We start from the raw sequence: 97,595 nt of genomic DNA, 5'->3' as shown, positions 1-97,595 counted from the left end.
GGGAGCGGACGCGTGAGCAATACCGGCGCGTCAGCTCCCTTTCCTCCCTTTCCTCCCTTTCCTCCCCTTCCTCCTTTCCCCCCCCCCTTTCCTCCTTTCTTTTACACCTTCGCCAGATCAATCGGCAGTCGGCGGACGCGTTTGCCTGTGGCGGCGAAAACGGCGTTGGCCAGGGCGGGGGCGAGTGGTGGTAAACCAGGTTCACCTACGCCTTTGATTGTGTTACCACCATCGGCCAGGATGTGCACCTCAACGGCCGGCATCTCATTGATACGCAGCATCTGGTTGGTATCGAAGTTGGTCTGCTGCGCCTGGCCGTTGGCAAAGGTGATGCCCTCTTTCGTAGCCGCCACCAGCCCCATACAGATGGCCCCTTCCACCTGATTGCGCACCATATCCGGGTTAACGACCGTGCCGAGATCAATGACGCAATACACCTTGTCGACTTTCACCGACCCGTCTTTCTGCTTCGACACCTCGACAACCTGCCCAGCCAGACCAGCAAAGAATTCCCACTGTGCCACACCACGGCCTTTTCCGGCGGGGAGCGGCTTATCCCAGTTCGACACTTCGCGTAGTTTGGCCAGCACCTTTTTCGTGTCCGAGTCTTTGGTCAGCATCGCCATCCGGTAGTCCATCGGGTCTTTCTTCGCCTGATGCGCCATCTCGTCGATGAAACACTCATGCGAGAATGCCAGCGTCGTGCTGGTCACGGCTCGCCAGTAGCCCGTTGGTACCTGCAAGTCAGCGAAGACGTAGCGGTTGTCGACGTTCGGGATGTCGTATTTCTGTTCGCTGATGCCTTCCGTCATGGTTTTGTCGGGCTTGGCCGCATCCCGGGTACGTCCCAGCGTGGCATCGATCGATGGCGAAATGACTTTGTGCTGGAAAGCCACCGGCAGTCCGTCGGCACCGAGGCCGGCACGCATGGCCGAGAACGTCATGGGCCGGAACGGACCCAACTGTGTATCGTCTTCCCGCGTCCAGACCACCTTCACCGGCTTACCCACCGACTTGGCAATGTGGGCCGCTTCGAGCACGAAATCCTGGAATAACCGACGACCAAAGCCACCGCCATTGAACGTGATGTTCACCTTGACGTCCGTTGGCTTGATCTTGAACTCCTCGGCCATCTTTGACTTGATCCAGTCTGGTGCCTGCGATGAGGTCCATATCTCGACGGAATCGGCGGTTGGCCAGTTTACCACACAGTTCATCGGTTCCATGGGCGAGTGGCTCACCATCGGCGTTTCGTAGAACGCGTCGAGTTTGGTAGGCGCATCGGCCAATGCTTTGGTGAAATCACCTGCGGTATGATCAACCACACCGTCCTGTTTGGCCAGTTCATGGAGCTGCTTTTCATAGGCGACTGTATTGAACGCATCCAGGCCCTGATGATCCCACTTTACGGTCAATGCCCGACGGCCTTTCAGCGCGGCCCAGTAATTGTCGGCCACCACGGCCACACCGTCGTATTTATTCTGTTCGAGCACGCGGGTCGCCTTCACCACCTGTCGCACGCCTTTCACCTGCTTCGTTTTGGTGTCGTCGAAGCTGATCAGTTTACTGCCAATGACAGGGCTACGTTCAACGGACGCGTAAAGCATGCCCGGCACCTTGACGTCGATCCCGAACTGCGCCTTACCCGACGATTTGGCGGGCACCTCAGGCCGCAGCGACGGCTTACCCAGGATCGTGAAGTCCTTGGGATCTTTCAGCTTGGGGCTGGTCGGAACGGGTAGTTTCGATGCCACCTCGATCAGATCACCATACGCGATGCTGCGTCCCGACGCTATATGAAGTACCTGCGCGTTGGCCACGGTACACTCGTCGGCAGGTACGTTCCATTGCTGGCTGGCAGCGGTCACGAGCATTTCGCGGGCCGACGCGCCGACCGTCCGGAGGGCCATGTAGCGGCCCCGAACGGACGAGCTACCGCCCGAAATCTGTCCGCCATAGGCCTTTTCGCCCCCCGTTTGCAGGATCGTCACCTGATTCAGCGCCACCCCCAGTTCTTCAGCGATCAGCGCCGGCACCGACTGGAACGTACCCTGCCCCATATCGGGTTGGGGATTCATGATCGTAATCTTTCCGGGCTTCCCGCCTACCGATTTTTCGATGATAATATAAGGCGTCAGCTCAGTACCGACAGGCGCCGCATTGATATTCAGCATACCGATGCCAGGGGCACCGGCGGGTGCGCCTGCCTTGGCCGACGAAATACCCAGCACCAGCGCCCCGCCTGCCAGGCCAAGCGTTTTCAGGAAATCGCGGCGGTTGGCTGTTGATAGTATGTCTGCGCTCATCGTTTGCCTAGTTTAGATGCGTTCTTCACTTTTGGGGAAGCGCTGATCTCCGCCGAGGCGGTATGAATGGCTTCCCGAATTCGGACATACGTGCCACACCGGCAGATGTTACCCTGCATGGCTGCATCGATATCGGCATCGGTCGGTTTCGGAATCTGTTTCAGCAACGCCACCGCCGACATGATCTGGCCCGACTGGCAATAACCACACTGCGGTACCTGATGCTCGATCCAGGCTTTCTGTACGGGGTGATCCGCGTTTTTCGACAGGCCTTCAATGGTCGTAATCTTCTGGCCGGCCACCGCCGACACCGGTACGCTGCACGAGCGAATAGGGGCCCCGTCGAGGTGAACCGTGCAGGCACCACATTGGGCAATACCGCAACCGAACTTGGTGCCGGTCAGGCCAACAACGTCACGAATGGCCCAGAGCAGTGGCATATCCGGGTCAACATCAAGCGACTGCGGCTGATTGTTAATGGTGAGTTTAATCATGACCAGTAAACTGATTGTTAAGTCGTTTCAGGGGAAAGCGAAGGTAACGAAAAACCCCGACAGCCGGAAGCTGTCGGGGTTTTCGATGGATTGATTCAGACCAGTTATACTACATCTAGTTTGCTTTCGCGCTGTAGGTTGTTTTTTGCTCTAGGCCCTTCGACCGCAGCGGCGGACCGTTCCGCAATTATTCACTATTCATTCCCTCCTAGTTCGGATAACCTGGATTCTGAGGCCCCAGGTTCGGGTTATTCAGTAGCTCTGGTCTTGGCAGCGGCAACAGCAGGTGTTTGGCTTCCAGCGTTTTGTTCGTGCTCAGGTTGACATGACCCACGAAATTATCGAAGCCATTAGTCGTTTCGTTATACACTTTCCGCAACCGGACCATATCGAACCAGGTGATCTGCTCGTAGCACAGCTCATGCCAGCGCTCACGCCATACTGCTTCCCGGAAGGTCGACTGAGAGAACGTACCCAGGGCAGGTGTGGTCAGCTTGGCCCGGTCGCGGATACGTTTCAGGGCGTCGTAGGCAGCCTGCGTGGGGGCACCCAGTTCGTTCTGTGCTTCGGCGTACAACAGCAGCGTTTCTGCAAAGCGTATCTGGGGTACGTTCAGGTTGTTCAGTCGCGTTCCCGCAACACCAGCCGTACCGTTGGCGGTCCGGTTAAAATGCTTGAACACGTAGGGAGCACCCAAACTGAAGGGTGCGCCGGTCCCGTTGGTGTAGTAGGTCGTGTAGAAATACCCCTCCTGATCCTTTGCCCGCAGGTCACCCGCCTCGTAGGACTTATAGAACGCAGCCGTTGGCACCGAGCTGCCAGTCCCGGTTGGTCCGTTGTAGTTGATCGGCTTGAAGTTTCCGTAGAAATTATCCATCGGATTGGCCGCTACAACGGAGTTGTATTGGATCATGAACAGATGCTCCACCCGGTTTTTCTGACTTTCGCGGTGAACGTCTTCGTAGGTCGTAAACAGGTTGATCACCGACGGATTCGCATTCGCATAAGTGATCACCTCGAAGGCTTTATCGGCCGCCAGTTTATAGTACGGTGCCCCTTTGCTCAGTGGGAAACCGGCCATTGTCAGGTAGACCGTTGCCAGTTGCGATTTTACAGCCGCCAGATTCACCCGACCGCTCACGTCCATCCAGGCCAGGCCAGCCGTTTCAGCCGCTTGCAGATCCTCCACGATGAGTTTATAAATATCTTCCTTCGGGGCACGCGGCGGGCTGAAATCAGCGGCCGTGGCATCAGGCTGCGGCTTGGTGATCAGTGGCACGTCGCCCCACAACCGAACCGCCTGGAAGTAAGCCCAGGCGCGTAGAAACTTCGCTTCACCCAGAATTTTCGTCTTCTGAGCGGCATCCATCGGCGTAATGGCCGGCACCCGATCAAGCACCTGGTTGGCCTGGGCAATTACCCGATACAGGCCATTCCAGTAGTTGACGATGTGGGTGGTATTGCCATCGTGCGCCAAACTGTACAGGTTGTTCAGATCGGAGTTCTGAGCCGTTTCCGTGGTCGACGTACCTGTCATCGCCTCGAGCAACTGCCAGTTATTCGAGAAGATGTTCGCCCCGTCGCCGATGAACCGCAGACTGGCGTAGACTGATGCCAGTCCCGCTTCGGCATGGTCGGGAATGGTATAGAAGCTGTCGGTTGTCAGGTTCGACGGCGCCATTTCATTCAGGAAGTTGGTGCAACCAGCTGGCCCGAGTAAAACGGTTCCTGCCAACATCGTTTTAGCTATTGACTTTATTAGTGAAGATCGCATGATACGTATCTAAGTTGAGGTCAGTGTCTTGAATTAGAGGCCAATTTGCAGGCCGATCAGGTACGTGGTTGGCTTCGGATAGTTGTGCCAGATCATGCCCTGTGAGAAGGCGCTGTTGCCATCTCCCTGGTTGGTTGGCGTTACTTCCGGGTCACCAACGATCGGGTCTTTCACCAGCAGGAACAGGTTCTGAACCGTGGCGTAGAAGCGGAGACGGCTCATTTTCAGGCGATTCGCCACTTCTGCCGGCAGGGTGTAGCCCACCAGGAAATTGCGACCACGGAGGAACGATCCGTCTTTGATCCAGTGTGAATCTACGTTGGTCACGTACCCGGCCCGGGTTTCACGAATCTGCGCAATCGGCGTGTTCTGGTTGGTCGGTGTCCAGGCGTTCAGCACAGAGGTGTAGCTGTTGGCCAGCGCCTGCCTGTCTTCACTGGCGTGCAGGTTCATCAGCATCACGTCGTTGCCATACATGAACTGAAGCTCGATCGTGGCGTCGAATTTTTTGAAACGGAAACTGTTGGTCAGTGCGCCCCATCCTTTCGGACTGCCATTCCCGATAATGCTGCGATCCGCATCGGTGATCGCCTTGTCGCCGTTCACGTCGAGGTACTTGATGTCGCCGGGCAGCAACGTCAGGTTGTTGCGGTAGCTGGTGAACTTGGCCGCTTCTTCACGCTCGGCCTCGCTCCACGTACCCAGGCGGGTCAGGCCCCAGAAGGCACCAACGGGTTCCCCAACGCGAATGACGTTGGTTGGGTTGGTGAAGTTCGGACCACCCACGTTGAAGATATCCGACGGCGTAGCCAGCGACAGGACCTTGTTGCGGTTGAATGAAATATTGAACGTCGTGTTCCAGGTGAAGTTACCCCGGTCGACGTTGACTGTGTTGAGGCCAAACTCAAACCCGGCATTCTGCATCGAACCCACGTTCCGGCGAATGGTCGCATAGCCACTGGTGCGCGGAACCGGCGCATCGAGCAGCATATCGGTCGTCAGGCGGTAGTAGTAATCCGCTTCCAGCGAGATCCGCCCTTTGAATAAGCTAATTTCCAGGCCTACGTCGGTCTGGGCCGTTTTTTCCCAGCGCAGGTCCGGGTTAGCCAGGCGGTCGATGCCCGTTCCACCAACCCGCGTGTCGTTATAAATAGCCGAATAGTTGGAACTCAGCAGCGCCAGCGATGAGTAGGGTGGAATCTCCGAGTTACCCGTCAATCCGTAGCTGGTACGCAGTTTCAGGTTGGAAATCACGGGATTCCCTTTCAGGAAGCTCTCCTCAGACACGCGCCAGGCAAAGGCCGCCGACGGAAAAAACGCGAACTTGTGGTTGGCCCCGAACTTAGACGACCCATCGGCCCGACCCGTAACCGTAAACAGGTACTTGTCCATCAGGCTGTAATTGACCCGACCGAAGTATGAGTTAAAGGCAAACCGTGACGCACCCGACGATACCTGCGGATTGGTCGCCCCGGCCCCCAGGTTGTTGTAGCCGAAATAGTCGGTAGCAAAGTTGTTGACCGTGGCCCCCATGCTGAAGATGTTGGTCTCCTGCCACGAAATCCCCAACAGCGCCGTGAGGTTGCTCGAGGCGTTGATCTGCTTGTTATACGTCAGGTAATTCTCCAGCGACCAGAAGCTCTCTTTGCGATACCGGGCCGCCGCGTTACCAAAACTGCCTGGATTCAGCGTCCGGGTCTGCGACTCGTCATTTTCCTGAGTCAAAATATTCGTCCCAAGTACCGTTCGCATCTCCAACCCTTTGGCTATATTGATGTTGGAGTACAGGCTACCCAGCGTCGTTTGCGTATTCAGAATAAACCGACGGTCCATCAACCGGTGCACGGAGCTGAATGAACCCTCGGCACTTGGGTAATCGCGGTTGCTGGCATACGACCCATCGGGATATTGGACGGGCAGGAACGGGAAGTCTTCCACGATCTGGCGGGCAACGGCATCGTTGATATCGACCAGGTTTTCGCTCTGGTTATTGTAGCTCAACGTACCCCCTACCTTCAGCCATTTCTTCACCTGATCATCAACGGTAAAGCGGCCCGAATACCGCTTCAGGTACGACGTTTTGATGAGTCCTTCGTCGTTCCGATAACCTAATGACAGCGAATACTGGGTACGTTCATTGCCCCCGCTGAAGCCCAGCTGATGGTTCTGCGATAGTTTGTTCTGCGTAGTCTCCTTAAACCAGTCGGTATCGTACAGCGGGTTCAGGTTGCTGTCGAAAACGCCCGGATGCGCCGCGCTGTATTGCCGTCTTCTAGCCACCGGGTCCAGGTTCGTGTATTTACCAGCGGCCCAGCCAGCGGGGTCGAACTTGGCGATGTTGGCATAGGCCAGGTCTTCCGTTGCCAGATACTCCCTCGCGTTCAGCACATGCGGCCGGTTGGGCCCGATCGTGTTCACGCTGAAATCGGCGTTGTAGGTAACCTGTCCTTCACCGGCTTTCCCTTTTTTGGTCGTCACCAGAATAACGCCATTGGCACCCCGTGCCCCGTAAATAGCCGTCGACGACGCATCTTTCAGTACCTCAACCGAGACAATATCGTTCGGGTTAATGTAGTCGATGGCCGAGCTGAACTGGTTTTGGTTACCCTGCGGCAACATCACCCCATCGACCACATACAGCGGGTTATTCGACGAGTTGATCGAGCTAAACCCCCGAATCCGAATGGTGGTGCGACCACCCGGACGGCCTGAGTTCGTGTTTACCTGCACACCGGGCAACCGACCCGACAGCGCCTGATTGAGCGACGGCGCGGGTCGTTCATACAACTGCGATTGCTTGACCGTAGCCACGGCACCGGTTAAATCAGATTTCCGGGCCGTACCGTAACCGATAACCACCAGTTCATCCAGCGCTTTGTTATCGTTCAACAAGGCCAGGCTGATCGTTGTCTGATTGCCAACCGTCACCTCTTTGGCCATGTAGCCCACGTACGAGAAAACAAGGATCGAATTTCCGTTGGAAACGCTGAGCGCATAGTTTCCTTCTACGTCGGTTGTTGTGCCTTGCTGGGTGCCTTTGACAACCACACTCACGCCGGGCAGGGCGGCTCCCTGTTCATCTTTCACCTGGCCGTTTATCCGCCGGTCCTGGGCAAAAGCGCTACTACAAAGTAGCCAACTCACCAAGAGAATACGAGCTACATGAGCCACTCGTTGTACATAGTCTTTCATACTAGTTGATTAATAAAATGAACGATTCGTTTAGGGTATACCCTATTTCGGGTATACCCACAGAAGAAATGGGCTTTACTATTCTAATTAAAATATTTTAATATATTCTCTCTTTTATCATACTAGGATGTATTTATATTAAGTATTTATAATTAGTTATAGGTATATGGTTTTTTCTATTTTTACTCATTATTCATCTGGAAGGTACGTTTATCAATTTTCAGCCGCCAGGCCACCGCTTAACCGATTAATTGAATGCAAGGCAAGAACGCTCTGGGCTTGGTATAGTGAGCCGATACAGCCTCCTGGACCGATACCCAGTTGGGATGCCTATCGGCACTGAATCCACTGTTTAATGCCTATTTCTCTTCCAGTTGCAGCTACTTGGGAAAGAGTAGTCCTTCTCTACACCCTGGCTTCACCGGCTGGGGCTGGCCTCTGGCTACGGCAGCCAGGAGCAGGCTGTGAGTCACAGCAGGCGACCGTCAGGAACGTACCTGAATGAGACGTCATCGATTGGGGCTGGCCGTGGTCTTCACCCGATTTCCACGAGCAGGGTAAGTACAAATACACAGCCGAAAGGATTAACGATTTGGGGACGCGTTATTGAGAGAAAGCGCAGGTCCACGAGCGAGTCAGCCAGGGTGGCAGTGGTGGTCATGGCAACCGGAAAGTCGACGCGTTGCGTGGCCAATTGATCTGCCTGGTTAACATATGCCGGTAAAACAGGTTTAGGAAGGACAAACTATAGCGGCCGACTACGTATCGTTAGCCGCTCAACGCACACTAGCATGGACAGCATCAATCAGCAGCAGCCAGAAGACAATCATAAGGATCTGCAACGTACCCAGGCCGGTCAGAAAATAAAGGAACTGGCCACAAAAACGAATACCTGTTTCTTCTGCACCCAAATCAGCACTGGTCAGCCACTGGACGTGCGCCCCATGTCGGTGCAGAAAGTAGACGAGCAGGGCAACTTCTGGTTCCTGAGCGCCAACGACAGCCACAAGAATCAGGAAATAAAGTCAGATGATCATGTTCAGCTCCTGTTCCAGGGATCGGCTCATTCTGATTTCCTGAGCATCTACGGCGTAGCTACGACCTCGACTGATAAGGAATTGATCAGGGAACTATGGGAGCCGATCCTCAAAACCTGGTTCACGGAAGGGGTCGACGATCCGCGGATAACCGTTATCAAAGTGGAAACCAGAGAAGGCTATTATTGGGATAACAAGCATGGTGATGCCGTAGCCCTGTTAAAAATGGCCGCCGGTGCCGTATTAGGCAAAACCCTGGATGATTCTATCGAAGGTAAACTGGCTGTTTAGACGCCGGCGAGCTTAAACCTGTTTGGCTCTCATCACAGGAAACAGGCGTCGAAGAACTCATAGAGTAGTGATCACGGGGAGGCCTTCAGGATGTATCCTCTGATGTACCGTAGGTACGTGCCTCTGAGGCGTACCTACGGTACATCAGAGGATACACCATATCAATCAATGATAGAAAAATATAATGAGGCTAAGTAACGGATTACTAGCAGACTACTGGTAGTTTTGCCGTATAACTACGAAGCATAATCACTTAGATGTACTCCCGGAAAGACCTCCTCATCAATTACTGTACCTGGTTAACTGTATTGGCAATTGCTACCACGCTTTCCTTTTTTATGCTGAGGTTTCTCTGGCGCATTCTCTAATCTGAGCTCAACCTAAAGCTACGGCCAGAAAAAGACTGCCTACTCGTCGATTCGCGACATAGGCGTTTACTTACGATAGAGTGACTAGTTGTATCTCTCTTCGCCATTGACCACCGCGATCGCGCCGAAGTGGGCCGGGTTTGCCCCCTTGCAAACCAGCACAGCCTCAGTGGCGTGGCGCGTCAGCTGGTCTCAACCAGTTCGTACAGGCTAGTTCGGTCTATCGCCATAAAAGAGGCAGTCCATAGAAATACCCGGTAGCAATCACTAGGGAATTTGCAGCAGTAGAGTTGTTTTGCACTTTTTTGCGAAGTAATTATAACTTAGTATTTATCGGCAACTTTGGCCCTCTATTTGTAGATGTTTCTACGGCATCATACTATGTATCTGCTTTGATAGCCTCAGACAGAGACATAAGGACCAGCCGCAACTTTAGTTGGATAAATGATCTTTAAGCCTCGCCCCTCTTGAGGCGAGGCTTTCTTAATCTACCCGCTTGCCAATTAGGCAGGATGGTGGAACCCGCAACAGCGTCAGCTGATCACCTTACTTCGTATACCCAGTTGACACGCCTCCGGGCAATGCGTCTGCGTCGATTGGGCGGGCAGTGCATTTAAACAGGCGTTGCCTTTATCGACCACTGCTTGTCAGCCGGCGATACAACTCGTTTGTTCATTGATGTAACGAGTTGGTAATGCAACCCAACCCTGTATTTCGCCGCGTTATCCGAATTTCTGACCTGTCCCGAACCGGGTTCGTAGCTTGATCGCTAATCACGCCCGATAGGAGCTGCTCATCAGAAGGAAACCACAGGTAAATAAACCTGAAATGTCGACCCATGACCAACTTGGCCGATGGCGGTAATGGCGCCCCCGTGATTGATCGCCACTTTTTCACAGATAGCTAAGCCGATGCCCGTACCAACAAATTCGCTGGTCGTATTTAAACGTTGAAAAACCTGAAACATACGGTCCAGATACTTTTCATCGAAACCGATGCCATTATCACTCACCTCAAGCCGGTAATACATCGCCCCTTTTTTAATGGGTTTGACTAAGGCCGGTAAGTCGGCTGCAGCTACCGTTTGAACACTGACTTTAATTTGCGGCGAAACGCCGGGTCGGCGAAACTTTAAGGCATTACCAAGCAGGTTTTGATACAGTTGCTCTAATTGGCTCCTGTCCCCTTGTACGATCGGTAAGATGGCAACGTCAATTTCGGCATTGACTTCAGCAATGACCATTTCCAGCGTACTCAATACATCCTTCACGACCTCATTTAAAGAGACTGGCGTAGTTGTAGCTTCCTGACGAGTTGAAATTCGTGAATAGGCTAACAAGTCTTTTATCAGCGTCGACATTCGTTTCGCCGCTTGCTGCATCCGCGTAATCAGGTCACTATCTTCGCCTAACCTGGCTCCCCATTTTGCCTGAATGAGATCGCCGAACGACTGAATCTTACGTAAAGGCTCCTGCAAGTCATGGCTGGCGATAGAAGCGAACTGTTGTAAATTTTGGTTTGAACGCTGTAGATCATACACCGACTCCTGCAACTCGCGGGTACGTTCCTGAACTTGTTGTGCCAATGAATCGGCCTGCTGCATACTTTGTTCCAGCCACTCTGTTTGCTGTAAGTGCAACGCGATCAAGTCAGCAAACAACGCGAACATACCCGCAATCCGGGCATTTTCGAGCTGGGCAGGCTTCGGGTCAATGGCGCAAAGTGTACCAAAAAACTCCCCTGACCTGAGCACAATGGGAAAAGAGATGTAGCTCTGAAACCCATACAGGAGTGGCGTATGGTGTTGCCGAAAAGCCTCATTCTCCTGTACGTTATCAATAATTACAGGTTGGTGATTATCGCGAATTTCGTTGCAAATAGTTGTCGCTATCTGAAGCTCACCACCAGGTTGCAGCCCAAATTGAATATCATCGCGAACGCTGCAAGCAATCCACTTGTCTTCGGTTACACGGGCCACAGCGGCAAATCCCATACCTGTTGTCTGACACACCACATCAAGCAGCGTTTTGATCAGAGGTATTTTCCTCACCCGTTCAACATCATCAATAAATTTAGCGTCAGAGTAAGCCATACAATCAAGAGCAGTATTATTCAAAAATAATTGTTTTACTGGGCCTTCCCGATAGCCACTTTGCAAGGTTTTCAAAGGAGCGGATCATAAATACCTGCTACTGTTGGTCTTGTTTGACAATAAAAGCTCACTGCCAGTAAACTGTTTTTTAAGCAGGTCAGAAACAACTCCCCATTTTTAGCAATTCCGGTCACCCATCAGCTGCTGACTGGGCCGGAAGCTATTGGCAAAACGGGCTTTCCAGCCAGCTGCTTCATCGTGATACCGCAGCGCTGTAAACATGCCTGGCAAGGCCTTTAGATCCTCTGAGTAAGCTGATGCAACAATTTCAGGTACGATGAGGATGTATGATGCCGTGATGAAACTCAATTACTGATCTGCGGTTAGCGGCTGCCCCTGACTACCATCGACCGCCACGCCAACAAGTTCACCAAATACTGAGCGAACGGTTACTAATAGTCCGAAAAGCCAGTTGTTGACACCGGCTTCATCTGAAACAAGAAAAGCCACTGATAATCAGTGGCTTTATCTTCTTCCTAGTGGAGACGCAGGGATTTGAACCCTGGTCCAGTCAAGGAAAGCGTCGCGCTTTCTACATGCTTAGTTGTGATTGGAATTGTCGGGCGGGCAACTGGCTCACAACTGGCCTATTGACAACCGTACATTGTTTTGTCTCGCTCCTTGTCACAATGATTATCGAAGCCAGCGCTGCGAGTCGACGCCTCCTGATCCAACCGGCAGCACGTAGGTCGGGGAGACGATGGCATTTGCTAGATCCTCCGGATTAAGCAGCCATGGCGTAGTTATATTCGCCAGTTATTGTTTTGACGATTTGTTCGGGTCGGGAAATACCGTCAACTCCCGGCATGCTTACACGCACTTTCGGCAAGCTGTCAATTCCAGTCGCCCCCAGTTAATGTATCTATATAACTACTGTTGCTCGCTGATAGTTTCCAGATGCCGTTGGTTTGTCGTCGATCAACCATCACAGATGTACAAATGAACTGACGCCCAATAGGGTTAGTCTATTCGGTAAATCTGTTGAAACACTTTTATACAAAATGAGTTAACTTGACACTACATACAGTTCAGTATGCGGGGATATTCCGTACAACGCTTGCAATTGGAACCCGTTGGTTCTGCCAGGGCTATGACTTTGACGCCTTTCGAAACGAGCCTGTACCGGCAGTTGGCCCGCTTTTTCGGGCAACATGACTTCGCCCTGCTTCCCGAAAAGAAGCAGTTCCGCAAGGTCACTCCCACCGGTTTCCAAAATATTATTCTATCGCCCTCCTATTACGGCCCCACTACCCTGCTCGACGTTAATTTCGGTTGCCGAAATGAGCAGGTAGAGCAGATTGCCCAGCAATTTTTACCGACCCTCACCGATTTTCGGCCCGATGCCAATACGTTGCTCATCTCGATCGGCAAGTATAAGCAGGTAAATCCGCCGCGTTATAGCATTCGTACAGATAGTGAGCTAGACAGCGTATGTACGCAGATCATCGAGTTTTTCGTAGAAACGGGTTTTGCTCTACTCGACAATTCTATGTCGCTCGATACGCTGGATACCATCCTGAACGTCAACCCCGTACAGCCTTGCCCGTTTGTCTATAACCAGACGTTCCGTTGTTATAAAGGGTTGACGGTCGCCAGTCTGACACACAACCCGCATTTTCTGGGGCTGATTGACCTCTACCGGCATCAGATCACCCGCCAGTCGCAAAATGCCTATGAAGCGATGAACTTCGACCGACTGGTATCGTATCTGCAACATTATTCGCCTAACTGATTTACGATCTGGGCGTACTGCTAACGCAAGCGCAGGGCAAAGGCAAGCCCCGCCCCTACATTAGTGCCCCTTCTTTCAAGGCGTAGGTCGATACCTGAATGGCCTTGATGCCGTATGACCGCAACACAAAGTCGATCAGGCAGACGGCTACAACGATCATATCCACGCGCAGTTCGATCATGCCGGGTAACGCCATGCGCTGGTCATGATTACGCTCGATCAGCAGTTGGTAAAAGTGATGAAAATCAGCTATCGGCAGGGTAAAGGCAGCTTGCCCGGCGGGTGGCCACGTACCTGTCTGTTCGTGATAATACATATCTACCAGCGTATCGAACGAGCCGGATGAGCCCACGAGTACAGTAGGCTGGTATTGATGTACGGCGTTGGTGAGGGGTAAAAGCTGTTCTTGAAAATAGGTATGCATCCGACCTATTGCCGCTGGACTAATCACATCGGCCTCCCCCATAAAGCGCTCCATCAGGCGTTGACCACCAATTTCGAAGCTTTGTTTCCATAAGATACGACTGTCGTTTCCAAGGATAAACTCAACGCTTCCACCCCCAATATCCATGACCATCACTGTTTGGCCAGTCGGTATAGCACCCGATGAGCGTACCCCCTGGTAGATCAGACCCGCTTCTTCGTCGCCCGAGATTACCCGGATTTGCAGGCCGGTTTCCCGCCTGATACGGTCGATAAACGCCTGCTGGTTCTGGGCTACCCGGATGGCACTTGTGCCGTAAACGGCCACGTCGGCAGGGTCGATCTGGTGTTGGTCGAGCACCTGCCGGAAGTAGGTAAGAACACCCAGTGCGCGATCAATGGCTTCGTCGGTGATGACACGCTGGTTTATTCCCCCGCCCAACGACGATGAACGGCCAATTTTGGCGGGTCTGCTTTCGCGAAAGAGCGTCTGATACGGTCCGTTGCGGGTAGGATCGGCATTTTTTTCAACAATCATGAGGTGGAACGTGTTGGTTCCGAGGTCAATCACCGCTTGTTTCATGTAGCAGATTTGCTATCTTTGCAGTCCGTTTTGCAAAACACAAAAATACCGGTATTACATGATTATCATTAACGTAAAAGAAAACGAGTCGATTGACAAAGCCCTGAAGCGGTTCAAGAAGAAATTCGAGAAAACAGGGGTGCTGCGCTCACTGCGCTCACGTACTGCTTTCCAGAAGCCTTCGATCAGCCGTCGGAAAGACGTCATTCGAGCTGCCTACAAAGAAAAAATGTACGGCAACCACACGCAGCAATAGTCGGTCAGTTCTGATCGGTGCCCGTTGTTTGAACCGGAATTTTCCGGCAGTATAGGGTTATCAGGTTTGTGAATAGGTGCGTATCTTCGTTCTATTCCTATGCAGCCTGTTCCTCCTCTACCGCCGGCAGATTCCGGTTCTGATTTTTTACAGCATATCCGCTACGAAAAGCGGCTGAGCCATCATACCCTGCTGGCTTACGAGAATGACCTGCTCCAGTTCACCGAATTTTTAGAGGAACACCATCCGGGTACGTTGCCCAAAGTAGCCGATCACCTGCTGATCCGTGCCTGGATTGTGCACCTGGTCGAAGCTAAACTCGATAAGTCGACGGTTAACCGGAAGATTGCCACGCTGCGTAGTTTCTACGGCTATCTACTACGTCGTCAACAGATTAGCGTTGACCCGATGCAAAAGATCGTGGCGTTGAAGATGAGCAAAAAACTGCCGACGTTCGTGGAGGAAAAGCCAATGGCCACCCTCCTCGACGATATTGACTTCCCCAACGATTTCATTGGCCTGCGCGATAAACTGGTGCTTGAACTACTCTACGGTACCGGTATCCGCCTCAGCGAACTGATCGGCCTGAAACCAGGCGACATTAACCACTACGACCGCACGATTACGGTACTGGGCAAACGGAACAAACACCGGATTGTGCCCCTCACCCCGCCCCTGGTCGACCTCATTGAGCAGTACCAGCAGCAGAAAACGATTTTCTTCGATGGCAAAGCCGACCAGACAACACTTCTGGTGAGCGATAAAGGCATTGCGGCCTACCCGGTGCTAATCCAGCGGATCGTGAGCAAGTACCTCTCGCTGGTGACGACGCTGGAAAAAAGAAGCCCCCACGTGCTGCGCCATACGTTTGCCACGCATCTGCTCAACCGGGGGGCCGACTTAAACGCTATCAAAGATTTACTGGGGCACAGCAGTCTCGCCGCTACCCAGATATACACCCATACGAGCCTGGATCAACTCAAAAAAGCCCACGACCAGGCCCATCCGAAGGGAGGGAAATAAGGTTTAAGTGGCAGGTTTCAAGTTTCAAGTTTCAAGTTTCAAGGGCTCCGCTAATAAACCAGATGGTAGATCAGCGGAGCCCTTGAAACTTGAAACCTGAAACTTAAAGCGCATTTCTTAATAAAACCGAAACGTCAGTCCGGCCGACAACATCAGGTTCCGGGCGTTGTTGATTTCGTTGTACTTGTAGAAAACGTTCTGGTACTGCGCCTGAATTTCGCCGCCCAGTCCGCCTTCCCGTTTACCAAACACTTTCAGACCGATAGCTGGCGCAATGGCTCCCGCGAACTTTTTGTCGGCATCGGAGAGCGTACCGTAGAAATTGGTATAGTTCACAAACGCGCCACCACCCGCGATCTGCACGTATGGCCGAATAGCCGCTGCGGGATCTGTGAAATAATAAGCAGCCGTTGCCATCACGGGCGTGATCGTCAGCGTGCGGGTCTGCACTGCCGAAATCGATTCATCACCAACCTGGTACACCGTTCGCGGTAGCCGTTGCTGACTATACTGATAGCCCGATTGCAACCCCAGCGAAAACTGTTGGGGGAACTGCCATTCCATGGTCACCAGCACATTGGCGGGCGACAACTTACTGATATAATCACGCGACGTACCCATTGGCAGACCAACGCCATATTTAACGGCACCGTTGAACGTAACGTACCTGTTGTAGGTCGATTGCTGGATCAGATTGAACGTATTTCGTTCGTCCCCTTTACCATAATCAGGATTGCCGGGCTGGGGCTCAGTTTGCGCCCAGGCCAGTGAAGAGGTCAACAGCATGGAAGCCGTTAACAAATGAGTGAGTTTCATACGAATGTCTTAACGGGTTGGGCGCAGGTACGTTGACTGAGCAAACGTATCGGCGATAAGTTGATCCACGGCGTTGTCATCGAAGATGCCATTCCCACGCACCTCGGCCTGATAGATGACGCGCAGCTGGTTCTGCGGCGCATTCGGATCGGTTGAAGGCGTGGTGATTGGCCGGTTTTTCAGATCGACCAGTTGGATCCGCCAGAACTGATCGGCCACCTGGTAATACTGGTAGTAGTTTGGTGCATACAAACCACCAAAGCCGCCGTACCCATACCCCCAGTAATTCCCATAATAACCGGCATACGGATTGGTTGTAACCCCAGTGTAGACATTATCGACCCGCGTAACGGCTACGCCAAGGTCAGCCGGTTGGCCAGCGGTCACCCGCGTGTAGCCCCTATTAGTCAGTTCAGTCGCCACCCGCGACACGAAGCGCTGTTCGGTCGGTTGCGCCGACTGGCCATAGCTATCATTCGATTCCACAATGACTGAATCGGGCAGGCTAAACGTCTTGTATTGGCTGAAATCGGCTTGCCGATCGTAGTTGGTGATAATCACATTTGAGTCTTGCGGACTCAGGTCATCGGTAGCGGTGCTGTTGCAGGCCGTCAGTCCGGTACCCAGGCCTAGCACTACAGCCGCAATAGCCACGGCCCGACTGGGTCGCCGCCATACTCCTTGCATGTTCATAGATAAAACGTTGATTGTTTACTGTCTATAAAACGTATAGCGTAGTGCATTAGTTTGAGTCAGCCTATTCCCTAATTGAATTCTAATTGACCTGCTGCACTAAGCTTCGTACGTACTGCTTCGCCGGAAACGCGGCTCATCCGTTGTTGTCGTTCACTGTCCGCGCTCGACTCAGTTGGAAACTGTCTTTTACCCCTACTACTGCTTGTGGCTGTTTTGGCTAAAACAAAAGGCATTCCAACTAAGTCTGCTTTTCAGCGGGTGATGACCTTTGTTGCATCACTCAACAAAAAAAACCTGGTATGAAAGCGGTACGAATTCATGCATACGGCGGGCCGGAAGTCCTGCAACTGGAAGAGGTGGCGCGTCCGGTGCCAGCGGCGGATGAACTATTAATCGAAGTGTACGCCAGTGGTGTAAACCCGGTCGACTGGGCAATTCGGGATGGCGCAAACGAGGCGCTGCAGCCTTTATTGACATTACCGTTAACGTTAGGCTGGGATGTGACCGGGATTGTGGCAGAAGTTGGCAGCGCGGTAACTACGTTTAAGAAAGGGGATGCCGTATTTGGTGAGCCTAATTTTCCCGGCGATGGCAGCTACGCCGAATTCTGTGCGGCTAAAGCCAGTCAATTTGCCTTTAAACCAAAACGGCTCAGCTTCAATGAGGCGGGTGGCGTACCGCTGGCAGGACTAACGGCCTGGACAGCCCTTTTTGAACACGGCAAACTACAGCCCGGCCAACGAATTTTGATTCAGGGCGCGTCGGGAGGCGTCGGGGGGTTCGCGGTGCAATTTGCCAAAGCAAAAGGAGCGTATGTCATTGGTACGGCTTCGGCTGCCAACCTGGAGTACGTGAAGCAACTGGGGGCAGATGAGGCCCTGGATTACCGGGGCAAACAACTCGGCGAGCAGGTGCGCGATGTAGACGTCGTGCTGGAAGTGTCGCCCGTGCGCGATAACGCGGAACGGCTGAAAGCGTTGACTTTCCTGAAAGAAGGCGGAATCTTTGTAAGCGTCAATACGGATTTTCCATTCAACGAGGAAGTGATTACCGCCCTCGCCCAAAAACACGCCAAAGGCGAGCTATCGGCCAACCAGCCCCGCCACGAGTGGTTGGCCGAGATTGCCGAGCTGATCGACGCGGGCAAGGTGAAGGTGCTTATCAGTAAAGTGTTTCCGCTGGAAGAAGTAGCCGAAGCCCACCGCGAGAGCGCAACCTTACGTGTACGGGGGAAGCTGGTCCTGGAAGTGAAAAAAGAAGGCAGGCCGGCATGAGGCAGTTCAAAACGATAAGCGAATTTCATGAGTTTATGCAGTTGCCTAAACCGCAGCATCCGCTTATTAGTGTGTTGGATGTTGGCACAGTTCCGCACCGCGACGACGCTGAGCCAGATTCAATGCTGATGAATTTTTATTCGATCTCGGTCAAACGAATGCATAATGTCAACGTAAAATACGGACAGCATTCCTTTGATTTCAATGAAGGCGTCCTCTCGTTTATGTCGCCCAACCAGGTATTCAGTATGACGGTTGCAAACAGTGACGAGGCCGTCGAAAAGTCGGGATGGGTGGTGTACATCCATCCCGATTTCATCTGGAATACACCGCTGGCCACAACAATCAAGCAGTATGATTTCTGGGATTATTCACTGCATGAAACTCTGTTTCTGTCGGCAAAAGAAGAAGCGATCATTGTTGGTATCATTCTCACCATCGAGCAGGAATACAGCGCCAACATCGACCGCTTCAGTAAGCAGATCATCATTTCGCAACTCGGTAGTTTGCTGAATTATGCTGACCGATTTTACCATCGCCAGTTCATTACCCGGGAAAAAGCGAATCATCAGGTGCTTGATCGGTTAGAAACCCTGCTGCACGAGTGGTTCAACAGTCCTGATTTGGCCGAACGAGGCCTGCCCACGGTTCGGTACGTTGCCGATTACCTGCACCTGTCGCCCAAGTATTTAAGTAATCTCCTGCGCCTGGTAACGGGGCAAAACACCCAGCAGCATATTCACGATAAGCTGATCGCGAAAGCCAAAGAGAAGTTATCGACCACCCATCTGTCAGTCAGTGAAATTGCCTATGAACTGGGTTTCGAGCATTTACAGTCGTTCAGCAAGCTATTCAAGGCCAAAACGACGCTATCGCCCCTGGAGTTTAGAGCGTCATTCACCTGACAGAGGCTAGCTGAAATCGACAAACCAGGTACGGTTTATTCGCGTTACCCGGTTGCAGGAAACCTATACAGGCCGCAAGACCTTATAGGGTTAAGAAGATGCCGTATCTTTGCATCCTGAAATGACCTGCGTTACGCCGTGAACTATAAAGAATATAAAAATCTTGACTACGCCCGGTTGGCCGATGAAGTCCTCGACCACTGGAAACGTACCCATGCGTTTGAACAGTCGGTAAGCCTGCGTGAAGGCAAGCCCACGTTTACGTTTTACGAAGGTCCACCCTCGGCCAATGGCATGCCCGGCATTCACCACGTGATGGCCCGGACGATCAAAGATATTTTTTGCCGGTACAAAACCCTGCAAGGGTTTCAGGTCGACCGCAAAGGTGGGTGGGATACCCACGGCCTGCCCATCGAGCTACAGGTCGAGAAAGAACTGGGCATTACCAAAGACGATATTGGGAAGACCATCAGCGTAGAGGACTACAATCAGAAATGCCGGGAAACGGTCATGCGGTTCACCGACCGCTGGAATGACCTGACCGAAAAGATGGGCTACTGGGTTGACCTCGAACACCCGTACGTTACCTACGAAAACAACTACATCGAGTCGGTCTGGTCGCTGCTGAAAAAGCTGTACGACAAAGGCTTGCTGTATAAAGGCTACACGATCCAGCCGTTTTCACCGAAAGCCGGCACGGGCCTGAGTTCGCATGAACTGAACATGCCAGGTACGTATCGCGATGTGCGGGATACCACCATCGTGGCGCAGTTCAAGGTGAAGCCAAACGGCAAATCGGGCTTCCTCTTTTTCGATTCGCAGGATGCCGACGTGTATATCCTGGCCTGGACAACTACACCCTGGACCCTGCCCGCCAACTCGGCCCTGACGGTTGGTGCCACTATTGACTACGTGTTGGTGAAAACGCTGAATCCGTACACGCACCGGATCGTGCATGTGGTACTGGCGAAGAACCTGGTTGGTCGCTGGTTTAGCGAAAAGGCGAAAGTTGAATCAGAGAAAAGCCTGGCGGCGTTTGAAGCCTATCTGCCAACGGATAAGGTAATTCCCTGGTCGCTGGTGTCGGAGTTTAAAGGGCAGCACCTCGAAGGTATCGAGTACGAGCAGCTGATGCCGTATGTGCAGCCAGCACCTTCTGAAGGCAAGCCGTTCCGGGTTATCCTTGGCGATTTCGTGACGACCGAAGACGGTACGGGCATCGTGCATACCTCGCCAACCTTCGGGGCCGATGACTTCCGGGTATCGCAGCAAAACGGTATTCCGGCCATCATGGTGAAAGACGAGACGGGCAAAGACGTCCCTATCGTGGATCGCCACGGGCAGTTCGTAGCCGAAATCACCGACTATGCGGGCAGGTACGTTAAAGAAGAATATTACAGCGACGAAGAGCGGGCTGACCCTGAGTTCAAACCAACGGATGTGCTGATCGCCATTCAGTTGAAAGAAGAAAACAAGGCGTTCCGGGTCGAGAAATACGAGCACCCTTACCCCCACTGCTGGCGGACGGACAAACCCATTCTGTACTATCCGCTCGACAGCTGGTTCATTAAAACCACGGCGGTAAAAGACCGGCTGGTGGCACTGAACAAGACCATCAACTGGCAACCCGAGAGCACGGGTACCGGTCGGTTCGGCAACTGGCTCGAAAACCTGGTCGACTGGAACCTGAGCCGTAGCCGGTTCTGGGGTACGCCCCTACCGATCTGGCGGAGCGAACCAACGCCCGGCGTTCAGCAGGCAGAAGTCTGCATTGGGTCGGTGGAAGAACTGCGTGGATACGTTTGGGAAGCACTGGCAAGCGATGTGCTGACCGACGAGCAACGGGCCAAGAATGAAGCGTTCCTGGCTGCGCATGCGTCAGGCACGTTCGATCTGCATCGCCCTTATTCCGACGAAATCTATTTCGTCTCGGAAGATGGTCAGCTGATGCAGCGCGAGCCGGACCTGATCGACGTTTGGTTCGACTCGGGGGCTATGCCGTATGCGCAGTGGCATTATCCGTTCGAGAATCAGGAGGTGTTCGAGCGGTCGTTCCCGGCTGATTTCATCTCGGAAGGCGTCGATCAGACGCGCGGCTGGTTCTTCACGCTCCACGCCATCGCCGGGATGCTGTTCGATTCGGTCGCGTTCAAAAACGTGGTATCGACCGGACTGGTACTGGATAAGAACGGCAACAAAATGTCGAAGCGGCTGGGCAACGGTGTTGATCCATTCGATACGCTGGGTACGTATGGGGCCGATGCCACGCGCTGGTACATGATCACCAATGCCGAGCCCTGGGACAACCTGAAATTCAACATCGACGGTATTGCCGAAGTACAGCGTCGCTTCTTCGGCACCCTGACGAACACGTATAATTTCTTTGCGCTGTACGCCAACCTCGACGGCTATACCATCGAACAGTTCGACCGGGATGCCGGACCACGAGTACCGCGTGAGCAACTGCCCGAGCTGGACCGCTGGATTCTGTCGAAGCTGAACACGCTGATTAAAGAAGTAACCGAACAGTTTGATGGATACAATCCAACCAAGGCGGGCCGACTGGTGCAGGATTTTGTGAACGATCAACTCTCGAACTGGTATGTCCGGCTGTGTCGTCGCCGTTTCTGGGCGGGTGCGGCCGACGCTTCGGAGATGAGCACCGACAAACGGGCAGCTTATCAGACCCTGCACCACTGCCTGACAACCGTTTCGCAGTTGATGTCGCCCATTGCGCCCTTCTACGCCGACTGGTTGTACCAGAACCTGACCGAGAGCGTTCGGGACGAATCGATTGCCCGAAACACACCGTTGAGGCACGACTCGGTTCATTTCACCGACTGGGCAACCGCCGATGAAAGCTGGATCGATACCGATCTGGAAACGTCGATGGCCCTGGCGCAGCAGATCAGTTCAATGGTTCACGGCTTACGAAAAGGACACAAGCTGAAAGTTCGTCAGCCCCTGTCTCGCCTGCTGATTCCTGTGCTCACGCCCGATACCCGTCGGCAGATCGAGCATGTGGCCCCGATCATTCAGTCGGAGGTGAACGTGAAGGCGGTGGAGTTTGTGGATGATGCCAGTGGGATTCTGACCAAGAAAGTGAAGCCAAACTTCAAGGCACTCGGACCAAAATTCGGGAAGCAGATGAAAGACGTTGCCGCAGCCATCACCGGCATGAATGGCGATCAACTGGCCGACCTGGAACGTACCCAGCAAATTGATCTGGCAGGCTTTGCCATTACGCTTTCTGACGTGGACATCCTGACTGAGGATATTCCGGGTTGGGTGGTTGCTGCCGACGGGCCATTGACGGTGGCGCTCGACGTGAATGTGACCGATGAACTGCGCCGCGAAGGCATTGCCCGTGATGTGGTAAACCGGATTCAGAATCTGCGGAAAGATCAGCAGTTCGAGGTGACCGACAAGATCCGCATTGAACTGGAGCGCAACAATGACTTGCTGGCGGCGGCCGTAGAAGCCAATAAAGCCTACATTCAGCAGGAAGTGCAAGCCGTTCAACTCGAGCTAGTCACCGGCCTGAACGGATCAGCCGTTGACATCGAAATGGATGAGTTTGTCCTGAAAGTGAAAATAGAGCGCGTGTAGATTAACCACATTTCAGCAAAAACATGAGTCATCCCGAAGTTTGGGTGATGATTTGATAAGTAGTCAGAAGAGCGGCCAAGGCAGCTCGTAGTCGATAAAGCGGTGTCAGTGCAGACTGGCACCGCTTTCCTGTTCGGTGGCACCAGTGCCGCAATAAAGCCAGCCGATCCGCTTGCTTGTCGATCACCAGTAACGAGAGTAGGAAGGCATAAACCAGCGCCACCATCATCATCAGCTTGAGTCGGTTAGCCCACAACCAGAGCCGGGGGGACTGAAGCGCCAGTTCACTCTTGGAAAAGCGCCAGCAGGCCTCAATCTGTCCCGGCGGGGAACCGCATCGACGAGCGTAGGCCAGCACAACCGACCACAGTATATCCAGCTGATCAAGTCGATCTAGGAGGGGTTGGACAACGTCTTGGAGCAGGTCATAAAAATAGCCTGCCTGTTGCTTGACATCGTCGGAGGCAGGGCCGACTTTTACAGCGTCTTTGGACATAAGAAAACCTTCCGGTTAGTAGTTGGCACCACTAAACTCGGAATGTTTTCACGTTTTAGCCAGCCCTATCAAACTTCGGGATGACTCATGTTTTTATTTAGTCAGGTACGTTGCTGACACCTGGTCGAAGGGCCACGCGTCAGCAACGTACCTGACTCCCCGTTATGCCGTGAACTCGTACTGCGTCAGGCCCAGTATGCGGCTGGTGTGTTCGCGCATTTGCTGCGTCAGTTCGGCATCTTTCGCCAGTGATCGACCGAAGCTTGGAATCATCTTGCGGAACTTCTCCTGCCAGTCGGCCGATTGCATTTCCGTAGGGAAACATTTGTTCAGCAGATCGATCATGATCGAGACGGCGGTTGACGCGCCCGGTGAAGCACCCAGCAAAGCAGCAATGCTTCCATCGGCGGCACTGACCACTTCGGTACCAAATTCGAGCACACCCCCTTCCTCATCATCCTTCTTGATCACCTGCACCCGCTGCCCAGCAATCTCCAATTCCCAGTCCTTCAGTTCTGCCTCGGGGAAATAGTCGCGCAACGCCGCCAGCTTGTCTTCTGGCGACTGCATCACCTGTTGTATCAGGTATTTCGTCAGCGAAATATTGTGCAGTCCGGCCATAAGCATTGGTGCCAGGTTGCCCATCTGAATCGACTTGGGCAGGTCGGCATACGAACCGTTTTTCAGGAACTTCGTTGAGAATCCGGCATACGGGCCAAACAGCAGTTCCCGTTTGCCGTCGATCATGCGTGTGTCCAGGTGCGGTACTGACATGGGCGGCGCACCAACCGACGCTTTGCCGTAGACTTTGGCCTGATGCCGGTCAATAATGTCGCGGTTCAGGCAACGCAGCCACTGGCCACTGACGGGGAACCCACCGTAGCCACGACTTTCGGGAATGGCCGATTTTTCGAGTAAGCGCAACGAACCACCACCGGCCCCGATGAACACAAACCTGGCGTGTACATCGCGGGTAGCACCGGTAGTTACATTCTCGACTTCGATCTTCCAGCCTCCTAATGTTTTCGACCGCCAGATCTCGTGTACATCATGCGCAAAATACATCGTGACACCGGGCATCTCCTCCAGCCGACGGAACATGGCCCGGGTCAGTGTACCGAAATTCACATCGGTACCCATGTCCATCCGGGTGGCGGCTACCGGCTGCGAGGCGTCACGGCCATCCATAACCAGGGGCGTCCAGTCGGCAATTTTGGCTTTGTCCTCCGTGTATTGCATGCCTTGAAACAGATGCGACTGGGTCAGGGCTTCGTACCGGCGGCGTAGGTACGATACATTGTCTTCGCCCCACACGAAACTCATGTGTGGGATGGGGCGAATGAAATTAGGTGCGTCTTTCAGAAAGCCCTCTTCAACCAGGTGGGCCCAGAATTGCTTCGACTGCTCAAACGATTCGGCAATCTTCACGGCTTTTGCTGTTTCGATGGTGCCGTCTTCGCGTTCGGGCGTGTAGTTGAGTTCGCAGAAAGCGGAGTGTCCGGTACCCGCATTGTTCCAGGCGTCCGAGCTCTCGGCAGCGGCCTGATCGAGCCGCTCAAAAATTTGAATCGTAATATCCGGGTTTAGCTCCTTCAGCATTACCCCAAGCGTAGCACTCATGATGCCCGCACCTATTAAAATAACGTCTGACGATTGAACGTGTGCGTCTTTTCGTTTTCCCATGCTTGTAGTTGACGGGCTAATCGCCCCTGAATAAAGACCAAAAACAGGTGACTGTTGTTCCCTGAAACACGGTAAAATACAAGAATAGTGATCCTGTAGAACCCTACCGTGATGCGGTTGTACAATTGGTAGGTCTCGGGTAAGGCAACATACCGACAACCGGTAGAAGCATACTGGCTCAGTGCTTTAGCCAGTATGCTTCGTTTCGCCCAGTTTCCTGGTATTGTCAGCGGTCTGTGTGTATCGCTGACCGTTATTGGCCAGCCCAACCCCGCCCGTCCCGACCTGCGACAGGGTGCTTATTATGCTGAAGCGGAAGGCGCTAAACGCCTTGCCGATACAGCACGAACGTACCTGACCCGTGAGGCCTGGGAAAAGCGGGCGACCCTGCTTCGGCGGGGACTTCGCGACGGGATGGAGCTGCCCGAAAAACCAGCGTTTGCCCCCTTGAAACCCCTCCGCCATAGCCTGCGGCAACTGGATGGGTATACGGTCGAAAATGTGGCCTTCGAGAGCATACCGGGTATTTTTGTTACGGGCAACCTATACCGCCCGCTAGGCATGACAGGTAAACGACCCGCCATTCTGAGTCAGCATGGACACGCCAAAACGCTGGATGGCCGCACACCCGAATCGACCCAGCAACGGTGCGCTACCCTGGCCCGGATGGGCGCTGTCGTATTTGCCTACGACATGATCGGCTACGGCGACAGCAAACAATGCGAACACAAGATTCCGAAAGCCCTGAAAATGCAGGCGCTGAACAGCCTTCGGGCGGTTGATTTTCTGCTTAGCCTGCCCGACGTTGACCCGACGCGAATAGGCGTCACGGGCGAATCGGGCGGGGGAACGCAGGCCTTCATGCTGGCCGCGCTTGATCCCCGCATTGCGGTGGCCGTACCGGTGGTGATGGTATCGGCTCATTTTTTTGGCGGATGTACCTGCGAGAGTGGCATGCCCGTGCATAAGCGCCCCACCCACGAAACATCCAATGCTGAACTCGCGGCGCTGATTGCTCCCCGCCCGCTGTTGCTGATCTCCGACGGTAAAGACTGGACCAAGAATACGCCAGCCGTTGAGTACCCATTCATGCAGGGCGTTTACCGGCTGTACAATGCAGAGAACCAGGTAGCCAACGTTCATTTACCCGACGAAGGACACGATTACGGGCCCGGCAAACGCTTTGCTGCTTACCGGTTTCTAGCCACGAACCTGGGGCTGGACCTTAATCGCGTTTTGACAAACGGGCAACCCGACGAAAGTCGAAATACACTGCTTTCCCCCGAGTCGCTTCGGGTTTTTACAGATGAGCATCCACGACCTGTTCAGGCGGCCATCGGCGACGAAGCCGTATCGGCCCTGCTGAACTGACCCTTTACCTATCCATGAGATTTTACGTCTTCTTTCCTGTTTTATTGTTCCTGACCAGTTCAACACTTGTTGCGCAGATACCGAAAGCGTATACAGGTAAACCGTTCCGAGATGCCGAGTATACCAAAGGCGCTCAGTCCATTCCCGGCCGGATAGAACTGGCTTATTATGACCTGGGCGGCGAAGGTGTTGCTTACCACGATACCGATCCGATCAATAATGGAAGCGGTAAACTGAACCGGGAGCCAGCCCATTTTCGGCCGGGTATTCCCGACTACCTGCTCCACTTCCGGGAAAAAGAAGGGGTCGACATTTCATTCACCAAAGATTTCGCCGATTTCAACCATCCCAACAAGGTCGATCCAAAAGTGAATCAGCTATACATCGGCTGGCAGGACGATGGCGAGTGGACCAACTACACGGTTGACGTGAAAGTACCCGGGCGGTACAGGATCAGTACGATCTACGGCTTTCAGGACAATAAATCGTCGGTATGGCTGAATGGTGTCAAAGCGGCTAACCTTGTGCTGCCTGAAAACACGGGGGACTATCACCGCTGGACACAAGCCACCATCGGTGAAATCTATTTTCCTACTGCCGGTCCAAACCTGATCACCCTCTATTACAACAAAGGAGCCAACCTGGCCTACCTGGATTTCATCTGGATTCACCCCCAGCTTGGCAAAAAGTGATGTTGAAGTACATAGTCGGCTCTACCATTCCCTTCCATAGCGCTGGTCGGACTGGCCACGTCGCCAGCCGCCTGTATGCGCCAGGCCTGCGGGGGTACGTTCGCTGGCCATTTGGATAGGCACGACGGGCAACGTACCCAGCCACCTGACTTTATTCAGGGGCGCTGCTGCGTCGACCCGTTGGCGTTATCGCGGTACCACTCTCGATAAACCCGGTGGCCCAAGCAGCAGGCCTCCCATTCAGTTGTATTTTCAGCCCATGATGCGTTTCACCCTTTTCCTCGGTCTTTGCGGTTCGTTGTTCATCCGATCCTGTCTGGCTCAGGCTGTCAGCCAGCAGATTCAGCGCGACTGGCTCTATGAACAGGCCCCCTTTCCGTCGTGTCATGCCTCCACGCTGGCCGAAACACCAGCGGGGCTGGTAGCCGCTTTTTTTGGCGGGCAGTACGAGCGCCATCCTGATGTAGGCATCTGGCTAAGCCTCCGCACCAGCAAGCAATGGGCTCCCCCGGTCGAAGTGGCCACGGGCGTTCAGGCAGATGGCAAGCACCTACCCTGCTGGAATCCCGTATTATTTCAGATTCCCAACGGCCAGTTGTTGCTGTTTTATAAGGTAGGGCCCAGCCCATCGACCTGGTGGGGCATGCTTAAGCGCTCAGCCGACAACGGAAAGACCTGGTCACCGGCAGAACGCCTGCCCGATGGCATTCTCGGCCCAATCAAAAACAAACCGGTGTTGCTCTCCTCAGGTACGTTGCTATGTCCCAGCAGCTCCGAAGAGCATAACTGGCGCGTGCATTTCGAGCAAACCTCCGATTGGGGGAAGACCTGGCAAAAGACGCCCCCTATCAACGACGGCGTTACGGATGGAGCCATTCAGCCAAGCCTCCTGTTTCATCCGGGCGGGGTGCTTCAGGCCCTTTGTCGAAGTCAGCAGAGTGGCTTTATTCTGGAAACATGGTCGCGCGATAGGGGCAAAACGTGGTCTTCGTTGCAAAAGACCAACCTGCCCAACCCAAATTCGGGTACCGATGCCGTCACGCTGGCTGATGGCCGGCAAGTTTTGGTGTATAATCCTGCCTCGCCAACGCCTGGTCAGTTTGGCGGTCCCCGCACGCCATTGCATGTAGCTATCTCAGCGAATGGACAGGACTGGAAAACACTGGCGGTGCTTGAAAATGAGCCTGGCGAATACTCCTATCCGGCCGTGATTCAGACAGCCGACGGGTTGCTTCACATCACCTACACCTGGAAGCGGCAACGGATCCGGCATGTCACACTGGACCCTGGCAATTTAGACAGAAAGTAGCTTTCTGGTGTCGGAACTGGCCATACGCCCCCTCAGCCCTGGCGAATGGCTTTTGGCAACGCCTTAGCGCGATACCCAACGTTATACCGACGAAGCCTCCCTATTGTACTTCGCTCTGTATTCCAGGGGCGACAGGCTGGTTATTTTTTTGAATACCTCCCGAAACGCCTTGTCGTCCGAATAGCCAACTTCCTCCATGACCTCGAAGATGGATTTTCGGCCCTTTTCCAGCGACTTTTTAGCTACTTCGACTTTCACCCGCTGCAAATACTCGACGGGCGTATTACCGGTGGCTTTGCTAAAACGCCGGTCAAAGTTGCGTCGGCTGATGGCCAGCCTGGCGGCTAGTTCCTCAAAAGAGATCTTTCCGCCCAGGTTTTCTTCGATGTATGTCTGCGCCTGTTCAATGAGCCGATCGCCGTGGTTCTTCTGGGTCTGGAAAATAAAGAAGGGCGATTGGGAGGTTCGCTCCATGTCGATCTGAAAGATTTTCGAGCAGTAGATGGCCGTTTGCCGATCAACATATCGCTCGACTAAAAAAATGACCAGGTTCAGAAAAGAGTAAGCCCCCCCGTTCGTGTATATGCCTTTTTCGAACGTAATGAGTTTGTCAGCCTGAAGCTTGATGGCAGGGAACAGCTGCCTAAAACTGGCTTCCGCACTCCAGTGCGTTGAACAGCTTTTCCCATCCAGCAGGCCAGTTGCAGCCAGCAGAAAGGCGCCGGTACACATACTGGCAATCTCAGCCCCTCCCAGATACTGTTCCCTGATCCAGTCGATCAGCTCGCCGTTTTCGTTGATCAGTTTAGCGGAGTAAGGGGCCGAAGGAATGATCAGTAGATCTGTCTTTTTGATCGTCCGAATAGGAACGGGATGAACCGTAACAAAGCCGGCATCCAGTTTTACGTCAGCCACTACGCTGGCCAACGTGACTTCCAGCATGGGCCTGTTTCCCTGCCGCTGCCAGTACGCATTCGCGCTGGTCAGAATTTCATGCGAGCCCGTTATACTGCTTAGGTTGGCACTGCCTTTGGGGACTACGATCGTTACGTGTTTCATGACCCGATTTTAGGCCAAAACTACCAGCCGAACTTGTCTAAATCAACCCGGCACAATGGCTGATTCACACCCGTCACATGCCTTTTCAAGCCATTACTTTTGTCAGACCAAGTTGATTATCAGGAAAGAAACGCATGAAAACAGCAGATTTCACAACAACACTCCTGGTGGACCAGCGTCCGGAAGAGGTTTTCAATATGATTAATGATGTTGAGCGCTGGTGGACCGAAAATGTAGCGGGCAATTCACAAACACTCAATGATGCGTTTACCGTCCATTTTACCGGTATTCATGTATCAACGCAAAAAGTTGTTGCGCTTCTTCCAGCGCGAAAAATTACCTGGCTGGTGACCGATAGTTGCCTCGCTTCCTTCGACAACAAACAGGAGTGGACCGGCACAACCATCCATTTCGATATCAGCCCAACAGGCGACAAGACACAGCTTCTGTTCACTCACGTGGGTCTACGTCCCAACGTGGCCTGCTATGACTCCTGCACGCAGGGCTGGACGCACTTTATCAATGGCAGTTTGTCCCGCCTATTCACCGAAGGCAAAGGAAATCCGAGCCTCAGAACAACCAATCCCTTCTGAGAAATAAGGGGTCTACTTACGTATAGGCATTCACTCTTTCACACGTTGTTTTCAAATGGACCTGCTTACAAATAAAAAAATAGTAGTCATTGGCGGAAGCCGGGGCACTGGTCTCGCCATCGTCGGAGCTTTCTACCATGCAGGCGCCGATGTACTCGTCGTAGCCAGGCATTCCCAATCGCTTACCGACCTTGCGGACGACTTTCCTGCTGTGCGCACGTTGCAGGCCGATATGACGGACGCCAGTACAATTGAAGCCATCTTTCAGGATTCACCCGATGTGGTGATCCTTGCTGGCGGGGCAACACCACCCACCCAACCCGTATTTGAGCTGGACTGGGAAACGTTTAGCACAAATTGGAACATCGATGTAAAGGCATCGTACATGTTGTTGCAGTCTGCGCTCACGACCCCTGCCAAGGCGGGTACGCTCATCCTGTTTATAGCCAGCGGTGCGGCCCTGGGCGGCTCACCCATCTCGGGCGGCTATGCGGGGGCAAAGCGGATGCAGATGTTTCTGGCAAACTACGCACAGCTGGCCTCGGACCGACTCGGACTTGGCTTGCGCTTCCTGACGCTGGCCCCCTGGCGGCTCATGAAAGATACGGGTACGGGCGATGCTGTAGTGCCTGAGTATGCCAAATTCATGGGCGTTTCGGAAGCCGATTTCGTTGCCGGGATGACGTTGGCTCAAACGAAAGAAGAGGTGGCCGAAGCCGTTGTGTCAGTTGCCAAACAATGGCCCGCCCCGCAGGCAGGAAACGTGTTTGTTGTGTCGAGCGAAGGCATTGCTACTGAATCGGACATGCTAAAAGGCCGTCCTTTTTGGCAAAACGTCGACCGGCAACGTACCTGAGAAAAGACCCGCTCTTTTAAAAGCAGGTCTTTGGTGGGTAGATGATCAGACCCTGGGCACGTTCACCACGGCACCGGATGCCCCATCCAGCGTCATTACAGGCCTGTCGATTTCTCCATTTGTTCGGTATAGCGCGTTCCGACCACCTGAATCTGAGCGGAAGCATTTTCAATGTCCTGAAGCTCGTCGGCCGTTAGCTGAATGGCGGCGGCTCCGTTATTTTCTGTCAGGCGGTGCCGTTTCGTGGTGCCGGGAATAGGCACAATCCAGGGTTTCTGAGCGAGTACCCACGCCAGGGCAATCTGAGCGTTCGTGGCCTGGTGACGGTCTGCAAACTGATTGAGCAGATCGAGCAACGCTTTGTTGGCTGCCCGGGCTTCTTCCGTGTAGCGGGGTAGCGTGTTACGAATATCACCGGCCGCAAACTGGGTAGTTTCATCAATCTTACCTGTCAGGTATCCCTTACCCAATGGGCTATAGGCCACCAGGCCAATGCCCAATTCGTCGATGGTCGGGATAATTTCCTTCTCATGCTGACGGGTCCACATCGAATACTCGCTTTGCAGGGCCGTCACCGGCTGAACCGCATGGGCCCGGCGGATGGTTTGTGCCCCCGCCTCCGATAGGCCAAAGTGTTTCACTTTACCCTCCTGAATCAGGTCGCGTACGGTGCCGGCCACGTCTTCGATAGGTACGTTCGGGTCAACGCGGTGCTGGTAGAACAGGTCGATCACCTCAACGCGTAATCGTTTCATCGACGCTTCGGCTACCGCCCGTATATTCTCCGGCCGACTGTTCAAACCCGCCATTTTGCCATCCTGGATATTGAAACCAAACTTGGTAGCAATAACCACCTCGCCTTTGAACGGCTCGAGGGCTTCGCCAACGAGTTCTTCGTTGGTATAAGGCCCGTATACTTCTGCCGTATCGAAGAAGGTAATGCCTTGCTCTACGGCAGCCCGGATCACCCGGATCATCTCCGCCGTGTCTTTGGCCGGCCCGTAGCCGAAGCTCATGCCCATGCAGCCCAGCCCAATGGCTGATACGTCAAGGCCGTTCGTTCCTACTGTGCGCTTTTGCATTGTTGTACGCATACCGATGTGCTAGTTAGACAAGGCAAAATTGACGAAATAACCGCTCAGAAAACAACGAAAACCAAACAGGAACTTACGAAAATCAAACGGATCGTTGAAGCCACCGCTCTGCATTGGCCCAAGCGTTTATATCGGTCAACTCAACGTCAGGCTCTGGCTGCACGAAGGGCAGGCAGGCCGATTCCCGCCGCATCGAATCCGCCATCCACGGCAATCATTTGTCCGGTGATGTAGGCCGCTTTGGTGGAGCAGAGGAAGAAAACGGTTTCCGCAATGTCCAGTTCGGTAGCAGAGCGGTGCAGGGGAATACCGTCGTAATATGCTTTAATGATTTCGGGAGAGTGAACGGCTTCGGCCAGCTTTGTCTTGACCGGGCCTGGCGAGACGCAGTTTACCCGCACGCCATAGTCGCCCAGTTCCACGGCCAATTGTTTGGTTAAATGCACCACGGCCGCTTTCGACGTGCCATAGGCCACCCGAAGGGTACTGGCCCGTACGGCCGAGATAGACGCTATATTGACGATGGCCCCTTTGGTTTCTTTCAACGCGGGAACGGCGGCCATCGAGCAAAGGAAAACACCATCCAGATTGGTTGCCATAACGGTTCGCCAATCGTCAAAATCCATGTCTTCGAGCGGCTTGAAGCTGGCAACCCCGGCATTATTGACCAGCGCATCAATCCGTCCGAATGTTGTCAATACGGTCGCGACCATCTCCGTGACGTTAGCCGGAATCGAGACATCACAGCGAATCGGCAACGTACCTGGCAACGCCCCGGCGGCCTGCTGTAGTGCTGTTTCGTCGCGGTCAACCAAGGCCACTTGCCAGTCATCGGCCAGAAACAAGGTGGCGGTAGCCAGCCCAATTCCCCGGGCGGCTCCCGTCACGATAGCGACTCTCTTTGTCATATGGATAGGTGGTTCGATTGCCGGTGCTTCTTAACCGCCCGACAGCGATCAGTCGGCAGGCTGGCAATGAAGAGTACCAGTCACTTATGTAAAGCGGAGGCGAGCGTTTATCTATCGGGTACGTTCCATTTCTCTGCAACATCGTTCCCGACAGTATAACCCCTGATGCTGATTAACCCTGCCGAAACTTAGACGGGCTTAGCTGAACGTGTTTCTTGAAGAAGTTATTGAAATGGGTCACCTCGTTGAACCCCAGGGCATAGGCGATTTCTGATATGCCCCAGGCGCTGTGCCGAAGCATGATCTTAGCCTCTTGTAGCACCCGTTCCGCAATGAGTTGGGAAGTCGTTTTCCGGGTCGTTCCTTTCACCGCCCGGTTCAGGTGGTTGACATGCACATTAAGCTGGCTGGCAAAGTCTGAAGCCGAGCGGAGCGCAATACCGGGATGGTTTTCATCAATCGGAAATTGCCGTTCCAGGAGTTCCAGAAACAGAGAAGCAATTCGTTGCGAGGCATTGATAGGCTGTGTATCGAATTTGGTCGACGGCTGCATCTTCATGGCAATGTGCAGCAGTTCGAACACCAGATTACGCAGCACATCATATTTATGGATGTAGTCGGAGTCGATCTCGTCGAACATCTTTTTATAGATCGAGCTGACATACAGGACCTGCTCGTCCGACAGATCAAAGACGTGATCACCGTTGGGCTGGAAGACCGAATACTGGGTCAGATTACCAAATCGGTGAAAGAAATGCGGGTTGAATATGCAATAAAAGCCGCCCGTTATCTGGTCCAGGCGGTCGCATTTATAAGGAATTTGTGGATTGGAAAAGACCAGCGATTGACCATCTATCGTAATGACCCGGTCGGCATAGTGCATGTCGATGTTGCCCAGTACAAGCATGATTTTGTAGTAATCCCGTCGTTTGTAAGGCAGGGATTTAGGCTTGTCGGGTTCTGTTGGTTCCAGGGGAAAAATAGTGAAATGCCCGATCTCGTTTTTGAGGGTATCGGGTACCCAGCGAAGGGCTTCTGCCCCAACTTTTCGCTCATAAAACTCGTCAATGGTTTCGCTAGTATTCATCACAACGACAGTCAGGCGGGGCTACCCTGGTAGTCCGAAGAACGAAGTTACCCAATATGCCGTGTCCACGAACACTCAGCTACTGCCGTACATAGTTTTTTTGACCGCATAAACCAGCTTCAGGAAGCAATTGGGTGCAATCTCAGCGGTGGCAAAGCGTCGGGGCGCAATGAGTTAACGAGTTGCTTAGCCTCGCCATCTACCGCCTGGGTGTGGCGCTGAAAGTAAGGGCAGGATGCGCCCCGGTGCGCACGCGAAATCGGTTGGCAGTGACTACTTCATACCGCCACCAGAATAAAAATGACCAGGGTGTACCATCCAATGCACACCGAAGTGGCGGCTCGAAACTGAGTCGTTTCCCACCCACAGACAGCTCGAAGATGGTAGGTGGTCTACCTGGTGAGAAAGTGGGAACGAAGGCTATTCCGTTGGTGGTACTACTGACCGATCCGCGCAAATACCCGTCTGGCTGACTACGCTGGCCCACGGTACTGTCGGCGGTTCGGGTCATAAGGGAACGAGTATGAGAACGTAGAATAAACTACTCTCAATACTTAGTAAACCAAGTAGTTGCCTACGACCTCATACCCCGCGCTGGCGTTTTAATTCCGTGATATCGAAGTCAAATGAGAGTTCATTCATGCAGTTGAAATGCCCGCGCGGGCACTTATCGAAGCCTATTTTTGAGCAGGGACGGCAATCAAGTTTGTTGTTTTCCAGTACTACGTAGGGAGTTTTGTACGGATACATGCCGAAGGCGGGCACCGTATTGCCCCAGATTGAATACACCTTTTTTTTGAGCGCCGCCGCAATGTGCATCAGCCCTGTATCATGACTGAATACCAGGCGGGCGCCTTGGAGCAGTGAGGCCGACTGGTTGAGGTTATACCGACCGCAGGCATTGTAGATCAAGTCTGCCCCAAGGGCTCTTTCAATCCTTTCGGCGGCTGTCTGATCTTCTTTTCCACCCAGCAACACAACCGGGTAATCGATCTGCCGGCAGAGATCGATCATCCGGTCGACGGGCAGTTTCTTGGTAGTATGCTGTCCACCAATGGCATAGGCAACGTACCCAGTCTGATGCGTGGCCGGAAGCCAGTTCGGCTCTACCTGATCTTTATACGGAATGAAGTAATCCAGCCCCTTTCCATCGTTGCTGATGCCCAGCGGCAGCAACGTGGCCAAGTAGCGGTCAACAATATGTAGATCGGGTAAGGTATTGATTTTGAAACGCACCAACAGCCATTTGTTCAGGTTCAGCTTCTCGAACGAATACGATCTTACGCCCAGTTGGAGCTTGATAAGGCTGGTACGCAGGTTCTGATGCAGGTCGATAATGTAATCGAATCGTTCGGCACGTAACTGCTTCACCAGCGTCTGTAATGACCCCTCCAGGTAATGCTTTTTGTCGATGTAGGGATTATCCTCCAGCAGCGCGGCAAATGACCGTTTTGCCGCATAATGCACTTCCGCATCGGGCACCTGCTGCTTCAGGCAACGAACCACGGGCGTTGTCAGCACGATGTCGCCGATCGACGAAAAGCGAAGGATGAGGAACTTGGTAGCCATGGGGCAAAATTACACTAAAACGGCCACCACCGGGGCTTGATACGCGTTCTATAGTCACTTTCTGCGCAAGCAATACAGGGTGGTATGCCGGGCAATGGCGGTGGTTTATAGTAAAAGTTAGGCGTGCCGATGCCTTTATTTCGGTCAACGACATAAGGGACTTTCTGAGCACCAGAGGCACTAAAATAACCGATCACGGTTTCGCCGGGATTAGTCACTGACACGATATTACCAGTCAGCGGGGCTGGTGCTACATCAAAAATACCGCCATTATTTTTGGTCAGGCTCTCAATCGCCTTGTAGTACAGATAAGCTCCCCGCGACAGACTAAGCTGTTCCAGTTCAACGTAGTACCCACTGCGCGCGACGAAGGGGGCGCGCAGCAGGAACTGGCGCGTAATGGCGTTCCCGTTCACCTGCTCGTCGGTCATCGTATTCACACAGTTGGACCCGCTGCACCGAATGATATCCCAGCAGTCTTCACAGCAATAAATGCCGTAGTCAGTAGCTGTTCCGCCAACAACCGACGTGACAACATTGCAGTAGTCTAACCGCTCAAAATGAGTCCATATCCAACGGTAGTAGTCACCCGTGGTGGCCGGGTCTTTCGTATCCAGATACACGTTGAAGCCTTTGTCGGCACTAACCCCATCTGTTGGCACTTCGGTGTACTCGTCGTAGATCCGATCGATGGCCGCAACCGGTTTGATCAACTCAGGCTTAGACTCATAGCGTCGCCCGTCGGGCAGTGTGATCGAGAGTTTGTAGGTACGTCCTGTCTGTCCCTGGAAGCTGGCGGGCGTTCGATAAATCCCTTTGCCGATACCCGTAAAATTCTGCCGGTTGCCCTTATCATCGGTAACATAAACGGTAGCGCCATCAACGATGTAGTTGACCGCATTATAGGTAAAGTTGGCCGTGTAGGTGAGCGTAATCTGATGTGGCCCCGGCCGATCGGTGATATAGCCCTCTACGATAAGCGTCTTCCCGTCGAGCGATTTCGTCTCGGGCTGATAGGGCGTAATACAGCCCAGCAGCCAGCCGAAAACCAGCATCATCGCTATTGACCGTATGGTTGACCGGCAGCTTTTCATCATTGAAGACTTAATAAGGCCACCAGCGGGGCTTCACCCGGGTGCGGCCATCGCTCTCCACGCAGGCTGAGCAGGGTGGTAACGGTGGCTGTGGCGGTGGGGGTGGCAGGATGATGAAGTTAGGTGATCCGTCGCCCTTTGTTCTATCGACAACGTGTGGTACTTTCTGTGAACCGGACGCACTAAAGTAGCCAAAGACCGTTTCGCCTGGGTTCGTGACTGACACGATGTTTCCGCGTAACGAAGCCGGAGCCGCATCGAAAATCCCCCCATTCGTTGAAGTCAGGTTCTCAATGGTTTTATAGTACTGGTAGGCATCCCTCGACACACTTAGCTGCTCTACTTCGATATAATAACCCGTATTCGATGTGTAGGGGGCCCGTAACAGGAACTGTCGGCTGATGGCATTCCCATTGATCTGCTCGTCGGAAGCCAGGTTATTGCAGTTACCACCCGCACACCGGATCACATCCCAGCAGTCCTGACAACAGGTATAACCATATTCATTGGACACTCCACGCGTTGTCACCGTCCTGATTTCGCAAAGGGTCAAAGGCTCGAAATGAGTCCATATCCAGCGGTAATAGTTGCCGGTTGTAGCCGGGTCTTTCGTATCCAGATACACGTTGAAGCCTTTATCTATGCTCTTTGTGCCGGCGATGGGTTTCGTGGTGTATTCTTCATAGATCCGATCAATTGGGGGCGCGGGGGTGATCGTTTCGGGCTTCGACTCATACTTCCGGCCATCGGGCAGGCTGATAAATAGTTTGTAGGTACGTCCCTGCTGGCCCTGAAACGTAGCGGGGGTGCGGTACACGCCCTTCCCAATGTCAACAAGATCCTGGCGTTTCCCCTGATCATCCGACACGTAAACAAGGGCCCCTGTTACAATGAAATTTATGGCCGTGCTCGTATAATCGGCCGAATAGCTGAGTGTTACCTGATGGGGACCAGGTTGATCGGTGATGAAGCCATCGACGATCAATGCCTTGGCGGCCAGTGACTTTGTTTCGGGTTGGTAGGGCGTTACACAGGACACCAGCAACCCGTAGATAAACAGGTGAAGTACGTAGCGGAAAACGTGTCGGTTCATGATCATGACGAAAGTACTGGTTGTCTAAAACCGGACGTTATAGGTTAATGACGGGAAGATGGTCCCAAAGATCGACAGCTTGAAGGCGTCGGTCAGTTGGCGCGGATCGAATTTGTAGAAGACCGAATAGGCGTTCTTGTGGGCATACACATTGTAGACAGAGAAGTTCCAGCTCTGTTGCACCTTCCGTTTTTTGGCGGGGTCCTGCTCAAACAGCATCGAAAAATCGAGACGATGGTAGTCGGGAATGCGCTCCTGATTCCGGTTTACGTAAATCGGTACGATCACGTTATTGAGCCGCGCCCGACCATACGGCTGCGTAATGGGGCGCCCGGTGCTGTAGGTGAAATTCAGCGACAGGCTGAACCGCAAACTGGGCCGATACGTCGCTGTGGCATTCAGCGTATGTGGCTTATCGAAGTTGGCCGGATAGGCCTTCCCGCCGTTTATCTGCTCATCAGGAAAGAGGCTATTGATCGTCAGCAGGGTACGGGCGTAGGTGTAGCTAACCCAGCCTGTCCAGGCGCCTTTGTTTTTGCGCACGAGCATCTCCAGCCCATACGCCTGCCCTTTCCCCTGCAAGACATCGGTTTCCGGGGCGGCATTACGCTGGAGGTTAGCCCCATCACGGTAGTCGATGGCGTTGGTCAGCGTTTTATAATACACCTCAGCCGACGCCTCGTACTCGTTTTGCTTTCCATTCATGAAATACCCGGCCGACCACTGATCGGCAATCTGCGGCTTAATGTTCGCGTCGCTGAGTACCCAGCGCGAGGTGGGCAGGGCGGCCGTGGTGTTCGATACCAGCTGAATGTATTGCCGGATGCGGTTATAGCCAATCTTCACCGACCTCCCTTCTCCCACCGTTACCCGCAGGGCCAGCCGAGGCTCAATACCACCCGATGAGTGATAGATCGTACCAGCTCCATAAGCCGTTGTGCTGGTTGCCGTACCGGGCAGCCGGGGCAGATCGGAGCCGTAGGTACGTGCCGTGGTGGGGCCAGCGTTCAGCAGGGTAGTGTAGCGTAAGCCAGCCAGCAGCGACGTACTTTCCGATACCTTCCATTCGTCCTGTGCGTAGGCGGCCAGTTCATAGGCGCGCTCGGTGGGCAGGGCAAACGGCAAGGCATTGGAAAAAGGGCCGGGCGTAAGTTTGTTCGGCTGAATGTAATAATCAATTGCACTGAGGCCAACCTGCACGGCATGGCGCTCATTATAGGCTATGCTCAGATCGCTTTTGATCTGTTTGTGCAACACGTCGGCGACCAGACTAAACTGGTTTGCCGAGTCGGGAGCCGATGTTTCCGTTCTGTACTGACTCCATACAGCGGTCGTATTCAGGTTCAGCCGACCGTTTATCAGGTAGTTCCACCGGATCGTGCCCGCCAACGTTTGGTAATCGAATTGTGTCGACGAAGCGTTGATCTCTACTCCAGAGAGCGAATCGGCCGGCAGTTTAAAGATGTCGCGACCGTAGTAGCCCGTACTGGTGACTGTGTGTTTTTCCGAAGGCTGCCATTTCACTTTAGTCGTGAAATCATAGAAGTTAGCCCTTGTACCACTCAGGCTGGCCGGGCCGAGACTGAACAGAAAGTCGTTGAATGATACCCGGGTGGCAGCCAGCACCGTCAGTTTGTTCTTGATCAGGGGACCTTCTACCCCCGCCCTACTCGACACGATACCGATGCCGCCATAGGCTGACCAGCGTTCTGTTTCCGGCTCCTTTATTTTAATGTCCAGCACCGACGAGGCCCTGCCCCCATAGCTGGGCGCGATCCCCCCCCGGTGCAGGGTAAGGTCACGCACAATATCGGGGTTGAACACAGAGAAGAACCCCAGCAGGTGACTGGTGTTGAACAGGGGGGCATCGTCCATCAGAACCAGATTCTGGTCGATGCTTCCCCCCCGAACATTGATGCCGGTTGCTCCCTCCCCTACTGATGTAACACCAGGTAACAGCAGCAGGCTCCGCACAACGTCCACTTCACCCATGAAAGCCGGAATTCGGCGTATATTCTTGATGGTCAACTGCGTTACGCCCAGTTCCACCTTTCGGATATTTTTGTCGGGTGCTTCGGCCTGAACGACTACTTCCTCCAGGTATTTCGTATCGGTCCCTAACTCGATAGTAACCAGCAGTTGCCTGGAAACGACAAACGTTAGTACTTCCGTGACAAAACCGATGTGCGAAATGCGAACAGAATACCTTCCGTTGACAAGTGGCAGGATAAAGTAGCCGTCTTTATCCGTAACGGTCCCCGCACGCGTTTCCTGTACAAAGATCGTTGCGCCGGCTATTGGCGTATTAGTACCTGCCTGCCGAACATAGCCCGTTAATGCGTGCGTATCTTTCGATTGACTGAAGGCGGTTGAGGTGACCGCGAAAAACGTGAGTAGAAGTAACGTAACGTGGCGAAGCATGCAGCAAGGTTGAGGAATTACTTTAGCAAAGCAGCCCAAACTACCTGATTTACTATGACAGCCAGCAAATTGTCGCTGATCGCTCACGTTTTCGCGCTTAATAAATTAATACTTGTCTTCTGAATAGTATCGTAACCGCAACCAGGGGAAAAGCCTGTTTGTCGAGAGAAATCAATAATATAAAGGCACAAGAAAGGGATGCCTGACCAGGCATCCCTTTTCGTAGTATTACCAATACATCTCGGCTGACCGCAGGATCCCGTCTGCCCTGTAACCGGCCAATCGCTTCCCAATTCATTAAGCGGCAGTCGGGCAAAAAGTGTTCCTTGCCTCAGGTATAGGCGATTTCGTGAGGGGTACTACTTGTTCACAGCCAGTTCAAGTTTTGTTCCTTTACCGGTGACCGATTCTATGGCCAGCACACCGCCCATTGCCCTGGCTCGTTGCCGCATGCTGGCCTGGCCAGTGCGTTCGCTGGGCTGATTCACGTCAAAACCACGCCCATTATCTTCGATCGACACCCGAAGCTGCTCTCTGGTGTAGCTGAACCGCATGGTGGCTTGCGTAGCGCCCGAGTATTTTACCAGGTTATTGATCGCCTCCTTCCCGATGAGGTACAAATTCTGCCTGACATCCATGGAAATAGGCACACTTTCCAGGGCGGGATCCGTGATGACGGAGAATTTGATCGCCTTCGATTCCATCAACGGCTGGGCATATTCCTGCAAGCGAAGGATAATCCGTTGAAGCGAGTCGTTGCCCGGATTGATCGTCCAGATAATTTCGTCGATCACATCCAGGATCTGCCGGGCATCGGTGTTGATTTTAGTGATCGCCCGCTCTACTGTTTCGGGCCGTTTCTGAGCAATCAGATCATTGACCATCCCACTCAATAACGAAATACTGCTGAGCGTGCTTCCCACTTCATCGTGCAGGTCGTGGGCAATCCGTTTCCGTAGTTCCTGCGCTTCCTGCAACCGACGAACACGCGCCCGGTTCAGGAGCCAGGCTGTTACCGACGTACCCAGCAATAGCAGGAGCAATCCACCCGCCAGTAAGGCATTCCGTTGCCAGCGGGCCCGACTGGCTTCTTCCTGGTGCAGTTGTTTTTCTTTCTCGAGCAGCCGGATTTGTGCCCCCTTCTTGTCGGCCTGGTAAGCCAGTAACAGGCGCTGCACAGCGGCATTGGTGCGTACCGTTGCCGTTGAATCGATCAGTTTATTTTTTTGAAGTTGAAACACATACGCCTGCTGGTACTTGTTCTGCTGGGCGTATAGATCCGCAAGCTGTTGCGAATACGTTTTCAGTTCCTCTTTAAAATTGTTCTGATCGGCCAGGTCAATCGCTTTTTTCAGATAAGTCTCGGCCCGCCCGTAGTCTTTCTGCGCCCGATACAACTGACCCAGATCGCCATAAAAAGTACTGATTCCCAGTTTGTTTCCTTGTTTTTGAGCAATTTGCAAGGCACGTTGCAGATACGGTATTCCCTCGGCAGGTCGATTCAAGTGTCGGAGGGCGTTGCCGATACCGTTCAGGGCATCGGCTTGCAAGAGGTCAAACTGAAGTTTTTCAGCCATCGCCAACGACTGCCTGAAATGGCCCAGCGCCTGCTGTGGCTGGCCAAGCTCAATGTAGAAATCACCCAGCTGATTCTCGAAGATGGCAATACCGCGCTGGTCGCCATTTTCCCAAAAAATAGTAGCGGCTTCCTGGTAATAAGGGATGGCCTGCGTTTGGCGGCCCATCCGAACGAGCGCGCCGCCGATGAGCCGGTGCGGAACCGGGTAGCGGGGTTTCAGTCCCCGTTGCTCCTGTAGTTTTATTGCCCGCAGGGCCGTTTGGAGCACCTGCTCATCGTGATTCAATTTATCATGACCCGCCGCCAGATTACAAAGTGCGCCATATATAGTCTGAGGGGGCAATGCGTGCTGTTCCGCCGTTTCCAGTGTTTTCTGGAAATAGACCAGTGCCTGGTCATACTCGGCCTTCATCAGGTAGATCGACGCCCGGTTACGGTAGGCGCCGGCCAACCGCATCCAGTCGGAAAGCCGTATGGCGACATCGGCCATTTGCCGACTGAGCGAGTCGGCACGGGCATAGTCAGCTTTCCTATAGATCAGGTCATAGATCGCCTTATCCATTACTCGCAGGTAACTTGTATCGGCCGGTGGGTGAGTTTTCAGGTACGTTGTTAACGAATCAGCTGTTCGCGGTGCTTGAGCGTCAGCCTGCTGGCTTAACGCTACCAGACAGCCAATGAGTAGAACCAAATGAGTCTTCATCAACAGAATTGATTAGACTACTAGTTACTAAGTTTATCAATACCCACTACAAAAAATAGATTAAGCAGACAAAACGGTAGCTAGTGGAGTCTATGTCAAGGCCTTGCTGGTGAATCGTAGGGCCAGCCAATAGACCGCGTAGGTAAAGACAGGGGCCGCCACCACATCAGCCGTATAATGCACCCGTTGAATTAGCACGCCAATGCCCACAATGGCCGTACCGATAAAGACAAGCCAGCGATCGAGGGGGCGTATCAGGCAAAAGGCCATCAGGCAGATACTGGCCGTGTGCCCGGAAAAGAACAGGTCTTTGGTGATGAACTTAGCGCCGTAGAAATAATTACTGAGGGGATCCCGCAACTCAATCAATCCGGGTGGCGGGTCGAGTGGGGTGAGGCCAATACTGATAATACGGGCAATAAACAGGAAGGCATACGCCCAGATGAAGTGGAGATACAGAGCCGGCGATTTCTGGACCCGGTAGATCAGTAACAGGGCGGCTCCCCACAAACTGAGAAAAACCGGCAGTGAAACGTCATGCCGGGGTAGGCTGTTCAAGACAACATCATGGAGGACAACACCCTTTCGGGCTTCGATCATCGCCAGATAGGACGGCCACATTGCCAGCAACGCACAAACCAGCAGCAATCCACCAATGGCCATTCGTCTAAAACGGGGGATTTTCCAGGCTTCCTGCCAGCGTACCGAGTGGGCATCACTGACGAGGGTATCTTTCAGAGAGTCATTCATAAGGGGCTGCAAAGATACAGCAACAATAAAAAGCCCGGTAGCCAGCGCGAAATTGTCTGACTACCGGGCTTCTGTACGTGTAATACGGCTGTCGCCTACCGCTTCTGCTTTTTCAGCTGCTGTTGCAGTGCCCGTATTTCTTTCTGCTGCCGAATCAGGTGCAGGGTTAGCTCTTCATTCTTTTGTACCAGTGTGGTCAACAACGTAGTCAACCCGACACCTTTATCGGCCATCTCAGCGGCCGCCGGTAGGCCCGGTAAATGGCCGTGTTGCCGGATGTAGCTCTCTACCTCGTTCAGCGGCTGCAAGGCGTAGGTCGGAGTAAATACATAATCGGCCCATTGGCTGGCAGACTGGGTACGCACCACCAACTGATTGGTAGTCAGTTGGTTTGCCAGCACCACATCGCCCTTGTCGGAGACCGTCAGGAACTTCTCGGCCACCAGTTGCCCTGCCGGCGATTGTGCCGTTAGGTTTGTGAACCGCAGGCCGCTCTGATGGTTGGCCCGGGCCGTTAATTCCAGCAGGCTATTGGGCGATGAGTTACCAATGCCAACATTCACGCCGTTACCCAGAATCAGCGCGTTGCTGCTCAGCACCCGGGCGTTGGCGCCAATGGCGGTAGCGTTAGACAGCCCTTTCCCCGCGCTGTTCGCCTGGTAACCCAGGTACGTGTTGTTGTCGCCGTCGGTATCCAGCGGCCCCGCGCCTACACCAAGGCCACTATTACCACGGCCACCACGCAGGCTTTGCCCGGCATTGTAGCCCATGAATACGTTGTCGCTGCCATCGGTATTGTTTTTACCCGACTCAAACCCAACAAAGGTGTTGTTCGAGCCGGTTGTGTTGGGGAAACCGGCCTTTAACCCCATAAATGTGTTCCGTGCGCCTGACGTGTTGCCCTGCCCGGCCTGACTGCCCAGAAAGGTGTTGGCCGTGGCTCCACTGGCCAGCGTAGTACTCTGCCCGACATACAGGTTAGTGGTTCCATTGTCGGAGCTGATCGCCACTGGCGTATTGTCTGGCACAACGATCTGGCTTTGGGCCAGCACAGACGCGGACGTTAAGGCGCTTAGAAAGAGAACGGTAGCGGTGAATTTCATAGAATATGCTCAGGATATACTTTTCGGGGCAAGGTATCAGAAAAATGATTAAAAAAACAGACGGGTATATCAAATGATGGCTGTTAACGGCTGATCGAAGTCGTCAGCAGCCACGTACCTAAATTTCTCAGCAACTATCTTACCAGTTAAGGTTTATCAGGCGTGATATTTACGCCCGCAATTCCGACTATGACAACTCCAGAGCAGGCCGTATCGGCCATACAAAGCGGCAACCGTGTGTTTATCCACAGCGTAGCCCAAACGCCCCACGTACTGATCAAGGCAATGGTTGAGCAGTCGGCCCGCCTCCGGGATGTAGAGATTTGTCACATCCACACGGAAGGGAATCTACCCTACCTGGACCCGGCATACGAGGGTATTTTTAAGCCTAACTCGTTTTTTATCGGGGCCAATATGCGACGGCAACTGGCACAGGGCATTGGCGACTACGTGCCCGTGTTTCTGAGTGAGATCCCGTTGCTCTTCAGCCGAAAAATTTTGCCGATTGATGTAGCCCTCATACAGGTATCGCCGCCCGACGCCCACGGGTATTGCTCACTCGGCCCCTCGGTCGATGTGTCGCTGGCGGCCATTCGGTCAGCTAAATATGTCATTGCGCAGGTAAACCCCCGTGTACCACGTACCCACGGTGATGGGCTCATTCCGTTCTCGATGCTTCATGCCGCCATTGACGTCGATGAGCCTATCTATGAGGTTCGTCCGGGTGAGATTGATGCAACTGACCGCAAAATAGGACAGTATGTGGCGAGCCTGGTCGACGATGGCGCCACGCTGCAACTCGGTATTGGTGGTATTCCCAATGCCACACTCGCTGAACTGATTCACCACAAAGGGCTGGGTATCCATACCGAAATGTTTACCGATGGCATCATCGATCTGGTTGAACGGGGCGTGATCACCGGCGAACACAAGGCGGTGCTTCCATACCGGATCGTATCGAGCTTTGTGATGGGCAGCCAGCGGGTTTACGACTTTATTCACGACAATCCGGCGGTGGCGATGAAGCAGGCCAGTTACACGAACGACACGGCCATCATTCGACGGAACCCAAAGGTCACCGCTATCAACTCGGCCATTGAAATTGATCTGACCGGTCAGGTGTGCGCCGATACGATTGGCACGATGCAGTACTCGGGCGTTGGCGGGCAGATGGACTTTGTCCGGGGTGCGTCGCTCTCGGAGGGGGGTAAACCGATTATTGCGCTCCCTTCGGTTACCAGTAAAGGCCTCAGCAAGCTTGTTCCGTTCCTGAAGGAAGGGGCCGGCGTGACCACCACCCGCGCCCACGTTCATTACGTAGTTACTGAATGGGGCATCGCCGATCTGTTCGGTCAGAACCTCCGGCAGCGTGCCCGCCTGCTCATCAACATCGCGCATCCCGACCATCGGGAAGAACTGGAACGCCAGGCCTACGAACGCTTTGGCCGACTAGCCTAACGAGACCGCCGCTAAACCCTTGATTTCAGGTACGTTAGCTGACCTGCAACAATTAACCAAACTTTAACCGGTTTGGCAGGAAGGGTATTAAACGCAGTACGGGCAGGTCGATCTAACGGATAAACTGAGCGAAAGCCCAGCATACCGATGAATACCTGCAAAGCAAGTGCATTGGCCGCCTGTCTCTTTTTAAGCGTGGCCACAACTAGTTTCGCCCAGTATGGCTCTGGATACCAGCAGCCTTATCAGGGAGGGGCTACATGTTTACCCAATTATCCCAACGGCTACGGGCAACGCTATCCCAACGGATATGGTCAAAACTACCCGAACGGCTACGGGCGCTCCAATCAACCTTATCCGAATGGGTATGGCTACGGACAGGCCCCTGGCCACTACGGCGGCTATAACCAGTATGGCCAACCTTATCCGGGCCAACCGCAGGTTGTCGTTGCGCCACCCGGCGTTGTACTGAGTCCGCCACCCGTTGTTTACGCACCACCTGTCGTAGTAGTTCGGCCGAATCTGACCTATGGATACGGGTACGGCCATCAGGGGAGAGCACGTCGGGGTAGTTTTGGCGGACGTCGCTGGTAACTGCCTGTAGTAGGTTGTTTACGGCCGCATCTTCTACCCGATAGGTTGTCGATTTGTAGCGCCCGTATCCTATGAAACCTCTTTGTGTCAGTAGTCTCTTTTTCCTGTCTCTGTTAGCCTGTTGCAACTTGTTTGGGCAGTCGGCGGGGAAAGGCGACCGGATCAGTGGCCTTTCTTTCGCGACCCGGAGCCCAACGCTGGGCACGCATGGCATGGTAGCGACCAGTCATCCGCTGGCCACGCAGATTGGTCTCGACGTCTTGAAGAAAGGCGGTACGGCTGTCGATGCAGCCATTGCCGCCAATGCCGCGCTAGGCGTGGTCGAGCCCAACAACGGTGGTATCGGGGGCGACCTGTTCGCGATTGTCTGGTCGGCGAAAGACAAGAAACTGTACGGGCTGAATGCCAGCGGTCGTTCGCCTAAAGGGCTTTCGTACGATCAGTTACAATCGCTTCTGGGCCAGCGAAAGCAGCTACCACTCTATGGTCCGCTATCAGTTTCGGTGCCCGGCGCTGTAGATGGCTGGTTTCAGCTTCATAGCCGCTTCGGGAAGCTGCCGATGCGCACCTTGCTGGCCCCCAGTATCCAGTATGCGCACGAAGGGGCGCCGGTACCGCAGGTGATTGCCTATTCGTGGCAAGCAGCCGCACAACGACTGGCAACCAATCAGGGTGACATCTCGGAGTTCACCAATTTTCAGCAGACCTTTCTGATCAACGGAAAGCCACCTGTTGAGGGGCAGTTATTTCGGAATCCGGACCTGGCACACACCTACGAGTTAATTGCCAGCGGGGGGCGTGACGCCTTCTATCGGGGCTCGCTGGCCGACGCGATGGATCGATATGCCAAACGGGCGGGCCTTTTTCTGCGTAAGGCCGACCTAATGGCTCATCGTAGTACGTGGGTGGAGCCTGTATCGGTAACTTACCGGGGTTACAACGTATTCGAACTACCGCCGAACGGACAGGGTGTGTCGGTGTTGCAGATGCTCAATATCCTCGAAGGTTTCGATGTAGCCAAACTGGGACATAACAGCGCAGACTACCTGCATCTACTGGTCGAAGCCAAGAAATTAGCCTTTGAAGACCGGGCCCGCTATTATGCCGACCCCGATTTTTCGAAAGTACCCCTTGCCTGGCTACTCTCTAAAGACTATGCAGCCCACCGTCGTCAGCTGATCGATCCGGCAAAAGCATCGGTTCGCCTCGACGCGGGCGAGGCTGCCCTTCGCGCAGGTGACACCGTTTACCTGACCGTTGCCGATGCCCAAGGCAACATGGTGTCGTTGATCCAGAGCAATATGCTGGAATTTGGCAGCGGCATGGTTCCCGATCGGCTCGGGTTTGTCTTTCACAATCGAGGGACCAGTTTTACCATGCAGCCCGGCCACGCCAACGTGTACGCCCCCGGCAAACGGCCATTCAACACCATCATTCCCGGGTTTGTCCTCAAAGATAGACAGCCCTTTTTAAGCTTTGGTGTGATGGGCGGCGCCATGCAACCTCAAGGCCACGTGCAGGTTCTGTGTAACATCATCGACTTTGGCATGAACGTACAGGAAGCTGGCGACGCGGCCCGGTTCAGCCATTCCGGCAGCAGCGAACCCACCGGTACGCTCATGACCGATGGCGGCAGGCTGGCGCTTGAAAGTGGCGTGCCCGTTGCAGTAAGAAATGAACTGGCCCGTCGGGGGCACCGGCTGGCCGATACTGATTTTTTTGGCGGGTATCAGGCTATCTTGTGGGATGCCGTGAATCGTATTTATCGCGGGGCGTCTGAGATGCGAAAAGATGGGCAGGCGGCGGGCTATTAGCTACGTCACCGCGTAGCTACCAGCCTGATGGCTGACAAAAAAACAGGTGTCTTCGGTGCTTATTCCCCACGAATTTTTGTTTAAAAAGGGAAGGCGAAAAAGCCAGATCAGTGGCAATTCCGTATATTTTTCAAACACCAACCATCATGCGATTCCTACAACTCATTGTCATCAGTTGCTTACTTATTGGCCAGACGGCCCTGGCTCAGGGCGATGAATCGACACCGGCTGCGTTACCTAAATTGAAAGCGGGCGAAGCCGTTGCTACGTTCGCGGGCGGTTGTTTCTGGGCGCAGGAAGAAGGGTTCGATCAGCTCAGGGGCGTTCGTGAAGTCATTTCGGGATATGCCGGTGGCAACGTACCCAACCCTACCTATCAACAGGTAGGCACCGACAAAACCGGTCACGCGGAATCTGTTCAGGTTTACTATGACCCTACAGTGATCAGCTACAAAGACCTGCTCAATGCCTTTTTCGCCGGACACGACCCGACTACCCTGAACCGGCAGGGGCCCGACGTTGGGCGCGACTACCGATCGGTGGCTTTTTACCGGACTCCTGCCGAAAAACAGGAAATCCTGGCGGCGATCCAGCGCGTCAACGCGTCGAAGCATTACGCCAACCCAGTGGTGACCGACGTGTTACCGTTCACGGCCTTTTACCCGGCCGAAAAATACCATCAGAACTACTGCAAACTGCATCCTGATCAACCGTACATCCAGGGTGTTTCGCTCCCTAAAGTGGAGAAATTACGTCACGCCATGCAGGGCAAGCTCAAAAAAGAAGGCATGTAAGCTGGCTGCGATTTTCACCAGAAAGGCCCCGGTGAGCAATTGCTCACCGGGGCCTTTCTGGTGAAAATCGCAGCCCCGCGCTGTCGCTCTGCCTTAACGGGCGATCTGGATTTTATATTTTTTACCCTTCATCTTCTCGTTCTCAATTCGGCTGAGTAATTCAGTCACTTTGGTGCGACGCACTGAGGCGAACGACATAAAATCGCCCACTTCTATTCGGCCCAGGTCAGCTTTATCGAGCTGTCCTTTTTGCGCGAAAAAGCCCACGATGTCTACTTTGTTGAGCTTGTTCTTCTTCCCACCGCTGATATAAACGGTGGTGTAGGCAGGCGGCTCGGGCAGCACCGGAGTCTGTGAAGGAACGGTGAATGCATCCAGCTGCTCGGGCAGATAGTACGGTCTGGCGTCACCTCCGCCAGGTACGTTGCCGGGGAGCAGCACATAGGCCGCCCCAGCCGCATGCATCCGGGCGGTTCGGCCATTTCGGTGCGTAAACTCCGTAGCATGGGCAGGCAGCTCGTAATGGATCACGTGTTTCATATCGGGAATATCTAAACCACGAGCGGCGAGGTCGGTGGTGACCAGGTACGTTACGCTGCCGCCCCGGAAACGAATCAACGCCCGCTCCCGCTCTACCTGCTCCAGGGCGCCATGATAGGCGGCGGTGTACAACCCCTTGTTGTTCAGCCAGTCACTAAGCTGCTCAACGGTACCGCGGAGGTTACAGAAGATCAGCGCCGACTCGCTGCCCAAAGCGCACAGCAGCCGAAACAAGGTTGCCCGATCGTCGGGCCCATCGGTGTAAACAGCTCTCAGGGTCAGCTTACCCGTTTTGGTTTCGTCGGCCTCAAATGTCAATTGGGTTGGGTTATGCAGCTCGATAAAATCCGGTATGGCAATACCCGATGTGGCAGATACCAGCACCCGGGTTTGCAGATTCGGTAGTTGCGCTACGATGTACGCCATCTCGTCGTGAAAGCCGAGCGTCAACGACTTATCAAATTCATCGAGTACCAGCGTCTGGATCCCGGTCGTGGCCAGTGTCCGGCGCGTCAGGTGGTCGGCAATACGGCCGGGCGTACCAATCAGCAGAGCGGGCGGATTGCTCAGGTTTTTCACTTCCGTCTCAACGGAGTGCCCTCCGTAGCATACATTCACCTTGAAGCCCGTTGACATGGAGCGCCACACCTGCTCGATTTGCATGGCCAGTTCGCGCGACGGCACCACTATCAGGCATTGCACCGTTTGCTGGTCGGGCTTTAGCAGTTTCAGCACGGGCAGCAAAAAGCCCAGTGTCTTGCCAGAGCCGGTAGGCGCCCGCAAAAACGTGTCGGTGCCGGGCAGAATAGCCTGCTCTGCTGCCGCCTGCATGGGGTTCAAGGCCGCTATGCCGAGGGCCGCAAGCACATGGGTATGTGGGTCTGTCATGCCGCAAAAGTACAGCGAATCAACCCGATATGTCGAGCAGGAAACCTTATTGGGTCTGTTTTACCTTTTATCTACCTATACGCTGGTTTTCTGTTTGCCGCCCGCGTATGCCGTACCTTTGCGCAACACCAGCCAGCATGACCATGACGTTTGCCGACCTCAATCTTACTAAACCGCTGCAGAACGCCCTGACCGATATGGGCCTGACAACCCCAACACCCATTCAGGAGCGTGTCTTTTCGGTGGTGATGTCGGGGCGCGACGTCTGCGGCATTGCCCAGACGGGTACGGGTAAAACAATTGCCTACCTCCTCCCCTGCCTGCGTCAGTACCAGTTTATTAAAGAGCGTACCCCGCAAATTATCGTGCTGGTCCCCACCCGCGAACTGGTGGTGCAGGTCGTTGAGACAGTGAAGCAGCTGGCAGCCTGCATCAACCTGACGGTGGTTGGCGTGTATGGTGGCGTGAACCTGAAACCACAGTTGGCCGACGTACAACAGGGCGCTGATCTGCTGGTGGCCACGCCCGGCCGACTTGTCGACCTACTAACGTCGGGGGCCGTAAAGATGAAAACGGTTAAGAAGCTGGTCATTGATGAGGTCGACGAGATGCTGAATCTGGGTTTCCGCGCCCAGCTCAAGATCATTCTCGATCTGCTGCCTCCCAAACGGCAGAACCTGCTGTTCTCGGCCACGATCACGCCCGACGTGGAGCAACTCATCGAGACGTTCTTTTCCAGCCCGGTGCGGGTTGAAGCCGCTCCGGCCGGCACACCGCTGGCTGGCATCTCGCAGATGGCGTACCCGGTGCCGAACTTCAACACAAAAGTAAACCTGCTGCAACTCCTGCTGGAACGCGACCAGTCGATGAACCGGGTGCTGGTCTTCGTCTCGACGAAAGCGTTTGCCGACGTGCTTTTCGATGAGGTAGACGAGCGATTCCCCGGTCAGGTAGGCGTGATACACTCGAACAAAGCACAGGCGAAGCGGTTCGAAGCCGTTAACCAGTTCCAGGACGGTACGATCCGTGTCCTGATCGCGACCGATATCGTGGCGCGGGGTATCGACGTGGCCAACGTGTCGCACGTGATCAACTTCGACCTGCCCGAAGAGCCGGAGAGCTACATTCACCGGATTGGCCGTACGGGCCGGGCCGATAAGAAGGGCATCGCCATTGCCTTTATCACGGATGCGGAACAGGACCGTCAGATGGCCATTGAGACGCTGATGAACTACCCCATCCCGATGGTTCCCGTCCCGGCCGATCTGCTGATCTCGCCCGTGCTGATCGAGGAAGAAAAGCCGAAGGTGAACATGAAGACGATCACCGTGAAGGCGCCCAAACGCGACGATGTTGGTCCGGCTTTCCACGAAAAAGCGCTGAAAAATCAGAAGGTCAATGTGCGGCGCGACTATGCCGCCGAGAAGATGCTGAAATACGGCCGCCCCATCAAGCGGAGTGGTAAGAAATAACCGGTCGACCATGTCCTTTACGTCCCTCGGCCTGTCAAAGCCTCTGCTCCGTGTCATAGCCAAACAAGGGTATCAAACGCCTTATCCTATCCAGCAGGAGGCGATTCCGGCTATTCTGGCGGGCAGCGATGTGCTGGGCATTGCCCGAACCGGCTCCGGCAAAACGGCTGGGTACGTTCTGCCCCTTCTCGAGCGGCTTCAACGCCAGCGCAGTGTCGATCACCTGCAGGTGCTGGTGCTGGTACCCACCCGCGAACTGGCCGCTCAGGTAGCCGATGTGTTCCAGACGTTCAGTGCGTCGTTGCCACGCCCCCTTAAAACGGTAGCCGTCTTTGGCGGGGTGTCTGTCAATCCGCAGCTGGTGGCCTTTCGCGATGCCGACGTGCTGGTAGCCACACCCGGCCGCCTACTGGACCTGTTAACCCAACGCCCCGGCAAGCTGGCAAAAATTGAGACGCTGGTGCTCGACGAAGCCGACAAAATGCTGGAATTGGGGTTTGCCGATGAGTTGAACCAGGTGTTGGCACAAGTCCCTGTCGGGCGGCAGACCGTGTTATTTTCGGCCACGTTGGGCGAGGCGATCCAGCAGATGAACAGTATGCTGCTTCATGAGCCTGTTCAGATTCAGATCGCGGACGAAGAAACACCGATCGATCAGATTCAGCAGACCGCCTACCGGGTAACCCCTGAACGAAAAAGTGCACTGCTCCGACATCTGATAAAATCACGGAAGCTGACCCAGGTGCTTGTGTTTGTCTCCTCGACACGTTCGGCCGATAATCTGGTGGCAAAACTGGGCAAAAACGGCATTCGGGCGATGGCCATGCATGGGCACAAAACCCAGAATGCCCGTACTGATTCGTTAGCGTCGTTCAAACTGGGTGAATTTCCGGTGCTGGTGGCGACCGATCTACTGGCGCGGGGTATCGATATCCAGTTCCTTCCGCACGTGATCAACTATGAGCTGCCCCGGTCGCCTAAAGACTACATTCACCGGATTGGCCGCACTGGTCGCGCAGACGCATCAGGCGAGGCAATTTCGCTTGTCACCCCCGACGATGAACATCATTTCAGCATTATTCAAAAGAAGATGGGGAAGCGCATTCAGCTGATCGATGCGGCTACCCTTTCCTTTGCATAATCAGGGGATTGGGGGCCTTACCGGCTCATCCCATGCCACACCGGCTGTTGAACAAATAGGCGTTTTAATTGCTTTTAAAAGAATACTATGGCGATAGAATAAGTCGCCCCTGTGTTCGATGAAGACGTTATGCGCGCTGATTATAGGCCTGTTTACCAGTCAGTTTCTACTGGCGCAGACCAAACCAGCCACCACCCCTCCCACCGTTGTGTCGGTCATTGAGGGCGTTAGTGGCAAACAGTTCGTCCCCGATACCACCTACTCAGCACTGTCTGCCGACGACGTGGCAGCGTTGGGCAAAGCACCACTCGCCAACTGGGATTTGCCCCGCGAAAATGGCAAATACGTCCTGTATTCAAACCTGGTTGTCGGTACCCGGTCGTATCAACTGGTGATGACCAAAGTTCCGAAAGAGGAGTTTCCAACGGCTCAGTTGATTCGTTATGAAACGCCAACCTCTAAGCCAGAGCCAATTGCCCGTGGGGTGCTGAAACCCAAAGGAGCCGATAAACCGAAATAGTTACGGCAAGTCGCGCTGTAGGTTGCTTTCGTATAGTCGAAGCAGTCCCGCGGAAGCAACCCACGCTAAATGATAGGCCCTTCAACGCCAAACAACGTACCCAGCATCCGGCTAAATTCTGACTGAAACGGCGCCTGAATACCAATTGGCCGGCCAGTTTCCGGGTGAGCGAATTGAAGTTGCCGGGCGTGTAGCAGCATGGTATTCAGGCCAAACTGTTCGAGAAACAGCTTATTCTGTTTGTTGCAGCCATGGGGTCGATCACCAATGATCGGGTGAAAAACGTGGGCCATGTGTTTCCGAAGCTGGTGCATCCGGCCCGTTGTCGGCGTGAGTTCGACCAGCGAATACCGCGAGGTCTGGTGTTTCCCGAAAGGAATCGGCACCTCGGTACGTTGAAGCGTTTTCAGGGCTGTAAACGCTTCTTGCCAGGTTCCCGGCTTTCCATCCCCATCATCCCGGCGAAGAGGGTAATCTATATCCAGTGCGTCAGGGGTATGTCCGCGCACAATGGCCAGGTATGTCTTATGCACCTGTCCATCGGCAAACTGCCGTTGCATGACTGAATTGAGCGATTCGGTCAAGGCGAAAAGCAGCACACCACCGGTCTTCCGGTCGAGGCGGTGCACGGGATACACACGTCGCCCCAGTTGATCACGAAGGAGCTGTACGGCAAACTCGCTGGCATCGGCGGCAATGAATGACCGATGGACCAGCAGTCCGTGTGGCTTGTTGATGGCTACCAGTCCGCTGTCCTGATAAAGTATGGGTAACTCTGTCATCGACTAAGCACAAACTAGGCTGGAAAACCGGGATCGGCCTTCACTTCGTCAATCTGTTTGCGGTGCCGTTCACCATGCGAGGCTACGACCAGCAATGCCTGAAACACATCCAGCGTACCCAGAAACGGATGCTCAAAATAGTGCGTCCGGTAATCGTCCTTCCCGGTTTGCACAAACTCGATGGTCGCTTCGCGCTGCTGCTCAAACAGGTCCAGGGCCGTCTGCACATCGCCATAACGACCCGTAGGCACAAACGGAGCGGGGGCCGAGGTGGCCATTCCCCGGCTACGAACCGCTTTGATCACGAACACATCCGACACTTGGAGCGTAGGCCGTCGACTTGCATCGGCAGGAACGCCCATGGCTTGTTGAATACTCCTGACGATCCCTCGGTCAACCAGCACAATATGTTCCATGCATTCAACGATCGACCAGCGATCGGGAGCGGGCCTAAAGTGCGCCTGAGCCTCAGTGAGGCCAGCCAGCGACTGCCGCAGACTATCCCGGGTGGCAATCAGCATGTCGATGAGGTAGGTACGTTCAGCATCCGTAGTGGGTTCCAGTACGGTAGACGGGTGGCGATCTTCCATAGGAACGAAAGTACGGGACAGGGCTCCGCCAACAAAATGAAAACTACCAACGGCCCAACTGCGTTAGTATAGCCGGGGTTTCCTTCCCCAGCCAACCTATGCACATTTTCCCGATCCGGCCTGCACTGGCCTTGTTCTGTTTATTCATCTCCCTGGTATCGCCTGCTGCTGGTTTTTCCCTGACCAGCAAGCGATACAAAAACATACCCTACAAGGCCACGACGGCGGTTGACTACGCTGCCGAGAAGAATATGCTCGATGTGTACCGGCCCAACAAAACGTCGGATAAGCCGTATCCGGTTGTTGTGTTCATACATGGTGGCAACTGGACTAGCGGCAGCAAAAACATCTACTGGTTCGTTGGTCGGCGATTGGCTAAGCAAGGCGTTGTTGCCGTCGTTATCAGTTACCGACTTTCGCCCGCCGTGCAGGTGCCTGCTATGGCCAGCGACTGTGCAGCGGCTGTTGCCTGGACCAGCCAGCATATTGCCGAGTACGGCGGTGACCCCAACCGTATCTACGTAATGGGCCACTCGGCCGGCGGTGGACTGGCCGCCCTGCTTGCGGTAGACAACTCGTTGTTCGCTCCGTTGGGAATAACCAGGAATCCGGTCAAAGGCGCCATTCTCGATGACCCGGCGGGAATCAACATGTATGATTACCTGAAGAAAATGGAATACCCCAACGATAGGCAATACCTAACCTCGTTTGGCAACGTACCCGAAGGCTGGCGGACTGTTTCGCCCATGTATCGTGTGCAGGCCGGAGCACCGCCCATGCTGCTCTATACCGGCGCAAAAACGTACCCGAGCATTATCACCGGCACAAAAGCCTTTTATGAGAAGCTACTGGCGCTGGGAGTGACAAGCCAGTACACCGTTATGCCAGGCAAGGAGCACGTGCCCATGGTGAAGCAACTCTTCTGGAAACGCAACCTCATCTACCAGGATGCACGGGCACTGATGAACGGCGACCAACGCTAGACTGATTGCTTTCGCGAGGTCCTTCGCCGAGGCTAGCGGCGGCCAAGCTGCACATTGTACCCCAGGTAGGGATACACGGGGAAGCGGAGGTTGATAGACGAATAACCGTAGGAATAGCTGTAATACTGGTTTACGGCCGACAAAACACCCAGATCGAAGGCGTGGTACCGGCTGTGAATCCGCAGGGCAGCAGAAAGACGGGCCAGTGGTCCGAAAGTGGCTTTTATTTTAATCGTGTTATCGCTGATAAAAGTGAGCGATGGACTGAGCGCCTGCATGGTCCCGATCGCTACGGCTCCTTCAGTTAGCAGGAACGAATAGTCACTCCCCAATCGGAACGTGTAGCCTACTGTCACATTACTCCGACGGTCACCAAACGTAGCCATCGCCTGCCCCATAAACGTTGTAGTAGTCGTTGAGGAATAGTCGGGGTGCTGCAGTTGCGTTAACAGGCCAAGCCCGAACCGCACTTTCCCGCCAATCGGAATGCCGATGCGTGTGTAGAGCTGCGTACCAAAGTCCGCATTGGTGTAGATGGCATCGTTCAGGTACTCCGACGTTTTAAAGAGGTTGATCAGTAACGGGTTAAACACGACACCCACGCTCCATCCGTTGGTAATTCCGGTCTCCAGCTCGTTACGAAGCAGGTAGGCATTGCGGTAATACACTTGCCCGGCCCCTGGCGTGAACGCAGGTCGGTTGTTCAATAGATACGGCAGGCCACCTTCAGGTACGTTGCCCACAGACGCGTTGCTTGTCTGGGTAATTGGCAACGGCGGGCCCGCTACCGATGTAGTACCGGTGCTTATAATGTCGCCCGGGTCGATATACGTTTGTGTGCCGTTCTGCTGCCGAACCACTACCGCTACCGGTGTGCGACGAACGACACGCCCGTAGACCGTTGCCCCGTCTTTCAGTTTAAATACCGTGATCGACTCCGCTGGCTGGCTGGTACGTTGCGGCATGGTCGTCGACTGCCGGGCAATCTGGTAGGTTTCCAGGTACGTCAGCTCACCATTCCGTTTCCGAACCACCACCATATTGCTATCCTGCCGGACCACCCGACCAGACACGACAGAGCTGTCGGAGAGAACAAAATGAAGGGTGGGCAACTGTTTCAGATTCTGAGGCGACTGGGCCAGCAGCGTTTGCAGGCTGCTCAGGAGCAGTAGCGTTATACGTAGCGTTTTCACACGGTAGCGAGTTCAGGAATTCGGGAGGTAATTTAGTAAGTCAATCGAGGCAATATAGTAACACCTGTTCATTTTTTACCATACTTGGCTAGACCCCAAACTCAGTTTCTGCGTTGGAAAACGAACGGCAAAATGGTGGTTTTGTTGTGTGGCCTACAACGCGAAGCCACACAACGCCACAAAGTTTACTCCGCTACCAGCCGGATGATTCGTCCCGGATTTTCAACCGACACGTAAATACTGCCGTCCGGCGCCTGTTTCACATTCCGAATGCGGTTGCCTTCGAGCAGTTTCGACTCCCGCACCACCTGGTTTCCGTTCAGTTCCAATCGGCTCAGGTACGTTAGTGCCAAACCGCCTACCAGCAGATTGCCTTTCCAGCTTTTGAAGGTGTCGCTGGTAATGAAGGCCAGCCCGCAGGGACCAATGGAAGGCGTCCAGGTATAGAGTGGGTTTTCAACGCCTGTCATCGTTGGGCTGGCCGATATGGTGGTTCCGTCGTAGTTGACGCCATACGAGACCAGTGGCCATCCGTAGTTTTTACCCGGTTGAATGAGGTTCACTTCATCCCCCCCTTTCGCGCTGTGCTCACTCTCCCAGATATCGCCGGTATTCGGATGCCGGATAAGCCCCTGCGGGTTGCGGTGACCGTATGAGAACACCGTTGTCGGGGCCGTATTGCCCGCCAGCACGGGGTTATCGGCCGGCACACCGCCTGCGTCGGTCATCCGGTGCACCTTCCCCCATTCTGTCTGCACGTTCTGGGCATTCTTGTTGGGCGACGACGCCCCGCCGTAAGTAGATGGGCCACCTTCACCGATACTTACGTACAGCAGATTAGTCCGGTCAAACTCGATCCGGCTTCCATAATGGCCTTTCCACTGGTTAGTGGCCGATGCCCGGAAGATCGTCTGTACGTCGCTGAGCGTATTGCCAGTTAGCTTAAACCGAATCAGCTTCAGTTGGGTATTCGTTGTGCCGGCAGCCGAGGCCGCGTAGGATGCATAGACCCAGCCAGTCGACGCGTAGTTCGGATGCACCCGAATATCGAGCAACCCGCCCTGTGACGTTGTATTGATGTCTGAGGGCAGGCCCGTCAACTCCGTAACGGTCTGGCCTGACCGTCGGTAGAGCCGCCCGCGCTTCTCGCCAAAAATAAAATCACCATTCGGCAGAAAATCCATGCCCCAGATGATCTCGTAGCCAGTGAGCAGCGTCTGGGTACGTATCGTCGGAGTGCCGGTTGGCGAGGTTGTGAGGGTATCGCCAGCATCAACCCTATCGGTCTGTTTACAGGCAGACAGGTTCAGGGCGGCAACGGCACAGAACGTGGCCAGGATGGGGGCGTAGTTCATAGTTGAGTGATTTGTTGTTGGTTATAGCGCTAACGACCTGGACGTCTGCTTTGTTGGCTGACCGCCTGTGGCCGCAGACGGACTATTGCCTAAAATCTGGCCTGTTGTGGAAACCTATACAGCGCTCCCGGCCTTTATATCGCTATGGCAGATCATATCAGAACAGCCCTCATTACCGGGGGATCAAAAGGCATTGGCTACGGTGTAGCCGAATCACTCGTTAAATCGGGCGTGAAGGTGGCTATCACCAGCCGTTCGCAGGAAGCCGCCGACAAGGCCGCTCAACAGCTCAATAGCCTTAAAGCAGGCTACGCCATTGGCATGGCCGCCGACGTGCGCGATCTGGCCTCGCAACAGGCCGTGGTCGACGCCATCGTTGAGCAATGGGAACGCCTCGACTACGTTATTGCCAACGCGGGTGTCGGTCATTTCGCCCCCATTCAGGAGCTGACGCCCGAACAGTGGCAGGAAACCATCGACATCAACCTGACGGGTGTTTTCAACTCGGCCAAAGCTACCATTGGTGAATTGAAAAAAACAGCGGGTTACTTCATCAGCATCGCCAGTCTGGCCGGTACGAACTTCTTCGAGAAAGGATCGGCCTACAATGCCAGTAAGTTCGGGCTGGTCGGCTTCTCGCAGGCCATCATGCTCGACCTTCGGGGCGAGGGCATCAAAGTAAGTACCATCATGCCCGGCTCAGTGGCCACCGAATTTGGTGATCATACTCCGTCTGACGCTGATGCCTGGAAGATTCAACCCGAAGATATCGGCAAACTGGTTCTCGACCTCCTCAGCATGCACCCCCGCACCCTTCCCAGCAAAATCGAGGTTCGTCCAACCATTCCAGGCGGGAAGAAGCAGTAAAGGGGCAGGTGTCAAGTCTCAGGTTTCAAGTGTCAAACGGTTCGCCTGTGGCGATTGACAACCACAGGCGAACCGTTTGACACCTGACACCTGAAACTTGACACCTGACCCTTAAAGCCCGTACCCGATCGCCACGACCTGAAAAGCCTCTTCTCCTTTCAGGTTACGCAGCAGCACCGTATCGCCAATGCGTTTGCCCTGCATGGCCCGGGCAATTGGCGCGGTGAAAGCGATCAGGCCGTGGGCGGCATCAGCTTCATCGACGCCAACGATCGTTAGGTGCCGATCAGCGCCTGCCTTGGGGCGAAGGGTGACGGAGGCCCCAAACCGGACTTCATCGGGTGGTTGGGTGGTCAGGTTCACCACGTGGGCATTGCCAATTCGCTGGTTGATGGCCCCGATTTTGCCGTTCAGCAGCGCTAGTCGCCGGGTACGTTCTGTTTCGTCGGCCTCACTCAGTTGAACCTGTGCGTGTTCAGTCTCCAGGTCGGCCAGTTCCTGGCGAAGTAAGGCCAGCCCGCGTGGGGTCACGTAATTGCTGATGCCCGGTGGCAACGGTGCCCGCGCCGGAATCACGACGGGATCATCGGCCGATTCGTTCTTAAGAAATGCGCGGCTCATAAAAAAAAGAGTTTACTGGGTTCGATTGCTGTTTACTGGGGTGCTACAGGTATGAGTAGCTGTACCTTATACACAACAAACGGAAACCAATAAACTCTCGCTTTTAATCTGAGCAACCGTACCGCCTTATTTCCTATTCCCGAAGAAGCGGAGCAGGTAGAGGAACAGGTTAACGAAATCGAGGTAGAGACGAAGCGCCCCCATAATCGCCCCTTTCCGGTCCGACTCAGCATCGGTATTACCTACGGCGTACATTTCTTTGATCTTCTGGGTATCGTAGGCCGTCAATCCGGTAAAGATCAGCACGCCCACGAAGCTGGTGATCCAGCTTACCAGCTCGTTATGCAGAAACATATTCACTACCGACGCGATGATCAGGCCAATCAGCCCCATCAGTAACAGACTGCCCATGCGGGTCAGGTCGGTTTTAGTGAAGTAGCCATACACGCTCATAGCCCCGAACGTGAGGGCGGTGATGAAGAACGTAGAAGCAATCGACGTACCCGTATAAATCAGGAAGATACAGGCCATTGTTAACCCGTTGAGCGCCGCATAGACGATAAACAGGGAGGTTGCCGTAGTAGCGCGCAACCGATTGATGGCCGACGATAAGCCCATGACCATCAAAACTTCGCCGATCAGCAAGCCATAAAAGACCAGCCGGTTACCAAAAATCAGTGATAGCAACGTCTCTGACGAGGCCGTGTAAATAGACACAACGGCGGTGATCAACAGGGCTACGCTCATCCAGCCGTAGACCTGCGCCATAAAAGCGGCCTGCTCACGTTCGATGTCTTCAGGGGTAATGTATCTGGATTCTACTCTCGGCTGATTCTGATTAGTCATGTGGAATGTAGTTAACGTTACCTCTACAACATTTTTTTTAGCAGATGGGGCACAACAAATGGGGATTTTTTGGTCTGACAGCCTAACAAATACGCGGTCAGTCACGCGGTCCTTCGACGATGAACGAAACTACAACTTTTGTTCCGGTTTACCGCGCCACCCGCATTCGTGCCGAAACGCGCTGATCACCAACCTGAACAGCGACCACGTATGTACCCGCCGCCAGTTGTTGTACGTTCATGCCCAACGTCCGATCTGACAGCCGACTTACAGAAACCCCCATGGCTCGCCCCGACGGGTCATATACCTGCACGCCGCTTACACCAGCCAGCAGGGCATCGCCTTCCAGCGTTACCAGATCGGTGGCGGGGTTCGGATACACCCGGAATGGCGCGGCCAGTGGTTCGGTGGCCGTAATGGTTTGCTGGAAGATCGGTACGATGTCGAAGCTCTTTTGCAGGACCGATGTCACCTCAGGTTTGCCGGCGCCCAGCCAATCGGTCAGCAGGGCGGCGTAGACTTGTCGGAAATCAGTCTGCATTTTTATGTTGTTGTTGTCCAGGTCCGACAGATTCGGATTTTTACCGATCACGCTCGTCTTCACCCCCTTGCCAAAGACAAACAGCGGGGCTGCTGCGCCGTGATCGGTACCGTAGCTGGCATTGGAGATGGCCCGTCGCCCAAATTCAGAGAAGGTCATCCCCGCCACCTTGTCGTCAATTCCCTGCACACGCAGATCATCCTGGAACACCTTGATGGCATCAGAGAGCATTTTCATCAGGTTCGCGTGTGTGCCGGTCGTGGTATCGGTGGTCGTGGTTTGGGCGGCGTGCGTATCGAAACCGCCGATCGTCACGTAATACACCCGCGTTTGCAATCCGCCGTGAATGAGCCGCGACACGATCTTAAGCTGGTCGGCCAGTGAATTGCCCGTTGGGTACGTTACCAGGTTCTTTCCTTTACCGGCCGCCGTCTTGATTTGTGCGGCATACGCTACCGATGATAATTGCTGCTGCCTGATGTAGGTGATATGCTTCCCGGCGGCTGTGTTTGTCACCGGAGCCGGGTCAATAGCCGGTTTGTCACCAACCAGCTGGGCAAACGTGTCCGGATTGGGAATCGCTACAGCCATTGGACCGCCCGGCCCCGCAAAAGCTGTTGAGGTAATATAGCCAATCTGGATGGCCAGCGGGTCGGGCATTTCCTTCGTCGGATAGGCGGTAGGGTACCCTGGCCATTCGGCATCCAGGTAGCGGCCTGTCCAGCCGGTCGTTAGTACCTGCGACGAGTCGGCCCCCGTGAACCAGATATCACTGGCGCGAAAGTGCGAAAAGTTGGGCGTCGGGTACGACACACTGTGCACAATCGACACTTTCCCGTCGTTGTATAAACTCTGTAGCCCCGTCATCGACGGATGCAGACCTGTGGCCGGGTTATTCGTCAGCCTGAGCACCTTCGCTTCGGGCAGCGCGATGTTTGTTCGCAACGAGGTGTACTTGCTCATCTGATCGAGCGGTACGACCATGTTTAGCCCATCATTGCCGCCGTTCAGCTGAATCATGACCAGCACCCGATCGGTGGCCGTTGCCAGTTGGACCAGCGTCTGCATAAACGCCGAATCAGGAGCGCCAAACGCCTTCGCCCCCAGTCCATCGATCAGGACGGGCAGCAACAGCGAAGCGGAAGCATGTTGAAGAAAATGACGACGATTCATGGGGAAGGGAGTTTACCGTTTTCTGTTTACCGTTGCGCGGCTACTTATACCACAAGGTTCATCAGCCGCGCAACAGTAAACCGTAAGCAGAAAACGGTAAACTGTAAATTGTTAACAAAGTTGATACTCTGCCAGGCGGAACATGTACTGCAAGGTTGTATTCAGTTTCATGCTCACGGCCATCAGCTTATTTTTATTCGTTGGGTCGCTGGTATAGGTCTGCCATTCCAGGTTCCATTCGTACCGTGGCAATCCGTCGATCAGGACCTCATCAATCAGGAAATCGCGTTGTGATTGGGTTAGGTCTGTAGCAAAAAATAGCGCGGCCCATTCATTGATCAGCTTCACCGGATCTGATGGGTCAGTGGTCTGCTTCGCCATCGCCACCGGGTCGAGCGCGAGCTTTTCGGTCCCGAACTTCACTGTACCGGCCGTGAGCTGATCGGTGAAACTCCCGCGTAATGCCAGTGTGGTGCTGTTGATCCAGAGGTCGTAAAAGCCGGTATCGTAATAGGGTCGCCAGCCAAAAACCGTCGGCTGATCCATGATATTCAGTTGCTGCTCCACGTTTCTGGCCTGCACAAAGGCCATCAGTTGCGTAAACCCTGTCGGATTGGGCACGGCATCTGGCGCTGTGATGCCGAAAAAGCGCAACGTACCTATATTCAGTTCGAGCGGCGATTTTACGATGGAACCACGCAGTGCATCGTCGAAAAAGTGCTGGCTGGTCAGTAGGGCGGTCACCACGGGTTTGATCTCGTAGTTGCCCTGCCGAAATACCTGCGCCAGCGGTTCAATGAAGTTGGCCTCTATCGCGGCCGTAATGTCGGCATTGATGAACCAGCGGTATAATTTTCGGACCATGAAGCGGGCGGCCTCGGGCTGAGCCAGTATCATATCCACCAATTCGCCCAGTTCTGTGTCTCCCGCCGTGCTGCCAGTCCGCCCTTTGATGACGGTATTTTTGTAGGCAGCCGAAAAAACCTTGTCGGTGGTGTCGTGCTGGGCAGCTTTGAAGGTTGTGGTGATATCCACAGTGGTCGTACTGCGGTAGCCCGTGTCTGTCCAGCCGGTCAGTACCCGAGCGGCGGCTTTCACATCGTCTTCGGTGTAGTTGCCCACACCGATCGTGAACAACTCCTGCAGCTCCCGGCCGTAGTTTTCGTTCGGCTTGCCCACTACGTTCTGATTGCCGTTCAGGTAACGAAGCATGGCCGGGTCTTTGGTCATCTCAATGACAAAAGACCGGAAGTTACCCAGCGCATGCCGACGCAGCACCGTATTTTGCCGGTAGATATAACGGGCATCCGCGACCACGGCGGCGGTCGAGACGAAGTGATTCTGCCAGAAGAGAACCATCTTCTCACGCAGGGAGGCACCTGCATTGATCATCAGGCCCAGCCACCAGTATTTGGTTGCATTTTGCCAGGTCCCCTGCAGGGTCGTATCGAAAGCCAGGGTATCAAACGGCTTTGTGGTGGTTGGGTCAACCGGTGGTGCCGGGGTCGCGGGTGTGGCCAGCAGGGTCTGAATAGCAGCCTGCGGTGTTTGCCCGGCAAACTGCTTAATCTGGGCGGGCGATGGCCCAAACGTAGCGCGCCTGAGCAGATGCGCAGCCTGCTGCAACGTCAGTGGTGTACGATAAGGGTCAGTAAGTGCCATACGAAAATGGGAAAAGCCGGTACCATCTCCCGAATTTCCGTATTAATGCTCAAACAATCATCATTAAACTTTTTTAACCATCCGGCCACCTCGAATCGATCCGGCCATTGACACTATCTGAGGCGTAGCCACTACGGCGTTCTGTACCAGAACGATAGCTGCCGTGCCAGGTAGCCGTACCATAAAATATGGTCGGGTTTCGCCCACTGAATCCGACCGCACGACTACTTACCCTTCGCTGGTGGTCATTTGTAAGGTGGTAAATGGGCCAGTAAAGGTGATTGGCTAACGCCCTGTTTTTCTGCCATAAGCTGTTCAATCACCCCTACTGGCCCATTTACCATATCGTTGCTGCGCTCGTGTTTAGTAGCCGGGATTCTGAACGATCGCGTCGTTCTGTAGCCGAACGATCTGCGGAATGGGTAACAGTTGCTTGGCCTGCGTAATGGGTTTGCCCTTGGCGCTTAAGACAGCAACGGCCCGATTGGTCCGCTTCAGATCGAAAAAGCGTTGAAACTCGATGGCCAGCTCAACCCGCCGCTCATGCTCAATGGCCAGATCGAGCGTGGGGTATTTAGCCGTTGGGTACGTTACCGTGCCAAACGCAGGTACGTTGGCCCGGGTACGTACCTGGTTCAGGTAACTGGCATCGCCGGTGGCTTCGGCCAGCATCAGCAGCACATCGGCGTAACGCAGCACCATGAAATTGTTGTTCGACAGCGACACGCCATTCACAATCGTAGCGCCGGTATGCGTCCACTTGATCGGAAATTTCTGGGGCGTAAACGTCGTGCCGCTGGTATAGCCGGACGAGATGGTCAGGTCACGGCGGGGGTCGCCCGTTTCATACTCGTTATACAGGTCGTCGGTGACCTGATTCATACCTGTACCAATAAAGCCCAGGCCAGCCGTAACCGGATAATACGTCTGGTAATAGCGGCTGAATGGGGCTGAAGCGCTGCCGCCCAGGTACTGAATCTCGAAGATCGATTCTTTCGTATTCTTCACGGTTGGTCCCCACAGCGCTGCGTAGGTAGGCAACAGTGTATACTGGTTGCTGGCCACCACCTCTTTCAGCACGGTTGCGGCTGCGTTTTTATCGCCAAGCGCGAGATACACTTTCCCGAGCAACGTCTGCGCGGCACCTTTCGAGGCCCGGCCAGTGATGGTCACCGCCGAAGCCAGGGGCAATTTCTGAATGGCAAACGTCAGGTCGGCTTTGATCTGGTCATAGACGGCCGATTGGGGCGAACGCAGCACGTTATAACTTTCTTCGCCGGTCAGCGGGGTCGTAACGATGGGTACGTCGCCCCAGGTCTGTACCATATCAAAGTAGTAGAGCGCACGCAGGAACATCATCTGGGCTTTCACTGCGTCTTTATACGTTGCGTCCAGGCTGGCTCCGTCAATCTTGTTGATCACAATATTGGCGTTGAACAGCGCTTTGTAATAGTCCTGCCAGAATTGATAAACGACCGTGTTGGTGGTCGACAGCGTCAGGTCTTTGAACTGCCATTTGTCGGCCTGTATCCCCGCAATATTGTACACGATGGCGTTGTCGCTCATCTGCTCGTTTACGTACGACATGGCCCCCTCCGGGTGGTAGATCACATACAGTGACGAGTAGGCCGCGTTCACCGCCAGCTCAAAATCATCGGTCGATTTGAAATTGTCGGCCGTTGGGTTGGAAATCGGTTTGAGTTCCAGAAACGTCTCTTTGCATCCTGTCGCTGCCAGGCAGATACAGACGATGGTTAGCAGCTGTTTTATCGTTTTCATGGTCTTTTTCAGTTGTATAGGCTGCCTTAAAAATCTGTTTTGATACCCACCGTGATTACGCGCGGCACAGGATACGAGCCGTAATCGACCCCCACGAACGCGCCGTTTGGTGCATTACCCGAGGCATTCAACCCGTTGCTGCCGCCCGAATAGCTCGTTGCGTTATAGGTCGTGTTTTCCGGGTCGTAATTGGTGTATTTGCTCCACAGATAGGCATTGTCGGCGTTGACGTATACCCGCGTTGTTTTGAAGGGTGTCTTGGCCAGCAACGAAGCAGGGATCGTGTAGGACAATCGGATGTTTTTCAGGCGAACAAACGAGGCGTCTTCCACAAAAAGATTGCTGAACTGATCCTGTAAACCCGTCAGGTTCAGCGTAGCGCGGGGGTGGATGCCGTCGCCGGGGTTCGCCTCCGACCGCCAGCGGTTATCCACAAACGCATACATGTTGCGGCCGTTGTTCCAGAAGCCCGAATACCGGTAGTTCTGGTTCACGATTTCACCGCCAAACGACCCCTGAAAGAAAACCGACAGATCGAAACCCTTGTACGAGAAATTGTTGGTGATCCCGGCAATGAAGTCGGGCTGGTAGTTACCCAGCGTAATCCGGTCGTCGGCGGTTATCTTGCCGTCGCCGTTCACATCGCGCACGATGGGGTCACCGGGTTTGGTGCTGCTGGCGTGCGGCGCGGCATCGATGGCCGCCTGGTTCTGGAAGACACCGTCGAACTTGTAGCCGTAGAAGTTAGAGATTGGCTGGCCCACCTCCGTTTTCACCGTCACCACAAAATCCGTGTAAATGATCGGTGCGTTGCCGGGACCGAGTTGAAGGACCTTGTTCTTGTTGGCGCTGATGTTGAAATCGGTGGTCCAGTTGAATTTGCCCACCACATTTTTCGTGTTCAGGTTCAGCTCGACGCCCCGGTTCTGCATCTCCCCAATGTTGGTCAGCTGATTCGAGAAGCCCGAAATGTCGGGAATGGGTACGTTCAGCAGCATGTCCTGCGTGATCGAGTTATAAAACTCGGCCGACACCCCAAGCCGGTCATTGAACAGCCGCATGTCCAGCCCGATGTTCAACTGGTTGGTGCGTTCCCATTTCAGGTTGGTGTTGGCGATGTTGCTGATGGCCAGCCCCGACGCCAATGTGCCGCCCGATACGTAGTTGGACGTACCCAGCAGGCTGATCGACCCGTAGTTCGGAATCTGGTTGTTCCCCGCAATACCGTAACTGGCCCGGAGTTTCAGGCTGTTGACGAACTTCACATTCTGCATGAATTTCTCATCCGAAATGAGCCAGCCTGCCGACACCGACGGGAAATACCCCCAGCGCGTGGCTGTTCCGAATCGGGAGCTTCCATCGCGCCGAATGGCCGCCGTGAAGAAGTATTTGTTCTGAAAATTGTACTGCGCCCGCGCCAGGTACGAGATAATCGACCATTCGGTGGCGGTAGTGGAGCCACTGGTAACCACCCCGGCGTTCAGCGTTTCAACCAGGTCGTTCGGGAAACTACCCGCCGTTACGCTCGAAAACTCGTCGCGCTGTTTCTGCACGCTGTAACCGGCCAGCACATTCAGGCTGTGGTCGCCAAACTGCTTATCGTAGGTAAGGGTGTTTTCCGATAGCCAGTTGAGCGAGTAGGCCGTCTGCGAGTTGCCTTCGGCGGCCAGCAGGCTCGAATAACCGTAGCCCTGGTTCTTGAACCGGTACGAGTTGTAGCGGTTATTGAAGGCATTACCGCTGATGCTGGTACGGAACTTCAGATTGTCGGTGATATAATACTCGCCAAAAGCGGTTCCGAGGGTGTTGAACGATTTGTTCTGCTTATCGATATAGCGCGTCAGCGAATACGGATGCCACAGGTTCAGGTCGTTATAGGGCAAATACTTGTTCCAGACCGAATTGGGGTCACGGTAGCCCAGGTTGCCATTTTCGTTGAAGATCGGGAAAATCGGGTCGCTTTGCAGGGCCAGGCTCACCACATCACTTTTCCCCTGGGTACCGTCCGTTCGGTCGAAAATGGTGGTGGCACCCAGATTCAGGCCAATCGTAAACCGGTCGGTGATCTTGTGTTTAATGTTCGAGCGGATGGCTAAGCGCTTGTAGTAGTTCGCATCCAGCACGGCATCCTGATCCAGGTAAGCGCCCGAAAACAGGAACTGGGTTTTCTCAGTGCCACCCGATACCGAAAGCTGCGCGTTGTGCGACGGAGCTACCCGGAACATGGCATCCTGCCAGTCGGTGCCGTTACCGAACTGTTGCGGATTCGTGATGAAATCATCAGGAATCCGGTACGTGACGGGCCGTGCGCTGCTGGGGTCGGTCGCCTTGTTAACAGCAGGATTCAGATCGACCCAGGCGTTGTTGTGGGCGTCGTTGTAATAATTGATCCATTGCTGGGCGTTCATCATCTTCACCTTCCGAATCACCTGCTGCGTACCGTATTCGTAGCCCGCGCTGATGTTGGTTTTGCCCGGTTTGCCCAGCTTCGTCGTGATCAGAATAACCCCGCTGGCCCCCCGTGACCCGTAAATAGCGGCCGACGAGGCATCTTTCAGCACATCGACCGATTCAATATCCTGCGGGTTGATCAGGTTGAGGTTGAAGTTTTCGAGCGGCACACCATCCACCACGAACAACGGATTGGTACCGGCCGTGATGGAGCTGACACCCCGGATGCGGATGATCGGGGCGACACCGGGCGCCCCCTGCGCCTGGGTGATGTTGACGCCCGCGATTTTCCCGGCCAGCGATTGCGTCACGTTGCTGAATGACCGGTCTTTGAATTCATTGAAGCCCACCGAGGCCACCGCCCCGGTAATGGCCCGTTTGCTTTGCGTACCATACCCCACCACGACCACTTCGTTGAGCGTCTTGTTCGACGACAGCATCGACACGTTAATGACCGATCGGGCGCCGACCGGTATCTCCTGCGGATCGTAGCTGATCGAGCTGAAGACCAGCAGCGCGTTTTCATCGACCGTGATCGAATAATTGCCGTCCTGATTGGCCGTCGTTCCTGTACTCGTTGACTTCACTACCACTGAGGCGCCGGGAAGCGGGTTGCCGTTCTCGTCGCTAACCCGTCCAGTAACGGTGATGGCTTTCGGTTGGCCGAAAACCTGAACGAAAGAAAAGCAAAATAAACTAAAGACCAGCCTGAAAAGCCATTTTCGCGGATGTGTAAAAGTAGCGTTCATTTGCATCGATTTTTCGGTGAAATAGTCAATCAATTCGTTGTAAACTACTAAATAGGCCGGTGAAAGTACGTTGGTATGGAAAGTAGACTGTCCTGTACTCTACTGTAAGAAGCTTCGCAATTTTTTCTTTTACTTTGTTTTAGTAGTAATTTATAAAGGCTCAATCATGCTGTTAATCACCAGGGGCCTGGCCATTGGCTGGTTCCTATTTCTTTCCTGCTCACCCCGGTCGGCCACAGCCCGGTTGCCCACACAGACGGGTAAACCAGTTGAACGATGGGCGCTTTTTGAGGCTGTGTTGCCGGGGCCGTCGGGCGGAAATCCGTTCGTGGATGTGTGGCTGACCGCTTCGTTCTCAAAGGGCAGCGAGACCGTGAAGGTTGCTGGGTTTTATGACGGAAACGGCACGTACAAGGTTCGATTCATGCCCGCCGATCCAGGCGAATGGACGTATCGCACAGCCAGCAATGCCCGCCAACTGGCCGGAAAAACCGGGCGTTTTACCTGTATTGCGCCATCGCCCGGCAACCACGGGCCTGTTCGGGTGTCAGGTACGTACCATTTCCAATACGCGAATGGTACGCCCTATTATCCGTTCGGCACCACGGCCTATGCCTGGACCAATCAGCCCGGGCGGGTGCAGGAACAGACGCTGGCAACGCTGGCACAAACGCCCTTCAACAAGATCCGAATGTGCGTGTTTCCGAAAACGTATAGCTTCGTAGACGACGAGCCAACGCTGTATGCGTATGAGGAGAAAGGGCAAACCAAACGCCCGAACGGAACGACCAAACGTACCTGGGATTTCACGCGCTTCAACCCGGCCTTTTTTCGGCATCTGGAGCAGCGTATCGCCGACCTGGCCAAACGCGGCATCGAAGCCGACCTGATCATTTTTCATCCCTACGACAAAGGCCGGTGGGGGTTCGACAGTATGGGGGTAGCAAACGATCTGCGCTACATCAAGTATCTGGTTGCCAGGCTGTCTGCCTATCCGAACGTGTGGTGGTCGATGGCCAACGAGTTTGATTATATCAAAACAAAACCACGCGCCGTCTGGGATGTGTACAGCCAAGCCGTTGTAGACGCAGACCCCTATCATCACCTCTGCTCCATCCATAACGGCAGCGAATACTATGACAACTGGAAGCCCTGTTTTACGCACGTCAGTATTCAGAATGGATCGGCCGTCGAGGAACCTGGCCGGGCTGTGTTGCTGCGCGATGCCTACCGAAAGCCGGTCATTTACGACGAAGTGTGCTACGAAGGCAACCTGCCGCAGCGGTGGGGCCGCCTAAGCCCGGAAGCGATGACCGACGCAGTCTGGCAGGGTGTCATTGCGGGTACGTATGTGACTCATGGCGAGACCTACCGCACGCCCGGCGATACCATTTTCTGGGCGGAAGGGGGCAGACTGTACGGGCAGAGCCCCGCCCGGATTGGCTTTCTGAAGAAATTGCTGGAGGAAGGGCCCGGCCCGCTCGAACTGGCTGACCCCTGGAAAGACCACCAGACCAGCCAGGCCGACAGCGCGCATTACCTGATCTACTTTGGCAAACAGATTCAGTCAGAGTGGTCGTTTAGCCTTCCCAGAAAAGGAGCCCCTGCCACAGGTACGTTGTTCAGAGCGGACCTCATCGATGCGTGGAACATGACGGTCACGCCCCTGCCAGGTACGTTCCGGCTGGGCGTAGCCACCGACTACCGGGTATACGATGCCAAACGGCAGACGATCCGCCTGCCCATGCGGCCCTACCTGGCCATCCGGCTGACGCAGGTTGCTGAACCGCGTTAAAGAGGCACTTTGTTTTAGTATTGTTTGGTTTCGATTTACGCGATCTGGTAGGGCGCTTTGTTTCAGCTTTCGCATGGTTGGTTGCTTTCGCGTGATTGCTGACGCGTCAGCAATCACGCGAAAGCAACCAACAGCACGTAGCAAGGTAGCTGACTACGTATTGCCTTTGCTTTTCCTTACTTTTGAGCAGATCAGCCACGAGAAACCAGTTTATGTTACCGAATCAGCGCCGAGATAAAATACTTGAACTATTAAAAGAAGATGGCTCAGCCAAGGTGATCAATCTGGCCCGAATCTTTAAAGTGACGGAAGTGACGATTCGGCAGGATCTGGAGAAGCTGGAAAAAGACGGGCTGGTCACCAAAGAACATGGCGGCGCCTACCTGAAAGACGTGGGCGATCAGGTCAGAACGTTTTCGCTGGGCAATCAGGAGAACATCGACAAGAAAGAGCTGATTGCGGCTAAATGCCTGGAATTCATCGAAAGCGGCGACAGCATCATTCTGGATTCCGGGTCGACCACCACCGAAATTGCCAAGAAACTCCGGGGCTTCAAAGACCTGACGGTCATCACCAACGCCCTGAACATCGCCATGATGCTCGGCGCCGAACCGGGCATTGAACTGATCATGACGGGCGGGGAATTCAAACCGCCCACCCTGTCGCTGACGGGTCAGAAAGCGGCCGATTTTTTCAGGGGCATCAATGTGCAGAAGCTCTTTCTGGCCACCGCCGGTATCTCCCTGAAATCCGGGCTGACGTACCCAAGCCTGAGCGATCTGGTCGTGAAAAAAGCCATGATCGATGCCGCCGACACCACGTACCTGGTGGCCGATTCCACCAAGATCGGCAAAAGCGCTTTCGCCAGCCTGGGCGCCCTCTCCCTGATCGACTACATCATTACCGACGCGGGCATCGAAGAAAAACACAAGCAGGTCTTCCACGACAACGAGATCGAGCTGATCATCGCGAATTAAGTTGGGGGAGACCCAGCCCCCATCCGGACTACCTACTCAAACAGCCAGTCGATGTTTTTTTTGTTCCCGGCCAGGCCAGCATCGTAGGTAGGTACGTCCTGATCACCGGCGATGAAGCCCAGTAGCAGGCAGGCTCCCTTGCCTAAATGCAACGTATGCTGGCCCGCCTTGAAGGAGTAAGCGTGAACGTTTGCCAGCGGTAATCCGCCCACCAGTATAGCATTGGAAATTTTGATCTCTGCCTGCCCGTAATCGTTGGCGCTGGCGTCGGTTTCCAGTTCAGGAACGGGCAGGTACGTCGCGTTCTTCTCGGTAAAAAAGCCGATCAGCAGTTTAACCGGTTCGGTGGCCGTGAAGGTCAGGCTGGTGCGTTGCAGTTGCTGCGTGGCTTTCGCCAATCTCAGACCTTTCAGGCCCGCCAACTCGGGGGCAACGCCAAGAATCGGGGCGGTTGTGTCGGAAAATACAGACTGCCCTTTTTCGATTGGATAGGCCTCAACAGCCGGACTTTGAATCGTCACATCGGCTGGTCTAAGGGCAATCCGTTGTTTGGCAACGGCTGAGGGCGTTGCTTTCAGCGAGTCGATTGTGTACTTGAAACGGGCCAGCTCTTTCTGATACACCGGGAGCATTTCCTGCCAGTGAATGTAGGTTGCATCGACGCCGCGCATGGGTATTTTGCGTTGCTTGGTCTGCATGCTGTTGGCATACAGGTACGTGTCTTTCGTCAGTCTTGCCAGTTCGGCATAGTGCTGCACGCTGCTTTCCAGGAGCGGAACGGCCTTTTCCAGATCGCGCACCTCATTGGAATACTTGTAGCGGAGAACGGCCAGCGCGGCGCGGGCTTTCTGGGCGTAGAAATTGGCCATGGCGTTCTGGGCGTAGACATCGTTTTTCAGTCGGGCAAATTCATCCTGATTCCTGGTGGCCCGGCCTGCTTTCTCGATGGCCTCAATCGCTTTCCGGCCGTGGGCAACGACCTCCTCGGCAACCTGAACGGGCGTTTCGCCACTGTGTGCCTGTTTGTGCCAGTCCTTTTCGGCATAGTCGATAATCATCTCGCCTTCAGGGGCTTCCGATTCGTACAGGAGCGTGAACAGCCCGTATCGGAAGGGATTGATGAGTTGCGTCATCAGCATACCCAGTGTTAATGTCTGGCGGTTGCCGTCGGTGATGCCGTAGCGGCGCAATAGCTTCGGCGATAGCTCCCCGGTTTGTTCGTAGGCCTCCAGTACGGCTTTGCCTTTTTCGGGCGAAAGACCATATTGCCGCGCCAGTTGGTTGCCCCAGTACGTCACCTCCGCGGGTCGGTCGCGCTTCGATTGCCAGGCATAGCGGGCCCAGGTTTTGTACCAGATCCAGTCGCGGTCGAGCTGGAACAGGCGGGTTGGGGCTTTGTCGGCGGTGTAGGGCCAGTCCCAGTAGGAGGCCTGCGGGTACAGGTGCAGGCCATTGGCGCCGTACACGCTGTGCATCGCCTGCACCGACTTCTGGATAAAATCGGCAGAGCCGTAGCGGAAGGGTTCCAGATTGGCCAGGATGTGTACGTTTTCAATCTGGACCGTACCGATGTTGCTCAGCGTCCGGTGCAGTTCGGCCCATTTGCCACGGGGCGTATAGGTGGTCAGGGCCTCGCCGTTGAACTTGGCTTCCGTATACAGATTTTTATAAAGCGGTAAGGCGGCTTTCATCACGCGGGGGGCGTCGGTGTCATGCGCGCGGAGCACCAGGGGCGGCTCGGTGGTATTGCCCAGCGCTTTCAGGCCGTCTTTCACGCCCGGGATAATGGTTTTGGTAAACCAGTCTACATCGTCCTGCCCAACGCCTTCCATGGCTTCGCCGAGCGCAATGAGCAGGCCAACGTTCGGGTATTTCTCCACAAACGCGGCGATCGATTTCCGGGTGTAATCGGCAATGAGCGGCACGATGGGCCGGTTCCGGTCCTGCGTTTTAATGTGGTGATGGTCGGAGAAAGGCTTTGACACAAGGATATTGTAGAACATCTGAATGACCCAGACACCCCGTTTATCGGCTTCGGTGGTCAGGAACCGGAACATCTCCTCGTTCTTTTTAAACGTGGCCTCGTCGACCTCCACGGCGTAGGGATACTCCGTCAGCCGCACCAGCGACGCAAACGGATGGCCATTCCAGAGGTACAGCGAGTTGTACCGGTTCTCGACCATCATATCCAGATACCGGACCCATTGGGCTTTGTCGTACAGCCACGGAAACGTTTCGGGCGTGTAGGGATACTCATACACATCGCGACCCGGCAGGTACGTTGGTTTCTGAATGCCAATACACGTACCCCGCAGCACCATCTCCGGCCTGTCGATCACGCTGATCGTTTCGGGCAGTTTGCCTGTCGCCAGAACGCGGTCGGCCAGGTCAACGCACCCATACAGCACCCCCGACGGATCGGACCCGGAAACCACCAGTGGTTTATGGGCGGCTCGTTGCAGCGAGAAGCCTTCTTTCCCCATCCCGGCGTTGACCGCCAACCCGAGCACGACCTGCCCAGGCGCGGCTGTCGACCTACCCGTTTTAACCTGGACCGGGTAACCCGATTGCACCAACGCCTGCTTCAGCTTCTCAGCGCCAAACTGGATGCGTACATGGGCCTGGGCCGGGACCAAAATAGTCACGGGCTGCTGCTGAACAGGCCGTTGCTGTGCCCTGGACGGCAGCCCGATCAGCAGACCGGCAAGGAGGGGAAGCAGGCTGAATTGTATGAAATAGCTCATCGCGGGCGGCAGAGAAGATCGGTCGGAATCGGACAAACATACCGGTTTTTGCTAGCCGGCTTCTCCATCATTTTCGCTGACTATTATACCATATTAGCGAGGCACGTGCCGGGTCTGCCGGTTTCTTCCTGCTATAGCTTGCTTTTACTTTAGCTCCTTCCAACAGGCCGGCTCGCGAAGCAACACAGGAAAGCGCGTTACGCTACAGGCGTCCTCAACACAAGGCACCACTGGCCAGGCAACCCTGCCCCCCTTCCTTACGTATAGTAGAAACACAATGGCCACAGCGAGCGCCCTGAACATACCCACACCCTACGCTGTTCTACGCCAACGGAACAGGGCAACGTACCTGCCCCCCAATCGCCCGCACGGGGCCGGCCAACGTGCCGACAGGAATGTACTGACACCACACTAAACCAACCGGCCAATTTCCTCGTAGATAGCCTTGTCCCCGGAACTACTCGATTACGCCGTATCTTTATACTAAATGTTCACGAAAAGTCTTTGGCAACGTTTCTTCGCCGATGGTGATTCCCTCCCATCCGACCAGCTTGTTTGTCCCTGGCCGGTCGATATGCACTCGCATCTGTTGCCGGGACTGGATGATGGCGCGGTCGACCTGGCCGAAACCCTGACCTGCCTGAAACAACTAGCCGACTGGGGGATTCAGCAGGTGATCACCACCCCACACGTGAGCCGCGACTGGTACCCCAACAGCACCGCCAGGATCCTGGAAGCCCTCGATGAGGTCCGTGAACTGATTGCCGAGCACCAGCTGCCGATCACCATCGAAGCCGCAGCCGAATACTTACTGGACGATTTCTTTCTGGAGCTACTGAACACCGGCGACCTGCTCTCGTTCGGGGCAAAGCGCTACCTGCTGGTTGAATCGGGATGGGCAGCGCCCCCTTTCCAGTTGTACGGCCTGTTGTTCCGCATCCAGACCAAAGGGTATAAGCCCGTGCTGGCGCATCCCGAACGCTACAAATATTACCACACCGACCGCGAGGCCCTGAGTCAGTTGCGGCAGGGTGGCTGCTTGTTCCAGCTCAACTGGATGTCGCTCACGGGTCGTTACGGCACCCAGGTCGAAAAGCAGGCACGCTTCCTGCTCGAGCAGAACTGGGTCGATTTCATCGGCAGCGACCTCCACCGCCCCCACGACCTGAAAGCCATGGCCAGCCTGCTGGATTCCAAAGACCTGGCGCTGCTGGAGCAACAACACTTGCTGAATGTATCGTTGCTTCCTTAAGCTGTCGAAGGGTTACAACTCGGCAATTTACAGTGCACAAGCAACAGCGTACCTACTCAAGCCATTACACGCCCGTGACAACACTAGGCTACCCTAAGCCCGCTATTTGAGTGATACATTATCCAATCCGCCCCTATCAGGACCAGCCCTAAATTCCCCGCGTATCTTCAATCCACTAAGATGGTCCAAAACATGCCGAAACTCGTCTTTAGTTACTGCTTTGTTTCCATTCTTCCAACCACTTAGCTCATCTAATTTGACTGAGTATGAAGTCCAAGTCATAGCCGGATTATACGAAGTATTATAAGTTAATGTGATTATTCCATCTGACAATACAACATCATCACTTGTTATTCCCTGCGAATCAGTGGCTGACTGTTCCAGCTCAAAACTCAGTGTTTTGCCATATCCTTTTTTTGACTCATAGACTAAACTATCAGAAGCCAGAAAGTACCAAGTGTCAGTAGAACTATCGATTCCATAAATATAGCCACTGGGATTACCTTCTTTAGGACTGTACCCTCCCTTCGCACCTGTACTAACCTTCCACCCCTGGCTGTCCTTATCAAAATTTGCCAAATACGGCCGTAAACGAATAAAAGTTGAAAAATCTTGGCAGCCAATAGTAAACAGAGGAATCAGGCTGCATATCCAGACAATGAGTTTTTTTGAATCTTTAGATTGCCGCTTAAGCATATATATTAAGGCGAAAGCTCACTGGAGCAGTTAAGAGCAACACATAATAGCATCAACACAAAGGTAACCGAGAGTTACTTTACGTCCGATACTAAGGCTGACTGCATAGTAACTGTTAATGTAGCTTGATTGAAGTATTCAGAAAGTGACCTTGCGGCAGCTGACTTATTGGGGCATTCGCAGAGTCATTACTACTTCCCACCTCAGATACGACGTTCGCCCAAACTAGTTTATCTATCATATACCAAAATTTAATAATGCAAGGCATCCCTTGTTAAGTATCAGATAATGAAGGGCCTTTACTGTATTGGCCGATCAGTCATTACGTAATTTATATATAGGAACGCTAGTCTGTTCTTCCGGGTATTCAGGCAAACTACGTGGCTTGGCTTAACGTAATAACCTTCGATCGACAAGAAGGCCATAATTTAATAAGTCCTATTTTTTGTAACTATAATTAAATGTTCATTAATAGTTAATTCATTAAAATTATATTAAAATAACTATTAGTCTTTTTGGAAGCTATATTTGATAGAGAGAATCCGAAACTTAATTAGTGAATCAGTTTATTGATATACCTACCTGATTGCTGTTTTCGATTGGTAGATGGCATCATTCACACTGTCATACATTGACGAATAGATTTACAAGCATGTATACATTCATCAATGTATGATAGTGTGAATGAGTCAAGCTAAACGACTTCTATTGATTAGTGATAAACAGATGCAGGCAGAAATCCTAGTATATGCTGACTGCTAACGAATTCATCCACATTATGCCCCTACCGATAACGCGGCAGCATATTCAGCAGTGGTTCAGTCAAGGTTCATTCTATACACCAGGGAAATGTAAGGAACGAATGGAGGCTATTTGGGCAGTAGATATACATAATCACTTACTACCTGGCGTTGACGATGGGATCACAACCCTGGATGAAACAGTCAGGTGTCTTAAACAGTATAACGACTGGGGAGTGCGACAGGTTATTTGTACCCCGCACATTAGTCAGGACTACTATCCGAATACTGCCGAACAACTTCATGTTCATCTTGCACTGGTTCAGCAGGCGTCTCTAGACGCGGGCTTATCCATTACCGTGCGCTTAGCTGCTGAGTATCTACTAGACGAGGAATTTGACCGGTTATTAAAGGCGAATCAACTTCTCAGTTTCGGCAGCGCCCGCTATGTATTGATCGAAACAGGTTGGGCAGCACCGCCCCATCAGCTCGACGACTGGCTATTTATTATGCAACGTAAAGGGTATACGCCTGTACTGGCCCATCCTGAGCGTTATTTGTATTATCAGGCGGAACCCTATTTGCTCAAGCAATTACGGGCTCAGGGGTGCCTGTTACAGCTTAATCTACTGTCGCTGGCTGGTCAATACGGGCCTAAAGCGAAACGCCTTGCCTTCGATCTACTTCGTGAAAAGTGTATCAGCTTTGTTGGAAGTGACCTGCACGGACATGCTGATTTAGCAACCCTACAAACCGTATTTAATTCAACCACCGTCAAGCATCTGGAAGTCCAGCCCTTCCTGATGCATCAGTTGCTCTAGCAATATGACTCTGCCTAATTCTACTTTTTCAGGCCTACCGGCCGATCCGCGTTCCTACCAACGAGCTCAAGTACTTGATCTATCAGTGACACTGGGTACGTATCGGCAAGTCCAGGAATCGATGGTTGCAGCAGCTCAACGGGGAGAATCCCGCACAGCTTGTTTCGCCAATGTGCACATGACCGTCGAGGCGGCAGGTAATAAAGCGTTCGCCAATATGGTCAATGGGGCTGACTGGGTGGCTGCTGATGGCGTTCCGCTTACCTGGGCTTTGTCTTGGTTATACAGTATACAACAGGAGCGTATAGCGGGTATAGATATGCTTCCCGATCTGATACAGAGAGCCGCCCAAGAACAAATACCCGTCTTTTTCTATGGATCAACTGCCAATATACTGGAAAAAGCGGTTGCCGTATGTCGGGAGCGCCATCCCGGCATTCTAATTGCAGGTACTCTATCACCCCCTTTTCGCGAACTAACGCCTGAAGAAGACGAGCAGATGATCATTACGATAAACCGGTCAGGGGCCAGGATTGTGTTCGTAGCGTTGGGTTGCCCAAAGCAGGAACGTTGGATGGCGCAAATGCGGGGGCGCATACACGCGGTCATGTTGGGCATCGGTGGCGCCTTGCCTATTCTAGCCGGCGCACAAAGCCGTTCCCCTAATTGGATGCAACGCAACGGACTGGAGTGGGTCTACCGCCTGGCTAAGGAACCTCGACGGCTATTTAAGCGGTATGCAGTGACTAATACCCTATTTATACTCAGATTAATCCAGCATCGGATTAAAAATAATTAAAAATTACTTCCTGAAGGTAGTTTTAACCTCAACATCTCAGCATTCTTTCTCAACTTTACGTTAGTTATGACTAGCTTTTCTACTCTCGCTCCCATTGTTCTGTTTGCGTATAAACGCCCGGAGGAGCTTCAGCGAACAGTACATGCATTGCAAGCCAACCACCTGGCGGCAATGAGTGAATTGCACGTCTACGTCGATGGCCCTAAACATCCTTTTGATCTGCCCAAGGTCGAGGCCGTTCGTACTATTGTTGAGTCTATCACCGGTTTCCAATCCATTCATCGCCATTACGCTACCCGGAATCAGGGCCTGGCTAATTCCATCATTGCTGGCGTATCACAGATCATGAACCAGTATGGACGGGCCATCGTGCTGGAAGATGATCTGGTGACCAGCCCAAATTTTCTTGACTTTATGAATCAGGCGCTGGTTCAATATCAGGATCAGCCACAGTTGTTCTCTGTTTCAGGCTACACTTTCCCCTTTAAACAACCAGCCGACTACAGGGCAGCAGGCTACCTCTACCCCCGCACCGGCTCGTGGGGATGGGCGTCCTGGGCCGATCGCTGGAAAAACATTGACTGGGAATTAACTGACTACGAATCATTTATTGCCGATAAAGCCCGCTGCGAGTATTTTAAACAATATGGAAGTGACAGGCTGGCACTGCTAAAAAAATGGAGAGAAGGCGAGATTGACTCTTGGGCTATTAGGTGGTGTTATGCACAAGCCAAGACACAGAGTTTTACTCTTTACCCTACATTATCAAAAGTAACAAATATTGGATTTACTTTTGAGTCTACCAACTTACATGGAATTGGGCGTAACAAAAAATCTTTGGATACTGGAGAACGTAGGGAGTTTATTTTCCCAGATATGATTAATAACTCAAAGTATTATTCACATAAAATACGTCGTAGATATAGTTTACCGATGCGAGTAGCTGATAAAGTAATAATAAACTCAACGCTAATTCGTAGATGGCTGATTTCAAAATATTAATCCTAGAAATAATAAAATACATAACAATGTCTAACTTAATTTTCAATAAAAAGGTTCAACTAATTCGTGTCACTCAATTTAAATACTATTTTTTTTGCTTGAATTTTGACTGGCTTAGGCAAGAATGTAAATATCACATATTTGAGATGTGAAAAAAAGTGGATTTTAGTAACGTTAGTAAATAAATATTTCAAATATTTACCATACTCTTCAGTCCAAAATATAGCGAGTGCCATTCTATCTTCATGATGATACTTGTTAACTAATTTTGTACTTGAGATAGGGGTTTTAGCTGATACACCCCCTCTTTTCCTAGTAAGGTAATTATCATAAGCTCGTTTAAAATATTCTTCACTGATCGTTGTCATCATAGATTTTTTTCGAATACGATATTGGCATAATACAGACTTGACCCTTGCAAACGAACACCCCACCTCTATTAGTCGAAGATACATATCGAAATCTTCGCTAATCTCGTAAAACTGATCATAACCATTTATGGAGAGGAGGGCTGATCGCCTAATGAGTAATGTCCCGTGTGCAAGAGGATTTGAACCTAAACTTAGATTTTTGACAATATCATTATCTTTGAGATTAGTACACATAATGTTTCCATCTTCATCAATAATATTATAATAAGATGAAATAACATCGTAATCTCCTATCGACCTTAGTTGTATTTCAAGCCTTTCTGGAAGTGATAAATCATCTGAGTCCTGGATGGCAATGTAATCACCAGTGGCTAAAGAAAGTGCGGTATTACGTGCAGCGGCGGGCCCCCCATTCGGTTGACTAACGAGTTGTATCCTATCATCTTCTTCACGAATCTTTTGAAGAATGGACAATGTAGAATCTGTTGATCCATCGTCTACTATAATATACTCAAGATTAGTATGGGTCTGTTGTAAAATACTCCTCACAGAAGATTCAATGTATCTTTCATCATTGAATACACAAGTTATAACACTTATCTTCATATCTGCAAATAGAAGGTACATACTTATTAATGAAAATTAATATCAATAGTAAATTGTACAAAAAATCACTAATTGCCAAAGCATTATTCGCTAAGTAAAGGTACACACTTTAATAACACGAAATAATGCAATTACATTAAATAAGTAAAAACTAGAAGAAATACAATAAATTATTTAGTAAATAATACTCATAAAATACTATAATCTCACAGGTGAAAATTATAAATAGCTATTGATGCGTGAACAGAGCCCTAAAGTCAGCTAAGTTAACTTATGCTACAACCAAGCCCAATAGGCGAATGGGGGTGGAGATACTTTACGGACTAATTCACGGGTCAATAAAATACAATTTAGCAAAGAGAATAACGCTCAGATTATCGATATTTATCAAGTTTGCAATATTCAATATGCTCTAAATTTTCATTTCCAATTACTATCGACTAGGGTGAAAATTGATAAAAATCAGATTTAAAAAGTTACTTTATATACAAATCGTTATATCATCGAAAAAATATTTTGGATTATGGTCATTTATAAATATCTAATTAAACCCTGCACGCAATCAATCAGTTTTTGGATTACAGAGTATGTTAGTGTGTCAGGTCAGTAAATAAATCGTATACTTATGGATCAAGCAGTGAAGTATTCTAGATTTAAAAATGTGTGTTTATATAATATTCGGCCGTTTATACTAATTAATATTGATATGGTTTTATACTGCCACTTAGCTAGTAAATTTGTTAAATTATATTTTATTGTTAGTAAACCGAGCAAGAATAATCCTAAGAAATTTAAACAGAAATAAATTTAATTTCTAAATTAATTAATTTAAAATTAATAAAAAACATTAATTAACATCATTCAATTGACTTACCCTACAGAAGATTACAAATTTGTGGCACCAACGATAAAAAAATCTCTAAAAATTATTCATACAGAACTTAGGCGCTATGATTCAAAAAAATTAAACAAACTATAACGAATTCAATTTTAAGATTTATAACATCGAAATGTTCAATTAAGCTAACGGCAGACTAAATAGAAATTGAAGTAACAAAAAAATTGTGTATCATTTTATTAGAGAGTTATAAATATTGAATAGAATTTCATAGTTTATTTCCTCTGTGTATAATTTTTTATATGTATTTAAGGCTTGTACGCTAAAACTATCTTTTTCAGATTCGTTCAAGTTTGACCATACATCTATCACAGATACTAAAGAATTTGGATCATTTACATTAAAATGCATTCCATCAACACCGTGTTTTATCATCGTCGACATTACACCGAAGTTACTCGCAATTACTGGTATCCCTTGTGAGAAGGCTTCTAAAATAACCATTGGCATCCCTTCAAACCAAATAGAGGGGAATATTAAAGCTGTACAGCCCTTCATTAGATGTCTAACTTCCTCTTGGTTCAAAATCCCTTCATATTGAATATTACTATAATTAAATGATGCTTTCTTAACTTTTTCTAGTAAAGGTCCGTTACCTGCAATTTTCAGTGTTTTTTTTGACTTAACGAAAGCAGTTAGCAATACTTCAGTACCTTTTTCTTCACTTAATCTCCCTACATACAAGTAAAATGACTTTTTTATAGACTCCTCTGGAAAAGCAGTAACAAAATTGGGTTTTATAATAATAGATTCAGGGTTCAGATTTAGTGTAGAATTTTCATATAGCTGTTGAGCAAAAGAAGTCAATACAATATACTTATCAACTAAATTCCATGTACCAATTACCCTATGAAACCAAACAATAAACGACAACCAAAATGTCAAAATATATGATTCGCGAAAAACTTTATAGCGAATAGCTTTCCATGGAAACTTAGCATTTATACTTTCAGTAAACAGTTTACCGTTATTCATCAAAGAACCAGATGGACAAAGTAACCTATAATTATGTAGCGTAAGTATTACAGGAATTTTATTACTTTTTGCAACTCGAATGATTATCGGTCCACTTGCATAATGCCAATTATGAATATGGATGAGGTCTGGTTTATATACAGAGATATTTTTTTTCAACTTATCAGCCGCAAATATATTCCATATACTGAAAATGAATTGAAATATACCTTTCAATCCTGGTTTATTTATGAATGTCAGTATTTTTACGTCATGTTTTTTGCGAAGTAAATTAAATTCTTGTTCAAAGACGATATCTTCTCCGCCTTTTACTTGGTAGTAAGTATGAATGAGTAGTATTTTCAAAGCATTAGCGATTTTTATCGATAAAATCAACTTATGTATCTAATAATTTTTGCTGGGTTTCCAGCAACAACAGTGTTAGAAGGAACATCTTTTATGACAACTGATCCAGCACCAATGGTCACATTATTCCCAATCGTAATTGGTCCTATTATGCAAACGTTTGATCCAATATCAACATCGTCGCCGATGATTGGTGACTTAGAATAAGTAGAATCTAATAACTTTTTACTGCCGATTGTGGTACAATGTCTTATTGTACAGCGATTACCAATTATTGTTCCGTCATTTATTACAAGTGAATGACCGTGATAAATAATAATACCAGATCCTATTGAAGTTTTGTATGGTATTTCACACCCTAATATCCACTCTATAAATAGGCGGTAAAGCACTAAGTATGGAACTAAAAGAACAAAGATGAGTCTATTTATTGTTGCTAGGTTTGCAAGTCTATACAGTGTTAGTACAATTCGACCTTTGGCATTACTCCCATTTTGTTGCCAGTCTTGAAAGATAAAAAACGACCTTTTCTTCATATAGGAAGCTTATAAAATGACAAGAGTACTATAAGATAAACTTTATCTTAAAAATTGATATGCGTTTTTACTCAACTTGAATATCATTTTTTTTGCTTGAGGTTTAATGGGTTTGGGCAACATGGAAAAAGTGATGTATTTTAAATGGTGAAACAAATGAATTGTATTAAAATTTTTTATTAAATATTTCAAATATTTACCATACTCTTCAGTCCAAAATATAGCAAGTGCCATTCTATCTTCATGATGATACTTGTTAACTAATTTTGTACTTGAGATAGGGGTTTTAGCTGATACACCCCCTCTTTTCCTAGTAAGGTAATTATCATAAGCTCGTTTAAAATATTCTTCACTGATCGTACCACCGATAGATTTTTTTCGAATACGATATTGGCATAATACAGACTTGACCCTTGCAAACGAACACCCCACCTCTATTAGTCGAAGATACATATCGAAATCTTGACTAGCTCTATAAAACTGATCATAACCATTTATGGAGAGGAGGGCTGATCGCCTAATGAGTAATGTCCCGTGTGCAAGAGGATTTGAACCTAAACTTAGATTTTTGACAATATCATTATCTTTGAGATTAGTACACATAATGTTTCCATCTTCATCAATAATATTATAATAAGATGAAATAACATCGTAATCTCCTATCGACCTTAGTTGTATTTCAAGCCTTTCTGGAAGTGATAAATCATCTGAGTCCTGGATGGCAATGTAATCACCAGTGGCTAAAGAAAGTGCGGTATTACGTGCAGCGGCGGGCCCCCCATTCGGTTGACTAACGAGTTGTATCCTATCATCTTCTTCACGAATCTTTTGAAGAATGGACAATGTAGAATCTGTTGATCCATCGTCTACTATAATATACTCAAGATTAGTATGGGTCTGTTGTAAAATACTCCTCACAGAAGATTCAATGTATCTTTCATCATTGAATACACAAGTTATAACACTTACTTTCATACTTAAAGCGATTAATTGTTGAGCGAATACATTTATATTCTTCAAAAAGCAACATTTATGCCAATGCCGACATTGGTTAAAATTTCTTCTTTTTTGTGATCAATATTTATACTATATTTCTGTATTATTCCGCACCACTATTTGAATATATAAATTTGTGATTCGAATATTTATCTGTGCTTTTTGTTTTAGTAAATGAGTAAATCTGCAAAAAATAATACACAAACAGAACGTCAAAATATATATAAACATTATCTGTCATAAACAGGATAAATATATATATATACAAAGATGTTGAAAATTTGTTTTTAGTAAATACAATGGATAAATATAACAACCAGATAGGAAAGCCGATTATACCGAATTCGTAAGCCAATTTCAACAAATCAGAATGGAGCAGTTTAATACTAGTATCCGAATTTGAAAGCAATGAGCTAGTACTACCGTATCCAGTACCAAGTAATGATGGATACCCAAATTTTTCAATTAGTATATTGTATACAAATGATCTACCCTGCGTTAATTGATTAGTATCTACCACAGTATTTTTTTCAATCCATATATCAAATGTTCCATTTGCAAGTGAAAGTAATATAATGGGTACTAATACACCAACTATCATGAATGTCAATAAATATATAGCTCTATACTTTCTTGTTAATACATCAACTGTCGACAATTGAAAAAGTATAGAACCGATAACTCCAACGTATACAATTCTTTTGGATGAAAGCACGACAAAAATTAGAGATATTATAAAAAATTTATAACTCTTTTTTTGTAAAAAGAATACTGCTAATAAACCAAATACAAAAGCTGAATTTGATTCGCCTTGTGATTCAGAATCTACAATAAATGACTTTAGAGTATTAACGCTCAGTTGAGACAATAAATTATACAAACCGAAACTCAATGTATCACCTATAAAATATAGAATATAGAAAATAAAAACTAATGTTACCCCTAAATCATAATCCTGAATAGTATAATATCTATTCAGAATATAAACACATAGTAAAGGGGACAATGTAAAATACAGTTCTAGGAAAAATCTTTGCTCGAAACTCGAATCTAATATTAAACCTAGTAAACTTGTAAATAATATTATAAATAAACTCACCCACAATAAATTTCCAAATTGTTTTGATATAACGATGTTCTTTGCATTAGTATTAAATGGAAGTGTCAACACAAAGAACATTGCTGGGCAAAGGTATTTAATATATTTATAATCTCCAGGAATTAAGCTAATTAGAATAGAAAAACCAAATAATGCAACGCATATTGATATTACATACTGATTCTGTTTCATTTAATATATAATTAAAATTACTTTCCTGAAAGATATTTACCAGCTGTTGTTAATCGTGTATGCCAAAAATTTGGATTTAAAATTGAATCTATAATATAACTATGGAATTTTTTTAAATACCATAACATGACTATGACTAATAATACTTCTGTAATTACCCAAGCAATAGCCGCTCCGATGTAATTAAATTTATAAATGAAGTAATAACTACACATTATACCTATAATATAACAGCAGCTATTTATATTCAAATATTGTCTATCTAGTTTCAGGTTTAACATTAAGTGTACTCCAAGCAATGTCGTTAAGCATGAAGTAATCGGAAGTAAGCCAATAATTCTTAAAATCAAAATGCTCTCTTGAAATTTATTGCCATAAATAATACTGATAATAAAAGGTGCAGTTATCTCTATTGAAAAAACTACGAATAGAGAAGTTAACAGATATATTGGAAGAACTTTGTTAATAAAATCCAAGCCATTGTTGAGACTCTCTCCAAATCTACTTGCAATTATGGGAAACAGTGCCTGATTGAACGCCATAATCATAAAAGCATTTAATATTATTTCTAGCCGACTGGCAGCTGAAAATATCCCTACTGACTCAATATTACAAAATATACCAATTATTAATGGATGACAATATGAGTAAATATTAGTTGCTAGATTGCTTAGGAAAAGTGTACTAGCTTCTTTGAAGGACAAGAGTACATCTCTATATTTTACCAATTTAAACTTTAAATTATAGCGATTAATCGCAATTATATAAGCCAGAATACCTCCAACAGCATGCGTTATTCCAATAAATAAGTTTTGATATACAAAATCACTTTTCGTCTTTAAAAAAATCAGAATTAGCAGTACATAACTGATTTTCACTAAGAAGTTCACTACAGCTATAAACTTTAGGTCTTCCATGCCTTGATACAACCAACTCGGAAAAAATGCAACACCGATGCAGCACAAAAAAGTTGAAAAATGCAGAAATGAATTTTCTCTAAGACTTTCAAAACTATATACAATAGTCAAGAAAGCAATGAAAGAAATTAGCAATAAAATCAATCTTGCAAAGATGATTGTATTAAAAGTACTATTAATATATTCTTTATTGTGTCTATTGATAGAAATTTTTCTTACAACTGTTAAGTCAAACCCGAAACTAATAAATAATAAAAAATATTGAATAAATGTCATCGAAAAATTTAGGAGCCCTAATTTTTCAGGCCCTATTATTCTGACTACGATTGGCACAGTAAAAAATGGCAAAAGATTATTTGCAAGATGTACTCCGGTCAACGAGAAAATATTTACAGACAAGTTTCTCCATTTATTAAAGTTCAGATTTGAAATCATTTTACCAAGCATTAACATTACCCTTCAACATCGCGGCAATTGTAGCAATACACAATTTTATGTCTACTAAAAAAGATTGCTTTCTAACGTAAAGTTTATCATATTCTACTCTATGCTTCATCTTAATAAATTTATCAGTTTCTCCTCGTGCACCACGTACCTGGGCCAAGCCCGTTATACCAGGACGTATCTGATACCGCACATGATAATTGGGCATGGTAAACCAATACCTGTCGTCGTGCTGAACCGCATGCGGACGGGGACCAACGATACTCATGTCACCCATTAGCACATTCAGGAATTGTGGCATCTCGTCTAAGTTTGAGCGCCGTAAAAAAGCTCCGATTGAAGTCACGCGTGGATCATTCTTTTCACATTGAGCAAAATGACCACGTGGTCTATGATACATCGATCTGAATTTAAGACACCAAAACTCACGCCCATGCCGACCGCTTCGTTTTTGACGGAATAGCATTGGCCCAGGTGAGCTCAATCTGATAGCTATCCCAATGATTGGAATCATCCAGGAAAGCATAAAGACCAGTACGAACGAGGCAACAACAATATCAAAAATACGTTTGCCGTACCGCTCGTACCAGGTAATCTCTACAACAACAGGTAGCGCCGACTCGGCAGCCATGAAATACCTGTTGCGATTGACAGCAGTGTCTAACGATAACATGAGGTGGCTGTTTAAAACGTTGTGTGGGCTAGATGGCTATCATCTCACCAATGAAGCACATTGTTGATTGCTACCGCTTTACTCTCGCTGGTTTGGCCTGATCGTAGTAACCGCCGTAGTTATAGCTGTTGTAATACGCTTCGCCTTCCCCGATGGCATTTAAGATCACATTCAGTTTGTTGAATCGATTTTCCCGATACCACACATCCAGTTGCTTCAGGTAGATTTTCGGCGTTAGATCATGCCGAACAATGTACATGGTTGAGTCAGCTAATGGAGCTATCAGTTGCGCGTCGGTTACCAGGCCAATGGGTGGTGAGTCAATAATGACGTAGTCAAACTGTTTTTTCAATTCGGTTATCAATTCGGCCAGTTTATTGGTGCTTAGCAGTTCTGATGGATTTGGCGGAATGGGTCCGCTGGTGATCATATAGTAATTGTCGTAGCCATCAATCAACTGAATGACTTCATCAAGGGTAGCATCACCACAGAGAAAATTACTGATGCCTACACCAGCAGTCAAGCCCAGATTCTTATGCAGTTTTGGCTTGCGTAAATCCATCTCAAGAATGACCGTACGTCGACGGGTTAACGCTAAACTAGCCCCCAGGTTGAGGGATATAAACGATTTTCCTTCACCACTAATGCTGGACGTAAACAGCAACACCTGGCTTTGATCCGTGTTGGAGCGAATGAACTGCAGATTAGTGCGTAACGTACGAATCTGCTCAGATAAGATAGACTGGCTACGCCCCTGGATTACAATTGGCTCTGGCCGTTTGCTTTTCATCAGCTCACCCAGAATCGGCGCATTGGTTTGTTCCTCTACATCGGTCCGTCGAAGAATTCGGTTATTAAGCGCATCACGACTCGCCATAGCCCCAATCGGAATCAGGAAACCGACAAGTCCAAATAGAAGAAAGAAAATATGGCTAACCGGTTTGACCGGTTTGCTATTTGTTCGGGCAGCATCAATAGTACGACTATCAGAAATCGTTGAGGCAAAAGAAACGGCCGTTTCTTCACGCTTCTGCAACAGGTACGTATACAGGTCATTCTTAATGGCCTGCTGCCGCGAAATATTCAGCAATAAACGTTCTTTGGTTGGAATGGTCCGAATCATGCCTTCCATCCGGCCATTGTTGGCCACCATCTGCTGCTGCGACGTCTGCAACTGCTTCTTCATGGTTTCCAGGTTTTCGCTGATGTTCAACCTGGTCTCTTTGATCTGACTGTCGATCGTTTGCACCAGTGGGTTCAGTTCAGACGTAGTCCGAATAACCTGCTCACGCTTCATTTCCAGTTCAGACAACCGGTTCACCATGCCGAGCATCACCGGATCACCAAGTCCCAGTGTCGCGGGTGCAATGCCCTGTCCGTTCGACTGGCTACTCAAATACCGTTCAACGTCATTCAGAGCGCCCAGCTGAATCTTTACCTGATTCAATTGAGAATCATTCTGCTGTACCGTGGTTAGAAAATTCTGCGCCTGCGTACTCAGGTCCGTGATGCCCTGCGTCGATTTATAGCGTTCAACATCTTTCTCAACCGTTGCCAGCTCACCCGATATCAGATCCAGACGGTCTTCGATAAACTTCAGCGTATTCGAGGCCATTTTGTTCTTGTCGGCAATGGCAGCCTGGTTGTATTCTTCAATCAACTGATTCAGGATGGTTTCCCCCCGCTTAGGTACCTCGTCCTCCATCGTCAGCATGATCACGCTCGATGCCTTCGAAGTTGGTTCCGCCTTCAGGCTCTTCAGAAAACCGTTTACGGCGTCGGTCTGTGCCTGCACTATGATGTGCATCGGCTCCGTATCGGCCGGGATGGCCTGATGACTAAACACACGCAACCGGCCAAGCGGTGTCTGTACACTCTTGTTCAGTGGGTACGTTTGCTCATTGATACGCACCTGACCGGCCTTCGGAAACGTCAGCGTAAGTGGCTCCTTATACAGTTGGGAGTTGGGCTGCTCCACAACCAGCCGAACGGGCGGTGTGAACGTTTCCCGGTCGCCAAACGTGGTTGTGGTGTAATAGCGGGTAGCCAGATCAAGTCGCTGTACAATCTTGTCCATCAGCGTGTACGACTTCAGGATCTCGATCTCATTCTCGACCACTTTCTTGGGTGTAAAGATTTCGAGTTCTTTCAGCATACTTTCGCCATCAAGCCCTTTTTTCTCATCTTTGATCAGCAAGCTGGCCTGCACTTTGTATATCGAAGGCTGGTAGAGCAGATATACGTAGGCTGCTGCCACCGAGAGCGCTATGCTGACAATGAACCAGGGCCAGTTTCGCACATAGCGCATCAGGACAGCGCGAAGATTTTTGTTTTCGCCTTCTACCAGTTGATAGGGAACGTAGGAGTAGTTTTTATCAGCCATGTTCAATAGAGTTATAGGCGAGTAATGATAATAGCCAGAAAAGATAAAGCACTCAGAATGATAGGTACGGTTTGATAGAACCGATCGGCACTTGCCACCCGTGATTTGCCCGGCTCTACGTACACGACATCATTTGGATGCAGGTAATAAAAAGGCGAGTTAAATACATCACGCTTGGTCAGGTCAACGCGGTTAAAGGTCTGCTTACCATTCTCTTCGCGTATGACCAGCACGTTGGTCCGCTGTCCGTAGATTGTAATATCGCCCGCCAGGCCCAGGGCAGCGGGCAGTGTAATCTGCTCATTCGGAATAGAAAAAAGCGATGGGCGGGCTACTTCCCCCGTTACCGAAATCTGAAAGTTCAAATTCCGAATATTCACGGTAGGCTCTTTCAGGTACGCGAGCAGTTTGGTTCGAATGGCACCCGACGCCTGGGTTGTTGTAAGCCCGGTAACTGGCTGGCTACCAATAATGGGCAATTCAATCTTCCCGTCATCAGTCACCAGATACCCCGGAATATAGGGCAGTGGCGTGGTTGGCATATTCTGTTGTACGTTACTCACAGCCCCCATTGTTGCATAGGGATTAAAAAAGGCTGACGCCTCGGGGCTGAGGCTACTCACCTGCACCGACAGCACATCACCGGGTTTAATGGTCGGAATGTACCGCGCCGCCATGTTGATGGTGTCTTTACCGGGCCCTCCACCCTGATACAGCACCAGTTCCTTACTGGAAATACAACCCGACAGGCACGCACACAATCCAATAAACCAAAAGCCCATTTGAGCCCGCATTCCAACTAACCTCATACAAGTCACTTTAAGCATTATCGATACTGATTCTGTATATAACTGCTGTGGTATTGCCTTAGCAGCGCATCCAACTGGTTGCCGACACGGTATCGGTTGCCAATGTTGTAGCCCCGACTGTAGGCATACTCCCAACGAAACTCCTCGGTCGTCCGGAGACGTACCCGATTACTCTGTGCAATTCGTCCCGGCGGAATCGGAATGGCAAAATTGAAGCCGCCCGTTCCGCCGTTCTTCGTTTTCATAGCATAGATCCCCACTTCCACATTCCCCATCTGCCGGATCAGGTCGATACGAGCACCCCGATCTTTGTAGAGAAATTGCCCACCCGATAGCTTCACCGTAATGTCCCGTTTCGGCAGGCGATAGGCTACATCGGCCAGGAGCAACAGGTGGTCTATCGGTTCGTAATAGAACCCATTCTCCGGGAAGTAATAGAATCCGGTCAACCCCGTTTCTACCCCATACGACCAGTTCTTCGTCAGGTCGGTATGGCGGTACTGCATATTGAACCCATACTGATCGTTGTAGAACAGCCCCGCCGACAGGCTCAGGAAATTCGTGCCATCGAGCGCCAGGAACTGATTCACAAAGGTCGGAGCGGGCCGAACGTTCAGCGCCTGATTATCGAGCTTGTTGACAATCGGGAATAGTATGCCCCAGTTCAGCACCAGTCCACGGCTCAGGTACAGCTGACTTTGCAATAGCAGATTCGTTTTGCTTTCTACCAGCTGCTCGCGAAAGCCAAACTGCGCGATGAACTCAGGCTGCAACCGGAAATCCAGTTTATAGCGTCGACTATCGAACGGGTGTTTCCGCTTCCAGTTGGCCCGCTCCTCCTTAGAGATCGTGCTCGTGGTGGTGGTAGCTCCCAATCGATACCGGGCAATCGGCACGCCCTGGTACATGGGCACATAGTCCGTTATACCCTGAACTACCATCGGTTCAGCCAGCTTAAGCAGGCCCTTGAACGGGTTCCGGTATAGTCGCTGTTCATACGAGACTTCATGGGCGGTGCTGTCGACGGTCAGATTCTCGTAGTCGGGCAACACGTTCCGGATTGGCTTTTCCACCTCTACCGGCGCGTTGGTCCGTTCGGCTAGTCCTTTTTCCACGTTGGCACGTACCTGGCCAGACGACCGCAGCAGGTTCACGCTGTAGGACGTGCCTGCCGTCAACTGCTGTCCATTCAACAATCCGGCCTGTACGGTCAGGTGATTAAACAGGGTAGTGTACGCGCCCACATTCAGGTGTTGCGAATCCCATTCCACCATCATGCCTCCCTTCCGGTCCACGTTCAGGCTCACCCCACCAAACGGCCCCGACAGATAATGGTAAGGCAATGTCCGTTTGTCTCGTAGTGTGTAGCCCGAAAAGATATCCGAGTTCTGATCATTCCGGGTGTCAGCCCGGTAGATCGTGTACGGACTTCCCATGCCAACCGTTACCCCCGCCGTTATCGACCGGCTGACCGGTACGTGCTTGGTCGCTACCAGCGCGTACGTGATCAGCGAATTGTCGATGCCAAACGGGGCCGACAGAATCAGGGCCATCGACGGACGTTTGGGCTTTTCGGTCAGCACGACGTACTTCAGATCAATCTGCCGATCGCCGATTCCCTTATCAGCAAACCGAATTGGGCCGTTGGGATTGAGCAGATTGATGTTCATTTCCAGTCGGGGCAGAATAGCCAGATTAACATACGTTATGCTCTCTGAATTTTGCTTGTTGAACCGAAATGCGTAATCTCTTGGGTTGTAATTGTAGCCGATCGAGAACGTCCCATCGGCTAGAACCTCAGCCGTTGGAATATAAATCAGACCCGGTTTGCCGGATATGTTCATCTGCGCTACCAATTGCATCGGAATACCGACACCAACAGCTAGCTGCAACAAGAACAAAACCTTTTTCCCGGTCTTCATACACATGGCAATTTCTAACGGTCGCGTCTATACGTCATTTCTGAGAAAATACGCTAGTTCACCAACCATTATCAACCAGTTAATTAAACTTGACGCGTAGCGACAGACCCGCCTCTACCCCGTTCAGACTCACCTTCTCCGATGTGCTGGTTGTTTCGGTTCGAACCAACTGATTGTAGCTGCCCAGGTGGTAGCGAACATCCAGGCCGGCATACAAACTTTTTACCAGCTTCTTCTCGGCACCCACAAACACCTGCACCCCATACGAATTACCCGACTGCTTTTCGTTCAACGTACCTGGATTGGCCGTCACTACCCGGTTTAATTCGTTATTGATGAAATAACGGGCTACACTCACCCCAATGTAGGGCAACAGGAAGGGTGTTTTGGTATCGTCCTGCTTACCGGCAAAGGTATATTTCAGGTCGGCCGCCACCGGAATGATCGACAGCGAGAAGTCTTCCGAGCGGTTTATTCCCGCTATGGTAACAGTACCCGATGCTGTGTTCTTGTAATAACCGACCCGCGCACCGATCGACAGGTTCTTGACCAGACCGATTTCGATAGCAGCCGTTGGCATCACCTTACCCGACAGCTTGGCACCGCTACCGCCGTTGTAGTCGCGCAGGAACGATCGGTCGTTCCAGTAATCGAGCGAGGGCTGCCAATAGCTGGCACCAACGCTGATGCTTTTCAGATTAACCTGTGCCTGGGCCGAGAGGGCGCCAAAGAGACCGGCAAGGACAATAATGGCAGTTGAAATAGATTTTTTGCACATAAGATTGACTGGCTTGAGGTGGAATCAGGATCGTTCAGTTGATGCGTGGCGAATCAACCACCGTTACCCTGGTTGTGACAGCTAGCTGTTGCAGTAGCCAGGTTTTTGTCCAGCGTTGCTTTCGCCGTGTTGAAGTTGCCGTTAACCTTAGCCAAATCACCATCCCGAGCCGAAGTAGCGGCAGCCTGTTTGGCAACGTTAACAGCATCGCAAGCACCGCCCTGAGCGGTTTCAAGCGCAGCAATACCCGCGAGCGCCTGCGCGTACCCTACATCATATAGTACGTGTAGTGCGTTGTAGAGCGTCTGACCTAACGCTGCTTTGCCGGCATCCAGGGCGGCAATCCCCGCGTTATACTGGTTGGTGGCATTGGTTCGCGCAGTGGTGTACAAGCCCGATATATTTGCTTTACAAGGAGTTACCTCTGCATTGGCAGCGGCTTGTGCCTGCGTAAAGACAGCATTAACAGCGGCCAGTTGCGCGTCGCGGGTAGTGGTCAGGTTTTGCACCGCCGTGTTGTAGGCGGCAATGGCAGCGGCTTTACAGGCATCATCGTCGGCTCTGAGGAAAGCCGCAGCTACGGCTCCAATCACGTTGCCGGGTGTACCAACACCGGTACGGCCACCAATTGCTTTGCCATTCACGGTTGGCAAAGTGAAGGAGGGCAAATAGGCTTTCAGCGCGGGATTAGCAGCCAGTGCTTCAGATTCTGCTTTCAGACTTGCAGGTAATGTACCACCTGCTGCCAACGACTTCATGAGGTCGGGCGTAAAACTGGCGGCCAGCGATGCTGCTTTCTCTGGCGAAACAGCATTACTCACGGCAGCAGCAGCATTACTCACGGCAGCGGGCACTGGTCCACCCGCCGACAAACTGCTTAGGCCCGATGTAACGGCGGCGGCAGCTGTTGAAGAGGTTACACTACCCGCTGTAGCAGAGACAGCTGCGGGTTGCGTTGGCGTGACGTCGGGCAGCTTGGTGTCGAACCCTTTGAAGGTGTAGGTGAATGGCGTTAGCGAATCCACATCCTTCGTCTTGCAGTTGTACAGGGAAGCCACGAGACATAACCCGTAAACGAGGTACCTGATATTCAGCGTTGTCGTTTTCATGTAAAGCTTATTTACAATTTGGTAAGCAGGAAATGATTAGATTTTAAAGTAAAAATGCTCAAAATGGAATTTTAAGTAGCTGAATTATTACTAAGTAACCGATCAACCGCCGGGCAAATTGATTTATTCACTCTACTCAGTTTACAGACTTTGTTACAATCACAAATCATACCAGATAATCCAGGATTTTGGATTAATTTTTTATGAAGTTGAGCTATTTTTTTGATGTATAGACATTATTGTTCCACCAGAAAAATTCCTTTTTTCTGAAACGCATCTAGATGACACAGTGCTAAAAGACTGATTATAAGATAATTAAACCAGCCTTATCTGTTGTTCCAGCATTTTTTTCGACCGAAAACCAACGAACCAGTCACGCCCGTGCGGGCAGTAAACAAGTCGGTCAGAACTGAAACCTGCAAACAGATTTAAAAAATAGATTTATTTTTTCGCAACGTTTTCATGGAAAAATTCGGCATTATGGGTGTGAATAAATGCATACTAAGTGGAGACAGTTCTCGGGCGATATCCCTCAATCTTCTCAGCAAGTATACTATCAAAAATTTTAACTCGGATTAAAGGCGATTTTGGCCGAAAAGTTGTGATGTGTCTGATTTATATGATAAGTGATATATTTTATAGAAAAAAACAATCATTTGAACCTATTTCGCACCTAACCTGTCCCTATGCCCGTTCAGAAATGTTTTAAACGGTATTAATTTTAATCCTATTTTAATGTTACTTCTGGTCACTTATACTGTCTGACCCGCTTGTACTACTCAGAAAGTTTACTTTATAGCGAGTTTAGCCGTTTATTTTATAGCAAAAGCCATCTAGTCAGCACGTTCAGCAAGTATATATTTAACAACTATAATTTTTAGTAACACCAATTCATTATAGCCACTTGGCGCTCACCGCCCGGTTGATGAACGGACTCGCCCTGATGAGCAAAAAAAATGGCTCGGGTATGAACCGAGCCACTCTACCTGTGCGAATCTAGTTGATCAATGATGCCCGCCGGGACCGTGTGCATGACCGTGCGACAGTTCATCGTCGGTTGCGTTGCGTACCTCCACGACGTCAATATCGAAGTGTAGGGTTTCGCCCGCCAGTTCATGATTGGCATCGATCGTAACCGATGTGGGCCCTACTTCTTTAACGGTCACGACCATGCCGTCATCGGCCTGAAACTGCATGCCTACCTCTACTGGTGCCCCACCAAACGCTGTTTTTGGCACTTGATGCACGTTTTTAGGGTCACGCACGCCGTAGCCTTTTTCGGGTGGAATACTCAGGTTTAATTTATCCCCCGCCTGCCGGCCTTCAAGGCCTTCTTCCATGCCTGGAATCAGGTTGTGCTCACCATGCAGGTAGTATAATGGCTCACCGCCTTCGCTGGAATCGAGTACCTGCCCGGCGTCGTTCCGCAGGGTGTACCGGATGGCGGCTACCTTATGTTTTGTAATATGCATAGGTCAATCAATGCGTTTGGTATGGGTACGTAACGGGTAGACGACACGATTTGGTTCTCTTTTTTTAGTCTGTAAGCTAGTGGTCATTGGCGTTGCGTTCTTCAGGGTCAGGAATGATCATTTACTGGTATCAGGTAGTCATTGCCAGTCATACCTTGCGGGTTGTTCGGTAGCCGGGTTCAACATGACGTACCCAGCTCGTGGTGGCAATGAATGCCTGTTCATGCCCGTTATTGACTACTTACTAACCGCCTGGCAATCGCAGCGCCTAACGCTTTATACACTGTATGTCTTCCCATCACATCGTCCGCGAAAAGCAGGAACCGGCGCTATTGATCGCCAATGGCGAATCCTGCCAGCCCGACTTACTTGGCCAGCTACTGGAATGGTCGCCCTACATCGTCGTCCTCGATCAGGCCATTCACCGGGTGATGGCGATGGGGCTGAAAGCCGATGTATTGCTGGGCGATTTCGACCGCGCCGTAGACGGTGGCGATCTCGACGTCGAGGCGATCCGGTCAGCCCAGTATCCGATCGAGATCATCCACACGCCCGATCAGAACAAGACCGATCTGGAGAAAGGAATCGATTTTCTGGTTGAGCGCGGCTTTCCAGCGGTGAACATCGTCTGGGCAACCGGTCGCCGGATGGATCATACCATCACTAACCTGACGAATATTGTCCGCTTCAAGACCCGGATCAAAGTCACGCTCATCGACGATTATTCCGTGATCTATCCGCTGGTGGGCCGATTTGAAAAGTGGTATGCCAAAGGAACGCCTATCTCGCTTATTCCGGTGGGCACCGTAACGGGCATCGAGACAGCCGGTTTGTTGTATAACCTCTATAATGAATCGCTCACGATTGGCTACCGAACCGGCAGCAGCAACGAAGCCGCCGCTGATGGCTTCGTTCGCATCACGACCCAAACCGGCGACCTCCTCCTGATGGAGTGCCATGATTGAGGGAGGAAAGGAGGAAGGGAGGAAAGGAGGAAGGGAGGAGGGGGACGAGAGGGAGGAGGGGGAGTAGAGGGACGA

Annotated in this window: 76 protein-coding genes and 1 other RNA gene; 28 read left to right on the top strand and 49 right to left on the bottom strand. The window is 51.6% G+C overall.

The window, feature by feature from the left end:
* Nucleotides 1-101 precede the first annotated feature (101 nt).
* The 4 genes from ACAW75_RS15465 to ACAW75_RS15450 all read right to left on the bottom strand — a co-directional run bounded on the left by ACAW75_RS15465 (nt 102) and on the right by ACAW75_RS15450 (nt 7,766).
* Nucleotides 102-2,306 (bottom strand): xanthine dehydrogenase family protein molybdopterin-binding subunit, encoded by a 2,205-nt coding sequence (locus tag ACAW75_RS15465; RefSeq protein ID WP_370729635.1) that lies wholly within the window; start codon nt 2,304-2,306, stop codon nt 102-104.
* Nucleotides 2,303-2,806, bottom strand: a complete 504-nt coding sequence (locus ACAW75_RS15460) for a (2Fe-2S)-binding protein (RefSeq protein WP_370729793.1) — start codon at nt 2,804-2,806, stop codon at nt 2,303-2,305. Before ACAW75_RS15460 ends, ACAW75_RS15465 begins: the two co-directional genes overlap by 4 nt.
* A 202-nt stretch (nt 2,807-3,008) precedes the next feature.
* Nucleotides 3,009-4,574, bottom strand: a complete 1,566-nt coding sequence (locus ACAW75_RS15455) for a RagB/SusD family nutrient uptake outer membrane protein (RefSeq protein ID WP_370729634.1) — start codon at nt 4,572-4,574, stop codon at nt 3,009-3,011.
* Between the two features lie 33 nt (nt 4,575-4,607).
* Nucleotides 4,608-7,766, bottom strand: coding sequence for a SusC/RagA family TonB-linked outer membrane protein (locus ACAW75_RS15450; protein WP_370729633.1), 3,159 nt, complete (start codon nt 7,764-7,766; stop codon nt 4,608-4,610).
* 791 nt (nt 7,767-8,557) lie between these two features.
* Here ACAW75_RS15450 and ACAW75_RS15445 point away from each other — a divergent pair.
* Entirely contained in the window at nt 8,558-9,094 is a 537-nt protein-coding gene (locus ACAW75_RS15445) for a pyridoxamine 5'-phosphate oxidase family protein (RefSeq protein WP_370729632.1), read from the top strand.
* A gap of 1,164 nt (nt 9,095-10,258) precedes the next feature.
* On the opposite strand, the gene ACAW75_RS15440 is transcribed toward ACAW75_RS15445, so the two are convergent.
* Nucleotides 10,259-11,629, bottom strand: a complete 1,371-nt coding sequence (locus tag ACAW75_RS15440) for a sensor histidine kinase (RefSeq protein ID WP_370729631.1) — start codon at nt 11,627-11,629, stop codon at nt 10,259-10,261.
* Between the two features lie 462 nt (nt 11,630-12,091).
* Nucleotides 12,092-12,465: a transfer-messenger RNA gene (ssrA, locus tag ACAW75_RS15435) on the bottom strand.
* A gap of 239 nt (nt 12,466-12,704) precedes the next feature.
* Here ssrA and ACAW75_RS15430 point away from each other — a divergent pair.
* Nucleotides 12,705-13,346, top strand: a complete 642-nt coding sequence (locus tag ACAW75_RS15430) for a hypothetical protein (RefSeq protein ID WP_370729630.1) — start codon at nt 12,705-12,707, stop codon at nt 13,344-13,346.
* A gap of 55 nt (nt 13,347-13,401) precedes the next feature.
* On the opposite strand, the gene ACAW75_RS15425 is transcribed toward ACAW75_RS15430, so the two are convergent.
* On the bottom strand, nt 13,402-14,352 hold the full coding sequence (locus tag ACAW75_RS15425; protein WP_370729629.1) for a Ppx/GppA phosphatase family protein: 951 nt from the start codon (nt 14,350-14,352) through the stop codon (nt 13,402-13,404).
* 58 nt (nt 14,353-14,410) lie between these two features.
* On the opposite strand from ACAW75_RS15425, the gene rpsU reads away from it, so the two are divergent.
* Nucleotides 14,411-14,608: a 30S ribosomal protein S21 gene (gene rpsU / locus ACAW75_RS15420; RefSeq protein ID WP_085413261.1), complete on the top strand. Its 198-nt coding sequence runs from the start codon at nt 14,411-14,413 to the stop codon at nt 14,606-14,608.
* 99 nt (nt 14,609-14,707) lie between these two features.
* The gene (locus tag ACAW75_RS15415; protein ID WP_370729628.1) at nt 14,708-15,631 is read left to right on the top strand and encodes a tyrosine-type recombinase/integrase; all 924 of its coding nucleotides are present in this window, start codon (nt 14,708-14,710) and stop codon (nt 15,629-15,631) included.
* Between the two features lie 117 nt (nt 15,632-15,748).
* On the opposite strand, the gene ACAW75_RS15410 is transcribed toward ACAW75_RS15415, so the two are convergent.
* Together ACAW75_RS15410 and ACAW75_RS15405 are read right to left on the bottom strand one after the other, a co-directional pair.
* On the bottom strand, nt 15,749-16,447 hold the full coding sequence (locus tag ACAW75_RS15410) for a porin family protein (RefSeq protein WP_370729627.1): 699 nt from the start codon (nt 16,445-16,447) through the stop codon (nt 15,749-15,751).
* Between the two features lie 9 nt (nt 16,448-16,456).
* Complete coding sequence (locus ACAW75_RS15405; RefSeq protein ID WP_370729626.1) at nt 16,457-17,140, bottom strand: DUF4136 domain-containing protein; 684 nt, start codon at nt 17,138-17,140, stop codon at nt 16,457-16,459.
* A 302-nt stretch (nt 17,141-17,442) separates the two neighbouring features.
* Between ACAW75_RS15405 and ACAW75_RS15400 the strand changes: the two genes are divergently transcribed.
* From ACAW75_RS15400 to ileS, 3 genes are all read left to right on the top strand, one after another.
* On the top strand, nt 17,443-18,417 hold the full coding sequence (locus tag ACAW75_RS15400; RefSeq protein ID WP_370729625.1) for an NADP-dependent oxidoreductase: 975 nt from the start codon (nt 17,443-17,445) through the stop codon (nt 18,415-18,417).
* Nucleotides 18,414-19,322, top strand: a complete 909-nt coding sequence (locus ACAW75_RS15395; protein ID WP_370729624.1) for a helix-turn-helix domain-containing protein — start codon at nt 18,414-18,416, stop codon at nt 19,320-19,322. Before ACAW75_RS15400 ends, ACAW75_RS15395 begins: the two co-directional genes overlap by 4 nt.
* 138 nt (nt 19,323-19,460) lie before the next feature.
* On the top strand, nt 19,461-22,931 hold the full coding sequence (gene ileS / locus ACAW75_RS15390) for an isoleucine--tRNA ligase (RefSeq protein WP_370729623.1): 3,471 nt from the start codon (nt 19,461-19,463) through the stop codon (nt 22,929-22,931).
* Between the two features lie 28 nt (nt 22,932-22,959).
* Here ileS and ACAW75_RS15385 read toward each other — a convergent pair whose 3' ends face one another.
* Both ACAW75_RS15385 and ACAW75_RS15380 read right to left on the bottom strand, forming a co-directional pair.
* Nucleotides 22,960-23,427 carry a hypothetical protein gene (locus ACAW75_RS15385; protein ID WP_370729622.1) on the bottom strand — a complete coding sequence of 156 codons (468 nt, stop codon included), beginning with the start codon at nt 23,425-23,427 and terminating at the stop codon, nt 22,960-22,962.
* A 162-nt stretch (nt 23,428-23,589) separates the two neighbouring features.
* A complete protein-coding gene (locus tag ACAW75_RS15380; protein ID WP_370729621.1) occupies nt 23,590-25,269 on the bottom strand; it encodes a malate:quinone oxidoreductase in 1,680 nt (559 codons plus the stop codon).
* Nucleotides 25,270-25,305: 36 nt separating this feature from the next.
* On the opposite strand from ACAW75_RS15380, the gene ACAW75_RS15375 reads away from it, so the two are divergent.
* The 3 genes from ACAW75_RS15375 to ACAW75_RS15365 all read left to right on the top strand — a co-directional run bounded on the left by ACAW75_RS15375 (nt 25,306) and on the right by ACAW75_RS15365 (nt 28,482).
* Nucleotides 25,306-26,481, top strand: coding sequence for an alpha/beta hydrolase family protein (locus tag ACAW75_RS15375; protein WP_370729620.1), 1,176 nt, complete (start codon nt 25,306-25,308; stop codon nt 26,479-26,481).
* 14 nt (nt 26,482-26,495) lie between these two features.
* A complete protein-coding gene (locus tag ACAW75_RS15370; RefSeq protein WP_370729619.1) occupies nt 26,496-27,173 on the top strand; it encodes a carbohydrate-binding protein in 678 nt (225 codons plus the stop codon).
* 262 nt (nt 27,174-27,435) lie between these two features.
* Nucleotides 27,436-28,482 carry a sialidase family protein gene (locus ACAW75_RS15365; RefSeq protein ID WP_370729792.1) on the top strand — a complete coding sequence of 349 codons (1,047 nt, stop codon included), beginning with the start codon at nt 27,436-27,438 and terminating at the stop codon, nt 28,480-28,482.
* Between the two features lie 81 nt (nt 28,483-28,563).
* On the opposite strand, the gene ACAW75_RS15360 is transcribed toward ACAW75_RS15365, so the two are convergent.
* Nucleotides 28,564-29,541, bottom strand: a complete 978-nt coding sequence (locus tag ACAW75_RS15360) for a GlxA family transcriptional regulator (protein ID WP_370729618.1) — start codon at nt 29,539-29,541, stop codon at nt 28,564-28,566.
* A 134-nt stretch (nt 29,542-29,675) separates the two neighbouring features.
* Here ACAW75_RS15360 and ACAW75_RS15355 point away from each other — a divergent pair, with 134 nt between their 5' ends.
* Both ACAW75_RS15355 and ACAW75_RS15350 read left to right on the top strand, forming a co-directional pair.
* Complete coding sequence (locus tag ACAW75_RS15355; RefSeq protein ID WP_370729617.1) at nt 29,676-30,134, top strand: SRPBCC family protein; 459 nt, start codon at nt 29,676-29,678, stop codon at nt 30,132-30,134.
* 55 nt (nt 30,135-30,189) lie between these two features.
* Nucleotides 30,190-30,990 (top strand): SDR family NAD(P)-dependent oxidoreductase, encoded by an 801-nt coding sequence (locus tag ACAW75_RS15350; protein WP_370729616.1) that lies wholly within the window; start codon nt 30,190-30,192, stop codon nt 30,988-30,990.
* 95 nt (nt 30,991-31,085) lie between these two features.
* Here the strand turns inward: ACAW75_RS15350 and ACAW75_RS15345 are convergent, their stop codons facing one another.
* The 11 genes from ACAW75_RS15345 to ACAW75_RS15295 all read right to left on the bottom strand — a co-directional run bounded on the left by ACAW75_RS15345 (nt 31,086) and on the right by ACAW75_RS15295 (nt 44,391).
* Nucleotides 31,086-32,072 carry an aldo/keto reductase gene (locus ACAW75_RS15345; RefSeq protein ID WP_370729791.1) on the bottom strand — a complete coding sequence of 329 codons (987 nt, stop codon included), beginning with the start codon at nt 32,070-32,072 and terminating at the stop codon, nt 31,086-31,088.
* A gap of 158 nt (nt 32,073-32,230) precedes the next feature.
* Nucleotides 32,231-32,992 carry an SDR family NAD(P)-dependent oxidoreductase gene (locus ACAW75_RS15340; RefSeq protein ID WP_370729615.1) on the bottom strand — a complete coding sequence of 254 codons (762 nt, stop codon included), beginning with the start codon at nt 32,990-32,992 and terminating at the stop codon, nt 32,231-32,233.
* A 172-nt stretch (nt 32,993-33,164) separates the two neighbouring features.
* The gene (locus tag ACAW75_RS15335) at nt 33,165-34,079 is read right to left on the bottom strand and encodes a helix-turn-helix domain-containing protein (protein WP_370729614.1); all 915 of its coding nucleotides are present in this window, start codon (nt 34,077-34,079) and stop codon (nt 33,165-33,167) included.
* A gap of 199 nt (nt 34,080-34,278) precedes the next feature.
* On the bottom strand, nt 34,279-34,590 hold the full coding sequence (locus tag ACAW75_RS15330) for a hypothetical protein (RefSeq protein WP_370729613.1): 312 nt from the start codon (nt 34,588-34,590) through the stop codon (nt 34,279-34,281).
* A 71-nt stretch (nt 34,591-34,661) separates the two neighbouring features.
* Nucleotides 34,662-35,648 carry a glycosyltransferase family 9 protein gene (locus tag ACAW75_RS15325; RefSeq protein WP_370729612.1) on the bottom strand — a complete coding sequence of 329 codons (987 nt, stop codon included), beginning with the start codon at nt 35,646-35,648 and terminating at the stop codon, nt 34,662-34,664.
* Nucleotides 35,649-35,662: 14 nt separating this feature from the next.
* Entirely contained in the window at nt 35,663-36,745 is a 1,083-nt protein-coding gene (locus ACAW75_RS15320) for a DUF4249 domain-containing protein (RefSeq protein ID WP_370729611.1), read from the bottom strand.
* A gap of 7 nt (nt 36,746-36,752) precedes the next feature.
* On the bottom strand, nt 36,753-37,835 hold the full coding sequence (locus ACAW75_RS15315) for a DUF4249 domain-containing protein (RefSeq protein WP_370729610.1): 1,083 nt from the start codon (nt 37,833-37,835) through the stop codon (nt 36,753-36,755).
* Between the two features lie 24 nt (nt 37,836-37,859).
* Entirely contained in the window at nt 37,860-40,256 is a 2,397-nt protein-coding gene (locus ACAW75_RS15310) for a TonB-dependent receptor (protein WP_370729609.1), read from the bottom strand.
* Nucleotides 40,257-40,615: 359 nt separating this feature from the next.
* Complete coding sequence (locus ACAW75_RS15305; protein ID WP_370729608.1) at nt 40,616-42,538, bottom strand: tetratricopeptide repeat-containing sensor histidine kinase; 1,923 nt, start codon at nt 42,536-42,538, stop codon at nt 40,616-40,618.
* A gap of 90 nt (nt 42,539-42,628) precedes the next feature.
* Complete coding sequence (locus ACAW75_RS15300) at nt 42,629-43,288, bottom strand: phosphatase PAP2-related protein (protein ID WP_370729607.1); 660 nt, start codon at nt 43,286-43,288, stop codon at nt 42,629-42,631.
* A 95-nt stretch (nt 43,289-43,383) separates the two neighbouring features.
* Complete coding sequence (locus ACAW75_RS15295) at nt 43,384-44,391, bottom strand: hypothetical protein (RefSeq protein WP_370729606.1); 1,008 nt, start codon at nt 44,389-44,391, stop codon at nt 43,384-43,386.
* A gap of 189 nt (nt 44,392-44,580) precedes the next feature.
* Here ACAW75_RS15295 and ACAW75_RS15290 point away from each other — a divergent pair, with 189 nt between their 5' ends.
* The 4 genes from ACAW75_RS15290 (at nt 44,581) to msrA (ending at nt 49,051) form a co-directional block, all read left to right on the top strand.
* Entirely contained in the window at nt 44,581-45,849 is a 1,269-nt protein-coding gene (locus ACAW75_RS15290; RefSeq protein WP_370729605.1) for an acetyl-CoA hydrolase/transferase family protein, read from the top strand.
* A gap of 147 nt (nt 45,850-45,996) precedes the next feature.
* Nucleotides 45,997-46,443 (top strand): hypothetical protein, encoded by a 447-nt coding sequence (locus ACAW75_RS15285; protein ID WP_370729604.1) that lies wholly within the window; start codon nt 45,997-45,999, stop codon nt 46,441-46,443.
* A 71-nt stretch (nt 46,444-46,514) separates the two neighbouring features.
* A complete protein-coding gene (ggt, locus tag ACAW75_RS15280) occupies nt 46,515-48,257 on the top strand; it encodes a gamma-glutamyltransferase (protein ID WP_370729603.1) in 1,743 nt (580 codons plus the stop codon).
* 146 nt (nt 48,258-48,403) lie between these two features.
* Nucleotides 48,404-49,051, top strand: coding sequence for a peptide-methionine (S)-S-oxide reductase MsrA (gene msrA / locus ACAW75_RS15275; protein WP_370729602.1), 648 nt, complete (start codon nt 48,404-48,406; stop codon nt 49,049-49,051).
* Between the two features lie 93 nt (nt 49,052-49,144).
* Here the strand turns inward: msrA and ACAW75_RS15270 are convergent, their stop codons facing one another.
* Nucleotides 49,145-50,479, bottom strand: coding sequence for a DEAD/DEAH box helicase (locus ACAW75_RS15270; RefSeq protein ID WP_370729601.1), 1,335 nt, complete (start codon nt 50,477-50,479; stop codon nt 49,145-49,147).
* A gap of 143 nt (nt 50,480-50,622) precedes the next feature.
* On the opposite strand from ACAW75_RS15270, the gene ACAW75_RS15265 reads away from it, so the two are divergent.
* The 3 genes from ACAW75_RS15265 to ACAW75_RS15255 all read left to right on the top strand — a co-directional run bounded on the left by ACAW75_RS15265 (nt 50,623) and on the right by ACAW75_RS15255 (nt 53,612).
* Nucleotides 50,623-51,951: a DEAD/DEAH box helicase gene (locus ACAW75_RS15265; protein WP_370729790.1), complete on the top strand. Its 1,329-nt coding sequence runs from the start codon at nt 50,623-50,625 to the stop codon at nt 51,949-51,951.
* Nucleotides 51,952-51,961: 10 nt separating this feature from the next.
* A complete protein-coding gene (locus ACAW75_RS15260) occupies nt 51,962-53,092 on the top strand; it encodes a DEAD/DEAH box helicase (RefSeq protein WP_370729600.1) in 1,131 nt (376 codons plus the stop codon).
* 118 nt (nt 53,093-53,210) lie between these two features.
* On the top strand, nt 53,211-53,612 hold the full coding sequence (locus ACAW75_RS15255; RefSeq protein WP_370729599.1) for a hypothetical protein: 402 nt from the start codon (nt 53,211-53,213) through the stop codon (nt 53,610-53,612).
* 65 nt (nt 53,613-53,677) lie between these two features.
* On the opposite strand, the gene ACAW75_RS15250 is transcribed toward ACAW75_RS15255, so the two are convergent.
* Together ACAW75_RS15250 and ACAW75_RS15245 are read right to left on the bottom strand one after the other, a co-directional pair.
* Complete coding sequence (locus ACAW75_RS15250; protein ID WP_370729598.1) at nt 53,678-54,394, bottom strand: pseudouridine synthase; 717 nt, start codon at nt 54,392-54,394, stop codon at nt 53,678-53,680.
* Nucleotides 54,395-54,408: 14 nt separating this feature from the next.
* Nucleotides 54,409-54,984 (bottom strand): DinB family protein, encoded by a 576-nt coding sequence (locus ACAW75_RS15245; RefSeq protein ID WP_370729597.1) that lies wholly within the window; start codon nt 54,982-54,984, stop codon nt 54,409-54,411.
* Between the two features lie 98 nt (nt 54,985-55,082).
* Here ACAW75_RS15245 and ACAW75_RS15240 point away from each other — a divergent pair, with 98 nt between their 5' ends.
* Nucleotides 55,083-55,967, top strand: a complete 885-nt coding sequence (locus ACAW75_RS15240; RefSeq protein ID WP_370729596.1) for an alpha/beta hydrolase — start codon at nt 55,083-55,085, stop codon at nt 55,965-55,967.
* Between the two features lie 32 nt (nt 55,968-55,999).
* Here the strand turns inward: ACAW75_RS15240 and ACAW75_RS15235 are convergent, their stop codons facing one another.
* Together ACAW75_RS15235 and ACAW75_RS15230 are read right to left on the bottom strand one after the other, a co-directional pair.
* Complete coding sequence (locus ACAW75_RS15235; protein ID WP_370729595.1) at nt 56,000-57,160, bottom strand: hypothetical protein; 1,161 nt, start codon at nt 57,158-57,160, stop codon at nt 56,000-56,002.
* Between the two features lie 185 nt (nt 57,161-57,345).
* A complete protein-coding gene (locus tag ACAW75_RS15230) occupies nt 57,346-58,515 on the bottom strand; it encodes a PQQ-dependent sugar dehydrogenase (RefSeq protein ID WP_370729594.1) in 1,170 nt (389 codons plus the stop codon).
* A gap of 144 nt (nt 58,516-58,659) precedes the next feature.
* Here ACAW75_RS15230 and ACAW75_RS15225 point away from each other — a divergent pair, with 144 nt between their 5' ends.
* The gene (locus ACAW75_RS15225) at nt 58,660-59,382 is read left to right on the top strand and encodes an SDR family oxidoreductase (protein ID WP_370729593.1); all 723 of its coding nucleotides are present in this window, start codon (nt 58,660-58,662) and stop codon (nt 59,380-59,382) included.
* Nucleotides 59,383-59,493: 111 nt separating this feature from the next.
* Here ACAW75_RS15225 and ACAW75_RS15220 read toward each other — a convergent pair whose 3' ends face one another.
* The 6 genes from ACAW75_RS15220 to ACAW75_RS15195 all read right to left on the bottom strand — a co-directional run bounded on the left by ACAW75_RS15220 (nt 59,494) and on the right by ACAW75_RS15195 (nt 69,204).
* Complete coding sequence (locus ACAW75_RS15220) at nt 59,494-60,003, bottom strand: GreA/GreB family elongation factor (protein WP_370729592.1); 510 nt, start codon at nt 60,001-60,003, stop codon at nt 59,494-59,496.
* A gap of 126 nt (nt 60,004-60,129) precedes the next feature.
* Entirely contained in the window at nt 60,130-60,849 is a 720-nt protein-coding gene (locus ACAW75_RS15215; protein WP_370729591.1) for a Bax inhibitor-1/YccA family protein, read from the bottom strand.
* A gap of 148 nt (nt 60,850-60,997) precedes the next feature.
* The gene (locus ACAW75_RS15210) at nt 60,998-62,563 is read right to left on the bottom strand and encodes a DUF1501 domain-containing protein (RefSeq protein ID WP_370729590.1); all 1,566 of its coding nucleotides are present in this window, start codon (nt 62,561-62,563) and stop codon (nt 60,998-61,000) included.
* A 111-nt stretch (nt 62,564-62,674) separates the two neighbouring features.
* Complete coding sequence (locus tag ACAW75_RS15205) at nt 62,675-64,225, bottom strand: DUF1800 domain-containing protein (RefSeq protein ID WP_370729589.1); 1,551 nt, start codon at nt 64,223-64,225, stop codon at nt 62,675-62,677.
* 363 nt (nt 64,226-64,588) lie between these two features.
* The gene (locus tag ACAW75_RS15200; protein ID WP_370729588.1) at nt 64,589-66,004 is read right to left on the bottom strand and encodes a RagB/SusD family nutrient uptake outer membrane protein; all 1,416 of its coding nucleotides are present in this window, start codon (nt 66,002-66,004) and stop codon (nt 64,589-64,591) included.
* 26 nt (nt 66,005-66,030) lie between these two features.
* Nucleotides 66,031-69,204, bottom strand: a complete 3,174-nt coding sequence (locus ACAW75_RS15195) for a SusC/RagA family TonB-linked outer membrane protein (RefSeq protein WP_370729587.1) — start codon at nt 69,202-69,204, stop codon at nt 66,031-66,033.
* A 166-nt stretch (nt 69,205-69,370) separates the two neighbouring features.
* Between ACAW75_RS15195 and ACAW75_RS15190 the strand changes: the two genes are divergently transcribed.
* Together ACAW75_RS15190 and ACAW75_RS15185 are read left to right on the top strand one after the other, a co-directional pair.
* Nucleotides 69,371-70,999: a DUF5060 domain-containing protein gene (locus ACAW75_RS15190; RefSeq protein ID WP_370729586.1), complete on the top strand. Its 1,629-nt coding sequence runs from the start codon at nt 69,371-69,373 to the stop codon at nt 70,997-70,999.
* A 212-nt stretch (nt 71,000-71,211) separates the two neighbouring features.
* The gene (locus ACAW75_RS15185; protein ID WP_370729585.1) at nt 71,212-71,976 is read left to right on the top strand and encodes a DeoR/GlpR family DNA-binding transcription regulator; all 765 of its coding nucleotides are present in this window, start codon (nt 71,212-71,214) and stop codon (nt 71,974-71,976) included.
* A 32-nt stretch (nt 71,977-72,008) separates the two neighbouring features.
* Here ACAW75_RS15185 and ACAW75_RS15180 read toward each other — a convergent pair whose 3' ends face one another.
* On the bottom strand, nt 72,009-74,720 hold the full coding sequence (locus tag ACAW75_RS15180) for an alpha-d-galacturonidase (RefSeq protein ID WP_370729584.1): 2,712 nt from the start codon (nt 74,718-74,720) through the stop codon (nt 72,009-72,011).
* Nucleotides 74,721-75,207: 487 nt separating this feature from the next.
* Between ACAW75_RS15180 and ACAW75_RS15175 the strand changes: the two genes are divergently transcribed.
* Entirely contained in the window at nt 75,208-75,972 is a 765-nt protein-coding gene (locus ACAW75_RS15175) for a tyrosine-protein phosphatase (protein WP_370729583.1), read from the top strand.
* A gap of 102 nt (nt 75,973-76,074) precedes the next feature.
* Here ACAW75_RS15175 and ACAW75_RS15170 read toward each other — a convergent pair whose 3' ends face one another.
* Entirely contained in the window at nt 76,075-76,668 is a 594-nt protein-coding gene (locus tag ACAW75_RS15170; protein WP_370729582.1) for a laminin B domain-containing protein, read from the bottom strand.
* A 748-nt stretch (nt 76,669-77,416) separates the two neighbouring features.
* Between ACAW75_RS15170 and ACAW75_RS15165 the strand changes: the two genes are divergently transcribed.
* The 3 genes from ACAW75_RS15165 to ACAW75_RS15155 all read left to right on the top strand — a co-directional run bounded on the left by ACAW75_RS15165 (nt 77,417) and on the right by ACAW75_RS15155 (nt 80,030).
* Nucleotides 77,417-78,229, top strand: coding sequence for a tyrosine-protein phosphatase (locus tag ACAW75_RS15165; protein ID WP_370729581.1), 813 nt, complete (start codon nt 77,417-77,419; stop codon nt 78,227-78,229).
* 4 nt (nt 78,230-78,233) lie between these two features.
* A complete protein-coding gene (locus tag ACAW75_RS15160) occupies nt 78,234-79,028 on the top strand; it encodes a WecB/TagA/CpsF family glycosyltransferase (RefSeq protein WP_370729580.1) in 795 nt (264 codons plus the stop codon).
* A 66-nt stretch (nt 79,029-79,094) separates the two neighbouring features.
* On the top strand, nt 79,095-80,030 hold the full coding sequence (locus tag ACAW75_RS15155; RefSeq protein ID WP_370729579.1) for a glycosyltransferase family protein: 936 nt from the start codon (nt 79,095-79,097) through the stop codon (nt 80,028-80,030).
* 59 nt (nt 80,031-80,089) lie between these two features.
* On the opposite strand, the gene ACAW75_RS15150 is transcribed toward ACAW75_RS15155, so the two are convergent.
* The 13 genes from ACAW75_RS15150 to ACAW75_RS15090 form a co-directional block, all read right to left on the bottom strand.
* Nucleotides 80,090-81,028 (bottom strand): glycosyltransferase family 2 protein, encoded by a 939-nt coding sequence (locus ACAW75_RS15150; protein ID WP_370729578.1) that lies wholly within the window; start codon nt 81,026-81,028, stop codon nt 80,090-80,092.
* Nucleotides 81,029-82,076: 1,048 nt separating this feature from the next.
* Nucleotides 82,077-83,225, bottom strand: coding sequence for a glycosyltransferase (locus ACAW75_RS15145; protein ID WP_370729577.1), 1,149 nt, complete (start codon nt 83,223-83,225; stop codon nt 82,077-82,079).
* A gap of 26 nt (nt 83,226-83,251) precedes the next feature.
* Nucleotides 83,252-83,761, bottom strand: a complete 510-nt coding sequence (locus ACAW75_RS15140) for a serine O-acetyltransferase (protein WP_370729576.1) — start codon at nt 83,759-83,761, stop codon at nt 83,252-83,254.
* Between the two features lie 42 nt (nt 83,762-83,803).
* Nucleotides 83,804-84,736, bottom strand: coding sequence for a glycosyltransferase family 2 protein (locus ACAW75_RS15135; protein ID WP_370729575.1), 933 nt, complete (start codon nt 84,734-84,736; stop codon nt 83,804-83,806).
* A 124-nt stretch (nt 84,737-84,860) separates the two neighbouring features.
* Nucleotides 84,861-86,048, bottom strand: coding sequence for an O-antigen ligase family protein (locus ACAW75_RS15130; RefSeq protein WP_370729574.1), 1,188 nt, complete (start codon nt 86,046-86,048; stop codon nt 84,861-84,863).
* Between the two features lie 17 nt (nt 86,049-86,065).
* Complete coding sequence (locus tag ACAW75_RS15125; RefSeq protein ID WP_370729573.1) at nt 86,066-87,400, bottom strand: oligosaccharide flippase family protein; 1,335 nt, start codon at nt 87,398-87,400, stop codon at nt 86,066-86,068.
* 1 nt (nt 87,401) lies between these two features.
* A complete protein-coding gene (locus ACAW75_RS15120; protein ID WP_370729572.1) occupies nt 87,402-88,082 on the bottom strand; it encodes a sugar transferase in 681 nt (226 codons plus the stop codon).
* A 70-nt stretch (nt 88,083-88,152) separates the two neighbouring features.
* Entirely contained in the window at nt 88,153-90,465 is a 2,313-nt protein-coding gene (locus ACAW75_RS15115) for a GumC family protein (protein WP_370729571.1), read from the bottom strand.
* A gap of 11 nt (nt 90,466-90,476) precedes the next feature.
* On the bottom strand, nt 90,477-91,274 hold the full coding sequence (locus ACAW75_RS15110; RefSeq protein ID WP_370729570.1) for a polysaccharide biosynthesis/export family protein: 798 nt from the start codon (nt 91,272-91,274) through the stop codon (nt 90,477-90,479).
* A 17-nt stretch (nt 91,275-91,291) separates the two neighbouring features.
* Entirely contained in the window at nt 91,292-93,196 is a 1,905-nt protein-coding gene (locus ACAW75_RS15105) for a YjbH domain-containing protein (protein WP_370729569.1), read from the bottom strand.
* 79 nt (nt 93,197-93,275) lie between these two features.
* A complete protein-coding gene (locus tag ACAW75_RS15100; RefSeq protein WP_370729568.1) occupies nt 93,276-93,974 on the bottom strand; it encodes a hypothetical protein in 699 nt (232 codons plus the stop codon).
* A 53-nt stretch (nt 93,975-94,027) separates the two neighbouring features.
* Nucleotides 94,028-95,083 (bottom strand): hypothetical protein, encoded by a 1,056-nt coding sequence (locus ACAW75_RS15095; protein WP_370729567.1) that lies wholly within the window; start codon nt 95,081-95,083, stop codon nt 94,028-94,030.
* 1,004 nt (nt 95,084-96,087) lie between these two features.
* Complete coding sequence (locus ACAW75_RS15090; RefSeq protein ID WP_370729566.1) at nt 96,088-96,555, bottom strand: FKBP-type peptidyl-prolyl cis-trans isomerase; 468 nt, start codon at nt 96,553-96,555, stop codon at nt 96,088-96,090.
* A gap of 287 nt (nt 96,556-96,842) precedes the next feature.
* Here ACAW75_RS15090 and ACAW75_RS15085 point away from each other — a divergent pair, with 287 nt between their 5' ends.
* Complete coding sequence (locus tag ACAW75_RS15085; protein ID WP_370729565.1) at nt 96,843-97,520, top strand: thiamine diphosphokinase; 678 nt, start codon at nt 96,843-96,845, stop codon at nt 97,518-97,520.
* The last annotated feature ends 75 nt before the right edge of the window (nt 97,521-97,595 follow it).

Origin of the sequence: Fibrella arboris, from assembly GCF_041321095.1 — a bacterium.
Lineage (GTDB): Bacteria > Bacteroidota > Bacteroidia > Cytophagales > Spirosomataceae > Fibrella > Fibrella arboris.
This window is presented reverse-complemented; position numbering and strand designations above follow the sequence as displayed.

Bases quoted from the DNA above. Each gene is read 5' to 3' on its own strand.
- ACAW75_RS15130 (WP_370729574.1), bottom strand. From the start codon at position 86,048: ATGAAACAGAATCAGTATGTAATATCAATATGCGTTGCATTATTTGGT.
- ACAW75_RS15265 (WP_370729790.1), top strand. From the start codon at position 50,623: ATGACGTTTGCCGACCTCAATCTTACTAAACCGCTGCAGAACGCCCTG.
- ACAW75_RS15190 (WP_370729586.1), top strand. From the start codon at position 69,371: ATGCTGTTAATCACCAGGGGCCTGGCCATTGGCTGGTTCCTATTTCTT.
- ACAW75_RS15245 (WP_370729597.1), bottom strand. From the start codon at position 54,984: ATGGAAGATCGCCACCCGTCTACCGTACTGGAACCCACTACGGATGCT.
- ACAW75_RS15180 (WP_370729584.1), bottom strand. From the start codon at position 74,720: ATGAGCTATTTCATACAATTCAGCCTGCTTCCCCTCCTTGCCGGTCTG.
- ACAW75_RS15340 (WP_370729615.1), bottom strand. From the start codon at position 32,992: ATGACAAAGAGAGTCGCTATCGTGACGGGAGCCGCCCGGGGAATTGGG.
- ACAW75_RS15365 (WP_370729792.1), top strand. From the start codon at position 27,436: ATGCGTTTCACCCTTTTCCTCGGTCTTTGCGGTTCGTTGTTCATCCGA.
- ACAW75_RS15205 (WP_370729589.1), bottom strand. From the start codon at position 64,225: ATGGCACTTACTGACCCTTATCGTACACCACTGACGTTGCAGCAGGCT.
- ACAW75_RS15255 (WP_370729599.1), top strand. From the start codon at position 53,211: ATGAAGACGTTATGCGCGCTGATTATAGGCCTGTTTACCAGTCAGTTT.
- ACAW75_RS15345 (WP_370729791.1), bottom strand. From the start codon at position 32,072: ATGCAAAAGCGCACAGTAGGAACGAACGGCCTTGACGTATCAGCCATT.
- ACAW75_RS15300 (WP_370729607.1), bottom strand. From the start codon at position 43,288: ATGAATGACTCTCTGAAAGATACCCTCGTCAGTGATGCCCACTCGGTA.
- ACAW75_RS15455 (WP_370729634.1), bottom strand. From the start codon at position 4,574: ATGCGATCTTCACTAATAAAGTCAATAGCTAAAACGATGTTGGCAGGA.
- ACAW75_RS15215 (WP_370729591.1), bottom strand. From the start codon at position 60,849: ATGACTAATCAGAATCAGCCGAGAGTAGAATCCAGATACATTACCCCT.
- ACAW75_RS15160 (WP_370729580.1), top strand. From the start codon at position 78,234: ATGACTCTGCCTAATTCTACTTTTTCAGGCCTACCGGCCGATCCGCGT.
- ACAW75_RS15270 (WP_370729601.1), bottom strand. From the start codon at position 50,479: ATGACAGACCCACATACCCATGTGCTTGCGGCCCTCGGCATAGCGGCC.
- ACAW75_RS15150 (WP_370729578.1), bottom strand. From the start codon at position 81,028: ATGTACCTTCTATTTGCAGATATGAAGATAAGTGTTATAACTTGTGTA.
- ACAW75_RS15240 (WP_370729596.1), top strand. From the start codon at position 55,083: ATGCACATTTTCCCGATCCGGCCTGCACTGGCCTTGTTCTGTTTATTC.
- ACAW75_RS15385 (WP_370729622.1), bottom strand. From the start codon at position 23,427: ATGTCCAAAGACGCTGTAAAAGTCGGCCCTGCCTCCGACGATGTCAAG.
- ACAW75_RS15225 (WP_370729593.1), top strand. From the start codon at position 58,660: ATGGCAGATCATATCAGAACAGCCCTCATTACCGGGGGATCAAAAGGC.
- ACAW75_RS15375 (WP_370729620.1), top strand. From the start codon at position 25,306: ATGCTTCGTTTCGCCCAGTTTCCTGGTATTGTCAGCGGTCTGTGTGTA.
- ACAW75_RS15350 (WP_370729616.1), top strand. From the start codon at position 30,190: ATGGACCTGCTTACAAATAAAAAAATAGTAGTCATTGGCGGAAGCCGG.
- ACAW75_RS15085 (WP_370729565.1), top strand. From the start codon at position 96,843: ATGTCTTCCCATCACATCGTCCGCGAAAAGCAGGAACCGGCGCTATTG.
- ACAW75_RS15305 (WP_370729608.1), bottom strand. From the start codon at position 42,538: ATGAAGACTCATTTGGTTCTACTCATTGGCTGTCTGGTAGCGTTAAGC.
- ACAW75_RS15445 (WP_370729632.1), top strand. From the start codon at position 8,558: ATGGACAGCATCAATCAGCAGCAGCCAGAAGACAATCATAAGGATCTG.
- ACAW75_RS15395 (WP_370729624.1), top strand. From the start codon at position 18,414: ATGAGGCAGTTCAAAACGATAAGCGAATTTCATGAGTTTATGCAGTTG.
- ACAW75_RS15115 (WP_370729571.1), bottom strand. From the start codon at position 90,465: ATGGCTGATAAAAACTACTCCTACGTTCCCTATCAACTGGTAGAAGGC.
- ACAW75_RS15360 (WP_370729618.1), bottom strand. From the start codon at position 29,541: ATGAAACACGTAACGATCGTAGTCCCCAAAGGCAGTGCCAACCTAAGC.
- ACAW75_RS15125 (WP_370729573.1), bottom strand. From the start codon at position 87,400: ATGATTTCAAATCTGAACTTTAATAAATGGAGAAACTTGTCTGTAAAT.
- ACAW75_RS15465 (WP_370729635.1), bottom strand. From the start codon at position 2,306: ATGAGCGCAGACATACTATCAACAGCCAACCGCCGCGATTTCCTGAAA.
- ggt (WP_370729603.1), top strand. From the start codon at position 46,515: ATGAAACCTCTTTGTGTCAGTAGTCTCTTTTTCCTGTCTCTGTTAGCC.
- ACAW75_RS15450 (WP_370729633.1), bottom strand. From the start codon at position 7,766: ATGAAAGACTATGTACAACGAGTGGCTCATGTAGCTCGTATTCTCTTG.
- ACAW75_RS15410 (WP_370729627.1), bottom strand. From the start codon at position 16,447: ATGAAACTCACTCATTTGTTAACGGCTTCCATGCTGTTGACCTCTTCA.
- ACAW75_RS15220 (WP_370729592.1), bottom strand. From the start codon at position 60,003: ATGAGCCGCGCATTTCTTAAGAACGAATCGGCCGATGATCCCGTCGTG.
- ACAW75_RS15135 (WP_370729575.1), bottom strand. From the start codon at position 84,736: ATGAAAGTAAGTGTTATAACTTGTGTATTCAATGATGAAAGATACATT.
- ACAW75_RS15105 (WP_370729569.1), bottom strand. From the start codon at position 93,196: ATGAAGACCGGGAAAAAGGTTTTGTTCTTGTTGCAGCTAGCTGTTGGT.
- ACAW75_RS15100 (WP_370729568.1), bottom strand. From the start codon at position 93,974: ATGTGCAAAAAATCTATTTCAACTGCCATTATTGTCCTTGCCGGTCTC.
- ACAW75_RS15430 (WP_370729630.1), top strand. From the start codon at position 12,705: ATGACTTTGACGCCTTTCGAAACGAGCCTGTACCGGCAGTTGGCCCGC.
- ACAW75_RS15335 (WP_370729614.1), bottom strand. From the start codon at position 34,079: ATGAATACTAGCGAAACCATTGACGAGTTTTATGAGCGAAAAGTTGGG.
- ACAW75_RS15295 (WP_370729606.1), bottom strand. From the start codon at position 44,391: ATGAAATTCACCGCTACCGTTCTCTTTCTAAGCGCCTTAACGTCCGCG.
- ACAW75_RS15320 (WP_370729611.1), bottom strand. From the start codon at position 36,745: ATGATGAAAAGCTGCCGGTCAACCATACGGTCAATAGCGATGATGCTG.
- ACAW75_RS15355 (WP_370729617.1), top strand. From the start codon at position 29,676: ATGAAAACAGCAGATTTCACAACAACACTCCTGGTGGACCAGCGTCCG.
- ACAW75_RS15330 (WP_370729613.1), bottom strand. From the start codon at position 34,590: ATGACCCGAACCGCCGACAGTACCGTGGGCCAGCGTAGTCAGCCAGAC.
- ACAW75_RS15290 (WP_370729605.1), top strand. From the start codon at position 44,581: ATGACAACTCCAGAGCAGGCCGTATCGGCCATACAAAGCGGCAACCGT.
- ACAW75_RS15405 (WP_370729626.1), bottom strand. From the start codon at position 17,140: ATGAACATGCAAGGAGTATGGCGGCGACCCAGTCGGGCCGTGGCTATT.
- ACAW75_RS15200 (WP_370729588.1), bottom strand. From the start codon at position 66,004: ATGAAAACGATAAAACAGCTGCTAACCATCGTCTGTATCTGCCTGGCA.
- ACAW75_RS15230 (WP_370729594.1), bottom strand. From the start codon at position 58,515: ATGAACTACGCCCCCATCCTGGCCACGTTCTGTGCCGTTGCCGCCCTG.
- ACAW75_RS15140 (WP_370729576.1), bottom strand. From the start codon at position 83,761: ATGAAGAAAAGGTCGTTTTTTATCTTTCAAGACTGGCAACAAAATGGG.
- rpsU (WP_085413261.1), top strand. From the start codon at position 14,411: ATGATTATCATTAACGTAAAAGAAAACGAGTCGATTGACAAAGCCCTG.
- ACAW75_RS15285 (WP_370729604.1), top strand. From the start codon at position 45,997: ATGAATACCTGCAAAGCAAGTGCATTGGCCGCCTGTCTCTTTTTAAGC.
- ACAW75_RS15110 (WP_370729570.1), bottom strand. From the start codon at position 91,274: ATGAGGTTAGTTGGAATGCGGGCTCAAATGGGCTTTTGGTTTATTGGA.
- ACAW75_RS15310 (WP_370729609.1), bottom strand. From the start codon at position 40,256: ATGCTTCGCCACGTTACGTTACTTCTACTCACGTTTTTCGCGGTCACC.
- ACAW75_RS15315 (WP_370729610.1), bottom strand. From the start codon at position 37,835: ATGAACCGACACGTTTTCCGCTACGTACTTCACCTGTTTATCTACGGG.
- ACAW75_RS15210 (WP_370729590.1), bottom strand. From the start codon at position 62,563: ATGAATCGTCGTCATTTTCTTCAACATGCTTCCGCTTCGCTGTTGCTG.
- ACAW75_RS15175 (WP_370729583.1), top strand. From the start codon at position 75,208: ATGTTCACGAAAAGTCTTTGGCAACGTTTCTTCGCCGATGGTGATTCC.
- ACAW75_RS15425 (WP_370729629.1), bottom strand. From the start codon at position 14,352: ATGAAACAAGCGGTGATTGACCTCGGAACCAACACGTTCCACCTCATG.
- ACAW75_RS15415 (WP_370729628.1), top strand. From the start codon at position 14,708: ATGCAGCCTGTTCCTCCTCTACCGCCGGCAGATTCCGGTTCTGATTTT.
- ACAW75_RS15325 (WP_370729612.1), bottom strand. From the start codon at position 35,648: ATGGCTACCAAGTTCCTCATCCTTCGCTTTTCGTCGATCGGCGACATC.
- ACAW75_RS15120 (WP_370729572.1), bottom strand. From the start codon at position 88,082: ATGTTATCGTTAGACACTGCTGTCAATCGCAACAGGTATTTCATGGCT.
- ACAW75_RS15170 (WP_370729582.1), bottom strand. From the start codon at position 76,668: ATGCTTAAGCGGCAATCTAAAGATTCAAAAAAACTCATTGTCTGGATA.
- ACAW75_RS15195 (WP_370729587.1), bottom strand. From the start codon at position 69,204: ATGAACGCTACTTTTACACATCCGCGAAAATGGCTTTTCAGGCTGGTC.
- ACAW75_RS15090 (WP_370729566.1), bottom strand. From the start codon at position 96,555: ATGCATATTACAAAACATAAGGTAGCCGCCATCCGGTACACCCTGCGG.
- ACAW75_RS15260 (WP_370729600.1), top strand. From the start codon at position 51,962: ATGTCCTTTACGTCCCTCGGCCTGTCAAAGCCTCTGCTCCGTGTCATA.
- ACAW75_RS15095 (WP_370729567.1), bottom strand. From the start codon at position 95,083: ATGAAAACGACAACGCTGAATATCAGGTACCTCGTTTACGGGTTATGT.
- ACAW75_RS15370 (WP_370729619.1), top strand. From the start codon at position 26,496: ATGAGATTTTACGTCTTCTTTCCTGTTTTATTGTTCCTGACCAGTTCA.
- ACAW75_RS15165 (WP_370729581.1), top strand. From the start codon at position 77,417: ATGCTGACTGCTAACGAATTCATCCACATTATGCCCCTACCGATAACG.
- ACAW75_RS15400 (WP_370729625.1), top strand. From the start codon at position 17,443: ATGAAAGCGGTACGAATTCATGCATACGGCGGGCCGGAAGTCCTGCAA.
- ACAW75_RS15250 (WP_370729598.1), bottom strand. From the start codon at position 54,394: ATGACAGAGTTACCCATACTTTATCAGGACAGCGGACTGGTAGCCATC.
- msrA (WP_370729602.1), top strand. From the start codon at position 48,404: ATGCGATTCCTACAACTCATTGTCATCAGTTGCTTACTTATTGGCCAG.
- ACAW75_RS15185 (WP_370729585.1), top strand. From the start codon at position 71,212: ATGTTACCGAATCAGCGCCGAGATAAAATACTTGAACTATTAAAAGAA.
- ACAW75_RS15155 (WP_370729579.1), top strand. From the start codon at position 79,095: ATGACTAGCTTTTCTACTCTCGCTCCCATTGTTCTGTTTGCGTATAAA.